106 protein-coding genes and 1 tRNA gene (1 of these 107 cut by a window edge) are annotated in these 111,575 nt (G+C 67.5%); 42 read left to right on the top strand and 65 right to left on the bottom strand.

Going from position 1 to position 111,575, the window contains the following annotated elements:
* Positions 1–632 carry the final stretch of an 8-oxoguanine deaminase gene (locus tag ACSFA2_RS02275; protein WP_435453682.1) on the top strand. The gene continues 760 nt to the left of window position 1, outside the view, so the window shows 632 of its 1,392 coding nt (coding positions 761–1,392); the start codon falls outside the window, past its left edge; it ends in the stop codon at positions 630–632.
* Between the two features lie 329 nt (positions 633–961).
* Here ACSFA2_RS02275 and ACSFA2_RS02270 read toward each other — a convergent pair whose 3' ends face one another.
* Together ACSFA2_RS02270 and xdhC are read right to left on the bottom strand one after the other, a co-directional pair.
* On the bottom strand, positions 962–2,167 hold the full coding sequence (locus ACSFA2_RS02270) for a urate hydroxylase PuuD (RefSeq protein ID WP_435453681.1): 1,206 nt from the start codon (positions 2,165–2,167) through the stop codon (positions 962–964).
* A gap of 174 nt (positions 2,168–2,341) precedes the next feature.
* Positions 2,342–3,154: a xanthine dehydrogenase accessory protein XdhC gene (xdhC, locus tag ACSFA2_RS02265; protein WP_435453680.1), complete on the bottom strand. Its 813-nt coding sequence runs from the start codon at positions 3,152–3,154 to the stop codon at positions 2,342–2,344.
* A 69-nt stretch (positions 3,155–3,223) separates the two neighbouring features.
* On the opposite strand from xdhC, the gene ACSFA2_RS02260 reads away from it, so the two are divergent.
* Positions 3,224–3,736 carry a hypothetical protein gene (locus ACSFA2_RS02260; protein ID WP_435453679.1) on the top strand — a complete coding sequence of 171 codons (513 nt, stop codon included), beginning with the start codon at positions 3,224–3,226 and terminating at the stop codon, positions 3,734–3,736.
* Between the two features lie 3 nt (positions 3,737–3,739).
* Here ACSFA2_RS02260 and uraH read toward each other — a convergent pair whose 3' ends face one another.
* A complete protein-coding gene (uraH, locus tag ACSFA2_RS02255; protein WP_435453678.1) occupies positions 3,740–4,090 on the bottom strand; it encodes a hydroxyisourate hydrolase in 351 nt (116 codons plus the stop codon).
* 89 nt (positions 4,091–4,179) lie between these two features.
* On the opposite strand from uraH, the gene ACSFA2_RS02250 reads away from it, so the two are divergent.
* Genes ACSFA2_RS02250 through ACSFA2_RS02235 form a run of 4 tightly spaced genes read left to right on the top strand, consistent with a single transcriptional unit; the run spans position 4,180 to position 8,821 of the window.
* Positions 4,180–4,845 carry a GntR family transcriptional regulator gene (locus ACSFA2_RS02250; RefSeq protein ID WP_435453677.1) on the top strand — a complete coding sequence of 222 codons (666 nt, stop codon included), beginning with the start codon at positions 4,180–4,182 and terminating at the stop codon, positions 4,843–4,845.
* A gap of 16 nt (positions 4,846–4,861) precedes the next feature.
* Complete coding sequence (gene puuE / locus ACSFA2_RS02245) at positions 4,862–5,812, top strand: allantoinase PuuE (protein WP_435453676.1); 951 nt, start codon at positions 4,862–4,864, stop codon at positions 5,810–5,812.
* Between the two features lies 1 nt (position 5,813).
* Positions 5,814–7,601 carry a 2-oxo-4-hydroxy-4-carboxy-5-ureidoimidazoline decarboxylase gene (gene uraD / locus ACSFA2_RS02240; protein WP_435453675.1) on the top strand — a complete coding sequence of 596 codons (1,788 nt, stop codon included), beginning with the start codon at positions 5,814–5,816 and terminating at the stop codon, positions 7,599–7,601.
* A complete protein-coding gene (locus ACSFA2_RS02235) occupies positions 7,598–8,821 on the top strand; it encodes a M20 family metallopeptidase (RefSeq protein WP_435453674.1) in 1,224 nt (407 codons plus the stop codon). Before uraD ends, ACSFA2_RS02235 begins: the two co-directional genes overlap by 4 nt.
* A 13-nt stretch (positions 8,822–8,834) precedes the next feature.
* On the opposite strand, the gene ACSFA2_RS02230 is transcribed toward ACSFA2_RS02235, so the two are convergent.
* Entirely contained in the window at positions 8,835–9,728 is an 894-nt protein-coding gene (locus ACSFA2_RS02230; protein ID WP_435453673.1) for a LysR family transcriptional regulator, read from the bottom strand.
* 128 nt (positions 9,729–9,856) lie between these two features.
* Here ACSFA2_RS02230 and ACSFA2_RS02225 point away from each other — a divergent pair, with 128 nt between their 5' ends.
* From ACSFA2_RS02225 to ACSFA2_RS02190, 8 genes are all read left to right on the top strand, one after another.
* The gene (locus ACSFA2_RS02225; RefSeq protein ID WP_435453672.1) at positions 9,857–11,344 is read left to right on the top strand and encodes a nucleobase:cation symporter-2 family protein; all 1,488 of its coding nucleotides are present in this window, start codon (positions 9,857–9,859) and stop codon (positions 11,342–11,344) included.
* Positions 11,345–11,465: 121 nt separating this feature from the next.
* A complete protein-coding gene (locus ACSFA2_RS02220; protein WP_435453671.1) occupies positions 11,466–12,776 on the top strand; it encodes a C4-dicarboxylate transporter DctA in 1,311 nt (436 codons plus the stop codon).
* A 107-nt stretch (positions 12,777–12,883) separates the two neighbouring features.
* Positions 12,884–13,984, top strand: coding sequence for an AI-2E family transporter (locus ACSFA2_RS02215; RefSeq protein WP_435453670.1), 1,101 nt, complete (start codon positions 12,884–12,886; stop codon positions 13,982–13,984).
* A gap of 103 nt (positions 13,985–14,087) precedes the next feature.
* Complete coding sequence (locus ACSFA2_RS02210) at positions 14,088–16,388, top strand: NADP-dependent malic enzyme (RefSeq protein ID WP_435453669.1); 2,301 nt, start codon at positions 14,088–14,090, stop codon at positions 16,386–16,388.
* A 163-nt stretch (positions 16,389–16,551) separates the two neighbouring features.
* Positions 16,552–17,577: an ABC transporter substrate-binding protein gene (locus ACSFA2_RS02205; protein ID WP_435453668.1), complete on the top strand. Its 1,026-nt coding sequence runs from the start codon at positions 16,552–16,554 to the stop codon at positions 17,575–17,577.
* Positions 17,577–18,443, top strand: a complete 867-nt coding sequence (locus ACSFA2_RS02200) for an ABC transporter ATP-binding protein (RefSeq protein ID WP_435453667.1) — start codon at positions 17,577–17,579, stop codon at positions 18,441–18,443. Before ACSFA2_RS02205 ends, ACSFA2_RS02200 begins: the two co-directional genes overlap by 1 nt.
* Entirely contained in the window at positions 18,443–19,213 is a 771-nt protein-coding gene (locus tag ACSFA2_RS02195; protein ID WP_435453666.1) for an ABC transporter permease, read from the top strand. Before ACSFA2_RS02200 ends, ACSFA2_RS02195 begins: the two co-directional genes overlap by 1 nt.
* 67 nt (positions 19,214–19,280) lie before the next feature.
* On the top strand, positions 19,281–19,847 hold the full coding sequence (locus tag ACSFA2_RS02190; protein WP_435453665.1) for a hypothetical protein: 567 nt from the start codon (positions 19,281–19,283) through the stop codon (positions 19,845–19,847).
* On the opposite strand, the gene ACSFA2_RS02185 is transcribed toward ACSFA2_RS02190, so the two are convergent.
* The gene (locus ACSFA2_RS02185) at positions 19,834–20,838 is read right to left on the bottom strand and encodes an isopenicillin N synthase family dioxygenase (RefSeq protein ID WP_435453664.1); all 1,005 of its coding nucleotides are present in this window, start codon (positions 20,836–20,838) and stop codon (positions 19,834–19,836) included. The genes ACSFA2_RS02190 and ACSFA2_RS02185 overlap by 14 nt on opposite strands.
* Before the next feature lie 331 nt (positions 20,839–21,169).
* Here ACSFA2_RS02185 and ACSFA2_RS02180 point away from each other — a divergent pair, with 331 nt between their 5' ends.
* From ACSFA2_RS02180 to ACSFA2_RS02170, 3 genes are read left to right on the top strand one after another with little or no spacing between them, the layout of a single operon-like run.
* On the top strand, positions 21,170–22,195 hold the full coding sequence (locus ACSFA2_RS02180) for an ABC transporter substrate-binding protein (RefSeq protein WP_435453663.1): 1,026 nt from the start codon (positions 21,170–21,172) through the stop codon (positions 22,193–22,195).
* 14 nt (positions 22,196–22,209) lie between these two features.
* The gene (locus ACSFA2_RS02175) at positions 22,210–23,190 is read left to right on the top strand and encodes an isopenicillin N synthase family dioxygenase (RefSeq protein WP_435453662.1); all 981 of its coding nucleotides are present in this window, start codon (positions 22,210–22,212) and stop codon (positions 23,188–23,190) included.
* A complete protein-coding gene (locus tag ACSFA2_RS02170; protein ID WP_435453661.1) occupies positions 23,187–23,615 on the top strand; it encodes a VOC family protein in 429 nt (142 codons plus the stop codon). Before ACSFA2_RS02175 ends, ACSFA2_RS02170 begins: the two co-directional genes overlap by 4 nt.
* Before the next feature lie 4 nt (positions 23,616–23,619).
* Here the strand turns inward: ACSFA2_RS02170 and ACSFA2_RS02165 are convergent, their stop codons facing one another.
* The 3 genes from ACSFA2_RS02165 to ACSFA2_RS02155 are packed head-to-tail and all read right to left on the bottom strand — an operon-like array spanning position 23,620 to position 25,416.
* Positions 23,620–24,012, bottom strand: coding sequence for an OsmC family protein (locus tag ACSFA2_RS02165; RefSeq protein WP_435453660.1), 393 nt, complete (start codon positions 24,010–24,012; stop codon positions 23,620–23,622).
* 34 nt (positions 24,013–24,046) lie between these two features.
* A complete protein-coding gene (locus ACSFA2_RS02160; protein WP_435453659.1) occupies positions 24,047–24,811 on the bottom strand; it encodes an FAD-binding oxidoreductase in 765 nt (254 codons plus the stop codon).
* Positions 24,808–25,416: a sulfite oxidase-like oxidoreductase gene (locus ACSFA2_RS02155; RefSeq protein WP_435453658.1), complete on the bottom strand. Its 609-nt coding sequence runs from the start codon at positions 25,414–25,416 to the stop codon at positions 24,808–24,810. Before ACSFA2_RS02155 ends, ACSFA2_RS02160 begins: the two co-directional genes overlap by 4 nt.
* A gap of 139 nt (positions 25,417–25,555) precedes the next feature.
* Here ACSFA2_RS02155 and ACSFA2_RS02150 point away from each other — a divergent pair, with 139 nt between their 5' ends.
* The 3 genes from ACSFA2_RS02150 to ACSFA2_RS02140 all read left to right on the top strand — a co-directional run bounded on the left by ACSFA2_RS02150 (position 25,556) and on the right by ACSFA2_RS02140 (position 28,450).
* On the top strand, positions 25,556–26,077 hold the full coding sequence (locus ACSFA2_RS02150; protein ID WP_435453657.1) for a nucleoside deaminase: 522 nt from the start codon (positions 25,556–25,558) through the stop codon (positions 26,075–26,077).
* A 26-nt stretch (positions 26,078–26,103) separates the two neighbouring features.
* On the top strand, positions 26,104–26,934 hold the full coding sequence (locus tag ACSFA2_RS02145) for an urease accessory protein UreD (RefSeq protein WP_435453656.1): 831 nt from the start codon (positions 26,104–26,106) through the stop codon (positions 26,932–26,934).
* Positions 26,935–27,013: 79 nt separating this feature from the next.
* Positions 27,014–28,450: an MFS transporter gene (locus ACSFA2_RS02140; protein WP_435453655.1), complete on the top strand. Its 1,437-nt coding sequence runs from the start codon at positions 27,014–27,016 to the stop codon at positions 28,448–28,450.
* A 1-nt stretch (position 28,451) separates the two neighbouring features.
* On the opposite strand, the gene ACSFA2_RS02135 is transcribed toward ACSFA2_RS02140, so the two are convergent.
* The 12 genes from ACSFA2_RS02135 to ppk2 all read right to left on the bottom strand — a co-directional run bounded on the left by ACSFA2_RS02135 (position 28,452) and on the right by ppk2 (position 42,890).
* Positions 28,452–29,681, bottom strand: coding sequence for an MFS transporter (locus ACSFA2_RS02135; RefSeq protein WP_435453654.1), 1,230 nt, complete (start codon positions 29,679–29,681; stop codon positions 28,452–28,454).
* 120 nt (positions 29,682–29,801) lie between these two features.
* Complete coding sequence (gene urtE, locus ACSFA2_RS02130) at positions 29,802–30,494, bottom strand: urea ABC transporter ATP-binding subunit UrtE (RefSeq protein WP_435453653.1); 693 nt, start codon at positions 30,492–30,494, stop codon at positions 29,802–29,804.
* A gap of 348 nt (positions 30,495–30,842) precedes the next feature.
* Positions 30,843–31,718: an urea ABC transporter ATP-binding protein UrtD gene (gene urtD / locus ACSFA2_RS02125; protein ID WP_435453652.1), complete on the bottom strand. Its 876-nt coding sequence runs from the start codon at positions 31,716–31,718 to the stop codon at positions 30,843–30,845.
* Positions 31,715–32,929, bottom strand: a complete 1,215-nt coding sequence (gene urtC / locus ACSFA2_RS02120) for an urea ABC transporter permease subunit UrtC (RefSeq protein WP_435453651.1) — start codon at positions 32,927–32,929, stop codon at positions 31,715–31,717. The genes urtD and urtC overlap by 4 nt, the downstream gene beginning before the upstream one ends.
* Positions 32,926–34,506 carry an urea ABC transporter permease subunit UrtB gene (gene urtB, locus ACSFA2_RS02115; protein WP_435454160.1) on the bottom strand — a complete coding sequence of 527 codons (1,581 nt, stop codon included), beginning with the start codon at positions 34,504–34,506 and terminating at the stop codon, positions 32,926–32,928. Before urtB ends, urtC begins: the two co-directional genes overlap by 4 nt.
* A gap of 134 nt (positions 34,507–34,640) precedes the next feature.
* A complete protein-coding gene (gene urtA, locus ACSFA2_RS02110; protein WP_435451335.1) occupies positions 34,641–35,909 on the bottom strand; it encodes an urea ABC transporter substrate-binding protein in 1,269 nt (422 codons plus the stop codon).
* 243 nt (positions 35,910–36,152) lie between these two features.
* Complete coding sequence (locus tag ACSFA2_RS02105; RefSeq protein WP_435453650.1) at positions 36,153–37,484, bottom strand: sulfatase-like hydrolase/transferase; 1,332 nt, start codon at positions 37,482–37,484, stop codon at positions 36,153–36,155.
* Between the two features lie 17 nt (positions 37,485–37,501).
* Complete coding sequence (locus tag ACSFA2_RS02100) at positions 37,502–38,485, bottom strand: Bug family tripartite tricarboxylate transporter substrate binding protein (protein ID WP_435453649.1); 984 nt, start codon at positions 38,483–38,485, stop codon at positions 37,502–37,504.
* 41 nt (positions 38,486–38,526) lie between these two features.
* Positions 38,527–39,849 carry an arylsulfatase gene (locus ACSFA2_RS02095; RefSeq protein WP_435453648.1) on the bottom strand — a complete coding sequence of 441 codons (1,323 nt, stop codon included), beginning with the start codon at positions 39,847–39,849 and terminating at the stop codon, positions 38,527–38,529.
* 132 nt (positions 39,850–39,981) lie between these two features.
* Positions 39,982–40,899 carry a LysR family transcriptional regulator gene (locus ACSFA2_RS02090; RefSeq protein ID WP_435453647.1) on the bottom strand — a complete coding sequence of 306 codons (918 nt, stop codon included), beginning with the start codon at positions 40,897–40,899 and terminating at the stop codon, positions 39,982–39,984.
* On the bottom strand, positions 40,896–41,930 hold the full coding sequence (locus ACSFA2_RS02085) for an extracellular catalytic domain type 1 short-chain-length polyhydroxyalkanoate depolymerase (RefSeq protein WP_435453646.1): 1,035 nt from the start codon (positions 41,928–41,930) through the stop codon (positions 40,896–40,898). Before ACSFA2_RS02085 ends, ACSFA2_RS02090 begins: the two co-directional genes overlap by 4 nt.
* A 42-nt stretch (positions 41,931–41,972) precedes the next feature.
* Positions 41,973–42,890, bottom strand: coding sequence for a polyphosphate kinase 2 (gene ppk2 / locus ACSFA2_RS02080; RefSeq protein WP_435453645.1), 918 nt, complete (start codon positions 42,888–42,890; stop codon positions 41,973–41,975).
* A 149-nt stretch (positions 42,891–43,039) separates the two neighbouring features.
* On the opposite strand from ppk2, the gene ACSFA2_RS02075 reads away from it, so the two are divergent.
* The 6 genes from ACSFA2_RS02075 to ACSFA2_RS02050 all read left to right on the top strand — a co-directional run bounded on the left by ACSFA2_RS02075 (position 43,040) and on the right by ACSFA2_RS02050 (position 48,609).
* Positions 43,040–44,050, top strand: coding sequence for a transporter (locus ACSFA2_RS02075; RefSeq protein ID WP_435453644.1), 1,011 nt, complete (start codon positions 43,040–43,042; stop codon positions 44,048–44,050).
* A gap of 61 nt (positions 44,051–44,111) precedes the next feature.
* Positions 44,112–44,966 carry a 3',5'-nucleoside bisphosphate phosphatase gene (locus ACSFA2_RS02070; protein ID WP_435453643.1) on the top strand — a complete coding sequence of 285 codons (855 nt, stop codon included), beginning with the start codon at positions 44,112–44,114 and terminating at the stop codon, positions 44,964–44,966.
* On the top strand, positions 44,963–45,883 hold the full coding sequence (locus ACSFA2_RS02065; protein ID WP_435453642.1) for a DMT family transporter: 921 nt from the start codon (positions 44,963–44,965) through the stop codon (positions 45,881–45,883). The genes ACSFA2_RS02070 and ACSFA2_RS02065 overlap by 4 nt, the downstream gene beginning before the upstream one ends.
* Before the next feature lie 4 nt (positions 45,884–45,887).
* Complete coding sequence (locus ACSFA2_RS02060) at positions 45,888–46,523, top strand: L-threonylcarbamoyladenylate synthase (RefSeq protein WP_435453641.1); 636 nt, start codon at positions 45,888–45,890, stop codon at positions 46,521–46,523.
* A gap of 92 nt (positions 46,524–46,615) precedes the next feature.
* Positions 46,616–47,938, top strand: coding sequence for a tryptophan--tRNA ligase (locus tag ACSFA2_RS02055; RefSeq protein ID WP_435453640.1), 1,323 nt, complete (start codon positions 46,616–46,618; stop codon positions 47,936–47,938).
* Between the two features lie 59 nt (positions 47,939–47,997).
* A complete protein-coding gene (locus tag ACSFA2_RS02050) occupies positions 47,998–48,609 on the top strand; it encodes a response regulator transcription factor (protein ID WP_435453639.1) in 612 nt (203 codons plus the stop codon).
* A gap of 46 nt (positions 48,610–48,655) precedes the next feature.
* Here ACSFA2_RS02050 and shkS read toward each other — a convergent pair whose 3' ends face one another.
* The 6 genes from shkS to ACSFA2_RS02020 all read right to left on the bottom strand — a co-directional run bounded on the left by shkS (position 48,656) and on the right by ACSFA2_RS02020 (position 54,216).
* Complete coding sequence (shkS, locus tag ACSFA2_RS02045; RefSeq protein WP_262075157.1) at positions 48,656–50,092, bottom strand: surface-behavior sensor histidine kinase ShkS; 1,437 nt, start codon at positions 50,090–50,092, stop codon at positions 48,656–48,658.
* A 217-nt stretch (positions 50,093–50,309) separates the two neighbouring features.
* Positions 50,310–50,397, bottom strand: a tRNA-Ser gene (locus ACSFA2_RS02040).
* 59 nt (positions 50,398–50,456) lie between these two features.
* Positions 50,457–51,788 carry a serine--tRNA ligase gene (gene serS, locus ACSFA2_RS02035; RefSeq protein WP_435453638.1) on the bottom strand — a complete coding sequence of 444 codons (1,332 nt, stop codon included), beginning with the start codon at positions 51,786–51,788 and terminating at the stop codon, positions 50,457–50,459.
* 39 nt (positions 51,789–51,827) lie between these two features.
* Complete coding sequence (locus ACSFA2_RS02030; RefSeq protein ID WP_435453637.1) at positions 51,828–52,793, bottom strand: threonine/serine dehydratase; 966 nt, start codon at positions 52,791–52,793, stop codon at positions 51,828–51,830.
* The gene (ispH, locus tag ACSFA2_RS02025; protein WP_435453636.1) at positions 52,790–53,749 is read right to left on the bottom strand and encodes a 4-hydroxy-3-methylbut-2-enyl diphosphate reductase; all 960 of its coding nucleotides are present in this window, start codon (positions 53,747–53,749) and stop codon (positions 52,790–52,792) included. The genes ACSFA2_RS02030 and ispH overlap by 4 nt, the downstream gene beginning before the upstream one ends.
* Positions 53,750–53,757: 8 nt before the next feature.
* Positions 53,758–54,216, bottom strand: a complete 459-nt coding sequence (locus tag ACSFA2_RS02020) for an FKBP-type peptidyl-prolyl cis-trans isomerase (protein ID WP_435453635.1) — start codon at positions 54,214–54,216, stop codon at positions 53,758–53,760.
* A 76-nt stretch (positions 54,217–54,292) separates the two neighbouring features.
* On the opposite strand from ACSFA2_RS02020, the gene radC reads away from it, so the two are divergent.
* Positions 54,293–54,970 (top strand): RadC family protein, encoded by a 678-nt coding sequence (gene radC, locus ACSFA2_RS02015; RefSeq protein WP_435453634.1) that lies wholly within the window; start codon positions 54,293–54,295, stop codon positions 54,968–54,970.
* Between the two features lie 22 nt (positions 54,971–54,992).
* Positions 54,993–55,652, top strand: a complete 660-nt coding sequence (locus ACSFA2_RS02010) for a Smr/MutS family protein (protein ID WP_435453633.1) — start codon at positions 54,993–54,995, stop codon at positions 55,650–55,652.
* A 4-nt stretch (positions 55,653–55,656) separates the two neighbouring features.
* Here the strand turns inward: ACSFA2_RS02010 and ACSFA2_RS02005 are convergent, their stop codons facing one another.
* The 15 genes from ACSFA2_RS02005 to ACSFA2_RS01935 all read right to left on the bottom strand — a co-directional run bounded on the left by ACSFA2_RS02005 (position 55,657) and on the right by ACSFA2_RS01935 (position 71,789).
* Entirely contained in the window at positions 55,657–56,673 is a 1,017-nt protein-coding gene (locus ACSFA2_RS02005; RefSeq protein ID WP_435453632.1) for an isopenicillin N synthase family dioxygenase, read from the bottom strand.
* 50 nt (positions 56,674–56,723) lie between these two features.
* Positions 56,724–57,476, bottom strand: a complete 753-nt coding sequence (locus ACSFA2_RS02000; RefSeq protein WP_435453631.1) for an ABC transporter permease — start codon at positions 57,474–57,476, stop codon at positions 56,724–56,726.
* Positions 57,477–57,607: 131 nt separating this feature from the next.
* The gene (locus ACSFA2_RS01995) at positions 57,608–58,405 is read right to left on the bottom strand and encodes an ABC transporter ATP-binding protein (protein WP_435453630.1); all 798 of its coding nucleotides are present in this window, start codon (positions 58,403–58,405) and stop codon (positions 57,608–57,610) included.
* Positions 58,406–58,407: 2 nt separating this feature from the next.
* Positions 58,408–59,316: a LysR family transcriptional regulator gene (locus ACSFA2_RS01990; RefSeq protein WP_435453629.1), complete on the bottom strand. Its 909-nt coding sequence runs from the start codon at positions 59,314–59,316 to the stop codon at positions 58,408–58,410.
* Positions 59,316–60,359: an adenosine deaminase gene (locus tag ACSFA2_RS01985; protein WP_435453628.1), complete on the bottom strand. Its 1,044-nt coding sequence runs from the start codon at positions 60,357–60,359 to the stop codon at positions 59,316–59,318. Before ACSFA2_RS01985 ends, ACSFA2_RS01990 begins: the two co-directional genes overlap by 1 nt.
* Entirely contained in the window at positions 60,356–61,429 is a 1,074-nt protein-coding gene (locus ACSFA2_RS01980; RefSeq protein WP_435453627.1) for an ABC transporter substrate-binding protein, read from the bottom strand. The genes ACSFA2_RS01985 and ACSFA2_RS01980 overlap by 4 nt, the downstream gene beginning before the upstream one ends.
* A gap of 294 nt (positions 61,430–61,723) precedes the next feature.
* Positions 61,724–62,095: a helicase SNF2 gene (locus tag ACSFA2_RS01975; RefSeq protein ID WP_435453626.1), complete on the bottom strand. Its 372-nt coding sequence runs from the start codon at positions 62,093–62,095 to the stop codon at positions 61,724–61,726.
* A gap of 228 nt (positions 62,096–62,323) precedes the next feature.
* Positions 62,324–63,799 carry an N-acyl-D-amino-acid deacylase family protein gene (locus tag ACSFA2_RS01970; protein WP_435453625.1) on the bottom strand — a complete coding sequence of 492 codons (1,476 nt, stop codon included), beginning with the start codon at positions 63,797–63,799 and terminating at the stop codon, positions 62,324–62,326.
* A complete protein-coding gene (locus ACSFA2_RS01965) occupies positions 63,796–64,719 on the bottom strand; it encodes a MurR/RpiR family transcriptional regulator (RefSeq protein ID WP_435453624.1) in 924 nt (307 codons plus the stop codon). Before ACSFA2_RS01965 ends, ACSFA2_RS01970 begins: the two co-directional genes overlap by 4 nt.
* Positions 64,720–64,729: 10 nt before the next feature.
* Complete coding sequence (locus tag ACSFA2_RS01960; RefSeq protein ID WP_435453623.1) at positions 64,730–66,031, bottom strand: alanine racemase; 1,302 nt, start codon at positions 66,029–66,031, stop codon at positions 64,730–64,732.
* Positions 66,032–66,039: 8 nt separating this feature from the next.
* Complete coding sequence (locus ACSFA2_RS01955) at positions 66,040–67,020, bottom strand: ABC transporter ATP-binding protein (RefSeq protein ID WP_435453622.1); 981 nt, start codon at positions 67,018–67,020, stop codon at positions 66,040–66,042.
* Between the two features lie 33 nt (positions 67,021–67,053).
* Entirely contained in the window at positions 67,054–68,085 is a 1,032-nt protein-coding gene (locus ACSFA2_RS01950; RefSeq protein ID WP_435453621.1) for an ABC transporter ATP-binding protein, read from the bottom strand.
* A gap of 338 nt (positions 68,086–68,423) precedes the next feature.
* A complete protein-coding gene (locus ACSFA2_RS01945) occupies positions 68,424–69,263 on the bottom strand; it encodes an ABC transporter permease (RefSeq protein ID WP_435453620.1) in 840 nt (279 codons plus the stop codon).
* A gap of 11 nt (positions 69,264–69,274) precedes the next feature.
* On the bottom strand, positions 69,275–70,216 hold the full coding sequence (locus ACSFA2_RS01940) for an ABC transporter permease (RefSeq protein WP_435453619.1): 942 nt from the start codon (positions 70,214–70,216) through the stop codon (positions 69,275–69,277).
* 10 nt (positions 70,217–70,226) lie between these two features.
* Positions 70,227–71,789 carry an ABC transporter substrate-binding protein gene (locus ACSFA2_RS01935; RefSeq protein ID WP_435453618.1) on the bottom strand — a complete coding sequence of 521 codons (1,563 nt, stop codon included), beginning with the start codon at positions 71,787–71,789 and terminating at the stop codon, positions 70,227–70,229.
* Between the two features lie 190 nt (positions 71,790–71,979).
* Here ACSFA2_RS01935 and ACSFA2_RS01930 point away from each other — a divergent pair, with 190 nt between their 5' ends.
* Positions 71,980–72,369: a RidA family protein gene (locus tag ACSFA2_RS01930; RefSeq protein ID WP_286644553.1), complete on the top strand. Its 390-nt coding sequence runs from the start codon at positions 71,980–71,982 to the stop codon at positions 72,367–72,369.
* Positions 72,370–72,397: 28 nt separating this feature from the next.
* Here the strand turns inward: ACSFA2_RS01930 and ACSFA2_RS01925 are convergent, their stop codons facing one another.
* The 5 genes from ACSFA2_RS01925 to ACSFA2_RS01905 are packed head-to-tail and all read right to left on the bottom strand — an operon-like array spanning position 72,398 to position 75,899.
* A complete protein-coding gene (locus tag ACSFA2_RS01925; protein ID WP_286644552.1) occupies positions 72,398–72,835 on the bottom strand; it encodes a group II truncated hemoglobin in 438 nt (145 codons plus the stop codon).
* Positions 72,836–72,860: 25 nt separating this feature from the next.
* A complete protein-coding gene (locus ACSFA2_RS01920) occupies positions 72,861–73,607 on the bottom strand; it encodes an extracellular solute-binding protein (RefSeq protein WP_435453617.1) in 747 nt (248 codons plus the stop codon).
* Positions 73,607–74,458, bottom strand: a complete 852-nt coding sequence (locus tag ACSFA2_RS01915; RefSeq protein WP_435453616.1) for an ABC transporter substrate-binding protein — start codon at positions 74,456–74,458, stop codon at positions 73,607–73,609. The genes ACSFA2_RS01920 and ACSFA2_RS01915 overlap by 1 nt, the downstream gene beginning before the upstream one ends.
* On the bottom strand, positions 74,455–75,162 hold the full coding sequence (locus ACSFA2_RS01910) for an ABC transporter ATP-binding protein (RefSeq protein WP_435453615.1): 708 nt from the start codon (positions 75,160–75,162) through the stop codon (positions 74,455–74,457). Before ACSFA2_RS01910 ends, ACSFA2_RS01915 begins: the two co-directional genes overlap by 4 nt.
* Entirely contained in the window at positions 75,159–75,899 is a 741-nt protein-coding gene (locus ACSFA2_RS01905; RefSeq protein ID WP_435453614.1) for an ABC transporter permease, read from the bottom strand. The genes ACSFA2_RS01910 and ACSFA2_RS01905 overlap by 4 nt, the downstream gene beginning before the upstream one ends.
* Positions 75,900–76,014: 115 nt before the next feature.
* Between ACSFA2_RS01905 and ACSFA2_RS01900 the strand changes: the two genes are divergently transcribed.
* The gene (locus tag ACSFA2_RS01900; RefSeq protein ID WP_435453613.1) at positions 76,015–77,115 is read left to right on the top strand and encodes a substrate-binding domain-containing protein; all 1,101 of its coding nucleotides are present in this window, start codon (positions 76,015–76,017) and stop codon (positions 77,113–77,115) included.
* Between the two features lie 18 nt (positions 77,116–77,133).
* Here ACSFA2_RS01900 and ACSFA2_RS01895 read toward each other — a convergent pair whose 3' ends face one another.
* From ACSFA2_RS01895 to ACSFA2_RS01885, 3 genes are all read right to left on the bottom strand, one after another.
* A complete protein-coding gene (locus ACSFA2_RS01895; RefSeq protein ID WP_435453612.1) occupies positions 77,134–79,650 on the bottom strand; it encodes an ABC transporter permease in 2,517 nt (838 codons plus the stop codon).
* 87 nt (positions 79,651–79,737) lie between these two features.
* A complete protein-coding gene (locus ACSFA2_RS01890; protein WP_435453611.1) occupies positions 79,738–79,998 on the bottom strand; it encodes a Txe/YoeB family addiction module toxin in 261 nt (86 codons plus the stop codon).
* Positions 79,998–80,243, bottom strand: a complete 246-nt coding sequence (locus tag ACSFA2_RS01885) for a type II toxin-antitoxin system Phd/YefM family antitoxin (protein ID WP_435453610.1) — start codon at positions 80,241–80,243, stop codon at positions 79,998–80,000. The genes ACSFA2_RS01890 and ACSFA2_RS01885 overlap by 1 nt, the downstream gene beginning before the upstream one ends.
* 841 nt (positions 80,244–81,084) lie before the next feature.
* On the opposite strand from ACSFA2_RS01885, the gene ACSFA2_RS01880 reads away from it, so the two are divergent.
* From ACSFA2_RS01880 to ACSFA2_RS01865, 4 genes are all read left to right on the top strand, one after another.
* Positions 81,085–81,756, top strand: coding sequence for a hypothetical protein (locus ACSFA2_RS01880; RefSeq protein WP_435453609.1), 672 nt, complete (start codon positions 81,085–81,087; stop codon positions 81,754–81,756).
* 188 nt (positions 81,757–81,944) lie between these two features.
* On the top strand, positions 81,945–82,544 hold the full coding sequence (locus tag ACSFA2_RS01875; RefSeq protein ID WP_435453608.1) for a hypothetical protein: 600 nt from the start codon (positions 81,945–81,947) through the stop codon (positions 82,542–82,544).
* Positions 82,545–82,642: 98 nt separating this feature from the next.
* Complete coding sequence (locus ACSFA2_RS01870) at positions 82,643–83,485, top strand: hypothetical protein (RefSeq protein ID WP_435453607.1); 843 nt, start codon at positions 82,643–82,645, stop codon at positions 83,483–83,485.
* A gap of 148 nt (positions 83,486–83,633) precedes the next feature.
* Complete coding sequence (locus ACSFA2_RS01865; protein WP_435453606.1) at positions 83,634–84,119, top strand: GNAT family N-acetyltransferase; 486 nt, start codon at positions 83,634–83,636, stop codon at positions 84,117–84,119.
* Positions 84,120–84,231: 112 nt separating this feature from the next.
* Here ACSFA2_RS01865 and selD read toward each other — a convergent pair whose 3' ends face one another.
* A complete protein-coding gene (gene selD / locus ACSFA2_RS01860) occupies positions 84,232–85,308 on the bottom strand; it encodes a selenide, water dikinase SelD (RefSeq protein WP_435453605.1) in 1,077 nt (358 codons plus the stop codon).
* Positions 85,309–85,395: 87 nt separating this feature from the next.
* On the opposite strand from selD, the gene ACSFA2_RS01855 reads away from it, so the two are divergent.
* The 6 genes from ACSFA2_RS01855 (at position 85,396) to ACSFA2_RS01830 (ending at position 91,447) form a co-directional block, all read left to right on the top strand.
* Entirely contained in the window at positions 85,396–86,253 is an 858-nt protein-coding gene (locus tag ACSFA2_RS01855) for a putative selenate ABC transporter substrate-binding protein (protein WP_435453604.1), read from the top strand.
* Positions 86,254–86,260: 7 nt separating this feature from the next.
* Entirely contained in the window at positions 86,261–87,082 is an 822-nt protein-coding gene (locus ACSFA2_RS01850) for a phosphonate ABC transporter ATP-binding protein (protein ID WP_435453603.1), read from the top strand.
* Positions 87,079–87,909 (top strand): PhnE/PtxC family ABC transporter permease, encoded by an 831-nt coding sequence (locus ACSFA2_RS01845; RefSeq protein ID WP_435453602.1) that lies wholly within the window; start codon positions 87,079–87,081, stop codon positions 87,907–87,909. Before ACSFA2_RS01850 ends, ACSFA2_RS01845 begins: the two co-directional genes overlap by 4 nt.
* Positions 87,906–88,703, top strand: coding sequence for a phosphonate ABC transporter, permease protein PhnE (gene phnE / locus ACSFA2_RS01840; RefSeq protein ID WP_435453601.1), 798 nt, complete (start codon positions 87,906–87,908; stop codon positions 88,701–88,703). Before ACSFA2_RS01845 ends, phnE begins: the two co-directional genes overlap by 4 nt.
* A complete protein-coding gene (mnmH, locus tag ACSFA2_RS01835) occupies positions 88,696–89,772 on the top strand; it encodes a tRNA 2-selenouridine(34) synthase MnmH (protein WP_435453600.1) in 1,077 nt (358 codons plus the stop codon). Before phnE ends, mnmH begins: the two co-directional genes overlap by 8 nt.
* 148 nt (positions 89,773–89,920) lie before the next feature.
* Positions 89,921–91,447: a Fic family protein gene (locus ACSFA2_RS01830; RefSeq protein WP_435453599.1), complete on the top strand. Its 1,527-nt coding sequence runs from the start codon at positions 89,921–89,923 to the stop codon at positions 91,445–91,447.
* A gap of 98 nt (positions 91,448–91,545) precedes the next feature.
* On the opposite strand, the gene ACSFA2_RS01825 is transcribed toward ACSFA2_RS01830, so the two are convergent.
* From ACSFA2_RS01825 to ACSFA2_RS01775, 11 genes are all read right to left on the bottom strand, one after another.
* Positions 91,546–92,556 carry an aldo/keto reductase gene (locus ACSFA2_RS01825; RefSeq protein WP_435453598.1) on the bottom strand — a complete coding sequence of 337 codons (1,011 nt, stop codon included), beginning with the start codon at positions 92,554–92,556 and terminating at the stop codon, positions 91,546–91,548.
* 78 nt (positions 92,557–92,634) lie between these two features.
* The gene (locus ACSFA2_RS01820; protein WP_435453597.1) at positions 92,635–93,045 is read right to left on the bottom strand and encodes a hypothetical protein; all 411 of its coding nucleotides are present in this window, start codon (positions 93,043–93,045) and stop codon (positions 92,635–92,637) included.
* Complete coding sequence (locus tag ACSFA2_RS01815; RefSeq protein WP_435453596.1) at positions 93,042–94,274, bottom strand: formate dehydrogenase subunit gamma; 1,233 nt, start codon at positions 94,272–94,274, stop codon at positions 93,042–93,044. Before ACSFA2_RS01815 ends, ACSFA2_RS01820 begins: the two co-directional genes overlap by 4 nt.
* A gap of 10 nt (positions 94,275–94,284) precedes the next feature.
* Positions 94,285–94,533 carry a hypothetical protein gene (locus ACSFA2_RS01810; RefSeq protein ID WP_435453595.1) on the bottom strand — a complete coding sequence of 83 codons (249 nt, stop codon included), beginning with the start codon at positions 94,531–94,533 and terminating at the stop codon, positions 94,285–94,287.
* Entirely contained in the window at positions 94,530–95,150 is a 621-nt protein-coding gene (gene fdh3B / locus ACSFA2_RS01805) for a formate dehydrogenase FDH3 subunit beta (protein WP_262075124.1), read from the bottom strand. Before fdh3B ends, ACSFA2_RS01810 begins: the two co-directional genes overlap by 4 nt.
* Before the next feature lie 9 nt (positions 95,151–95,159).
* A complete protein-coding gene (locus ACSFA2_RS01800; RefSeq protein WP_435453594.1) occupies positions 95,160–98,153 on the bottom strand; it encodes a formate dehydrogenase subunit alpha in 2,994 nt (997 codons plus the stop codon).
* Positions 98,154–98,166: 13 nt separating this feature from the next.
* Positions 98,167–98,394 (bottom strand): formate dehydrogenase, encoded by a 228-nt coding sequence (locus tag ACSFA2_RS01795; protein ID WP_435453593.1) that lies wholly within the window; start codon positions 98,392–98,394, stop codon positions 98,167–98,169.
* A gap of 101 nt (positions 98,395–98,495) precedes the next feature.
* Positions 98,496–99,119 carry a TorD/DmsD family molecular chaperone gene (locus ACSFA2_RS01790; protein ID WP_435453592.1) on the bottom strand — a complete coding sequence of 208 codons (624 nt, stop codon included), beginning with the start codon at positions 99,117–99,119 and terminating at the stop codon, positions 98,496–98,498.
* Positions 99,116–101,239, bottom strand: coding sequence for a 4Fe-4S dicluster domain-containing protein (locus ACSFA2_RS01785; RefSeq protein ID WP_435453591.1), 2,124 nt, complete (start codon positions 101,237–101,239; stop codon positions 99,116–99,118). Before ACSFA2_RS01785 ends, ACSFA2_RS01790 begins: the two co-directional genes overlap by 4 nt.
* Positions 101,163–101,810 (bottom strand): DUF3306 domain-containing protein, encoded by a 648-nt coding sequence (locus ACSFA2_RS01780; protein WP_435453590.1) that lies wholly within the window; start codon positions 101,808–101,810, stop codon positions 101,163–101,165. The genes ACSFA2_RS01785 and ACSFA2_RS01780 overlap by 77 nt, the downstream gene beginning before the upstream one ends.
* Entirely contained in the window at positions 101,803–102,387 is a 585-nt protein-coding gene (locus tag ACSFA2_RS01775) for a DUF3305 domain-containing protein (protein WP_435453589.1), read from the bottom strand. The genes ACSFA2_RS01780 and ACSFA2_RS01775 overlap by 8 nt, the downstream gene beginning before the upstream one ends.
* A 207-nt stretch (positions 102,388–102,594) precedes the next feature.
* Here ACSFA2_RS01775 and ACSFA2_RS01770 point away from each other — a divergent pair, with 207 nt between their 5' ends.
* Positions 102,595–102,993 (top strand): FHA domain-containing protein, encoded by a 399-nt coding sequence (locus tag ACSFA2_RS01770; protein ID WP_435453588.1) that lies wholly within the window; start codon positions 102,595–102,597, stop codon positions 102,991–102,993.
* Positions 102,994–102,996: 3 nt separating this feature from the next.
* Here ACSFA2_RS01770 and fdhD read toward each other — a convergent pair whose 3' ends face one another.
* From fdhD to ACSFA2_RS01750, 4 genes are all read right to left on the bottom strand, one after another.
* The gene (fdhD, locus tag ACSFA2_RS01765) at positions 102,997–103,860 is read right to left on the bottom strand and encodes a formate dehydrogenase accessory sulfurtransferase FdhD (protein ID WP_435453587.1); all 864 of its coding nucleotides are present in this window, start codon (positions 103,858–103,860) and stop codon (positions 102,997–102,999) included.
* Positions 103,857–104,153, bottom strand: a complete 297-nt coding sequence (locus ACSFA2_RS01760) for a hypothetical protein (RefSeq protein ID WP_435453586.1) — start codon at positions 104,151–104,153, stop codon at positions 103,857–103,859. Before ACSFA2_RS01760 ends, fdhD begins: the two co-directional genes overlap by 4 nt.
* Before the next feature lie 9 nt (positions 104,154–104,162).
* Positions 104,163–106,529, bottom strand: coding sequence for an FdhF/YdeP family oxidoreductase (locus tag ACSFA2_RS01755; protein ID WP_435453585.1), 2,367 nt, complete (start codon positions 106,527–106,529; stop codon positions 104,163–104,165).
* Between the two features lie 81 nt (positions 106,530–106,610).
* A complete protein-coding gene (locus ACSFA2_RS01750; RefSeq protein ID WP_435453584.1) occupies positions 106,611–108,320 on the bottom strand; it encodes an OFA family MFS transporter in 1,710 nt (569 codons plus the stop codon).
* A gap of 558 nt (positions 108,321–108,878) precedes the next feature.
* Here ACSFA2_RS01750 and ACSFA2_RS01745 point away from each other — a divergent pair.
* Positions 108,879–111,575 (top strand): malectin domain-containing carbohydrate-binding protein (locus tag ACSFA2_RS01745; protein WP_435453583.1); only part of this gene is annotated, 2,697 nt, incomplete at its 3' end.

Raw genomic sequence — 111,575 nt, 5'->3', positions numbered from 1 at the left:
CCACCGAGTACGCGCAGGACCTGGGCTGGCTCGGCCACGACGTGTGGCACGCGCACTGCGTGAAGCTCGACGCCGAAGGCATCGCGCTGTTCGCGAAGACGAAGACCGGCGTGGCGCATTGCCCGTGCAGCAACATGCGGCTGGCCTCGGGCATCGCACCGATCCGCCGCATGCTCGACGCGGGCGTGCCGGTCGGCCTGGGTGTGGACGGCAGTGCCAGCAACGACGGCGCGCACATGGTCAACGAGGCGCGCCAGGCACTGCTGCTGGCGCGCGTGGGCCGGTCACTCGAACCCTTCGGCTGCGACCATGGCCCGTCGGAGATGACGGCGCGCGATGCGCTGGCCATCGCCACGCGCGGCGGTGCCGCGGTGCTGGGCCGCGCCGACATCGGCCACCTGGCGCCGGGCCTGTGCGCCGACCTCGCAGTGTTCGACCTGAACACCGTCGCCTTCGCGGGGGGCGCGGTGCACGACCCGGTCGCGAGCCTGCTGCTGTGCGCCAGCCCGCAGGCGGCCTATACCGTGGTCAACGGGCGGGTGGTGGTGCGGGAGGGGCAGGTGGCAACCGTCGACCTGGGGCCGCTGGTGGAGCGGCACAACAGGCTGGCGCGCGAGCTCGCTGCGGGTTGATCTTCCGCCTGAGCGCCGGGCACTGGGCGTCGTAGCGGGCGCATGCCGGCGCGGTGCACTGCTTCGTTCGTGTCCCCCGCCTTCGGCTCCTCCTTGACCTCACTGCGCAGTACACCCCACCGGCCTGCGCCTGGACGCGGCCGTGGTGATCGCGTTGAACGACATGGCGTGCCCAAGGCCGAGGGTGATGGGTAGCCCCTGCAGCGAAATAAAGGAGGAGCCGCAGGCGGGGGACATTCGCGGAAGGGGCTGCCCGTCGCCCTCGAGCCCGCCACGAACATTCATGACTTCTTAGGCAACACGACAACGCACAGAGCGTCGACCAAAGCCTATTGCGTCTTCGCCCCCGCCTCGAACCAGCGCCCGATCAACGCCCGCTCCGCATCCGTGATGCCGGTCGCGTTGTTCATCGGCATGATCTTCGTCACCACCACCTGCTGATAGACGGCCTGCGCATGCGCCGCCACCTGGTCGGACGTGTCGAGGCGCACGTTCTTCATCTGCACCGCTGCGCCATGGCACATGTAGCAGCGCTGCTCCAGCACCTTCTGCACATCGCCGAACGCGACCTTCGGTATCACCGCACCCGGCGCCGGTGCCGCCACGGGTTCGGGCTTCATCCAGACGATGGTGAGGCCGAGCACGGCGATGCCGACCATCGCGTAGGGCAGCGGATTCTTCGCGTTGCCCAGCTTGAAGCGATGCCGCACCACGAAGAACTGACGGATGGCCGCGCCGCCGAGCATGATCAGCAGCAGCACGATCCAGTTGTAGGGGTGTGTGTACGTGAAGCTGTAGTGGTTGCTCAGCATCGCGAACAGCACCGGCAGCGTGAAGTAGGTGTTGTGCACGCTGCGCTGTTTGCCGCGCTGGCCGTGGACCGGGTTGATCGGCTTGCCCTGGCGCATCAACGCCACGTTCTCGCGCTGGCCAGGAATGATCCAGAAGAACACGTTGCCGCTCATGGTCGTGGCCATCATCGCGCCGACCAGCAGGAAGGCGGCGCGACCGGCGAACCAGTGGCAGGCCAGCCAGGCCGCGAAGGCGACGAAGACGGCGACCAGCACGCCGACGATCGCATCACCGTGCTTGCGGCGGCCGAAGATCTGGCAGATGCCGTCGTAGACGATCCAGAACACGACGAAGAAGGCCAGCGCCACCGAGATGGCGGCGCCCGGCTGCCAGTCCATCTTGGACTTGTCGATCAGGTAGGTGCTCGCGTTCCACAGGTACGACATCGTGAACAACGCGAAGCCGGTGATCCAGGTGGTGTAGCTCTCCCAGTACGACCAGTGCAGGTGGTCGGGCAGCTTCTTGGGCGCCAGGCCGTACTTCTGCATGTTGTAGAAGCCGCCGCCGTGCACCGCCCACTGTTCGCCGCTGACGCCCTTGTCGAGCGACTCGGCGTCCTGCGGTTTCTCGAGGCTGTTGTCCAGCATCACGAAGTAGAAGGAAGCACCGATCCAGGCAACGGCGGTGATGACGTGGACCCAGCGCAGCAGCAGGTTGGCCCAGTCGAGGTAGTAGCTTTCCATGCTCAACCTTGTCGGCGCGTGGGGGCGCCTTGTCGTTTTGGCCTGCTCACCACCGCGGGCGCTGTAAGCAGAAGAAGAGCCGCGAACGCAGGTCCTGCAAAGGACCTGGCTCCGCTGCGGCATGGAGTTGTGAACCGAAGTGTATGCACTTTTTCGGCCGTGAGGCCGCCATCGTCAGTCGCTGTCGATCGATTGCAACAACTGTGCCGCCACCGCGACGGCGATCACCTCCGGCTCCTTGCCACCGATGCCGGGCACGCCGATCGGGCAGGTGATGCGGGCCAGCTCCGCCTGCGAAAAGCCGCGCGCCTCCAGCCGGTGGCGGAAGGTCGCCCACTTGGTCTTGCTGCCGATCAGGCCGACGTAGGGCAGGTCGCCCTGCAGGCGCAGCCGCTGCAGGCAGGCGATGACGATGTCGAGGTCTTCGGCATGGCTGAAGCTCATGATCAGCACGCGTGAGCCGGGCGCCAGGCCGTTGACGGCCGATTGCACCGGTTCGGAATGCTCGGTCTCGACCTGCGCCGGCACGGTGGACGGGAACACGCCTTCGCGGCTGTCGATCCAGCGCACGGCGAAGGGCAGCGTCACGAGCAGCCGCGCCAGCGCCGCACCGACGTGACCGCCGCCGAACAGCGCCACCGGCTTCAGGTGCGCGCCGAGTTCGTCGCGCAGCGCGGGCGCATTCCCGGCGTCGACGCGACGGAAGCGCAGGAACACCACGCCGCCGCAGCACTGGCCCAGGCTCGGCCCCAACGGGTAGCGGCGGATGCCGTCGATGGGCTCCCCGCCACCGAGCCAGGCACGCGCTTCCCGCACCGCCTGGAATTCGAGCTGGCCGCCGCCGATGGTGCCGGTCAGCGCGTCGGGCCAGACAGCCATCCAGGTGCCGGCCTCGCGCGGTACCGAGCCCTTGGTCGCCTCGACGCGCACCAGCACCCCCGGGCCAAGGCCGAGCCGATGCAACAGGTCGTCGAGGGCAGGATTCATGCCGTGGATTGTCCCGCGGGATGACGCCCCGTTACGGGGCCCGGCTGTATGCACGGTATAACCCCGGCGATGATTTGCAGCCTCTCACCGCGTCGTTTCGCCCTCGCCGGCGCCCTGTTCGCCACCCTGTGGCTCGCCGGCTGCGGCAGCAGCCCGAGGGCGCCCATCACCCAGCCGGTGCCCGGCCAGCTCAGCGGCGCGACGCCGGAGCCCGGGCCGGCCACCCGCACCGTGCCGCGCGCATCCACCGCGGCCAACCCGCGCGACTACCGCAAGGACGCGGCCCGCCACATCTACGACGCCAACAAGGAGCGCATCTACGGCGGCAAGCTGCCGGCACTGCTCTATGCGGTCGGCACGCTGCAGGTCAACCTGGACGCCCACGGCAAGGTGTTGTCGATGCACTGGATGCGTGCGCCGAAGCACGCGCCGGAAGTCATCGCGGAGATCGAGCGCACGGTGTTGGAAGCCTCGCCCTTTCCGGCCGCCGCGCAGCTCGGCCGCGTGACCTGGACCGACACCTGGCTGTGGGACAAGGGCGGTCACTTCCAGTTGGACACTTTGACCGAAGGCCAGTTGTAGGCCTCAGGAGCCTCGGTAGGTCGAGTAGCTCCACGGGCTCACCAGCAGCGGCACGTGGTAATGCTGGTCGGTGTGGGCCACGCCGAAATCGAGCGAGACCTTGTCGAGGAAGTTGGGCTCGGGCAGTTGCACGCCGCGCGCCTTGAAATAGGCGGCCACCTCGAAGGTCAGGCGGTAGGTGCCGACGCGGATGGTGTGGTTGTCGTAGAGCGGGCCGTCGCTGCGGCCGTCGGCGTTGAGGGTGAAACGCTTCACCAGCGTCGCGCTGTCGCCCTGCGTGGTGTACAGCGCCACAGCCATGCCCACGGCGGGCGCGCCGTGCATCGTGTCGAGTACGTGGGTGCTCAGGCCCATGGGTTGCTCCTTCGGTCTCCGGCACGCCGGCGGTTCATTTGGTGAACAAAAGTGTATACAGTTATTGGCTTTGGGTCTATCATCAATCCATGGAGCCCTCCCCCACCGGCGCAATCGTCGACGCCCTGACCAAGGCCATCGTCGAGCACCGCCTGCAGCCGGGCAGCAAGCTGGCCGAACAGAAGCTGGCCGATCACTTCGGTGTGTCGCGCACGCTGGTGAGGCAAGCTTTGTTCCAGCTCTCGCAGAACCGGCTGATCCGGCTCGAGCCGGCGCGCGGCGCCTTCGTGGCGGCACCGGCGGTCGACGAAGCCCGGCAGGTCTTCGCGGTGCGGCGCATGCTCGAAGCCGAGATGACGCGCGCCTTCGTGCGCGAGGTGACGCCGGCGCGCATCAAGGCGCTGCGCGAGCACGTGGCCAACGAGAAGGCGGCGGTCGCCGCCGGCGTCGGCGCCCGGGGCAACGAACTGCTCGGCGATTTCCACGTCCGCATGGCCGAGCTGATGGGCAACGCGGTGCTGGCGCAGATGCTGGGCGAGCTGGTCTCGCGCTGCGCGCTGATCACGCTGATGTACCAGCGGCCGGTGGCGGCCCAGCATTCCAACGAAGAACACGCCGACATCGTGAAAGCGCTGGCGGCCCGAGACGAAGAACGGGCCGTGCGCCTGATGACCGAACACCTGGAACACGTCGAGGCCAGCCTGACCTTCGACAGCCGGGTGCCGACCAACGACATCTCACTTGCGCTGTCCTGAACGCGGCGTCACCCCCATGAGCGATACCGTCCCCACCCCCTACCCCCGCGACCTCGTCGGCTACGGCCGCCACGCGCCCCACGCCCAGTGGCCGGGGCAGGCGAAGATCGCCGTGCAATTCGTCCTCAACTACGAAGAAGGCGGCGAGAACAACCCGCTGCACGGCGACCCGACCTCCGAGACCTTCCTGTCGGAACTCATCACGGCGCAGGCCTACGAGAACCGCCACATGACGATGGAGTCGATGTACGAGTACGGCTCGCGCGTCGGCGTCTGGCGCATCCTCAAGGAATTCGAATCGCGCGGCCTGCCGCTCACGGTCTTCGGCGTCGGCATGGCGCTGCAGCGCTACCCGGAACTGGTCGAGACCTTTTTGAAGAACGGCTACGAGATCGCCAACCACGGCCTGCGCTGGATCCACTACCAGAACTTGGCCGTAGCCACCGAGAAGCGCCATCTCGACCTGGCCACGCACGTCATCCGCGACATGACCGGCGGCCAGTGGCCGCTGGGCTGGTACACCGGCCGCGACAGCCCCAACACCCGCCGGCTGGTGGTCGACCAGGGCAGCTACGACTACGACAGCGACTACTACGGCGACGACCTGCCCTTCTGGATGCAGGTCGAGAAGAGCGACGGCAGCATCGCCCCGCACCTGGTGGTGCCCTATTCGCTCGACTGCAACGACATGCGCTTCGTGCAGACGCAGGGCTTCAACACCGGCGACCACTTCTTCACCTACCTGCGCGACAGCTTCGACGCCCTCTATGCCGAAGGCGAAGAAGCGCCGAAGATGATGAGCATCGGCATGCACTGCCGCCTGCTGGGCAAGCCCGGCCGCATCGGCGCGCTGCGCCGCTTCCTCGACCATGTGCAGAGCCACGAACGCGTGTGGGTCTGCCGCCGCATCGACATCGCCCGGCACTGGAAGCAGGTGCACCCGTTCCGGCCCGTCGCAGGAGAATGACATGCCGCTGAGCATCGACCAACTCAACGCTGCCTCGCCCACCGAGGCGATCGCCCTGCTCGACGGCGTGTACGAGCACTCACCGTGGATCGCCGAAGAGGCGCTGGCCGCGCGGCCCTTCCGATCGCTGCAACACCTCAAGCACGCCATGGCGCGCGTCGTCAACGACGCCGATGCCGACGCGCAGCTGGGCCTGATCCGCGCCCACCCTGAGCTCGCCGGCAAGGCGATGACGGCGAACACGCTGACGGCCGAATCCACCAACGAGCAGCGCAAGGCCGGGCTGACCGACTGCACACCCGAGGAGCTCGAGACGATCCGCCAGCTCAACGCCGCCTACGGCGCGAAGTTCGGCTTCCCCTTCATCCTCGCCGTGCGCGGGCCGCGCGGCACCGGCCTGCAGAAGCAGGAGATCATCGAGACCTTCGAGCGCCGCGTGGACAACCATGCCGACTTCGAGCGTGCCGAGTCGCTGCGCAACATCCACCGCATCGCCGAGATCCGCCTGAACGACAAGTTCGGCGTGACGCCCGCGCTGGGCAACGACGTGTGGGACTGGCACGAGCAGCTGGCGGTGCACAGCGACCCGGGCTTCAAGGAAAAGGGCCAGCTCACCGTCACCTACCTGACCGACGCGCACCGCGCCTGCGCCGCGCAGATCGCCGCGCTGATGCGCGAGGTGGGCTTCGACACGGTCGAGATCGATGCCGTGGGCAACGTGGTCGGCCGCTACGAAGCGTCCGTTCCCGGCGCGCGCGCACTGCTCACCGGCTCGCACTACGACACCGTGCGCAACGGCGGCAAGTACGACGGGCGGCTGGGCATCTTCGTGCCCATCGCCTGCGTGCGCGAGCTGGTGCGCCAAGGCCGCCGACTGCCCTTCGGCTTCGAGGTGGTCGCCTTCGCCGAAGAGGAAGGCCAGCGCTACAAGGCGACCTTCCTCGGCTCGGGCGCACTCATCGGCCACTTCAACCCCGACTGGCTGACGCAGAAGGACGCGCATGGCATGACGATGCGCGAGGCCATGCAGCACGCCGGCCTGCGCGAGCAGGACATCCCCGCCATCCAGCGCGACCCGGCACGCTACCTCGGCTTCGTCGAGGTGCACATCGAACAGGGCCCGGTGCTCAACGAGCTCGAACTGCCGCTGGGCATCGTCACCTCCATCAACGGCGGCGTGCGCTACGTGTGCGAGGTGATCGGCATGGCGAGCCACGCCGGTACGACGCCGATGGACCGCCGGCGCGACGCCGCCGCGGCCGTCGCCGAGCTGATGGTCTACGCCGAACAGCGTGCCGCGCAGGACGGCGACTCGGTCGCCACCGTCGGCATGCTCGAGGTGCCCGCCGGCTCCATCAACGTGGTGCCGGGCCGCTGCAAGTTCAGCCTCGACATGCGCGCCCCCAACAACGCCCAGCGCGACGCCATGGTGGCCGACGTGCTCGCGACGCTCGACGCGATCGTGCAGCGCCGCGGCCTGCGCCAGACGCGCGAACTCGCCATGCAGGCCTCGGCCGCGCCGAGCGCGCCCGACTGGCAGCAGCGCTGGGAGCGCGCGGTCGACGCGCTGGGCGTGCCGCTTTTCCGCATGCCCAGCGGCGCCGGCCACGACGCGATGAAGCTGCACGAGGTGATGCCGCAGGCCATGCTCTTCGTGCGCGGCCTGAACGCCGGCATCAGCCACAACCCGCTCGAATCGAGCACCAACGACGACATCGACCTGGCGGTGAACGCTTTTCAGCGCCTGCTCGACGACCTCGCCAAAGAACAGAACCCCGCCACACCATGACCGACTACGCCAAGCTCGACGCCTGGATCGACGCCCACTTCGACGAGGAAGTGACCTTCCTGCAGCAGCTCGTCCGCGTGCCCACCGACACGCCGCCGGGCAACAACGCGCCGCACGCCGATCGCACCGCCGAACTGCTCGAAAACTTCGGGTTCACTGCCGAAAAGCACCCGGTGCCGGCGCAGCAGGTGAAGGACTACGGCCTCGAATCCCTCACCAACCTGATCGTGCGCCGCGCCTATGGCCCCGGCCGCACGGTGGCGTTGAACGCGCACGGCGACGTCGTGCCGCCGGGCGACGGCTGGACACACGACCCGTACGGCGGCGAGATCGACGGCGGCGCGCTGTACGGCCGCGCGGCCGCGGTCAGCAAGAGCGACTTCGCAAGCTTCACCTTCGCCCTGCGCGCGCTCGAAGCGGTCGCCAAGCCGATAAAGGGCGCGGTCGAACTCCACTTCACCTACGACGAGGAATTCGGTGGCCTGCTCGGCCCGGGCTGGCTGCTGAGCCAGGGGCTGACGAAGCCCGACCTGATGATCGCCGCAGGCTTCAGCTACGAGGTCGTGACCGCCCACAACGGTTGCCTGCAGATGGAGGTGACGGTGCACGGCAAGATGGCGCACGCCGCCATCCCGGCCACCGGCATCGACGCGCTGCAGGGCGCGGTGCACATCCTGAATGCGCTGTATGCGCAGAACGCGCTGTACAAGAACGTGAGCTCCGAGGTCGAGGGCATCACGCACCCCTACCTCAACGTCGGCCGCATCGAAGGCGGCACCAACACCAACGTCGTGCCGGGCAAGGTCGTGTTCAAGCTCGATCGCCGCATGATCCCGGAAGAGAACCCGGCCGAAGTCGAGGCGACGATCCGCCGCGTGATCACCGAGGCGGCAACGGAATGCGCTGGCGTCACGGTGGACATCAAGCGCCTGCTGCTGGCCAACGCGATGCGCCCGCTAGAAGGCAACAAGCCGCTGGTCGATGCGCTCCAGAAGCACGGCGAGGCGGTGTTCGGCGAGCCGATTCCTGCCATGGGAACTCCGCTCTACACCGACGTTCGCCTGTACGGCGAAGCCGGCATCCCCGGCGTGATCTACGGCGCCGGCCCGCGCACCGTGCTCGAGTCGCATGCCAAGCGCAGCGACGAACGCGTGGTGCTGGGAGACCTCCGACGCGCCACCAAAGTCATCGCGCGGACGCTGGCCGACCTGCTGACCTGACCGAGACGCGCGCCTAAGCCACCGGCGCCACGCCGGCCAGCAAGTCCCTGAACGCCGCGGCCGCCGGCGACAGCGAGTTCCCTGGCGCACGCAGCAGCACCAGCGTGCGTGCCAGTTGGGGCCGCCCGATGGGCCGCACCTCCAGCCCATGCCATTGCGCCAGCGGCCGCAGCGCCATCGTGACCACCGCGATGCCCAGCCCTTCGCGCGCCAGGCCGACCGTGGTCCAGGGCAAGGCGATCTCGAAGACGTAGTCGAGCGTGATGCCGCGCTCGGCCAGCTTGTCGTCGAGCAGGCGGCGCACCGGGTTGCCCGGCAGGTAGCCGATGATCGATTCGCGCGCCAGCTGTGACCATTCGAGCGATCGCTTCGCGCTCAGCGCGTGCCCCGGCGGCAGCACCGCGACGAACTGGTCGGTGAACAGCGGCGTGACGACCAGGTCGGTGCGCGCATCGGTCTGGGTCGCGATGCCGAGGTCGGCGGCACCGCTGCGCACCAGCGCGTGCACCTCGTGCTCCGGCACGTCGTGCAGCACCACACGCACGCCGGGATGCGTCTCCCGAAAGCTGCGGATCACCGGCGGCAGCAGGAGGGCGCACTGGGCATTGGGCGCCGCCACGTCGATGCGGCCGCGTGCGAATACCGCGAAGTCGTGCGCGCTTCCCAGCAGCTGGTCCCAGTCGGCCACCAGACGGCGTGCGGCCGGCAACAGCGCCGTGCCGGCCTCGGTCGGTCGGCAGGCCCGCGTGTGCCGGTCGAAGAGCCGCGTGCCGAGCATCTTCTCGAGCTTGCCGAGCGCGGCGCTGAGCGACGACTGCGACATGCCGAGGTGCTCGGCCGCCCGCGTGAAGTGCCCGCTTTCGGCCACTGCCACGAAGACGCGAAGCTCGGCCAATGAAGGTTTCATCGGAAATCCTGATTGATTTATCGGATTATCCGTCTTTATCGATACAGCGCAATTGCCTATTCTTCCGGTTTCCCGGCCGTGGCCCGCGCCGCCTGCTCGCCCTTCCTCGCCCCTTCAAGGAGCTTTCGATGCGTTCTCCCGCTTCCTCCAGCGTCCATCCCGTCGACCAGAAGCTGCCGCTCGGCAAGCTCACGGCGCTCGGCCTGCAGCACGTGCTGGTGATGTATGCGGGGGCGGTCGCGGTGCCGCTGATCGTGGGCCGCGCGCTCAAGCTGAGCCCGAGCGAGGTCGCGTTGCTCATTTCGGCCGACCTGTTCTGCTGCGGCATCGCCACCCTGATCCAGTCGCTCGGCGCCACGCAGTGGTTCGGCATCAAGCTGCCGGTGATGATGGGCGTGACCTTCGCGTCGGTCGCGCCGATGGTGGCCATCGCCAATGCCAACCCGGGGGTGGCCGGCGCGCAACTGCTCTTCGGCTCGATCATCGGGGCCGGCGTGATCTCGATCCTCATCGCGCCGGTGGTGAGCAGGCTGCTGCGCTTCTTCCCGCCGGTGGTGACGGGCACGATCATCGCGGTCATCGGCATCAGCCTGATGCGCGTGGGCATCAACTGGATCTTCGGCAACCCCTTCGGCCCGACCGCACCAGCCATCGTCGACCCGGCCTACGCCAAGTGGCTGGCCGACGTCACCTCGCCCGGCAGCGCCATCCCGCCGGTACCCAAGGGCTTCGCCATTTTGCCGACCGTGCCCAACCCCAAGTACGCCGACCTCACCGGCTTCGGCGTGGCCGCGCTGGTGCTGGTGTCGATCCTGCTGATCGTGAAGTACGCCAAGGGCTTCATCGCCAACATCTCGGTGCTGCTGGGCATCGCGATCGGCGGCGTGGTCGCCACGGCGATGGGCATCATGACCTACGAGAAGGTCGGCAAGGCACCGTGGTTCGACGTGGTGCTGCCCTTCCACTTCGGCATGCCGCAGTTCGACCCGATCCTCATCCTCACCATGACGCTGATCATGATCGTGGTGATGATCGAGTCGACCGGCATGTTCCTGGCGCTGGGCGAGATGACCGAACGCAAGATCGACCAGAAGGACCTGGCCAAGGGCCTGCGCACCGACGGCCTGGGCACGCTCATCGGCGGCATCTTCAATACCTTCCCCTACACCAGCTTCTCGCAGAACGTCGGGCTGGTGGCCGTCACCGGCATCAAGAGCCGCTACGTGTGCGTGGCCGGCGGCGTGATCCTGGTGGTGCTGGGCCTGCTGCCCAAGATGGCGGCGCTGATCGAGTCGCTGCCCACCGTGGTGCTGGGCGGTGCAGGCCTCGTGATGTTCGGCATGGTGGCCGCCACCGGCATCCGCATCCTGTCGGGCGTGGATTTCAAGACCAACCGGCACAACCCGATGATCGTCGCCGTGTCGATCGGCGTCGGCATGATTCCGCTCATCGCTCCCAACTTCAAGCAGTGGATGCCGCACGGGCTGCACTCGCTGATCGAGTCGGGCATTTTGCTGGCCTCGATCACGGCGGTGCTGCTGAACCTGTTCCTGAACGGCGCGAAGCATGACGAGGCCGCGATCATCGCCGCAGCCAAGCAGGCAGAGGCCCACTGACACGCAGTCGCTTGCAGGCGCGGGACTTTCCCGTAGCCCAAAGCGCCACTCGATGGCACATTGCTTGCATACAAGACGATGCTTTTCTTGTATTCAACAATATCCGGGAGTGTCAAAAATCATGGCTCGCTTTGCGAAATCTCTCTTCGGGCAGGTTGTCATTGCCCTCGTGCTCGGCGTCGTTCTCGGGCTTGCAGCCCCCGACTTCGCCGCCAAGCTGAAGCCCCTGGGCGACGGCTTCATCAAGCTGATCAAGATGATCATTCCGGTGCTGGTGTTCTGCGTCGTGGTGCATGGCATCGCCGGCGCGGGCGACCTCAAGCGTGTCGGGCGGGTCGGCATCAAGGCCCTGATCTACTTCGAGGTGCTGACGACCATCGCCCTGGCGCTGGGCCTGGTCCTGGCCTTCGTCTTCAAGCCGGGTGTGGGCATGAACGTCGATCCGAAGCTGCTCGACGCCTCCGCGATGGGCGCCTACGCGTCGAACGCCGACAAGCTCACCAGCGGTGGCACGGTCGAGTTCCTCATGAAGCTCATTCCCAACACGGTGGTCCAGGCCTTCGCCACCGGCGACGTGCTGCAGGTGCTGCTCTTCGCCGTGCTCTTCGGTTGCGCCCTGGCGTTGCTGGGCGACCTCGGCAAGCCCGTGGCCGTGGTGGTCGACGCCATGTCGCTGGTGCTCTTCAAGATCATGGGCATCATCATCAAGCTCGCCCCGCTCGGCGTGCTGGGTGCCATTGCCTTCACCGTCGGCAAGTACGGCATCGGGTCGCTCAAGCAACTCGGCATGCTGGTGGCGCTGTACTACGCGTCGGTGCTGATCTTCGTTTTCGGCGTGCTGGGGCTGGTCATGCGTCTGTCGGGCTTCAGCCTGATCAAGCTGCTGCGCTACCTGCGCGAGGAACTCGCCATCGTTTTCGCGACCACTTCCTCGGACAGCGTGCTGCCGCAGATCATGGCCAAGCTCCGCCGCATGGGTGTGCGCGACTCCACGGTGGGTCTTGTCATCCCGACGGGCTACTCGTTCAACCTCGACGCGTTTTCCATCTACATCACGCTGGCGGCCGTGTTCATCGCGCAGGCCACCAACACGCCGATTTCGATGTCCGACCTGCTGACCATCCTCGCGATCGCACTGGTCACGTCGAAGGGCGCGCACGGCGTGCCGGGTTCGGCCATCGTGGTGCTGGCGGCCACGCTGCACGCCATCCCGGCGATTCCGGCCATCGGGCTGGTGCTGGTGCTGTCGGTCGACTGGTTCATGGGCATCGCCCGCGCGCTCGGCAACCTGATCGGCAATTGCGTCGCGACCGTGGCCATCGCCGCCTGGGAAGGCGACATCGACCGTGAACGCGCGCACGCGGTGCTCGACGGCCGGCAGGTGCCTGACGATGCCGACGCGATTCCCTCGGCCGCACACGCAGCGCATTGACCGGCCTGGCGCGCTCCCGGCCCACGATCACACGCGCCGCGCGCTGACGCGGCAGCTTCGCTCCATGCGAAGCGCCAGGGCCCGCCTCGGCTACAGTCGAGGCGCCCATGATCTCTCCCCAACTCCAGCGCGGCTTCTTCCTCTTTCTGCTGGCGGCCGTCACCGTCGCCTTCTTCTGGATCCTGCTGCCCTTCGCGGGCGCGGTGCTGTGGGGCGTGGCCCTGGCCATCCTCTTCAACCCGCTCTACAAGCGGCTGCTGGCGAAGATGGGCAAGCAGCGGCGCACGTTGGCGGCGCTCGCGACCCTCGCGATCTGCCTGGTGATCGTCTTCCTGCCGCTGTCGATGATCGCCGCGTCGCTGGTGCAGGACGTGGCGACGATCACTCAGCGCATCCGCACGGGCGAACTCAACTTCGTCAATTACTTCCAGCAGGTGGTCGGCGCACTGCCCCGGCCGCTGCTGAACCTGCTGGACCGCTTCGGGCTGGGCAACATGGAAGCCCTGTTGTCGAAGCTGTCCACCACGGCGGCGCAGGGCTCGCAGATGATCGCCCAGCAGGCATTGAGCATCGGCCAGAACACCTTCGATTTTGTGGTGAGCTTCTTCGTGATGCTCTACCTGCTGTTTTTCCTGCTGCGCGACGGTGCCGACCTGTCCAAGACCATCCGCGAAGCGCTGCCGCTGGCCCGTCCGCACACCCACTACCTGCTCAACAAGTTCACCACCGTGATCCGTGCGACGGTCAAGGGCAACGTGGTGGTCGCCGGGGTGCAGGGCACCATCGGCGGGATCGCCCTGGCGGTGCTCGGCGTGCAAGGTGCGCTGCTGTGGGGGGTGGTGATGGCCTTCCTGTCGCTGCTGCCCGCCGTGGGTGCGGCGCTCATCTGGGCTCCGGTCGCCATCTATTTCCTGGCCACGGGAGCGATCGCCAAGGGCCTGGGCCTGATCTTCGTCGGCGTCTTCGTGATCGGCCTGATCGACAACATCCTGCGCCCGCTTCTGGTCGGCAAGGACACCCAGATGCCCGACTACGTCGTGCTGATCTCGACCATCGGCGGCATGGCGCTTTTCGGCATCAACGGCTTCGTGATCGGGCCGGTGGTCGCTGCGCTGTTCATGGCCGTGTGGAGCCTGTTCGCCACCTCGAACGAAACCGCCGATGCCGCCAATGCCGACGACGGGCGAGACAACGTCCCGCCGTTGTAACGCGCGCCGATCGCACAGCCACCCTCGGGGGTTCCCCCTGCAGAGGGACACGGCTTTGGGGTAGCCTCTCCCTCTGTTTTTGCGACATCGAACGGAGAGCCCCATGGCCACCAAACTTTCCCCCGCCGAAGAAGCGCTGCGCGAAGCCGCACGCGAATACCACCGCAGCCCCGTCCGCGGCAAGATTTCCGTCACGCCGACCAAACCGCTGCTGAACCAGCGCGACCTGTCGCTGGCCTATTCGCCCGGCGTGGCCTACCCCTGCCTCGACATCCAGGCCGACCCGAGCCTGGCGGCCGAGTTCACCGCGCGCGGCAACCTGGTCGGCGTGGTCACCAACGGCACCGCGGTGCTGGGCCTGGGCAACATCGGCCCGCTGGCCGCCAAGCCGGTGATGGAGGGCAAGGGCGGCCTCTTCAAGAAGTTCGCCGGCATCGACGTGTTCGACATCGAGCTGGCCGAGAACGACCCCGACAAGCTGGTCGACATCATCGCGGCGCTCGAGCCCACGCTGGGCGGCATCAACCTCGAGGACATCAAGGCGCCCGAGTGCTTCTACATCGAGAAGAAGCTGCGCGAGCGCATGAACATTCCGGTGTTCCATGACGACCAGCACGGCACCGCCATCATCTCGGCCGCTGCGCTGATCAACGGCCTGGAACTGGTGAACAAGAAGATCGGGGACGTGAAGATCGCGGTGTCGGGCGCGGGCGCCGCCGCCATCGCCTGCCTCGACGTGATGGTCGGCCTGGGCGCCAAGCCGGCCAACATCTTCGCGGTCGACTCCAAGGGACTGATCTACATGGGCCGCCCGGGCGGCTTCGACGAATCGAAGTCGCGCTACGCGCAGAAGGACACCGGCGACCGCACCCTGGCCGACGTGATGAAGGACGCCGACGTCTTCCTCGGCTGCTCGGCGCCCGGCGTGGTCACGCAGGACATGGTCAAGAGCATGGGCACGCAGCCCATCCTGCTGGCGCTGGCCAACCCCGAGCCGGAGATCCGCCCCGAGCTGGCCAAGGAAGTGCGGCCCGACTGCATCATCGCGACGGGCCGTTCGGACTACCCGAACCAGGTCAACAACGTGCTGTGCTTCCCGTACATCTTCCGTGGCGCGCTCGACTGCGGTGCCAGCAAGATCACCGAGGAGATGAAGCTGGCCTGCGTGCGCGAGATCGCCGAACTGACCAAGGCCGACATCAGCGAAGAAGTGGCCACGGCGTACGCCGGTCAGGAACTGTCCTTCGGCCCCGACTACATCATCCCCAAGCCCTTCGACTCGCGGCTGATCCTTCGCATCGCGCCCGCGGTGGCCAAGGCAGCCGCCGCCTCCGGCGTGGCCGCACGTCCGATCGAGGACATGGAAGCCTACCGGCAGCACCTCACCCGCTTCGTCTACCAGACCGGCATGTTCATGCGCCCGGTCTTCGGCGCGGCCAAGCTGGCGACCAAGAAGCGCGTGGCCTACGCCGAAGGCGAGGACGACCGCGCGCTGCGCGCCGCCCAGCTGGCGGTCGACGAAGGCCTGGCGCGCCCGATCCTCATCGGGCGGCCGTCGGTGATCGAGGCCCGCATCAAGAAGGCCGGGCTGCACCTGCGGCTGGAAGTCGATGCCGACGTGGTCGACCCCGAGAACGACGCCCGCTTCCGCCAGTACTGGGAGGCGTACCACAAGCTGATGGGCCGGCGCGGCATCACGCCGGAGGCCTCGAAGGCGATGGTGCGCCGCTCCAACACCACCATTGCCGCGCTGATGGTGCATCTGGGCGACGCCGACGCGATGCTGTGCGGGTTGGTCGGGCGCTTCGACAGCCACCTGAAGATCCTCAACCAATTGCTGGGTGTGAAGCGCGGTGCGCCGGGCTTCGCGACGATGAACGCGCTGACGCTGGAGAAGTACACCCTCTTCATCGCCGACACCAGCGTGCACGAGGACCCGACGGCCGAGCAGCTGGCGCACATCGCGCTCATGGCCTCCGAGGAAGTGCGCCGCTTCGGTCTGCCGCCCAAGGTCGCCTTCCTGTCGCATTCGAACTTCGGCACCTCCGAGCGCGGTTCCGCCCGCAAGATGCGCATCGCGCGCGACCTGTTCGGCAAGCTGGCGCCCGACGTCGAATGCGACGGCGAGATGCAGGGCGACGCCGCACTGTCCGAAGACATCCGCCACCAGTCGCTGCCCACCAGTACGCTGACCGGCGAAGCGAACCTGCTGATCTGCCCGAACCTCGACGCCGCGAACATCCTCTTCAACGTGCTGAAGATGACCGGTGGCAACGGCATCACCGTGGGTCCGATCCTGCTCGGCGCTTCGGCGGCGGCACACATCCTCACGCCGTCGGCTACCGTGCGCCGGGTGCTGAACATGACGGCACTGGCCGTGGCCCAGGCCGCCATCCAGAAATAGGGCATTCCGGCCATTCACGCCCCGGTACGGTGCGCCGTCCGGGGCGTTTTCATTGGCGCGCCGTTACCGCACCTGTTTGGGACAGGATGGAGGTTCGCACCAATGGCGTGCGGGCACCGATATTGCTTGAATCGGTGACATTCCATTGCAAGAGACTCCGTTCATGAACAAGCGCCACCTGCTCCAGTCCTTCCTCGCCGCCTCGGCGCTCGCCTTCGGCATCCCTGCCGCGCACGCCCAGACGCCGATCAAGTTCCAGCTCGACTGGCGCTTCGAAGGTCCCGCCGCCCTCTTCACACACCCGGCCGCCAAGGGCTACTTCAAGGCCGCGGGCCTCGACGTGGCGGTCGACGCCGGCAACGGCTCGGGCGGCACGGTCACGCGCGTGGCTTCAGGCGCCTACGAGATGGGCTTCGCCGACCTGGCCGCGTTGATGGAATTCCACGCCAACAACCCCGACGCGCCCAACAAGCCGGTCGCGGTGATGATGGTCTACAACAACACACCGGCCTCGGTCATGGCGCTCAAGAAGAGCGGCATCACCAAGCCGGCCGATCTCGCGGGCAAGAAGCTGGGCGCCCCGGTGTTCGACGCTGGCCGCCGCGCCTTCCCGATCTTCGCCAAGGCCAACAACATCGGCGCCGTCCAGTGGACCGCGATGGACCCCACGCTGCGCGAAACCATGCTGATGCGCGGCGACATCGACGCCATCACCGGCTTCACCTTCACCTCGCTGCTCAACCTCGAAGCGCGCGGCGCCAAGGCGTCGGACGTGGTGGTGCTGCCCTACCCCGACTACGGCGTGAAGCTCTACGGCAACGTGATCATCGCGTCGCCCAAGCTCATCAAGGAGAACCCGGAAGCGGTGAAGAAATTCCTCTCGGCCTTCGCCAAGGGCGCGAAGGAAGTCATCGCCAACCCAGCCGTGGCGATCGAGTCGGTGAAGGCGCGCGACGGCATCATCGATTCCAAGCTCGAGACGCGCCGCCTGCAGCTGGCCATCGACACCGTGATCAACAGCCCCGACGCCAAGTCCGAAGGCTTCGGCAATGTGAACGCCGGCCGCCTGTCACTGATGGCCTCGCAGGTGTCGGACGCGTTCAACACCAAGTCGCGCGTGAACCCCGAGGCCGTATGGAACGGCTCGATGCTGCCGAGCGCCGCCGAGCTCAACATCCTGAAGAAGTGATGGGCGATACCGCCGGCGCTGTCGCCGCTTCCGCGCCCTTCGTCGATTTTCAGGACGTCTGGCTCGCCTACAACGAAGAGCTGCTGCGCGCCAACCACTTCGCGGTCGAGGCGATCGACCTGAAGGTCAGGCGCGGCGAATTCATCGCCATCGTCGGCCCGTCGGGCTGCGGCAAGTCGACCTTCATGAAGCTCACGACCGGGCTGAAGATGCCGTCGATGGGCAAGATCCGCATCGACGGCGCGCCCGTCACCGGCCCGCTGAAGATCTCGGGCATGGCCTTCCAGGCGCCGTCGCTGCTGCCCTGGCGCACCACGGTCGACAACGTGCTGCTGCCGCTGGAGATCGTCGAGCCTTACCGCTCGAACTTCAAGGCCAAGCGCCGCGAATACGTCGAGCGCGCACGCAAGCTGCTGCAGAAGGTCGGGCTCGCGGGCTACGAAGACAAGTTCCCCTGGCAGCTCTCGGGCGGCATGCAGCAACGCGCGAGCATCTGCCGCGCGCTCATCCACGAGCCGAAAATGCTGCTGCTCGACGAGCCCTTCGGCGCGCTCGACGCGTTCACGCGCGAGGAGCTGTGGTGCATCCTGCGCGACCTCTGGACCGAGCAGCAGTTCAACGTGATCCTGGTCACGCACGACCTGCGTGAAAGCGTGTTCCTCGCCGACACGGTCTACGTGATGAGCAAGTCGCCCGGCCGCTTCGTGGTCAAGCGCGAGATCGAACTGCCACGCCCGCGCGAGCTGGAGGTGACCTACACCAAGGAGTTCACCGACATCGTTCTCGAACTGCGCGGCCACATCGGCGCCATCCGGAACACAGGCATCAGCCAGGCGCAAACGGCGGCCGCAGGAGCCGCCTCATGATGAAGAACAGCCAACAGATCGAGCGCTGGTCGCCCTGGTTCCTGCTGATCGCCGTGCTCTTGCTGTGGGAAATCGTCTGCCGCGGCTTCGGTGTGTCGGACTTCATCTTCCCGAGCCCGTCGCGCATCTGGGAGCAGTTCTGGGAGTTCAAGACCATCATCGCGGGCCATGCCTGGCGCACCTTCTGGGTGACGATGGCGGGTTTCGGCCTGGCGATCGTGGTGGGCGTGCTGCTGGGCTTCGTCATCGGCAGCTCGCGGCTCGCGTACGCGGCCATGTACCCGCTCATGACCGCCTTCAACGCGCTGCCCAAGGCGGCCTTCGTGCCGATCCTGGTGGTGTGGTTCGGCATCGGCGTCGGCCCGGCCATCCTCACGGCCTTCCTGATCAGCTTCTTCCCGATCATGGTGAACATCGCGACCGGCCTGGCCACGCTCGAACCCGAGCTGGAAGACGTGCTCCGCGTGCTGGGCGCCAAGCGCTGGGACGTGCTGATGAAGATCGGCCTGCCGCGCTCCATGCCCTACTTCTTCGCATCGCTCAAGGTCGCGATCACGCTGGCCTTCGTCGGCACCACGGTGAGCGAGATGACCGCCGCGAACGAAGGCATCGGCTACCTGCTCATCTCGGCCGGCTCAGCCATGCAGATGGGCCTGGCCTTCGCCGGCCTGATGGTGGTGGGCGCGATGGCGATGGGCATGTACGAGCTGTTCAGCATCATCGAAAAGCGCACCACCGGCTGGGCGCACCGGGGTTCGCAGGGCGAATAGGCGCGGCCTGGTCGCACGTGATGGCGGCGATGGTTACAGTGCGGGCTCCCGCCGTGACCATCGCTCCATGCCACTGACCCAGATCCAAGCCCGCCGTCGACTCATCGTCGTCATCCTTTTGTGCGTCGCCCTCGGTGGCGCGGCCTTGCGCCACCTGTCGGCACCCGGCAGCACGCAGCGCGATGTCGGCACGCTGCTGATGCTGCTGTGGATCCCGATCATCGGCAACATCATTGCCTGGCTGGTCAACCGCATGCGCGCCGCGCGCGCCCTGAAGAAAGCGGCAGCTGATATGGCAACGGCACCGACTCCGCCGCTGCGCGAAGACATGCCCTTCGCGCCCCATGTCTGGGTCGAGCTGACCCTGCGCCCCGCTGGCGTTCCGGCCGAGGACCTCCCGATCGCCGAGGGCCTGCACCACTGCGCGCTGGTGATCGGCAACGAAGGCTTCTCGGTGCGCTGGCAGGTCGGGCCGGGTCGGTCATTCCGGCGCGGCACGCTGCAGACGCTGCCGGTGGAATTCATGGCGCCCGAAGCGGCGCTGCCGCGCCTGAAGCCGGGGCTCGCGTTTCGCCTGCTCGTCGGCGAGGCCTTCATCGGCGACGGGCAGGTGCTGCGGCTCAGTACGCCTTGAAGTTCGCCGCGACGCGCTGGTTCAGGAAGTCACCGGCCGTGATCGGCGGGTGCGTCTTGCCGGGGCTTTCGATGATGGCGTCGCGGTTGGCCTGCGCGAAGAAGGCGATGCTGTAGCGCGGGCCCATGTACTCGCCCGGCAGCGGGTTCTTCACGCGGTGGAAGTTGCTCGGCAGCTGGTCGTCGCTCCAGCGCATCAGCATGTCGCCGATGTTGCAGGTGATGGCGTCGCCGTCGGGCGGAATGGGCGTCCATTCCTGCGCGTCCATCTCCTTGCCCGGACAGACCTCGAGGCCGCCCTGGCCCTGGCGCTGGTACAGCAGCGTGAGGCAGTCGAAGTCGGTGTGGGCACCGGCACGCCACAGGTCGAGCTTGTCCTGCACGTCGGCCGGGATCGCGTAGTAGTGCAGCAGGCGCAGCGTGCTCTGGTAGCTCGGCTGGCCCTGGTCGTGCGCACGGGTGAAGAACGCGTCGTCGAAGCCGAGCTTGTAGGCGAAGCACGAGAGCACACGCATGGCGATCTCCCAGCTCTGGCGCTCGAAGCCCAGCATCTTCTCGACGAAGCCCGGAAGTTCCTGCTCGGTGGGGAAGAGGTCACCCATGTGCGGGCGGGTGATCTGGTAGCTCTCCTTCTGGTCGGGCGTGCCGGTGGACGGCCGCACCTGGGCGCGGCTTTCCCAGCCGGCGTTGAGCGCCTTCTTCAGCGGGTACTGGCGCTTGACGCTCTCGGGCAGTGCGAAGAAGCGCTCGGCCATGTCGAAGGCGCCGCGGATCTCGCCGAGGTCGATGCCATGGTTGACGAGCTGGAAGAAGCCGACGTCGATCGCGGCCTCCCAGAGCTGGTCGGCGATCTCGACCTTGCGGGCCTCGAAGTCGGACAGGTCGATGCGGCGGATCTCGCGCGTTGTGTTGAGGGAGCCCATCGCGCCCATGCGCGTTTCTCTCTGGAGCTCGGTGAGGTCGTAGCCGACGGGGGTCGTTGCAGCGGTCATGTCTTGGTCCTGAAAGTTGAAAACTTCAAGAGCAATTTCCTGCCAACCCCTGAAGGTCTTCTCGCAAACGCGACTGGCTGGTGAACGCTTCTACTCTCGGGTCCGGATGATGCCGCGTCAGGGCCGCGCTGGCAAAGACTTCCGCTTTGACCCTCTGGCGCAGTCGAACTTGCCTGGGGCGGCGATGCTGCGCCGTGGTGCACGCCGGGCCTTGCCGCCTGCGCATCGAATGGCACGGATCATGCAAATGCCAACGCAGAGTAGAAGCGTTCAGCGGCTCGCCCGCCCGGAAATTGCTCGTTCATCGCAGTTCTCCCAAAGGAAGCATTCCATGCAACGCCGTTCCCTCCTCCGCGCCGCCGGCGCGAGCACGCTCGTCGCCGCCACGCCCTTCGTCCGCGCCCAGGGCTCGCTCAAGCCCTTCAAGTTCAACCTCGGCTGGAAGGTCGAGGCCTCGGGCGCCGGCTTTCTGCTCGCGCACCAGCGCGGCTACTACAAGGACGCGGGTCTCGACGTGGCCATCGACACCGGCAACGGCTCGACGGCGGCCATCAGCCTGGTGGCGAGCGGCGCCTACGACGTGGCGTCGGCCGACCTGTCGTCGATGATCGAGTTCAACGTCGCCAACCCGCAGGCCGCGCTCAAGGCGGTCGCGATCCAGTACGACCTGAACCCGAACTCGATCATCGTGCGCAAGGACGGCGCCATCAAGAAGCCGGCCGACCTGGCGGGCAAGACCATCCTGGGCCAGCCCTTCAATGCGTCGCGCAAACTGTTCCCGGTATTCGCCAAGGCGCAGGGCTTCGACCCCTCGGGCGTGAAGTGGGAGAACGTGTCGCCCGATATCGGCGACACGCGCTTCGTCAAGGGCGACTTCGACGCCTCGGCCTACTTCTATTTCACCGGCCTGCTCAACCTCAAGGCGCGCGGCATGGGCCCCGAGCACCTCACCGTGTTCCGCTTCTCCGACTTCGGCATGAAGTCGTACGGCAACGGCCTGGTCGCCAACGCGAAGAGCATGGAGCAGGCCGACGCGATGCGCGCCTTCGTGAAGGCCACCACGCGCGGCTGGATCGAGTGCATTGCCGACCCGAAGGCTGGCGGCGCGGCCGTGAAAACGCGCGAGCCGCTGGCCAACCAGGAGATCGAGACCGAGCGGCTGCAGCTCATCGTCGACGGCACCATGAAGACCGCCGACGTGCGCACCAACGGCTGGGGTGCCGCCACCCCCGCACGCCTGCAGGCCACGATCGACGAGACGGTGGCGGCCTTCGGCCTGAAGAGCACGCCGACCGTGGCCGACTTCTTCGCCGACAAGTTCCTGCCGTCGGCGGCCGACCGCCAGCTGAAGGCCTGAAGCGGCGACGCGTCATGAGCATCCCGGTCATCGACCTGCGCGACGCGCTGGTGCCCGGCGGTCCGCGCACTGCCGAGGTGGCGCGCGAATTCCGCTCGGCGGCCATGGCGTCCGGCTTCTTCTACGTACGCCACCACGGCATCGACGCGGCGATGGTCGAGCGCCAGTTCGACATCACGCGGCGGCTGATGGCGCTGCCGATCGAGCGGCGCGAGGCGCTGTCGATCCGGCATTCGCCGATCATGCGGGGCTACGAAGGCCTGGGCGCGCAGACGCTCGACGCCGCGATGAAGCCCGACCTCAAGGAGAGCTTCTACTGCGGCATGGACTGGCCGGCCGACCACCCCTACGCGAAGGCCGGCTACCAGACCTACGGCCCGAGCCAGTGGCCGGCCGAGCTGCCCGACGTGCGCGCGCATTGCGAGGCCTACATCGACGCGATGAACGTCCTGTCGCTGCGCCTCATGCAACTGATGGCGCTGTCGCTGGACCTGCCCGAGGACTACTTCGACGCGGCCTGCCACGACCCGATGGTCACGTTGCGCATGGTGCGCTACCCGGCGCATCCCGAGGGCGCGGACGAGCGCACCTTCGGCGCCGGCGCCCACACCGACTGGGGCGCAGTCACCATCCTCGCGCAGGATGCGCACGGCGGCCTGGAGGTGCAGATGCCCGACGGCGGCTGGGTCGCAGCCACGCCAATGGAAGGCACCTTTGTCGTGAACCTCGGCGATATGATCCCGCGCTGGACCAACGGGCTGTACCACTCCAACCCGCACCGGGTGCGCAACACCTTCTCGGGCGGCGCCGCGCGCTATTCCATTCCCTTCTTCTACGAGCCCGAGTACCTCGCGCGCATCGTGCCCGTGCCCGGCACCGTGCCCGCCGGCGAAGCGCCGCGCTACACGCCCTGCACGGCCGGCGAGCATCTGCAGGAGATGTATCGCAAGACCTACGGCCTGCAGAAGCAAGCGGTGGCGGAAGGCGCGGCATGACGCTGTGGTTCAACCTGCTGTGCCGCGACGTCCAGGCGCAGATGGCCTTCTATGCGCGGCTGCTCGGCTGGCCGGAGGCCGTGCACAGCCGCTCGCCCATCTACCGCGCGCTGGAGCACGAGGGCGTGCAGTTCGGCTTCAACGCGGCACCGGCCTATGCGCTGCTCGGCCTGGCGGACCGCGCACCCGACACCGCGGCCATGCCGCCGGTGACGGCGTACGCGACCTTCATGCTCGACACGCCCGAAGCGGTCGATGCTGCGGTGCGCAGCGCCACGGCAGCCGGCGGCCGGGTGTTGAAGGCGCCGTACGCGACCTATTACGGCCAGTGGCAGGCCGTGCTGAGCGACCCGGAGCAGCACGTGTTCCGCGTGAGCGCGGCGTCGCTGCCACCCGGCATGGCGCCGGCGCCGCCGCCAGTCTGAGGGCTTAAGCCCAGCCGGTCTCGATCTCGGTCGTGGTCTCGGTCATCAGCTTGTGGATCGGGCACTTGGCGGCCACACGCAGCAGTTCGGCGCGCTGGGTGTCGTCGAGCATGCCCGTCACGCGCAGCGAGGTCTTGAGGCGGTAGATGCCCTTGCGCTCCTCGCTGTCGTCGCGGTCGACCAGCACCTCGATGTCCTCGACGGGCATGTTCTTGCGCTGGGCATAGAGCATCACCGTGAGCGCCTTGCACGCTGCGAGCGAGGCGTCGTACAGGTCGTGCGGCGTGGCGGCGCCTTGCCCGTCGGGCTGCGTCACGTCGGTGGCGAAGGCCTCGTTGCGGATGCGCACCGTGTGGCGGGTGCCTGCCGTGCCGTCACGGCGGACTGAAATGCTCATGGGGTCTCCTGATGAATAGATGTCGAGAAGATGCTCAGCCCGCGCCACCGTAGCGCTCGGTGCGGATGCGCCCGGCGGGTACGGCCCCGTCGAGCAGGCCGGTAGCGACCGCTTCGACGAAGCGGTTGGCACCACAGACAAAGACATGGGCGGGCACATGGCCCCAGACGCCCAGCAGCCGCTGCAGCGCCGCGCTGTCGAGCCGCTGCACGAGGTCGCCCGGCCGGTGGGCCGTGTCGCGCGTCGTGACCGCCACGAAGCGCAGCAGCGGCGCGCGCGCCTGCAGCGTGATCAGCTCGTCGCGAAACGCCAATTCGTCCCAGGTGCGCGCGGACACCACCAGCAGCAAGGGCACGTCGGCACCGGACACATGCCAGTCCCGCACCATCGCCATCAGCGGCGCCACGCCCGAGCCGCCACCCACCAGCAACAGCGGGCCGCCATCAGCCGGGCGCCAGACGAAATGCCCGCCCAGCGGGCCGCGCACCTCGAGGTGGTCGCCGGCCGCCACCACCTCGTGGAAGAAGGGCGACACCTCGCCGTCCTCGAGCTTCTCGACGATGAGTTCGATCGGCATCGCACCCGGCGCGGAAGCGATGGAATAGCTGCGCTGCGCGGCATAGCCGTCGGGCGCGGTGAGTCGCACCACCAGATGCTGGCCGGCCAGCCCGGGGTCTAACGACGCGCGCAGGAACACGCTGACGATGCGCGGCGTGAGCACCGCGACGCGCTCGACCACCGCGTCGTGCCACGGCGAGGAAGCGGGCGACGAAGGGGGCGACGGCGGCGCGCCGCTCACGGGTCGTCCGAGTAGCGCTGCTGCTTCCACGGGTCACCGCGCAGGTGATAGCCCCGCAGCTCCCAGAACCCGGCCTCGTCGCGCGCCGTGAAGCGCAGGCCCTTGATCCACTTGGCGCTTTTCCAGAAGTACAGGTGCGGCACCAGCAGCCGCGCCGGGCCGCCGTGCTCTGCGGCGAGCGGCGCGCCGTTGAAGCGGGTGGCGACCATCGCGCGGCCGTTGAGCAGATCGGCGGCGGGCACGTTGGTGTCGTAGTCGTCGTGCGAGAGGGCGAGCGTGTAGGCGCTGGGCGCCGCCACGCCGGCTGCCGCGAGCAGGTCGTCGATGGTGACGCCTTCCCAGGTCGTGTCGAACTTCGACCAGGTGGTGACGCAGTGGATGTCGCCCTGCCACACGGTGCGCGGCAGGGCCTCGAACTCGTCCCAGGTCCAACTGGCCAATGGCCTCGGCCCGTCGCTGAGCGTGAAGCGCCAGGTGGCGAGGTCGACGCGCGGCGTCGGCCCCTTGGACAGAACGGGAAAATCGTCGGTCTCGAACTGCCCCGGCGGCAGGCGGCTCGCGAAAGCAGCGCTCGGGCGTCGTCCGGTGAAGCCTCGGGTGGCCATGGTCGAACTCCTTGATGGGAGAACCATGGTAGCGCCGCACGGCGGCAGGCGCTGCGCCTCCAAAGTAGCAGTCGGCCCACATCCGACACCTGGCAGCAGGTTCATATTGGCATGTGTCCTGCATGTACCGATCCGAGCCATGAAATCCAAGAACACCCTCCCCCACCCCATCGAAGTCACCCTGGACGAACGCGACGGCCGCTATCTGCGCAAGGCCATCCTCTGGTCGCATGCCGGCGGGCGGCGCGGCAACCGGCCCTTCGGGGCCGTCATCGTCTCCGCCGAGGGCGAGGTGCTGGCCGAGGGCTACTGCAACAGCGCCGAGACCGGCGACGTCACCGGCCACGCCGAAGTCACCGCCATCCGCGCGCTGGCCGCCAAACGCCCGGGCCGGGAGGTGATGGCCGGCGCTACCCTCTACTCGTCGGCTGAGCCCTGCGTGATGTGCGCAGGCGCGATCTTCTGGGCCAACATCGGCCGCGTGGTGTTCGGCATCGACGCCGAACGCCTGCGCCTGTTCCGCGGCGGCCATAGCGACCAGCGCGATGCCGAGCTGTCCTGCCGCGACGTGTTCGCCACCTCGCCACACCCGATCGACTGCATCGGGCCCGCGCTGATCGGCGAAGCGAGCGCGGCGCACGAAGGCGCCTGGAAAGATTGAGCTTGCGCCGCCGATAGACTCCCCGCATGCCCTGGCACGCCCGACTCGCGCTCGACTACAGCGCCGAACAACAACGCAGCGTCGCACGTTTCCGTCACGACGGCCCGCTGCGCATCCTCCAGAGCCTCTACCCCGAAGGCGACGCGGTCTGCCACAACGTGCTGGTGCACCCGCCCGGCGGCCTGGTCGGCGGTGACACGCTGGACATCGCCATCACCGGCGCGGCCGGCAGCCACGGCCTCATCACCACACCGGGTGCGACGCGCTTCTACCGCTCCGAAGGCGAGGCCGCAGTGCAGCGCACCCAGATCACGCTGGCAGCCGATGCACGCCTGGAATGGCTGCCGCTCGAAGCGCTCTGCTACAGCGGCTGCAAGGCCGAGAATCGCCTGCGGATGGAACTCGCGCCCGGTGCCGAACTGATGGGCTGGGACGTGACCGCTCTCGGCCTGCCCAACGCCGGCCTGCCCTTCGAACGCGGCGGCCTGCTGCAGCACATCGAGGTGCCGGGCGTGTGGCTCGAACGCGGCCGCATCGACGCTGCCGACCGCCGCCTGCTGCAAAGCCCGATCGGCCTGGCGGGCCAGCGCTGCCTCGCGTCGCTCTTCTTCGTGGCTGGCGCGCCGATCTCGAAGGCACGGCGCGCGTCGCTGCTCGACAGCGCGCGGGCACTGGCCGATGTGCATCCGCTGGCGATGAGCGCGGGCGCCACCGCGCCACATGCCGAAGTGGTCGTGCTGCGCGTGCTCGCGCCGGTGGTCGAACCCGCGATGCAGCTGCTGCGGCAGGTGTGGCAGGCCTGGCGCGCCGAGCTGTGGCAGTTGCGCAGCGCGGCGCCGCGCATCTGGTCGATGTAGCGCAGGCCTGCGACGACGCGCCGGGCGAGCCCTGCGCCGACAGCGTGGACACGCGCAACGGCTCACAGTGGCTCGGCCGATGACTGCTGTCCACACCGACATTCCCGCCCGCCTCGACCGCCTCCCGTGGTCGCGCTGGCACTGGCGCGTGGTGATCGCATTGGGCGTGGCGTGGGTGCTCGACGGGCTGGAGGTCACGCTGGTCGGCTCGCTCGGCGGTGTGCTCGAACGCGATGACACGCTCGGTCTGAGCGCCGCGCAGATCGGCGGTGCGGGCTCGCTCTACATCGGCGGTGCGGTCGTCGGCGCGCTGGTGTTCGGCCGCCTGGCTGACCGGTGGGGGCGCAAGAAGTTGTTCCTCATCACGCTGGCGGTCTACACCGTCGCCAGCTTCGCGACCGCCTTCTCCCCGGGCTTCCTCTTCTTCGCGTTCTGCCGCTTCATGACCGGCGTAGGCATAGGCGGCGAATACGCGGCCATCAACTCGGCCATCGACGAGCTCATACCCGCGCGGGTGCGTGGTCGCGTCAACCTGGCGATCAACGGCAGCTTCTGGGTCGGCGCTGCGCTGGGCGCCGGCATGAGCCTGGTGCTGCTCGACCCGCGCGTGCTAGGCCCCGTGTGGGGCTGGCGCGCCGGCTTCGCGCTGGGCGCGCTGCTCGCGGTCGCGATCCTGCTGGTGCGCCGCGACGTGCCCGAAAGCCCGCGCTGGCTCATCGCGCACGGCCGCGCCGACGAGGCCAACGCGATCATGGAACGCATCGAGGCCGAGGTGGCGGCGCAGCACGGGCCGCTGGCGCCGGTGACCGAGCGCCTGGGCTTCGTGCGCCAAGCAGCGCCGTCGATGCGGCAGGTGGCACAGGTGCTGCTCCGGCGCTACCGGCAGCGCAGCGCGGTCGCCCTGGCGCTGATGGTGTCGCAGGCCTTCTTCTACAACGCCATCTTCTTCACCTACGCGCTGGTGCTGACGCGCTTCCATGGCGTGCCCGCGGGCCGCGTGGCGCTGTACATCTTTCCCTTCGCGCTCGGCAATGTGCTCGGGCCGCTGCTGCTGGGCCCGCTGTTCGACCGGATCGGGCGGCGCCGGATGATCGCGGTCACGTACACGCTGTCGGGCGTCGGCCTGGCGCTGACCGGTGCAGCCTTCATGGCCGGCTGGTTGACCGCGCTGACGCAGGCGTTGTGCTGGTCGGCCGTGTTCTTCCTCGCCTCGGCCGCCGCAAGTTCGGCCTACCTGACGGTGAGCGAGGTGTTCCCGCTGGAGATGCGTGCGCTGGCGATCTCGCTGTTCTACGCGGTAGGCACGGGGGCCGGCGGTTTCGTGGCGCCCTGGCTCTTCGGCGTCCTGATCGACACCGGCAGCCGCGGCGCGGTCGCCGTGGGCTATGGCATCGGCGCGGCGCTGGTGATCGGGGCCGGGCTGATCGCGCTGCGTTGGGGCGTGAATGCGGAGCGGCGATCGCTGGAAGACATTGCGCCGCCACTGGGAAGCATCGGCAACGTCGACCGTTCGTAGCTCAGTGCGCCGCGCGGCGTCGTGCGTCGGCCAGCGCCCAGGCGAAGATGCCCAGCCCGGCCACCCCCAGCAGCGCACCGACCCAGCCGGTCGAGGTCCAGCCCAGGCCCGCGCTGATGGCCAGGCCACCCAGCCAGGCGCCGAGCGCGTTGGCCATGTTGAAAGCCGAATGGTTGAGCGCCGCGGCGAGCGTCTGTGCCTCGCCCGCCACGTCCATCAGGCGGATCTGCAGGGCCGGCCCGATGGCGACGACGGTGCCGATCAGGAAGGTGGCGATGGCCGCCGTGACCACATGCTGCGCCGCGAAGACGAACAGCACCAGCACCGCCACCGACCACACCAGGAGGCCGCCGATGGTGCGCATGAGCGACTTGTCGGCCAGTCGGGCGCCGACCAGGTTGCCCGCCACCATGCCGAGGCCGAACAGCGCGAGCACGAAAGGCACATGGCCCACCGACAGCCCGGCGACTTCGGTGAGCGTCGGCTTGATGTAGCTGAACACCGCGAACATGCCACCGAAGCCGATCGCGCCGATGCCGAGCGTGAGCCAGACCTGCGGGCGGCGTAGCGCATCGAGTTCGCGCAGCGGGCTGGCGCCCGCCGTGGCCGGCATGTCGGGCACGCCGCGCCGCAGCAGCGCCATGGCGAGCAGCGCGATCAGGCCGACGAAGACGAAGGCCGCGCGCCAGCCGAAATGCTGGCCCAACCAGGCCGCGATGGGCACACCGACGAGCGTGGCGCCGGTGAGCCCGAGCATCACCAGGCCGACCGCCCGCGCCCGCTGCCCGGCCGGCGCCAGCGTGGCGGCCACCAGCGCCGCGACACCGAAGTAGGTACCGTGCGGCAGCCCCGTGAGAAAGCGCAGCAGGTTGAGCGACAGGTAGCCCGGTGCCAGGGCCGACGCGAAGTTGCCCAGCGCGTAGATGCCCATCAGCGCGATGAGCAGCGCGCGGCGGTTCCAGCCGGCGGCCAGCACGGCAAGGACCGGCGCGCCGATGACCACGCCCAGCGCGTAGGCACTGATGACATGGCCGGCCTGGGGAATGCTCACGCCGATGTCCCGGGCGACTTCGGGCAGCAGGCCCATGATCACGAATTCACCGGTGCCGATGGAGAAGCCACCGACACCGAGCGCCAGCACGGCGCGCAGCAGGGTGCGGTCGGCGTCGGGCGCACGCACGGAAGAAGACGCATCGGCGTCACGTTCGGAAGACAAGGAGGAGGTGGTCATGGCAGAGCGGGCGTGCGAGCAGGCCGAGCGCGTGAACCACGCCCGACGACCAGGGGTTAACCCTTGGTCATCGGACCATAGCACGCAGGCTGCGCCACTGCAGGCGGCGGGCCATGCCGTTCAGATCGCGACAAGTTGCCGTACGCCGTTGGCTTCCATGTCCTTGCCCAGGCCACGCGCGATGACCTCGCCGCGCTCCATCACGAGGTAGTCGTCGGCCAGTTCCTGCGCGAAGTCGTAGTACTGCTCGCACAGCACGATCGCCATGTCGCCGCGGTCGGCCAGCATGCGGATGACACGGCCGATGTCCTTGATGATCGACGGCTGGATGCCCTCGGTCGGCTCGTCGAGGATCAGCAGCTTGGGTTGGGGCGCCAGCGCGCGGGCGATGGCCAGCTGCTGCTGCTGCCCGCCCGAGAGGTCACCACCGCGGCGGTTGATCATCTGCTTCAAGACCGGGAACAGTTCGAACAGCTCGGCCGGGATCGGCGTGCTGCCGCTCTTGTAGGCCAGGCCCATGCGCAGGTTCTCCTCCACGGTGAGCCGCGCGAAGATCTCCCGGCCCTGCGGCACGAAGCCCATGCCGGCGCGCGCGCGTTCGTAGGGTGTCTTCTTCTGGATGGCCACGCCGTCGAATTCAATGCTGCCGCTCTTGATCGGCACCAGGCCCATCAGCGACTTGAGCAGCGTGGTCTTGCCGACACCGTTGCGGCCGAGCAGCACGGTCACCTTGCCGAGCGTGGCGGTGAAGCTCACGTCGCGCAGGATGTGGGAGCCGCCGTAGTACTGGTGGATGTTTTTGACTGTGAGCATTTCTTTGGTCCTTGGTCAGCTTGGATTTTGCGTCCCATGGGTGCGCGCCAGGCAGGCGGTGCGGGCCAGCCGACCCCGGCGCGCCGGCCCTTCGGGCTGCCTTGCGGCGCTTGCCGGAGAGAGATGCACAACCGCTGTGTCCACGTCGGTGGGCGGTAGGCCTGCGGGCGGCTGTCCGGCTGCGGCGAGCACCGCAGCGAAAGGCGGATCAAGGCCGCGCGTGTTTGAGCGAAGCGAGTTTGCGCGGACCCCGCCTTTCGTGAGGAGCAGCAGCGAAGTCCGAAGGACCGCAGTCGTCTGCCGCCCGCAGGCCTACCGCCCGCCGACGTCCCACGTACAAAGAAAACCTCAGCGCCCAAGATAAACCTCGATCACCCGCTCGTCCGCCTGCACTTCATCCAGCGTGCCTTGCGCCAGAACAGAACCGTCGCACAGCACTGTCACGATCTCAGAGATGGTGCGAATGAAGCTCATGTCATGCTCCACCACCATCAGCGAATGCTTGCCCTTGAGCGTCAGGAAGAGTTCGGCGGTGCGCGCTGTCTCTTCATCCGTCATGCCCGCCACAGGCTCGTCGAGCAGCAGCAGCTTCGGATCCTGCATCAGCAGCATGCCGATCTCCAGCCACTGCTTCTGGCCGTGACTCAGGTTGCCCGCCATGCGCGACACGCTGTCAGCCAGGTGGATGGTCTCGATGATCTCGGCCAGCCGATCGCTCTGCGTCGAATCGAGCTTGAACAGCATCGAGCGCTTCACGCCCTTGTCGGTCTTCAGCGCGAGCTCGAGGTTCTCGAACACCGTGAGCTGCTCGAACACCGTCGGCTTCTGGAACTTGCGGCCGATACCGAGCTGGGCGATGTCCGCTTCCTTGTGGCGCAGCAGGTCGATGGTGCTGCCGAAGAACACGGTGCCGCTGTCGGGCCGCGTCTTGCCGGTGATGATGTCCATCATCGTGGTCTTGCCGGCGCCGTTCGGGCCGATGATGCAGCGCAGCTCGCCGGGCGCGATGTCCAGGCTCAGCTTGTTGATCGCCTTGAAGCCGTCGAAGCTCACGCACACGTCCTCGAGGTAAAGGATGCGGCCGTGCGTCACGTCGACCTCGCCCGGTGTCGCGTGCCGGCCGAAGCCTGCGGCGCGGCCACCGGATTCGGTCTCGGCGGTGTAGGCGTAGCCGGCCGCCTTGGCGGCGCGCTCGGCGCCGGCTTCCATCAGATCGGGCGTCATGCGCGGGCTCCCTTCGGCTCGACAGCGATGGGTGGCAAGGCGCTCGGCTCCACGCCTTCCGATGCAGCCAGCGCGCGCTGGGCTTCCAGGCGCCCGTCGCTCAATGTGCTCTTGTCCTTCGACCGCCACTTGCGCACCAGCCCGACGATGCCGTTCGGCAGGAACAGCGTGACCGCGATGAACAGCGCGCCGAGGAAGTACAGCCAGTACTCGGGGTAGGCCACGGTCAGCCAGCTCTTCGCACCGTTGACGATGAAGGCGCCGATGATCGGGCCGATGAGCGTCGCGCGCCCGCCGACCGCGGCCCACACGGCGATCTCGATCGAGTTGGCCGCGCTCATCTCGCCGGGGTTGATGATGCCCACCTGCGGCACGTACAGCGCGCCGGCGACGCCGCACATGATGGCCGAGATGACCCAGATCGTGAGCTTGTACGGCAGCGGGTTGTAGCCCGAGAACATCACGCGCGTCTCCGCATCGCGGATGGCCTGCAGCACGCGGCCGAACTTGCTGCCGATGAGCCACTTGCTGAACAGGAAAAACCCGAGCAGCGTGAGCCCGGTCATCACGAACAGCGTCATGCGCATCTCCTGCGTGGCGATCGGGATGCCCAGGATGCGCTTGAAGTCGGTGAAGCCGTTGTTGCCGCCGAAGCCTGTCTCGTTGCGGAAGAACAGCAGCATCGCCGCGAAGGTCATGGCCTGCGTGATGATCGAGAAGTACACGCCCTTGATGCGCGATCGGAATGCGAAGAAGCCGAACACGAAGGCGATCAGGCCGGGCACCGCGACGATCAGGACGAGCGTCATCACGAAGCTGTCACTGAAGGTCCAGTGCCAGGGCAGCGTCTTCCAGTCGAGGAACACCATGAAGTCCGGCAGGTCGCTCTTGTAGTTGCCGTCGCGGCCGATCTGGCGCATGAGGTACATGCCCATCATGTAGCCGCCCAGCGCGAAGAACATGCCGTGGCCCAGCGACAGGATGCCGGTGTAGCCCCAGATCAGGTCCATGGCCAGCGCGCAGATGGCGTAGCACATGATCTTGCCGACCAGCGCCACCGCATAGTCGCTCATGTAGAACATGCTCTCGCGCGGCACCAGCAGGTTGAGCATCGGTGCGACGGCGCACACCACGATCAGTGCCACGAAGAACACGGTCCAGCCCTTGCCGCTCAGCAGCGGGCCTTTCGAAGGTAGTACGACTCTGCTCATGCTTCCGCGCTCCGGCCCTTCATGGCGAAGATGCCCTGTGGACGTTTCTGAATGAAGATGATGATGAAGACCAGCACCGCGATCTTCGCGAGCACCGCGCCGGCCCAGCCTTCGATGAACTTGTTCAGGATGCCCAGGCCCATGGCTGCGTAGACGGTACCGGCGAGCTGGCCGACGCCGCCCATCACCACCACCATGAACGAATCGACGATGTAGCTCTGGCCGAGGTCGGGGCCGACGTTGCCGATCTGGCTCAGCGCGCAGCCCGCGAGACCGGCGATGCCGGAGCCGAGTGCGAAGGCGTAGGTGTCGATGCGGGCGGTGTTCACGCCCATGCACGAGGCGATCGGTCGGTTCTGCGTCACGCCGCGCACGAACAGGCCGAGCCGCGTGCGGCCGATGAGCCAGCCCATCGCGAGCAGCACCAGCACCGCGAAGATGATGATGCAGATGCGGTTCCATGGCAGCGTCACGTTGCTCAGCATGGTGAAGCCGCCGCTCATCCAGCCGGGGTTCTCCACGCCGACGTTCTGCGCACCGAAGAGCGAGCGCACCATCTGCTGAAGCATCAGGCTGATGCCCCAGGTGGCCAGCAGCGTCTCGAGCGGCCGGCCATACAGGAAGCGGATCACGCCGCGCTCCAGCACCGCGCCGACCAGCGCCGAGGCCAGGAACGACACCGGGATGGCGGCGACCAGGTAGAGGCCGAACATCGATTCCGGGACGTAGCGCTGGAAGAGGCCCTGCATCACGTAGGTCGCGTAAGCGCCGATCATCATCAGCTCGCCGTGCGCCATGTTGATCACGCCCATCAGCCCGTAAGTGATGGCCAGGCCCAGCGCTGCCAGCAGCAGCACCGAGCCCAGGCTGATGCCGCTGAAGACCGCGTTGATGCGGTCCCCCCAGACCAGCGCGCCGTCGATGCGGTCGATGGAAGCCACGATGGCGCTCTTCACGCCCGCATCGGTCTCGTCGGCCAGGCGCTGGTTCAGCAGCAGCTTGATGTCGGGGCTCTTGCGCTCGGCCAACGCCTTGGCGGCGTCGATGCGCTTGGCGGCATCGGCGCTGTTGAGCATCGATGCGGCACGCACCAATTCGAGTTGCGCCTTGATCGACGGATTCGTTTCGGCCGCCAGCGCCTTCTCTACAGCTGGCAGGCGCGATTCGCTCGGCTCCTTCAGCAGGCCCTGCGCCGCCTCGGCACGGACCTTCTCGTCGGGGCTGGTGAGCTGCAGCACGGCCTGCGCGGCGTCGAAGGCGCCGCGCATCAGGTTGTTGTTGACGACATCCTCGGCGTCGTCGGGCACCTTCGCTTCGGCGCCGGTGACCGGGTCGTAGCCCTTGTCGTCCTTGATGACGAAGACCTTGTCCGCGGTGTACTTGACCGCGTCGTCGGCCATCGCCTGGATGAAGGCTGCGGTCTTCTCGTCGGCGGTGAGCACCGCCTTGTCGAGCGCGGCGATGCGTGCCTCGGTGTCGCCCGAGGCGATCGCCCTGGCCTCGTCGGCCGTCAGCGCGTGGGCGGACATGGCCGCGAGAAGCGCGAACGCCGCCGCGCAGGAATGGATGAAGCGCATGGGTGGTCGCACGGCGTCTCTCTGATGTGGGAACACCGCGGAACCGGCTTCGCCGGGCCGCAGGTGTTGCCCCCGGTAGGGGGTGGGAGGAGGCGACACGAAGTGCGCCGCATCCTGGGGGCGAGCAAAACCAGTTACATCGACTTGCCGGCGGGCTGGTCGGGCTTTTTGTCGTTGCCTTCGATGTACGGGCTCCACGGCTTGGCCTTGACCGGGCCCGGCGTCTTCCACACCACGTTGAACTGGCCGTCGGCCTTGATCTCGCCGATGAACACGCTCTTGTGCAGGTGGTGGTTCTTCTCGTCCATCTTCGAGACGATGCCCGACGGTGCGTTGAAGGTCTGGCCGGCCATCGCGGCGATCACCTTGTCGGTGTCGGTCGACTTGGCCTTCTCGACGGCCTGCTTCCACATGTGGATGCCGATCCAGGTGGCTTCCATCGGGTCGTTGGTCAGCGGCTTGTCCATGTGGCCGGGGATCTTCTTGGCCTTGGCGTAGTCGCTCCATTGCTTGATGAAGGCGGTGTTGGTCGGGTTCTTGATCGACATGAAGTAGTTCCATGCGGCCAGGTGACCCACCAGCGGCTTGGTGTCCACGCCGCGCAGCTCTTCTTCGCCCACCGAGAAGGCGACGACCGGCACGTCCTTGGCCTTCAGGCCGGCGTTTCCGAGTTCCTTGTAGAAGGGCACGTTGGAGTCACCGTTGATGGTGGACACCACGGCGGTCTTGCCGCCGGCCGAGAACTTCTTGACGTCGGCGACGATGGTCTGGTAGTCGCTGTGGCCGAAGGGCGTGTACTTCTCGTCGATGTCCGATTCCTTCACGCCCTTGCTCTTGAGGTAGGCGCGCAGGATCTTGTTGGTGGTGCGCGGGTACACGTAGTCGGTGCCCAGCAGCACCCAGCGCTTGGCGCCGCCGCCTTCCTTGCTCATCAGGTAGTCGACGGCCGGAATGGCCTGCTGGTTGGGCGCTGCGCCCGTGTAGAACACGTTCTTCGACAGCTCTTCACCTTCGTACTGCACCGGGTAGAACAGCAGGCCGTTCATCTCCTCGACCACCGGCAGCACCGACTTGCGCGACACCGAGGTCCAGCAGCCGAAGATGACCGAGACCTTGTCCTGGCCGAGCAGCTGCTTGGTCTTCTCGGCGAACAGCGGCCAGTTGGAGGCCGGGTCGACGATCACGGGCTCGAGCTGCTTGCCCATCACGCCGCCCTTCTTGTTGATGTCCTCGATGGCCATCAGCACCGTGTCCTTCAACACGGTTTCCGAGATGGCCATGGTGCCGGACAGCGAGTGCAGCACGCCGACCTTGATGGTGTCGGCGGCGAATGCCGGCGCAGCGGAGATGCTGGCCAGCGCGACGGCGGCGGTGAGCGCCTTGAGGGTGAAACGACGTTGCATGGTGACTCCTTCTCCTGTGTGGTTCGACTGGGACCGTTGCGTGCATCGGGGCGATGTGCAGCGATGGAGCGAAGTCTCTTCGGCAGGGAGGAAGTCACAAATACGCCGGGTGGCGTACGGCCTTGCAGGCCATCGTCGGCCGCCGTCCCGCGGTGCAAACGTCCGGCGAACCGATAAGCCACAGCGCGTGGCGGAGGTCGGGGCCGCTGGGCGCCTCGATCAGATCGATGCCCCAGACGTCGGCTAAAAGGTCGCTCTCGGCAACTCTTTGTCGCCGAAGACGACATGCGATTTCGCATCGTCCGGAATGGGTGGCAACGATTCATTCCATGCCGCCCAGGATTGCCTGAGTTCCGCCAGGCGCGCTGGAAAGAGGCCCTTCAGGTTGGAGCGCTCCCGGGCATCCTTCGACAGATCGAACAGGTACTCATGGCCGTCGACCCGCAGGTACTTCCACGACCCGCGAATGACCGCCGCCTGGCCGCGGTGTTTCATCCGCCAGAAGAGATCCCGCTGGATAGGCTTCGCGTTTTTCTGCAGTGCCTCCAGAAGACTGATCCCGTCGAGCGGGTAGGCAGGATCTTCGGCGACACCTGCCGCATCCAACATCGTCGCGGTCCAGTCCATCGTCATATTTGGCTGGTCGGAGATCTGCCCAGGCGCGATGCATCGCGGCCAGCGCGCAATGAGAGGCACGCGGATGCCTCCCTCCAACAGATCCATCTTCTGGCCCACAAACGGCCAATTGTTGGAATAGCGCTCGCCGCCGTTGTCGCTGGTGAATATCAGAAAAGTGTCCTCGTCCGCACCGGTCCTGCGCAGCGCCTCCAGGACCCAACCGATGCCCTCGTCCATGTGATGAATCATCTCTTGGTAGGTTCGAATGGAGCCCCCATCGGTGTGCTTCCCCACCCCGGCGATCCGTTGAGATTCCGCCCTGTCGTCCCTCGTGAGCCACGGCCAGTGCGGTGCGCTGTAATGAAGACTGAGCAGGAACGGCGTATCAGGCGATTGCTTCTCGATGTACGCGACGGCATTGCGACTCAGGATGTCCGTGAGATATCCGTCTTCGACGACGGGATCGTCGTTGCGCCAAAGGTCGGGAATACCGCGCGGATTGCAGTGCGCAAAGTAGTCGTTGCCGCCCGCGTGAAACCCATAGAACTCTTCGTAGCCAGACAGGTTCGGCGAAAAGTGGGGCGGGTATCCCAGATGCCATTTGCCAATCAGTGCGGTCGCATAGCCGCTCTCTTTCAACAGCGACGCCAGCGTGGGGTGCGATGGTGGCAGGCCAAGCACCTTGTCGTCCGCAATCGTGGGGATGGGCTCTTCTGCGCCGCCTCGAAGCCGGTACTGCCAGCGGCCGGTCGCGAGCGCAAAACGCGTGGGAGAGCAGACGGCAGAGTTGGCGTAGCCGTTGGTGAACCGCATGCCTTCGGCCGCCATTCGATCCAAGTTCGGGGAGATGTCGGCCGGGTGCCCGTCCGCGTCGCGGGCGCCCGTGCAACCGAGATCTGCATACCCCAGATCGTCCGCAAGAATGAAAATGAAGTTGGGTCGTCGAATCGGCTTCATCGCTGCACAGGCACCGTCTACTTCAAGCTGATGTTGGCTTGCTTTGCGACGGCATCGAACTTGGCGATGCTGTTCTTGGCGAATGCGTCGGCTTCGGCAGGGCTGAGAGTCGACGGCACCTGTCCGGCGGCTTCCAGGGCCGCTTTCACTTCCGGCGTCTTCATGGCCTCGGCAATGGCCTTGTTGAGTTTCATGATGATTGCGGCATCGGTGCGCGCGGGAACCGCCGCGATGAAGAACTGCGTCGCTTCATAACCCTTCAAGCCGGCTTCGCTCATGGTCGGTACATCGGGCAGCGATGCCAGCCGGAACGGCGTGGTGACGGCGTAGGCCTTCAACTTGCCGGCATTGATCTGCGCGAGAACGGGCGTCACCCCCAACATGCCGAGCGACACCTGCCCACCCACGACATCGGTCACAGCCTGGCCACCGCCCTTGTAGGGGACATGAATCATCTCGGTGCCGGCCATGGTGTTGAAGAGTTCGCCGGCCAGATGTTGGCCTGTACCGGTACCTGAACTGGCATAGCTCCAATCCTGGGGGTTTTTCTTCATGGCGCCGATCAGGTCCTGCAGATTCGAGCGCGCGTTGGCGGCCGCGCCGACGAGCACGATCGGCCCTTGCGAGATCAGGGAAACGGCAGACAGTTCGCGGCCCAAAGTGGGTTGTTTCTCCGCATGAATGATCGGGCCAGGAACGGTGATCAGCCAGTACCCATCGTTGGCAGCGCGGGCGGCGTACTGCAGCGCAATGGCGCCCGAGGCACCGGCGCGGTTGTCGATCACGATGGATTGCCCGATGCGGTCTGAAACGGCTTTTGCAACGGAACGTGTGATGACATCCACGGAGCCACCGGGGACATAGCCAACGATCCAGGTGATGGGCTTCGCGTTGGGCCAGGCGCCGGGGTCGCCTGCGGCGAGCACGGTCGCGGGCAAACACATCACGGCGGCAGCGGCCATAAGCACACGGCGAGAGAGGGAAGAGAACGGTGTGGACATTCGAGACTCCAAAAGGAAGAGGGATGAAAAGACGACGGCGTTCAGTCGGGCTTGCCCGGCGGCGTGTTCGGAAACTGCTGGCAGCTCTTGTTGAAGGCCTGCACCATGCGCAGGACGGGGCCGAGCACCCAGGTGTTGAAGACCAGCACGTCGGTCTCTTCCTTGGGGTCGCGCGTGAGATTGAAGAGGTAGGGCGACTCGAGCTTGCCCTTGCCTTCGTTCACCTCGGGCTCCCAATAGAAGTGCAGCTTCCAGTCGCGCCACTTCACCGCGCGCAGGTCGTTCTTGATGTAGAAAAGAAAGCCTTCGCGCGCCGACTTCTCCGCGTCGCCGAACAGGAAGGCACGCTGGTCCACGCCATCGATGGGCCGGTCGTTCGGCAGCGGCGCGCCGGCCACGGCCGCCAGGGTGGTGAAGAGGTCGGTCACATGCACCAGTTCGTTGCTGATGCGGCCCGGTTCGATCCGCCCCGGCCAGCGCGCAATGAAGGGCACGCGCAGGCTGCCTTCCATCGCCGTGTGGTATGTGCCGCGCCACGGGCCGGCGGTGCCGCGGTACGGTGCGCGGAACTCCGGGCCGTTGTCGCTGCAGAAGATGAGGAGCGTGTCGTCGGCGATGCCCAGGCGCTCGACCTCGTCGACGATCTGGCCCACGCGGTGGTCCATCTCGACCATCGAGTCCGCGAAGTCGCCGGCGCCGGTGCGCCCCGCGAAGTCCGGATGCGGCAGCGTTGGGAAATGCAGGTGCACCAGCGGCAGGTACAGGAAGAAGGGCTTGCGCGCCGCGTGGTGGCGCTGCATGAAGGCCTGCGAGTGCTCGACCAGCTCGGCGTCGATGCCGCGGCGGCTGTCGAGGTCGTAGACCTTCACGATCTCCGACGGCTCGCCGCGACGACCCCGCATGATGTGCGGGATGTCGGCCACCGACGGATCGAAGCCGACGGTCGAGGTGAACTGGCTCTCGTCGGTCGTGCGGGGGATGCCGTACCACTCGTCGAAGCCACGGTCCGACGGGTAGCGGCCCTCGATATCGCCGAGGTGCCACTTGCCGAAGTGCGCCGTGGCATAGCCCTGCGCCGACAGCAGTTCGGCCAGCGTCCGCTCCCATCGCGTGAGGCCCTGCGGCAGGCCCGGCGGCACCGACTGCAGGCAACCGGTGCGGATCGGATGCCGCCCGCTCATCAGCGCGGAGCGGGTCGGCACGCAGTCGCTCTCGACGTTGAAGTTCTGCAGCAGCAGGCCTTGACGGGCGAGTGCGTCGATGCGCGGCGTGGGTGCGCCGCGCAGGGCGCCGCCGCCGTAGCAGCCGAGCTCGCCCCAGCCGAGGTTGTCGGCGACGATCAGGACGATATTGGGTGGATTCACGGTCGGTTCTCGTTGAAGCTGGTGATGGCTTCAATCTAGCCAGACCGATGCCAGATGCCATTCCCTTTGATAGAGAGTCCGATAACCCACGGGAATGCCCCGCGGTGCACCGCGCGCCGGCTTCGGTACCGGTCAGCGTGCGGCGGGGGCAGCAGCCGGCAGGCGGTCCGCCAGAAGCAGATCGCGAAAGGCCGTCATCAGCGGCGACCACGTGGCCTGTGGCCGTGTGAGCAGCACCAGCGTGCGCCGCAATTCGAGCATCGGCAAGGGCAGCGCTTCGACGCGGCCACGCCAGGCGCGCAGGACCGAGGCCGGCACCAGGCCCACCAGGTCGGTGCTGGCGATCAGGCCCATCGCGGCCTCCGACATGTAGTCGGCCTCGAGCGTGACGCGCGGTTCCGGCGCGCCGGCCTGCTCGAAGATCTGCATCACCAGGCGGCGCGCAGCGCTCTGGCGGCTCGGCATGGACCAGGCGCAATCGGTCAGATCAAACAGCGTCAGCGCGGCCCGTCGCGCCAGCGGGTGGTCGGCGCGAGCAGCCACGCGAACCGTGTCCTCGCTCAGGGCCAACTGATCGCAGCTGAAGGAGATGCCCGGATAGGACGGCACGACGGCCACATCGAGTTCGGCCTTCTCCACCGCCTGGTTGAGCGCATCGGACTTGCCAATGACCATCGTCAGGCGCAGGCCCGGCCGGTGGCGCACCATGTCCGCGAGCACGCGCACCGCGGGCCCGTCGCTGGCCGCGTTGGTCAGGCCAACGCGCAGCAGACCCGCATGCTGCGCCCGTAGTTCGGACGCAGACCGCATCAGCTCGAGGTGCCCGGTGTCGAAGCGGCGCGCCGATTCGAGGAAGAGCTGACCCTCGGCGGTGAGGCGAGCGCCGTGCGCGCCGCGCTCGAACAGGGCCACGCCGACCGCATCCTCCAGCCGCCGGATTGCCTTCGAAACCGCGGGCTGCGTCACGCCCACGGCCTCGGCCGCACGGCCGACATGGCCCTGGCGGGCCACTTCGAGAAAGTAGGCGATGTCAGCCGGGGAGAAGCTCATGCGTCCTGGAACTGCTTCGACACGAAAGCCCAGATCAGCTTCGAAGCATCGGGCCCCGCCGGGTCGCTGAAGGCCTGCCGCAGGGTGCCGCCGCTCCAGGCATGCCCCAGCCCTGCGACCTCGCACAGCCGCACCCGGGTGCGGCCGTCGCGCGTGTAGTCGGTGATGCGCATCGGCCGGCGCTGGCCGCGCTGCAGCGTGCGCGGCACGCCCGGCCGTGCGCCGGTGGCGGTCGCCCACACCGCGGCCGTGTCGGTGGCATTGCCCGCCGTGACCACCACATCGGCATCGCCATGCAGCACCAGCAACGGCGGAAGGCTCGCGCCCACCGCGGCCGCGCCCATGGCCTTGCCGACGGCCGTCACCGGCACCACTGGCGTGCGCCTGCCGCGCATGGCACCCAGCGCCGTCGCCGACGATTGCGCGGCGCCCGGTGCCACGCCCGAGTGCATCGCCACGGCCTTGAAGCGCCCGGGAAAGTGCGTGGCCATCAACACCGCCATGCTGGCGCCGGCCGAGAGCCCGGCGACGGCGATGCGGTCGCGGTCCACCGGGTGGAACAGACAGACCTGGTCGACCGCGGCCATCAGCGTGGCCGCTTCGGCACGGGCCTTGCCGGTGCGGGTGTCGTACCAGTTCCAGCAGCCGTGCGGGTTCACCATGCGGTCCTGCTCGGGGTAGAGCACGAGGAAGCGCTCGCGCGTGGCCAGGCGGTTCATCCGGCTGCTGGCAGCGAGGTCGCGGCCGGTCTGGCCGCAACCATGCAGCATCACCAGCAGCGGCAGCTTCTCGCCGGGCGCGAGAGCCAGGCCCGGGGGCCGGTAGAGGTGATAGCGCCGTGCCCCGGCCGGGCCGACGGCCATGCCCGACAGCCAGTCGCCCGGCCCCGGTGGCGGCTTGTTCTGCTGGACGTTCGCCTGCTGCAACTGCGCCGCGACACGCTTGCCGGCGCCGAACGTGACCTTGGTCAGCGCCCGCAGGTTGCGCGCGTAGGCACGCGTCAGCGCGGAGGTGGTGGAGCGGCGGACCATGGGCGCACGGTAGCAGCTTCCGCGCCGCGCGTGGCCATGGGCTCAGTAGCGCTCGGGGACGTACATCTCCGCCGGGACCGGCTGGCGCAGATAGTCGGGGTTGCGCACGCGCGCCGGCAGGTCGACCGGCGCGTGCGCCACCTCGTGATAGGGCAACTGGTCGAGCAGGTGCGCGATGCAGTTCAGGCGTGCCTTCTTCTTGTCGACCGCCTGCACCACCCACCAGGGCGCCTCGGGGATGTGGGTGCGCTCGAGCATGGTTTCCTTCGCCTTGGTGTATTCCTCCCAGCGGCGGCGGCTTTCCAGGTCCATCGGGCTGAGCTTCCACTGCTTGAGCGGATCGTGGATGCGGCCGAGGAAGCGCAGGTGCTGCTCGTCGTCGGTGATGGAGAACCAGTACTTGATGAGCTTGATGCCCGAACGCACCAGCATCTTCTCGAACTCCGGCACGCTGCGGAAGAACTCCTCGTACTCTTCATCGGAGCAGAAGCCCATCACCCGCTCGACGCCGGCGCGGTTGTACCAGCTGCGGTCGAACAGCACCATCTCGCCCGCGGCCGGCAGGTGCGAGATGTAGCGCTGGAAATACCACTGGGTGCGCTCGCGATCGTTCGGTGCCGGCAACGCGGCCACGCGGGCCACGCGCGGGTTCAGCCGCTGGGTGATGCGCTTGATGACGCCGCCCTTGCCCGCCGCGTCGCGGCCTTCGAAGAGGATCACGACCTTCTGCTTGCTGTGCTGCACCCAGTCCTGCAGCTTGACCAGTTCGCCCTGCAGGCGGAACAGCTCACGGAAATAGGCGGCGCGGGCAGCCTTGTCGACCCCGACCGGCGCGCCTTCGTCGTCGACGTTGCGGTCCTCGATTTCCAGTTCGAGTTCTTCGTCGTAGCTGTCGACCAGGTCGCGCGCAATGCGCCGCATCAGTTCGTCGTGGTCGGGGTGGGCGTTCGGCAGCGTCATGGTGAGGGGGCTCGAAATGGTGGGAGCGATGCTGCCGCCGTCGGATGACGGCGGCGTGACAAGACCATGACGTTGACACACGGCTGTCATGTGGCTGAGCAAGCATCGGCCGCTCCTCCCTGTACGACAGACGCTTCCGCTTGCCCACCATGACCACGCCCGCCCCCGCCCAGGACGATGCGGGCCTGATCTGCGGCTACCTGTTCGACCGTGCCGAGGCCGGCGCGGCGCGCGCGGTCGACCCCGACGCCGCGGCCCGCTGGCTGGCCGACACGAACGCGGCCGACGGCTTCCTGTGGTTGCACTTCAACCTGAGCCATGCCCAGGCCGAACGCTGGCTGAAGCGCCACGCGAACCTGTCCGACGCCTTCTACGAGACGCTCAAGGACGGCTCGCACTCCACCCGCATCGAGCGCGACGAGGACGCGCTCATCGCCGTGGTCAACGACGTGCACTTCGACTTCGGCTTCGAGCCCTCGGACATCGCCACCCTGTGGATCAGCGTCGGCCCGCGGCTCGTGGTGACCGCGCGCACGCAGCCGCTGCGCAGCGTCGATGCGCTGCGTACGGCGGTGCGGCATGGCGAGTCGCCGCGCTCCAGCGTCGCGCTGCTCGAGCAGCTGATGCGCACCCAGGCCGACGGCCTGGTCGGCATCGTGCGCGGCGTGACCACCCGCATCGACCACGTCGAGGACGAGCTGCTGAGCGGCCGGCTCGACAACAAGCGCGCCCGGCTCGGCGTGCTGCGCCGGCTGCTGGTGCGGCTGCAGCGGCTGCTGGCGCCGGAGCCGGCGGCGCTGTTCCGCCTGTTGCAGCACCCGCCCGCCTGGATGGCCGAGGACGACGTGCAGGAACTGCGCGGCGCCACCGAGGAATTTTCGGTCGTGCTGCGCGACATGCAGGGCCTGCAGGAGCGCATCAAGCTGCTGCAGGAAGAGATCGCCGCGAGCGTGAACGAGGACAACAACCGCAGCCTGTTCGTGCTGACCGTGGTGACCGTGCTGGCCCTGCCGATCAACATCCTGGCCGGCCTGTTCGGCATGAACGTCGGCGGCATCCCGCTGGCCGAGGACAAGCACGGCTTCTGGATCGTGGTCGCCATCATCGGCGGCTTCACCGCCATCGCGGCCTGGGTGGCACGCCGCCGCAAGGACCGATAGCTGCGCAGGGTTGTCGCCTGGGCGGCCGGCGCCCCGCGAGGCGAGCACTTAAAATCGGCGCGTGCCTTCCATCCTCAATGCCGACCTGCACTGCCATTCCGTGGTCTCCGACGGCACGCTCACGCCCGAGGCGCTGGCCGAACGCGCGGCGGCCAACGGCGTCGAGTTGTGGGCGCTCACCGACCACGACGAGGTCGGCGGCCAGCACCGCGCCATGGCCGCGGCCAAGGCCCACGGCATGCGCTACCTCACCGGCTGCGAGATCTCCGTGACCTTCGCCGGCGAGACGGTGCACATCGTCGGCCTGGGCTTCGACCCGGACGACGCCGGCATGCGGGCCGGCCTGCAGGCCACGCGCGGCGGTCGCGGTGCACGGGCGCAGGAGATGTCAGCCGGCCTGGCCCGGGTCGGCATCCCCGGCGCCTACGAAGGCGCCCTCACGTTCGTCGGCAACCCGGAACTGATCTCGCGCACCCACTTCGCGCGCTTCCTGGTCGAGAGCGGCGTCTGCCGCGACACCTCGGAGGTGTTCCGCAAGTACCTGACCGAAGGCAAGCCGGGCTATGTGCCGCACCGCTGGGCCACGCTGAAGGATGCGGTGCACTGGATCACTGCCGGCGGCGGCATCGCCGTGGTGGCGCACCCCGGCCGCTACAACTTCACGGCCAACGAAGAGCACGCGCTCTTCATCGAATTCCAGGCGCACGGCGGCCGTGCGATCGAGGTCGTGACCGGCAGCCACAGCCCCGCCGAATATGTGGAGTACGCCGAGAAGGCGCTGGAATACGGCTTCGCCGCGTCGCGCGGCAGTGATTTCCACAGCCCCGACGAGAGCCATGTCGACCTGGGCAAGCTGCCCTGGCTGCCGGGCAGCCTGACACCGGTCTGGGAACTGCTCGAAGACCGCATCCAGTGAGCGCCGAGCGAGCAGGCGCGCGCGACCGCGAATCGGAACGCATCCTGGCCGGCATCGGGCTGGTGGTGCTGGCGGTCGCCTGCTTCTCGACGCTCGACACCGCCACCAAGATTTCCGTGACCACGGTGCCGATCCTGATGGGCGTGTGGTTCCGTTACGCCTTTCAGGCCGTGGCCACCTCGCTGGTGCTGCTGCCGCGCCACGGCACGGCGCTGCTTCGCACCGCCCACCCCCGCTATCACGCACTGCGCGGCGCGCTGCTGCTGGTGACCAGCATCTTTGCCTTCTTCAGCCTGCGCTACATGCCGCTGGCCGAGTTCACGTCGATCGTGCTGATCGCACCCCTGGCCGTGACCTTGCTGGCCGCCACCGTGCTCAAGGAGCAGGTGTCGCCGCTGCGTTGGGCGCTGGTGGCCGGGGGCTTCGCCGGCACGCTGGTGATCCTTCGCCCCGGGGGCGGCGCCTTCAGCTGGGCGATGCTGCTGCCCTTCGGGCTGGTGGTGACAAACGCCTGGTTCCAGGTGCTCACCAGCAAGCTGGCGCAGACCGAGAATCCGCTGACGATGCACTTCTACACCGGCTGGGCCGGCACCCTGCTGGCCTCGGTGGCGTTGCCTTTCGTGTGGCAGAGCCTGCCGTCGTGGCAGTGGTGGGCGCTGCTGTGCCTCATGGGCCTGATGGGCACCGTGGGCCACTTCATGCTCATCCTGGCCTTCCAGCGCGCGCCGGCCTCCACGCTGACGCCCTACCTTTATGCCCAGATCGCCTTCGCCATGCTGGGCGGCTGGCTCATGTTCGCGCAGGTGCCCGATGTCGTGTCGCTGGTTGGCATGGGCATGATCGCCGCCTGCGGCGCGGCCGGCGCCTGGCTGACGGTGCGCGAGCGCCGTGTCCCCATCGAACCCGCGGAAGGCTGACACCATGGCTCAATATTTCGAAGTTCATCCCGAGAACCCCCAGCAGCGGCTGCTCAAGCAGGCCGTGGCGCTGCTCGAGCGCGGCGAAGTCGTCGCCGTGCCGACCGACTCCAGCTACGCGCTGGCCTGCCACCTGGACGACAAGGACGCGGTCGACCGGCTGCGCCGCATCCGGCAGGTCGACGACAAGCACCACCTGACGCTGCTGTGCCGCGACCTGAGCGAGCTGGCCAACTACGCCAAGGTCGACAACAAGCAGTACCGGCTGCTGAAGGCGGCGACGCCGGGGCCGTACACCTTCCTGCTGGAAGCCACCAAGGAAGTGCCACGCCGGGTGAGTCACCCGCAGCGCAAGACCATCGGCCTGCGCGTGCCCGACCACAAGGTGCTGTCCGAGCTGCTGGCGCTGCATGGCGCGCCGCTCCTGGCGACCACGTTGATCCCGCCCGGCGAAACGCAGCCGCTGAACGACGCGCAGGAGATCCGGGCGCGCTTCGAGAAGCTGATCGGCGCCGTGATCGACGCCGGCGCCTGCGCGTCGGAGCCGACCACCGTGGTCGACCTCACGCCTTTGGGCGAAGGCGGCGACCCCGTGGTGGTGCGGCTCGGGCGCGGCCCGGTGTCCCTGCTCGGTCTTTGACGCCGCGGCCGGCAGGAGCCGTCTGACACAATGTGCAATATTTTCGCGGCCCGCCTCGCTTGCGATTGCCTTTCGTCCGCCCCCTGCCTGCCATGACTCCGCCCTCTCCCACCCGCTTTCTCACCGGCATCACGACCAGCGGCACGCCGCACCTGGGCAACTACGTGGGTTCGGTGCGTCACTCGGTGCGCTTCAGCCGCCGCGCCGACGTGCAGAGCTTCTATTTCCTGGCGGACTACCACGCGCTGATCAAGGTCGACGACCCGGTGCGCATCCAGCGCTCGACGCTGGAGATCGCGGCCAGCTGGCTGGCCTGCGGGCTCGACCCGGAGCGGGTCACGTTCTACCGCCAGTCGGACATCCCCGAGATCCCCGAACTCACCTGGTTCCTGACCTGTGTCACCGGCAAGGGCATCCTCAACCGCGCGCACGCCTACAAGGCCTCGGTCGACAAGAACGTGGCCAAGGGCGAGGACCCGGACGCCGATGTGAGCGCCGGCCTCTTCATGTACCCGGTGCTCATGGGCGCAGACATCCTGATGTTCAACGCGCACAAGGTGCCGGTGGGCCGCGACCAGGTGCAGCACATCGAGATGGCGCGCGACATGGCGCAGCGCTTCAACCACCTGTACGGCGAGCACTTCACCCTGCCCGAGGCCGAGATCGACGACGCGGTGGCCACGCTGCCCGGCCTCGACGGCCGCAAGATGAGCAAGAGCTACGACAACACGATCCCGCTCTTCACGCCACGCGCCCAGTTGCAAAAGCTGATCGGCAGCATCGTGACCGACTCGCGCGCCCCCGGCGAGCCGAAGGAGACCGAGGGCTCCGCACTCTTCCAGATCTACCAGGCCTTCGCCGACGCGGAGGAAACCGCCGCGCTGCGCAAGGCCTACGCCGAAGGCATCGCCTGGGGCGACGCCAAGCAACGCGTGTTCGAGCGCATCGACCGGGAAATCGCTCCGATGCGCGCGCACTACGAAGCGTTGATCAACGATCCGGCGCAGATCGAGCGCATCCTGATCGCGGGCGCCGAGAAGGCACGGGCGCTGTCGCAGCCCTTCATCGGCCGGCTGCGCCACGCCGTCGGCTTGCGCCGGCTCGAGGCGCCCGCCGCCGCAACCACGCGCAAGGCCGCCAAAGTGGCCCGCCCCAGCTTCAAGCAATACCGCGAAAGCGACGGCCAGTTCTACTTCAAGCTGCTCGACGCCCAGGGCGAACTGCTGCTGCAGAGCCGCGCTTTCTCGACGCCGCAGGAGGCCGGCCGTGCCATCGGGCGCCTCCAGCAGGAAGGCGGTGCCGGACTGGCGGCCCTCGCCGAACAGCTCGAACCCGCCGACAATGACGGGATGCGTGCCGCGGCGGAGGCCCTGGAGGTGCTGGCGGCACAGTCACTGGCCGCCAGCGGCGGTTAAGGAACAGAATCAGGCATGGCCGGCATCTGCCGGCCGAGCGTTCACTCAGAAAGCAGACCATGAGCATTTACGTCATCGACGATCACCCCCTGATGCGCGACGCCATCGTGATGGTGCTGCGGCGCCTGCGGCCCGCGGAGAACATCGTCGAACTGGAGCGGCTGGACAAGCTCACCAGCGCCGTCAAGCAGCATGGGGCGCCCGATCTCTTTTGCCTCGATCTGAAGCTCCCCGACACCACGGGCTGCTCCGGCGTCATCGCGGTCAAGCAGATCTATCCGGACGTGCCGATCGCCGTGTACTCGGCCTCGCCAGCGGCCGACATGGAAGAGGCCTGCATCGAAGCCGGCGCCGACACCTACATCGAGAAGTCGGCCAGTTCGGCCGAACTCACCGCCGTGCTGCGCGGGCTGCTCATGGCCGACAGCGATGTCGAGGAGCCGGTGGCAGCCGCCAACAGCGGCAAGCTGTCCAAGCGCCAGACCCAGCTCATCGCCATGCTCGACAAGGGCATGAGCAACCGCGACATCGCAACCGAGCTCGAGATCAGCGAGCACACCGTCAAGGTGCACCTGTGGCGCCTGTTCCGTCGACTGGGCGTCAAGAGCCGCACGCAGGCGTTGCACCACGCGCGCAACCACGGCCTGCTCTCGTCTTCAGGGTCGATGTGATCTTGAGGTGATCGGGGCTTGACGCCACCCGCCACGGGCAGCGGCGTCAGCCCACTGCGCCGGAGATGCGGGTCTGCGCCTGCGACTCGTCGGCATCGTTGAGCGCCACGCGGAACACGCTGCCGCGCCCCAGGCGCGAGCGCACGCTCACCGGATGGCCCAAGGCGTGCGACAGGCGCGCCACGATGGCCAGGCCCAGGCCGAAGCCGTCCGACGTGCCGGCATGGTCGGCCACCTTGTAGAACTCCAGGAACACGTCGCGCAGGTGTTCGCGGGCGATGCCGATGCCGGTGTCCCACACCTCCACGCGCAGCCCGTCCTTGGTCTGCCGCGACGCGAGCAGGATGCCGCCCTCCACCGTGTACTTGATGGCGTTGGCCAGCAGGTTGCCGATCATGCGGCGCACCCGAATCGGGTCGGTGAGCACGGTGCCGCGGCTGATGTGCACCCGAAAGCGCAGGCCCTTGGCCTCGGCCACCGGCCGGTATTGCAGCTCCAGGTCATGCAGCAGCTGGGCCACGTCGACCCGCTCGATGTGCAGCCGGACCTGGCCCGAATCGATGCGCGCCAGGTCGAAGAGCGAGTCGAACAGCGCGTTCACCGCATGCGTGGCGCGAACGATCTTCGGCGCGATCTCCTGGACCAGTTCCGGCTCGTTGCGCAGCCAGTCCGCATACAGCGACAGCGCCAGCACCGGCTGGCGCATGTCATGCGCGGCGCTCGCCAGGAAGCGGTTCTTCATGGCGACGGCCGACACGGCGGCTTGCCGCTGCTGGGTCAGGGAATTGATCAGGATGTGGTTGTGGAACAGCAGCTCGAAGCTGTTGCGCGCCGTCTCATGGATGCGGCGACCGGCCCGCAGCAGCAGCCACCAGTGCAGCACCGGCAGCATCAGGAAGCCGTAGTGGAAATGCGGGCGCTGGAAGTTGAGTTCGACCACGCGGAAGGCCACGGCCGCCATCATGGTGATGAAGAGCACGTTGACGTAGCGCCGCAGCAGCGGCGGATAGAGCGCCAGGCCGTTGAGCGGGAAGGTGGCGACACCGGCCACGATGAGCCAGCTCATGAACTGGTTGACCAGCGGCGTGCGCTCGAAAAAGATCAGGATCGACAGGCCCCAGGCGAAGGCACTGGTGCCCCACAGGAAGCGGTAGCGGTCGACGAATTCCTGCTGCGAGGCCGAGTCCTTGTCGGCGTAGTCGCGCACGTAGAGCCGTTCGCCCCAGACACGGCAGCCAGTGGCGGCAATGCCGATCGCGAGCCAGACGAAGAGCTGCCAGCGTGGCACATGGCCCCAGCTCAGGCCGATCATGGCCGGCATGAGCGCCGCGGCCAGCAGGTAGGAGCCCCGTGCCGCACGCATCAGGCTGCGGATCAGTTCCCCGCGCACCCACGGTTCGGCTTCGTCCGCCGTCGCGGGGGCCGGCGTCAAACTCGCAAACGACGAGTTGCCGAGACCCACGAACGACGAATTACCCTTCATGGCTCAAAACCTCTGTCAACTGACCCCTTTTGGAACGGCCCCTCCGAAGGGCGTTGGCTTGGCCGCGATTCTAGGGGCAGCCTTGCACCCGCCGACCCGAGTGTTGTGCCGACCCAACCCCGGCCGGCGACCGCGTCGGTCGGCGTCGGCAGGTGCACCTCGCCCTGGACTTCACGTTTCGTCCAGACAAAAAAATAGCCCCTGAACGGGGCTATCTTGGAGGAGAGGGAGGGATTCGAACCCTCGGTACGTTTCCGTACGCCTGATTTCGAGTCAGGTACATTCGACCACTCTGCCACCTCTCCGGTGTCTGTCGAGCCTTCGATTCTAGCAGCAGAATTCGGCGACCCGGGCGCGAAGCGTCTCAGGCGCGCAACGTGTCGAGGCCGCCAAGGTAGGGGCGTAGTGCTACAGGCACACGGATCGAACCGTCCTCGTTCTGGTGGTTCTCCAGCACGGCGACGAGCGCCCGGCCCACGGCCAGGCCGGAGCCGTTGAGCGTGTGCACCAGCTCGTTCTTGCCCTGCGCATTCTTGAAGCGCGCCTGCAGCCGGCGCGCCTGGAACGCCTCGCAGTTCGAGACCGAGCTGATCTCGCGGTAGGTGTTCTGAGCCGGCAGCCACACCTCCAGGTCGTAGGTCTTGCTCGAGCCGAAACCCATGTCGCCGGTGCACAGCAGCACCACGCGGTACGGCAGCTCCAGCGCCTGGAGCACCGCCTCGGCGTGCGTGGTCATGGCTTCGAGCGCTTCGTAGCTTTTCTCGGGGTGCGTGATCTGCACCATCTCGACCTTGTCGAACTGGTGCTGGCGGATCATGCCGCGCGTGTCGCGGCCGGCGCTGCCGGCTTCGGAGCGAAAGCACGGCGAATGCGCGGTGAGCTTCATCGGCAGTTGCGATTCGGCCACCACCTCGTCGCGCACGAAGTTGGTCAGCGGCACCTCGCTGGTCGGGATCAGGTAGAGCGCCTGGTTGTCGGGCACCGGCTCGCCGTCCTGGCCGCCCTTCTTCGCGGCGAACAGGTCGCCCTCGAACTTCGGCAACTGACCGGTGCCGCGCATCGAGTCGGCATTGACGATGTAGGGCACGTAGCACTCGGTGTAGCCGTGGCGCTCGGTCTGCGTGTCGATCATGAACTGCGCCAGCGCGCGGTGCAGACGGGCGATCGGGCCCTTCAGCACGCTGAAGCGCGAACCGGCGAGCTTGGCGCCCATCTCGAAGTCCAGACCCAGCGGCGCGCCGAGGTCGACGTGGTCCTTGGGTGTGAAGGCCAGCGGCGTGGCGTCGGCACCGACGCCGCCTTGCGGGCTCCAGCGGCGCACTTCGACGTTGCCGCTCTCGTCCTCGCCCACCGGCACGCTCTCGTGCGGCAGGTTGGGCACGGCCAGCAGCAGGGCCTGTAGTTCGGGCTGGATGGCCTCGAGCCGTGCGGACTGCGATTCCTGCTCGGCCTTGAGCGCATTGACCTCGGTCATCAGCGCATCGATCGGCTCGCCCTTGGCCTTCAGCGGGCCGATCTGCTTGTTGAGCATGTTGCGCCGGGCCTGCAGCTCCTCGGTGCGGACCTGCAGCGTCTTGCGCTCGGCCTCCAGCGCCGTGAAGGCATGGACGTTGAGGTAAGGCTGGTTTTTCTTGCGCGTTTCGAGGCGGGCCACGGCCGAGGCCAGGTCCTTGCGCAGCATGGTGATATCGAGCATCGGGCGATTTTAGGTGGGCGCCGCGAACCCACTGTGTGCTCAGGCCAGCGTGGCCGGGTCGACGTTCGCGCCGCAGACGATGAGGCAGACCTTCTCCCCTGCGCGCGGCACGTAGGCGCCCGTCTGGAGTGCCGCCAGCGGCAGCGCAGCCGCCGGTTCGACGGCCAGCTTCATCTCTTTCCAGAGCCAGACCTGCGCCGCGCGGATCGCGTCGTCGGACAGCAGCAGGGCATCGCGCACCTCGCGCTGCGTGATGGCCCAGGCGTGCTCGCCGATGCGCTTGGCGCCCAGCGAATCCGCGGCCACGCCGCCGACCTCGACATCCACCGGTGCGCCGGCTTCCCGGGCGCGGAACAGCGTCGGCGCACGCTCGGGCTCGAGCGCCACCACGCGGCTGCGCGGGCCGAACCAGGCCGCCAGGCCACCGATCAGCCCGCCGCCGCCCACGCTCACCAGCACCGAATCGGGCAGGCCGCCCTGCGCCTCGATCTCGCGGCCGAGCGTGCCGGCACCGGCCACCACCTCGGGCTGGTCGTAGGCGTGGGTCAGCAGCGCGCCGCTCTCACGCTGGCGCGCCAGGCAGGCCGCGAGCGCATCGGCATAGGCCTCGCCGACCACCGTGACCTCGGCGCCCAGCGCGCGCAGCCGTGCCCGCTTGGCCTCGGGCGACACGCCGGGCAGGAAGACCTCGCAGCGCACACCGAGCGCACGTGCCGCGGCGGCTGTGGCGATCCCGGCGTTGCCACCCGACGCCACCACCACACCCGCGGCCGGGATGTCGTGGGCCAGCAGCCGATTCATCATCCCGCGCGCCTTGAAGCTGCCGGCGATCTGCAGGTGCTCGAGCTTGAGCCAGACCTCGACGCCCTCTGCCGTCGACAGGCCGAAGGCGTCGGGCGAGAGCTTCCACAGCGGCGTCTCGCGCAGGTAGGCGCCGCGGTGTGCGGCCAGGCGTTGGGCGGCGCGCTCGATGTCGGCACGCCAGTCGATGTCGTTCAGATTCAAGAGATGTGTCCGGGTGCGGGCATGTGGTCGAGCTTCAGGCCCTTGGGCAGCGGGAACTTCAGTGTTTCCTCGATGCCGTCCATCTTGCGGACCGACACCGCGCCGAGCGCCTTCACGCGGTCGATCACCTCGCGCACCAGCACCTCGGGCGCCGAGGCGCCGGCGGTGAGTCCGACGCGCGTCTTGCCCTCGAACCACTCGGGCTTGAGTTCATCGGCCGAATCGACCATGTAGCTTTCGGTGCCCAGGCGCTGCGCCAGTTCGCGAAGGCGGTTGCTGTTCGAGCTGGTCGGGCTGCCAACCACGATCACGATGTCGACCTGCGGGCTCATGATCTTCACCGCGTCCTGGCGGTTCTGCGTGGCGTAGCAGATGTCCTGCTGCTTGGGCTCGCGCACCTTCGGGAAGCGCGCGCGCACGGCGGCGGCGATCTCGGCCGCGTCGTCGACCGACAGCGTGGTCTGCGTCACGACGGCGAGCTTGTCGGTCTGGCCCGGCTGCACGGTGGCCACGTCCGCGACGTCTTCCACCAGGTGGATGCCGCTCGACAGCTGGCCCATCGTGCCCTCGACCTCGGGATGGCCCTTGTGGCCGATCATGATGAATTCGTAGCCCTCTTTCGCGAGCTTGGCGACCTCGACGTGCACCTTGGTCACCAGCGGGCAGGTGGCGTCGAACACGTCGAAGCCGCGCGCATGCGCCTCGGCCTCGATCGCCTTGCTCACGCCGTGCGCGCTGAAGACCAGCGTCGAGCCCGGCGGCACGTCGGCCAGGTCCTCGATGAAGATCGCGCCCTTGGCCTTGAGCTCGTTCACCACGTAGGTGTTGTGCACGATCTCGTGGCGCACGTAGATCGGTGCGCCGAACTTGGCGATGGCGCGCTCGACGATCTCGATGGCGCGGTCCACGCCCGCGCAGAAGCCGCGCGGCTCGGCGAGCAGGATTTCCTTTTCCATCGGGCCGGTCACAGCACGCCGATCAGCCGCACTTCGAAGGTGACGGGCTGGCCGGCCAGCGGGTGGTTGAAGTCGAACTGCACCGCGGTGTCGCTCGACGCAATCACGGCACCGGCGTAGCTTCCCATGCCGTCGGGCGTGGGGAACTCCACCACGTCGCCGACGGCGTAGCGCTCGTCGGGGTCACCCATCTTGGCCAACAGGGTGCGTGCGACCCACTGCTGCATCTCGGGATTGCGGTCGCCAAAGGCTTCGCCCGCGGGCAGGTCGAAGGTGGTGTGCGCGCCCTCTTCCAGGCCCATCAGCCGCTGCTCGACGGCCGGCGACAGCTCGCCGGTGCCCAGCGACAGCGTCGCCGGCTTGTCGGCGAAGGTGTTGATGATGTCGCCCGCGGGCCCGGCCAGCCGGTAGTGCAGCGTGAGAAAAGAGCCAGCGGTGACGACGGCGTGGGTGGTGGGCGAAGACAAGGTGAGATCGGCCGCGAAGGCCCCGGTACACTGAATCCGCCATTTTAGGGAGTGGGGCCCAAGCCCCTGCGGCACCATGTCTTTCAAGGATCTGCCGGCAGAAGCCAGACCGCGCGAGAAGCTGCTCGCCCGCGGGGCCGGCGCATTGGGCGACGCCGAACTGCTCGCCCTGCTGCTGCGCACCGGCATGGCCGGCAAGAACGTGCTGCAGCTGGCGCAGGAACTGCTCGACACCTTCGGCGGCATTGCCGGCCTGCTGCAGACCGGCGTCGACGACCTGCGTCAGGTCAAGGGCCTCGGCGGGCCGGCCAAGCGGGCCGAGCTCACCGCCGTGCTCGAATTGGCGCGGCGCGCCATGGCCGAGCGGCTGCGCGAACGCACCGTGTTCGATTCGCCCGCCGCGGTGAGCCACTACCTGCAACTGCACATCGCGTCCCGGCCCCACGAGGTGTTCGCGGCGCTCTTTCTCGATGCGCAGCATCGGCTCATCGCGATGGAGGAGCTGTTTCGCGGCACGCTCAGCCAGACCAGCGTGTACCCGCGCGAAGTCGTGGTCCGCGCCCTGCACCACCACGCCGCCGCGGTGATCCTCGCCCACAACCACCCGAGCGGCGGCGTCGAGCCCTCGCGCGCCGACGAGGCGCTCACGCAGACGCTCAAGGCCGCGCTCGCACTGGTCGACGTGCGGGTGCTCGACCACATCGTCGTGGCGCGCGGCCAGACGCTGTCGATGGCGGAGCGCGGCCTGGTCTGACTTGCCTTGCTATGCTGAGCCCATGCCACGCCGTTCCGACACGCTCAAGAGCCTCGCCGACCTCGGCGCCGTCCAGCGCACGCTGACCGAGCAGCGCGCGCGCGAAGCCGACGCAGCGGCGGCTCGCGCGGCCGCCGAGAAGAAGCGGCAGGCGGAGCAGAACCTCTTCGCCCGGGCCATCGGCGCCACGCAACCGCTCAGCAAGCGCAGTGCCGCCGTGCCGCTGGCGCCGGAGCCACCGGCACCGATCCCGGTGCAGCACCAGCTGGACGAGCAGCGCGTGCTGCGCGAATCGCTGTCCGACGAGTTCGATGTCACCACCCTGCTCGACGTCGACGACGCCATGAGCTTCCGCCGCCCCGGCATCGGCACCGACGTGACGCGCAAGCTGCGCGCCGGCGAATGGACGATCCAGAAGCAGGTCGACCTGCACGGCCTGCGCAGCGACGAGGCCCGTGAGGCGCTGGGCGCCTTCATCCGCGGCGCGCACAAGCAGGGCGTGCGCTGCGTGCGCGTGGTGCACGGCAAGGGCCTGGGGTCGCCGGGCAAGCAGCCCGTGCTCAAGACCAAGACGCAGCGCTGGCTGATCCAGAAGAACGAGGTGCTCGCCTTCGTGCAGGCCAAGCCGGCCGAAGGCGGGGCCGGGGCGCTGGTGGTGCTGCTGGCACCGGTCAAGCGCTGAGGGCTCAAGCCGCCTGCAGTTCCGCTGGCGTCTTGTACTTCTGCACCTCGGAGAAGCGCTTGACCAGATAGTCGCCGGATTTCACTGGCGCATGTCGCGACGGGTTGTCCGCGGATTGGAACTGCGGCAGGCACGCGACCGGCGTCGCGTAGTCCAGGTTGAAGAAGGTCGGGATCGAGAAGCGCTCCCGGCCCGTCCGATTGGCCACGCGGTGCGGGTTCGACACGTAGATGTCGTTGGTCCAGACCTTGACCATGTCACCCAGGTTGATGACCAGCGTGTCCTCGATGTAGGGCGCGCCCACCCATTCGCCGCTGCGCGTGCGCAACTCGAGCCCGCCGATCGGGTCTTGCGCAAGAATCGTCAGCATGCCGTAGTCGGTGTGCGCCGCGGCACCGAGTTCGAGCGCCGTGGGGCTCGACTGCGGCGGGTAGTGGAAGAGCCGCGACTGCACCATCGGCTTCTGGCACCACTGCAGGAAGAAGTCTTCGGGTTGCTCGAGCGCCGTCGCGAAGATGCGCAGCAGGTTCTTGCCCAGCGCGACCGTGTAGCCGAAGTACGTCTCGGCAGCCTCCTTCAACCAAGGCTTGTCCGCAGGCCAGCGATTGGGACCATGCAGCGGCAATCCGGCCTGGACGTCGGGGTCCGTCACCGGCAAGTCCACGCCGAGCTCGTAGCTTTCCTTCAGGTCGGGCTTGTGACCCGGATGCTGCGTCACGCCATAGGGCATGAAGCCGCGACGGAAGCGCTCGTCGATCTTGTCCTTCAGGCGCTCTTCCATCGACAGGCTGAAGTAGCGGCGCGTCGCATCGAATACCGCATCGACCGCGGCACGCGGAATGCCGTGGTTGCGAACGTAGAGAAAGCCGGTGTTCGTACACGCCGCCTTGAACTGCGCGACCAGCGGCTCGATCGGTCCGCCGGCAAGCCAGTCACCCAGATCGAGAATAGGCATTTCGGTGGCGGATGCGCGGCGCGGGACGGCGACCTGCGGGTCAATGGTGGTTTCGGTCGAGGACATGGGGTCTCCTTGGTGAGGTGAGCAGGGATGATTCGGCGTCGCAGTTCGGCTCAGGAGCCCCGCGAAAGGTCGGTGAAGGCGTCCGTCCAGAAGATGACCCGGCGCGCGATGAACTTCATCAGGCTGTGCAGCACCAGCCCGATGAGCGACAGCACGACCAGGATGGCGAACATGCCGGCGGCATCCATCGAGAAGTTGCGCTGCAGGATGAGGTAGCCCAGGCCGGCCTGCGCGCCGACGAATTCGCCGACGATGGCGCCGATCACGGCCAGCACGATGCCGATGTCCAGCCCCGCGAACACATAGGGCAAGGCCTGCGGCAGGCGCACCATCCGGAACACATGCCAGGGCGATGCGGTGAAGGCCTTCATCAGCTCGATCTGGTCGCGCGGCGCCGACCGCAGGCCGACAATGGTGTTGGCCAGTACCGGGAAGAACACGATGGTCGCGGTGATGACCACCTTCGACGTCGTGTCGAAGCCGAACCACAGCACGAAGAGCGGCGCCACCGCCACCTTGGGCACCGTCTGGAAGGCGACCACGTACGGGTACAGCACGGCTTCGAGCAGGGCGCTCTGGCCGATCAATGCGCCCAGCACCAGGCCGAAGATCGCGCCGAAGGCGAAGCCCGCGAGGATCTCGTAGAGCGTCACGCCCAGGTGCTTGACGATCTCGCCCGACTGGAACAGTTCGACCAGCGCGCGCGCCACCGCCCACGGGCCGGGAAAGATGAGCGGCGACACCTCCAGCAGGAGGACGGCGAAATGCCAGACCGCCATGACCAGCACGAAGAACCCGAGCATCAGCAAGCGCCGGCGCGTGGGCGAGAGGCCGGTCGGTTCGGGCGGCGCCTTCGTTGTTGCTGTTGAAACCAATTTCCCTTCGCCCTCCAGAGAGTCCACGGGGGCATGGATGGGTAAGGCGCTGCTGTTCATCAATCGAGCCCTCCGGCCGCATTCAGGTTGGCGCGGATGCCCGACACATAGGTGCCGAAGCGGTCCGTGTTGATCATGTCGAGCGAGCGCGGATGCGGCAGATCGACATCGATGATCTGCGTCACGCGGCCGGGGCGCGGCGACATCACGACCACGCGGTCGCCGAGAAACACCGCCTCGGGAATGCTGTGCGTCACCAGCATGATGGTGGCGCCGGTGCGCTCCTTCAGCTTGTGAAGTTCGAGGTTCATGGTCTCGCGCGTCATGGCGTCGAGCGCACCGAAGGGCTCGTCCATCAGCAGCAGCATCGGGTCGTTGACGAAAGCGCGCGCGATGCCGACGCGCTGCTGCATGCCGCCCGACAGCTCGCCGGGGTACTTCGTCGCGAAGTTCTCCAGACCGACCAATGTCAGGTAGTGCATCGCGCGTTCGGTGGCGACCTTGATGTCGCGGCCCTGGATCTGCGCCGGCACCAGTACGTTCTGCAGCACGGTGCGCCACGGCAGCAGCACCGGCGCCTGGAACACGACACCGATGTCGCGGCTCGGCCCGCTGACGGTTTTTCCGCCGAGCGCCACCGTGCCGCTGGTCGCGCGCTCCAGGCCGGCCAGGATGCGCAACAGCGTGCTCTTTCCGCAGCCACTCGGCCCGACCACGGTCACGAACTCGCCCTTGCGCACATCGAATTCGACGTCACGCAAGGCAATCACATCGCCGCCGTCTTTCGAGCGAAACACCTTCTGCAATCGGTGAAAGCCGAAGGCTGGCGCCTCCACCTGCTGGGGGGTCAGTGGCATGTTCATGCTTGCTCCAGTTCCTGGAATTCCTTCTTGATGGTCTCGATGAAGACCGCCGCGATCGGGCTCGGCGTGCGGCCCTCGCAGGTACAGATGGTCATGCGCTGGTGCTTCACGCGCGAGTCCTTGATGGGCACATAGCGAAAGCCGGGCATGTTCGCGCTGTCGCCCGGGCGGGCGTTGACCAGCGTGATCGCCATGCCGGTCTCGGCCACCGAGCGCATCATTTCGTACGAATTGGTGACCAGCACCTGGCGCGGCTGGATGCGTGCCTTGGCGAACATCTCGTCCTGGTCCCGCTTGGCGCTGATGGTCTCGTCGGGCATCGCCAGACCGTAAGCGGCGCAGTCGGTCAGCTTGACCGTATCGAGCTGCGCCAACGGATGGTGGTTGGCCACCATCACGCAGGTTTCCAGCGTGCGCTCATAGACATGCTTCACGCGCAAAGAAGGCGGCGGGTTGAAAGTCACGGCCACGTCGAGTTCGTCGCGGCCGACCAGTTCGAGGAGCTTCGTTGTCGGCGCGACCTCGACCTGGTAGGTGACACCGGGATAGCGGTCGTTGAAGCGGCTCAGGATGCCCGGGATCACCTCGCGCACGAAGGTCTCGACGACGCCCAGGCGAACGTGGCCCTTGCGCAGTCCCTTGAGGGCCTCGATCTCGGATCGCACCCGATCAAGCTCGTGATCGACATGCCGCGTATGGCGCATCAACAGTTCACCCGCCGCGGTGAGCCGCAGCACCGTGCGGCCCGGGCCACGCTCCAGCAGGGGTGCGCCGAGCTCTTCTTCGAGCAAGGCAATCTGCCGGCTGATCGCAGAGGCCGCCACGAACAGTCGCTCGGCTGCGGCGCGGATCGAGCCGGCGCGCACGACCTCCGCGAAGTAGCGCAGCGAGACGGCGGTGATCATCAGGCCGCCAGTGCGGGCGCGTCGCCCCAGGGCGCGGCGTCGCGGTCGTAGGCATCGATGGCGGCCAGCGCGGCATCGCGCTGCGCAGCCGGCATGAACGCCGCGATGAAGCTGTTGCGCGCCAGAGCCACGAGTTCTTCGCGACGCAGGCCCAAGGCGGCCTGGCAGGCAATGTAGTTGTCGTTGACGTAGCCGCCGAAGAACGAGGGATCGTCGGAGTTGACGGTGACGCAGAGCCCGGCATCCATCAGCTTCTTCAACGGATGCGCGGCCATCGACGGCACGACCTTGAGCTTGAGGTTGGAGAGCGGGCACACGGTCAGCGGAACCTGCCGCTGTGCCAGCAATTGCAGCAACGCCGGATCGTCGAGGCTCGAATTGCCGTGGTCGATGCGCTGCACGTCGAGCAGCTCGATCGCCTCGCGGACATAGGCGGCAGGGCCTTCTTCCCCGGCATGTGCCACCACCTTGAAGCCGCGCTCGCGGGCTCGGCGGAAGAATTCGACGAACTTCGAGGGCGGGTTGCCGACTTCGGCGCCACCCAGTCCGAAGCCGAGCAGCCGGTCGGCCCAGGGCATGGCCGCGTCGAGCAAGGCCAGTGCCTCTTCCTCGCTGCGATGCCGCTGGGCCAAGAGGATGAGGCCGCTGGTGATGCCGTGTTCGCGCTGGGCCGCGTCCATGGCGGCGAAGGTGCCTTCGAGCACCGTGCCCAGCGCCACGCCACGCGCGGTGTGGCCTTGCGGGCCCAGGAAGAGCTCGGCGTGCAGCACGTGGTCGGCATGTGCGCGCATCAGGTACTCGCGCGTCACGTCCTGGAAATCGGCCGCATGCACCAGCACGCGGCAGCCGTCGTAGTACAGGTCGAGAAAGGACTGCAGGTTGCGGAAACTGTAGGCCTCGCGTAGCTCGGCCTCCGTCTTCCAGGCGATCGTCACGTTGTTGCGCTTCGCCAGCGCGATGAACAGCGCTGGCTCGATGGAGCCTTCGATGTGCATGTGCAGCTCGGCCTTCGGCAGGCCGGCAATGAACTGCGCTGGCGTCATACGCCAGCGCAGGCCTTGGCGGCGTCGATGACGGCCTTGTGGTCGAAGCGGTTGATGGCTTCGACAAAGCCCGGCTTGTTGATCAGCAGCGACTCGGGCGCGACGGTGCGCTTGATGGTGCCGTCCTTGAGCATGAAATCCTGCATGCGACCATAGGCGGCGGGGTCCATCGCACCGATGCGCTTGCCGCCGTTCATCTCGAAGGCGCCTTTCATGGACTGCAGCTGCGCGTCGAGCAGGCGCATGTCCCAGCTGACCAGCGTGGCCTCGTCGGCGCCCGTGGGCTTGGTGCTGGGGTAGTTCTTCCAGTGCAGCTTCAATGCGCACATCGGGTTGGTCTGGACGAACAGCGTCGCCTTGGCGGCGCCGCGCGAGATCGCTTCGACCATGGCCGGATCAGCATCGATGGTCTTCTGCAGCGTGCCGAAGGTGAAGTCGGGCAGCGCGCGCCAGGCCGGGTCGAACAGCACACGCATCCTGGTGCCCGCATTCTGGAAGCCGGCGAGTGCCGAGCCCCAGAACATCAGCGCCTGCACGCGGTCGCTCTTGAGCGCTTCGAGGGCGGGCGCACCGGCGCCGGTCGCGATGATCTGCACGTCGGTGTCGGGGTTGATGCCGTTCGAACGCAAGTAGCCCTTGAGCAGCGGCACGCCGCCGGTGCCGAGGCTGAAAATCCCGATCTTCTTGCCCTTGAGGTCGGCCACGGTCTTGATCGGGCCGTCCTGCATCACGCCCATGCCCCAGTCGATGACGCCATTGCCCATGAGGCCGCGCACAGCGACGTTGTTCTCGGTGTTGGCCTGGATCAGGCCGGTCGAGTTGAGCTGCGCGAAGTCGACCGCGCCGCCCACCATCTGCTGGATGCCCTGCAACGACCCGCCCACGGTGATGACCTTGACGTCATAGCCCTCGTCACGCCAATAACCCAGGACGATCGGCAAGGTCAGCCACGGGTAGGTGACGTTGAGCACCTGCGTACCCACTGCAATCGTCACAGTTTTGAGCGGCTTGGCTGGCGCCTGCGCAGAAGCGTGGAAGGCGAGGACGGTGGCCAGGCAGAGGAATGCCAAAGCGCGAAACCTTGAGAACCCTGATAGGAGGCGTGAGGACATGTGCGGTGATCCGTGGGCTTGGAGATGATCGGGAGCGGCAAAGTTAGCAGGCACCGAATGATTCCTAAAACACTCGTTTCAGCGGTCTATGTGCACATTTTTAGAACATAAGACGCCTGCGATGCCGCAGGTGCAAGGCGCATGCCCGGCCCGGCGCCACGACGCGCGCACGTTGTTCCAAGCCCAACGAAAAAAGCCCGCCACCTTGCGGTAGCGGGCTTTTTTCCTGATGCCGGCAAGCCGGCGCAGCGATTACAGCGCGTTGGTACGGGTCGCGTTGCGTGCATCGGCGCGAACCGCAGCACGGTCGATCTGGCTGCCACCGACCGACAGCACGCCAGCCGAAGCGACTTCACCGTAGACGTTGCCTTGGCGTGCGGTCTGCACGGCCTGGTTGCGCACCGTGGCGCGGTCGGCGCTGGCCGTCAGCGCGGGGGTCACACCGGCGAACGACGCTTCCGAAAACACGTCACCAGCACGGGCCGTGGCGCGGGCTTGGGCAGCGACTTCAGCGCGGCTGGCGACCGAGTTCACGGTCAGCACGCCGTCATACGTTTCGGCTTGGGCGCCCACGGCGGCCAGGAGGGACAGGGTAGCTGCGGCGATGATCTTCGAGGTCTTCATTTCGTTTCTTTCAATAGGTTGGATGATTTCGAACCGGTATCGGGGGCACCGCCTTCGTGACGGCCACCGCTCGGTGCCTAGCTCACCCAGACCAGCGTCTTCAACTTGTTGTGTTCGCTGCTCTGTTGGATGAATTGTGCGCCGGCATCTAGGTGAAAACCCTCGCCAAAACGAACCACGCTATTCACGGAACTGAAACAATCGCAGGCCGTTTGCCTACAAACCAGCCTATTCACCCAGAGAAAAGGTGCCGCGGGTCAGCATCCGGCCCGCTCGGGCGAGCACCCGGGGCTCGCCGCCGCCGCGGTAGGCCCGCTGTCCGTTGACGAAGACATGCCCGATGCCCACGCTCACCCCATGCGGCTGGTCGTAGGTCGCGGTGTCGGACACCGTCTCGGGGTCGAACACCACCACGTCGGCCATCGCGCCCACGCGCAGCAGGCCCCGGTCCGCGATGCGCAGGTTGCGCGCGGTCATCCCGGTCATCTTGTGGATCGCCTGTTCCAGCGTGAACAGCCGACGGCCGCGCCAGTAGCGCGCCAGCACCCGCGGGAAGGCGCCCCACAGGCGCGGATGCGGATGGCGGTCGTGCGGCAGGCCGTCGCTGCCGATCATGGTGAGCGGGTGTGCGATCACGCGCTCGACGTCGTCCTCGTGCATCTGGAAGTAGCAGGCGCCACCGGGCTTGAGCCGAACGCAGGCGTCCTGCTCGCTCACGCCCCACTCGCGCGCGATGTCCGAGAGCAGGCGACCCGTCATCTGCGGGTGCGGGTCGGACCAGGTCAGCAGCACGTCGATCACGCCGTCGACCAGGTCCTCGCGCAACACGGTGGAGCCGGCCACATAGGGGTAGACGTCCATCGAGATCTTCTGCCGCCGCGCCAGCGCCTCGATCAGCGGCAGCGTCTCTTGCGTGCGGCCCCAGTTGGCCGGGCCGGCGCACTTGTGGTGCGAGATCACCAGCGGCACGCCGGCCGAGAACGCGGTGTCGCCGGCCTCGTGCATCGCCTCGATGATCTGCTGCATCTCGCTGCGCAGGTGGGTCGCGTACACGCCGCCATGCCGCGCGACCACGCGCGCGAGCGCCGTGACCTCTTCGGCGGGCGCCGCCATCGCCTCTTCGTAGAACAGGCCCGACGACAGGCCATGCGCGCCCTCGGCCATGCAGTCGTCGAGCAGCGCAGCCATGCGCGCCAGCTGCGCCTCGTCGGCCGGCCGGTCGAGCGCCTCCATGGCCGCGAAGCGCAGCGTGGTGTGGCCGACCAGCGCGGCGACATTGAGCGCTGGCTGGCTCGCGGCGACTGCTGCGCGGTATTCGGCCATGGTCGCGTACTGGAAGGAATCGCTGCCCAGCAGCGTGAGCGGCGGTTTCGACTGCGCCGTCCGGTACGGCGCCAGCGAGATGCCGCAGTTGCCGGTCACCACCGTCGTGATGCCCTGCGACACCTTGGGCAGGCACAGCGGGTCGCGCAGCACGATCGCATCGTCGTGGGTGTGGGCGTCGATGAAGCCCGGTGCAATCACCTGGCCAGTGCAATCGATCACCTCGACATCGGACAAGGCCAGGTCCCGGGGCAGCCGCGTGCGCAGGCCTTCGCCCAGCGCGACGATGCGGTCGCCCCGCAACAGGACGTCGCCCGGCCAGCCGGGCCCGCCCGAACCATCGACCACGAGGCCCGCTTCCAGCAAGACCGCCTGTGTCATGGGGCGCCCCCGTCCCCGTCCGCGCGGCCGTTGACGCCCCCACCGTCCCAGCTCTGCAAAGGGAATTTCGTCGCGTCGATGCCGTGCCGCTGGAACGCTTCCCGCGCGCGCTGCAGGCGCTGCATGGCCGGCTCGCCGCAGCGTTGCGCCACCAGCACGGTGAGGATCTCGATCACCGTGAGATGGGTCAGGTAGGCGTCGATGCCCACGTGCATCACGGCATCGTCGGGCACCGACAGCGCGATCAGGAAATCGGCCTTCGCCGCCAGCGGTGTGCCGGGCCGCGTGATGGCGATCACCTGCGAGCCCTGGGCCCGCGCGATGTCGACCGCGTCGAGCAGCGAGGGCATGCCGCCCACGTGCGTGATGGCGATCACCACGCCGCCGGGTCGCTGCGCTGCGCCAGCGACCTGCTGCAAGTGGTAGTCGGCCCAGGCATTGGCCGAAATGCCGAGACGGAACAGCCGCGCCTGCAGGTCGCTGGCCATGAACCAGGACGTGGCGCCCGCGCCGTACAGGTCGACGTGCGGCGCCGCCACGATGGCGGCCACCGCGCGGTCGAGCACGGCCATGTCGAGCTGGTTGCGCACGCCCGCCACCGACGCGGCGGCGCTGCGCGCGATCTTCGACACCACCTCGTCGGCCGCGTCCTCGATGTTCACGCGGCGGTGCAGCGGCGAACCGCCGAGCGCGAGCTCCTGCGCCAGCGCCAGCTTGAATTCGCGCAGGCCCGCGAAGCCCAGGTCGCGGCAGGTGCGCATGATGGTCGGCACCGAACTGCGCGAGCGCTCGGCCAGGAACTCGAAGCTTTCCTCGAGCACGCGGTCGGGGTCCTCGAGGATCAGGTCGAGGATCGCGCGCCGCGTCGCGGGTGCCTTCGCACGGATCTCGGCGACTTTTTGAAGCAGGGAGGGCGTCATCGCGTCTCGATCAGAAGTGCATGGCGACGGCGTCGCTCACGCGGTAGTCCTGCTCGACCACCGGCATCCAGTGCCACTTGTCGAAGGTGGTGCACGGGTGCGAGATGCCGAAGCCGACGCGCTCGCCGACCACCGGCGCCTGCGCCTCTTCGCTCGCATCCCAGCGCAGGTAGCCGTGCTGGTCGTTGAGCGCGCTGATGTGCCAGCCCGGCGGCACGGCGGTGGTCGCGGTCGCACCGCGAGCGGCACGCGCGATCGGCACCGGCATCGACAGGTCGAAGGAGATGTCGCGCTTGCCCATTGCGACGATCGCCAGGCCCGGCTCGGGGCGCGACTGCACCGTCGCCCAGATTTCCATCGCGGCGCGCAGGCTCTCGCCCAAGGCGCAGCCCAGGCGCGCATCGATCGGCACCTGGAAGCGCTGGTAGGTACCGTGGTCGTGCGTGACGTAGCAGCCCGAGCGCAGCAGCCCGCGCACCGGCTTGCCGATCGCGGGCGTGAGGCGGGCCGACACGAGGTCGTAGATGGCGGAGCCGCCGGCCGACACCAGCACCTCGTCGCACTCGAACCAGCCGTTCGCGACCGCCTCGCGGGCGACGGCGTCGACACGGTCCATCAGCGAGTCGGTGTAGGCGCGGTCGGCCGCGCTGTCGGCGGTGGCGCCCTGCCCTTCATAGCATTCGATGCCGACCAGCCGCACCGCGGGGCTGGCATGCGCGGCGCGCGCCACCTCGATCGCCTGCGCATGCGTGCGAACGCCGGTGCGCGCGCCGCCGACGCCGATCTCCAGCATCACCTCGAAGGGCACGCTGTCGGCATGGCGCGCGGCCCAGTCGTCGATCAGCGCGAGCTGCGCCAGCGAGTCGATGAGAAAGACGATGCGCAGGCCGTCATGGGTGCGCAGGAGCCGCTGGATGCCGCCCAGATCCTCGTCGCTCACCACCTGGTTGGCGATGAGCGTGCGGCGTGCACCGGCGGCCACGCCGACCGCGAGCTGCGTCACCGTGGCGAAGGTGATGCCCCAGGCGCCGGCGTCGAGCTGGCGGCGGAACAGCTGCGGCGACATGGTGGTCTTGCCGTGCGGTGCGAAGTCGACGCCCCATGCACGCACGCGCTCCTGCATCCACGCCACGTTGTGTTCCAGCGCCTCGCGCTTGAGCACCGCGAGCGGCAGCGGCAGGTCGCCGGCCAGCACGTTCCAGCCGGCCTGGCCGACCTCGCTGCGGCGGCGCGGCGCCTGCGTGCGCGGGTAGCCCTTGTGGCCGCTGCCGAGCAGCGGGTCGAGAAAGTCGGAAGTCTGGGTGTCGGTCATGGGCATGGTCAGGCGATGGCGATGGCGGTCGAAAGCAGTTCCTTGCGGATGCAGGCGCTATGGTGCCCGGGGGCGATCTCGTCGAGCGGGGGCACGGCCTGCGCGCACGCATCGATCGCATGCGGGCAGCGCGTGCGGAACACGCAGCCCGAAGGCGGCGCGATGGGGCTGGGGATGTCGCCCTGCAGCGCGACATGCGTGGTCGGCACGAGCGGGTCGGGCTTCGGGCTGGCGGCCAGCAGCGCCTGCGTGTACGGGTGCGACGGCCGCGCGAAGAGTTCTTCCGTGGTCGCGACCTCCATCACCTTGCCGAGGTACAGCACTACCACGCGGTCGCACAGGTACTCGACCACGTCGAGGTCGTGCGAGATGAAGAGCATCGTCAGGCCGAGGCGCTCGCGCAGGTCCGCCAGCAGGTTGATCACCTGCGACTGGATCGACACGTCGAGCGCCGACAGCGGCTCGTCCGCCACGATGAACTCGGGCTCGACCGCGAGCGCGCGCGCCACGCCGATGCGCTGGCGCTGGCCCCCGGAGAACTCGTGCGGGAACCGGGTCGCATGCTCGGGCCGCAGGCCCACGGTCTCGAGCAGTTCGGCGATGCGCCTGTCGCGCGCCGCGGCGCCCTTGTGCAGGCCGTGGGTCGACAGCGCCTCGCCGAGGATCGCGCTGATGCGCATCTTCGGGTTCAGGCTCGCGTACGGGTCCTGGAAGATGATCTGCAGCTTGCTGCGCAGCTTGCGCATCTGCTCGCCCGACAGCTTGCCGATGTCGTCGCCGCGGTAGCGGACTTCGCCGTCGGTGCAGTCGAGCAGGCGCAGCACGGTGCGGCCGATGGTGCTTTTGCCGGAACCCGATTCGCCGACCAGGCCCAGCGTCTCGCCGGGCTGGATCGTGAAGGACACGTCGTCGACGGCGCGCACCGGGCGGTCGCCCTTGCCGAAGTATTTCTTGAGTCGGCGGACTTCGATGAGAGGGACGGTGGACATGGGAGCGTGGGGGCGTTGTTCTTGTCGTCGGGCTCAGGCGGCCTGCGGGCGTCGGTCGGCAACGGCGGGCACGCGGATGCAGCGCGCCTCGCGATCGGCCTGGGTCGCGATCAGCGGCGGCATCGCCTCGCGGCAGGCGGGCAGCGCCTGGTCGCAGCGCGGCTCGAAGGCACAGCCCGGTGGCGGTGCCAGCGGGCTCGACACCTGGCCGCGAATGGCGAACAGGCGCCTGGGCCGCGGCTGGCCGCGCACATGGGCCTTGCCCGGCAGGCAGGCCAAGAGGCCCTGCGTGTACGGATGCTCGGGCGTGGCGAACAACGGCCGCACCGGTGCGCGCTCGACCACACGGCCCGCGTAGAGCACCACCACATCGTCCGCATGGTGCGCGACCACGCCGAGGTTGTGCGTGATGAACAGGATGCTCATCCCGGTCTCGGTCTGCAGTCGGCGCATCAACGCGAGGATCTGCGCCTGGATCGTGACGTCGAGCGCGGTGGTGGGCTCGTCGGCGATGAGAAGCGTCGGGTCGCAGGCCATGGCCAGCGCGATCATCACGCGCTGGCGCATGCCGCCCGAGAGCTGGTGCGGGTACTCGTGCAGGCGCTGCGCGGCCGCGGGAATCTCGACCAGGTCGAGCATGCGCTTGGCATGCGCGAGGGCCGCCGCGCGGTCGAGCCCCTTGTGCAGGCGCACGCTCTCGGCGATCTGCTCGCCGATCTTGAAGACCGGGTTCAGGCTGGTCATTGGCTCCTGGAAGATCATCGACAGCTGGTTGCCACGCAGCGAACGCATCTCGCGTTCGCCGATGCCCAGCAGGTCGACCGTCTTGCCTTCGCGCGTGACGAAGTCGGCCCGGCCGCTGACCTGCGCGTTCGCGGTTTTGGGCAAGAGGCGCATCAGCGTGAGGCTGGTGACCGACTTGCCCGAGCCCGACTCGCCCACCAGCGCCGTCGTCTTGCCGGGCTGGATCGAGAAGCTCACGTCGGCGACCGAGCGCACCAGGCCGTCCTCGGTGGGGAAGAAGGTGCTCAGGTGGCTGACCGTGAGACGTGGGGTGGTGGTCATGTCAGTGTCTCCACCGCCGAGGGGTCGGGGCGTTCGGGTTGCGGACGTTCTGGGTGCGTGCACAGGACACCGGGTACTCCCCTCCGCTCATGTCCCCCGCCTTCGGCTCCTCCTTTACTTCGCTGCGGGGAGCACCCGGCATCCTGCGCACGAGGGCAGGTTGGGTTGTGCTGTCGACCCACCACCGTGACGGATCGCGTCGATGGCGTGCTCTGCGCAGCGAAATCAAGGAGGAGGCCGCGGGCCGGGGGACATTCGCGGAGCAGAGTACGCCGTCGGCGCGAGCCCGCCCCGGACCATGGCCAACCTGACGAGCGAGGCGGCTGAGCGCATCCATCCTAGGCCGCCTTCTTGAGCTTGGGGTCGAGCAGGTCGCGCACGCCATCGCCCAGCAGTTGCAGCGACAGCGCGGTGAAGATGATCGCCAGCCCCGGGAACAGCACCACCCAGAAGGCCTGGTTGGCGTACTGCTGGCTGCCCGCGACCATCGTGCCCCAGGTCGGGATCTCCGGCGGCACGCCGACGCCGAGGAAGGACAGGCCGGCCTCGGCCAGGATCGCATAGGCGAAGATGAACGACACCTGCACCAGGATCGGCGACATCAGGTTCGGCAGGATGTGGCGCCACAGGATGCGCGAGGTGCGCACGCCCAGCGCCCGCACCGCCTCGACGAACAGCAGCTCGCGCACCACCAGCGTGGACGCCCGCACCACGCGTGCGACGCGCGGCGTGTAGACCAGCACCAGCGCCAGCACCGTGTTGCCGAGCGACGGCCCGAGGATCGCGACCAGCGCGATCGCCAGCAGGATGTCGGGGAAGGCCATCATCGCGTCGACCACGCGCATCAGCGGCGTGTCGAGCCGGCGGAAGAAGCCGGCCATCAGGCCGAGCACGGTGCCGGCCACCACGGCGCCGATCGCGGTGAGTGCGGCGATCGACAGCGAGTAGCGCGCGCCATAGACGATGCGTGCGTACATGTCGCGGCCGAGCTCGTCGGTGCCCATGAGGTGCTCGGCGCCCGGTGCCTTCAGCCGCTGCAGCACGGCGGTGTCGTTGGGGTCGGCCGAGGCGAACAGCGGTGCGCCGATGGCCGCCACCACGATCACCAGCAGCACCAGCGCGGACAGCATCACGATGCGGCGGTGCATCAGCTGGCGAAGCATTCTTGGCATGTGCATGGTCGGCGCCTTCAGAGCTTAACGCGTGGATCGACCACCGCGTAGAGCAGGTCGATGGAGAAGTTGATGAGCACGTAGATCGCCGCGATCACGAGCAGCGCGCCCTGGATCACGGGGTAGTCGCGGCGCAGCACCGCATTGACCACCAGGTTGCCGACGCCGGGCAGGCCGAACACCGTCTCGGTGATGACCGCGCCGCCGATCATCAGCGCGATGGTCAGGCCCAGCACCGTGACGATCGGCACCAGCGCATTGCGCAGCGCATGCTTGAGCACGACCACGCTTTCCGACAGGCCCTTGGAACGCGCGGTGCGCACGTAGTCCTCGCCCAGCACGTCGAGCATCGAGGCGCGGGTGAAGCGGATGATCAGCGCCGAATTGAGCAGGCCCAGCACGGTCGCCGGCAGCACCAGCGCATGCAGACGCTCGGCCAGCGGCGCCCCGGGCGCGCCGTAGCCCGACACCGGGAACCAGCCGAAGGACACGGCGAAGATCTGGATGAGCACCAGCCCCAGCCAGAAGCTCGGGATGCTGGCGCCGAGCATCGCGATGCCGGTGAAGAGCTGGTCGACCGCACGGCCTCGGAACACCGCCGACACGATGCCGCACGGCAGGCCGATCAGCGCGGCGATGCCCACCGCCATCAGTGCGAGCAGCGTGGTCGGCTCGGCGCGTTCCCACAGGGCCTGGGTCACCGGGCGCTGCAGGAAGATCGACGTGCCCAGGTTGCCCTGCAGCACCTCGCGCAGCCAGTAGCCGAACTGCACCGGCAGCGGCTTGTCGAGGCCGTATTCCTTCTGCACGCGTGCGATGTCCGCGGCCGTGGCCTGGTCGCCCAGCAGCACCGAGATCGGGTCGCCCGACGCCGCGCGCGTGAGGATGAACACCAGCACCGCGACGATGGCGAGCACGACGAGCATGCCGAAGGCACGCGAGGCGATGTAGCGCAGCATGGGGGCAGGCTTACTTGATCTTCGCGTTCCAGAAGAACGGCCAGGTCGCGGGCTGGTAGTTGTCCAGGGCCGGGCTCTTGGCCGACAGGCCGTTGAACTTGCCCACGTTCACGTAGGGCACTTCGTCGTACACCACCTGCTGCACCTTGCCCCACAGCGCGCCGCGCTTGGCCGGGTCGCTCTCGACGTTGAAGGCCTGCAGCGCCGCCTTCTTGGCAGGCGTGTCCCACCAGCCCGGCGCGCCGTCACCGAGCTGCGGCGGCGACAGCATCGGCTCGGGGAACTGGCCCGAATGCGTGACGTAGACGTCCCACAGCTTCGAGTCGTTGCGGCGCTGCACCAGCGTCGCCCAGTCGACCACGTTCAGTTCGACCTTGAAGCCGGCGCGCTTGAGCTGCTCGGCCATCAGCAGCGACATGTTGTAGTGGAAGTCGTACTGGCGGCTGGTCAGCACGCGGATCGGCTCGCCCTTGTAGCCGGCCTTGGCCGCGGCCTCCTTGGCCTTCGGCGCGTTGCGCTGGTTGTACAGATCGCTGCCCGCCGTCGAATAGAAGGGCGAGCCCTTCGGAAAATGGTTGGCCTCGGCCGTGAAGAAGCGCGTGTCGCCGAAGCCGGCGGCCAGCATCTCGCCCTCGCCCATCGCGGTCTGGATCGCCTGGCGCACGGCCTGGCTGGCGGCCACGCCTTCCTTGGTGTTGAACACGATGTAGGGGAAGCCGAAGGACGGCGTAAGGATCGGCACCGTCTTGCCGCCGGACTTCTCCAGCCGCGGCAGGGCTTCCACCGGCAGCAGGTCCGCGAAGTCGTACTGGCCGGCCAAGGCGCCTTCGACGCGGGTGCTGGCGTTGGGCACCGGCACGAAGCGCAGCTCCTCGATCGCGGCCTCGCGCTTGCCGCCGTAGCCACTCGCGGGTTCCTTGCGCGATGCGTACTTGTCGAAGCGCGTGAGCAGCACGTACTGGTCGGGGCGGCGCTCCTTGAACTTGTAGGGGCCGGTGCCGACGAAGTCCTTCAGCGGCTGCGCGATCGACTCCTTCGCCATGATCGCGGCCATGCCGCTGGGCAGCGCCAGTTGCGACAGCAGCGGCGCATAGGGTGCCTTCAAGACGATCTCGACCGCGAGCGGGCCCTTGGCCTGCAGGCTCGCGATTTCCTTGCCCACGGCCTTGCCGCGCGGCGACTGTTCCATCCAGCGCTGCAGGCTCGCCACCACGTCGTCGGCGGTCAGCTCGCGGCCGCTGTGCAGCATCACGCCCTTGCGCAGCGCGATGGCGTAGGTCTTGCCGTCCGCCGAGATCTTGGGCATGGCTTCGGCCAGCATCGGCACCACGTTCCACTTGGCGTCGAAGGTGTAGAGCGTCTCGTAGACGTGCTGCATGATGGTTCCGACCAGGTCGGCCGTGGACGCCATCGGGTCGAGCGTCTGGGGCTCGGCGACCATCGCCAGCGTGGCGAAGTTGCGCGGGGCCTGGGCCTGGGCCGGCGCCACGGCGCACAGCGCGGCCACGAGGGAGGCACCCAGCACGACGCGTCGGCGCAGCGCGGGAAGGTGGACAGAGGCACGGTCGATCATGGGGAGCTCCTTCAGGGCGTCGGACGGAGAGATTGAAATTTACTTTCTCTTTTCATCGACTCTGAAGCATCAAGCGTGCCAAATCATCCGTAATTACCCGCTATTCCTCGGCGTCACTGAAATATACTTTCAGAACATCCCGGCTGAGGCCTTGGCCGATGCCTTTTTCGTCCCTGCCACTGGAGCCCGCATGCCCCTCGAATACCTCGGTGCCGAACCCACCACCTCCGACCGCCAGCCGCGCCCCTTCTCGCCGGCCGTGCGCGCGGGCGATTTCATCTATGTGTCGGGCCAGGTCCCGGCCGATGCCAACGGCGAGATCGTCGTCGGCGGCATTGAAGCGCAGACGCGCCAGGTGATGGAGAACCTCAAGGCCGTGCTGGCGATGGCCGGCGCCACGCTCGACGACGTGTGCAAGAGCACCGTCTGGCTGCAGGACGCGCGCGACTTCGGTGCGTTCAACCGCATCTACATGGGCTATTTCGGTGCCGGCAAGCCCGCGCGCTCGACCACCGAGGCGCGGCTGATGGTCGACGCAAAGGTCGAGATCGACGTGGTGGCCTACAAGCCGAAGAACTGAAGAGCGCGGGTGCGCCACGGCACCTGCGTTACAGCACCTTCTTGACGATCTGGCGGTCGTTCACCATCCAGTCGGCCGTCTTGAAGAACGAATCGCGCAGGCGCGCACGCAGCGCTTCGTCGACACCGGTCTCACCCATCGCCTGGTCCATGCAGGCCAGCCACTGGTCGCGTTCGGCGAGGCCGATGGTGTGGCCGCCGATGCTCTGCGGCAGATGGCGCGCGCGCAGCATCGGGTGGCCGAAGCGGTCGGTGTAGTGCTGCGGGCCGCCGAGCCAGCCGCACAGGAACCAGAAGAGCCGCTGGCGCGCGTTGTCGAGCGTGTTGCCGTGCACCGCGCGCAGGCGTGCGTACGCCGGCTCGAGGTCCATCAGGTCATAGAAGCGGTCGACCAGCGCCTGCACGGCGGGCTCGCCGCCGATCCATTCGAAGGGGCTGTCGACGGGTGGCTTGTCTTGGATCTGCATGACGGCCATTGTCGGCGCAGCGCCTTCAAGGCGGCTGGAAGCCGGCATCGCGCAGCGCCGCCTGCCCGGCGCCATCGCACAACGCGTCCGCGAAGCGCTGCGCGGCCGGCGGTGCGTCGCCGCACACCGTCAGGCCATAGGCGGCGCCGACGTTGAAGCGCGGATCGATCTCGACCTGGCGCAGGCCCGGCCGCTCGGCCACCGCGATCACGGCATTGGTGCGGTACGTGATGAAGATGTCGGCCGCGCCGCTGGCCACCAGACGTCCGTAGACGTTGCCCTCGCCTGCCGGCTTGGGCACGCCGGGCGCGCCGGTGAGGCGCAGGGCCTTGGCCGCCAGCGCGCCGGCCGGTGCGGCACCGCACTGCTCGAAGCGCTGGAAGCACTCGACGGCGTAGTCGCCCGACGGGTCGGACCCCGGCGTCGAGGTACCAAGGCGCACGGCCGGATCGAGCATGGCCTGCACCAGCGTCTCGGGCGTCACGGCCAGGCCCGGCCGCACCAGGGCGCAGAGCGCGTTGCGGGCAAAGACGTGGGTCGGCCCGTACCCGTGCGCGTCGCTCAAGGCCTGTGGATGCGCGAGGTTGGCCGACGCGAACACGTCGGCCCGCTCGCCGCCGGCGATGCGCTCGCGCAGCAGGCCGGAGGCGCCGAAGACGAAGTCGATGCGAAGGCCAGGGGCTTCGGCCTCGAAGGCTCGCGCCGCCTGCGTGAACGGCGCGCGCAGGCTGCCGGCGGCGAACACGGTGATCGCGCCCGCCGCGGGCTGCATCACTTGGCGTTCGGGAAGAACAGCTGCTCGCCGCCGATCTTGTAGCTCGCGATGGTGGACTGCCCGGCCGGCGACGTCACCCAGTCGACGAACTTCTGCGCGTCGGTGCTGTTGAGGTTGGGGAATTTGGTCGGGCTCACCACCATCACGCCGTACTGGTTGAAGAGCCGCTTGTCGCCCTCGACCACCACCGCCAGGTCGGCCCGGTTCTTGAAGCTCAGCCAGGTGCCGCGGTCGGCCAGCACGTAGCTGCCGTTCGACGCCGCGATGTTCAGCGCCGGGCCCATGCCGCAGCCGCATTCCTTGTAGCCGCCGCCCTTCCTGTCGTTGGGCACCGGCTGTACAGCGTCGGCCACGCCGGTCTGCGTCCAGAGGCGGCGCTCGGCGGCATCGGTGCCGCTCTTGTCGCCGCGCGAGACGAAGGGGCCGTTCGCGGCCGCGATCTTCTTGAGCGCCGCGACGATGTCGTTGCCCTTCACGCCCGCCGGATCGTTCTTCGGCCCGATCAGCACGAAGTCGTTGTACATGACGGGCAGCCGCTGGGCCGCGAAGCCTTCGGCGACGAACTTCTCCTCGGCCGCGGTGTCGTGCACGAAGAGCACGTCGGCATCGCCGCGCCGGGCCATGTCGATGGCCTGGCCGGTGCCCACGGCCACGACCTTGGTGTCGACGCCGGTCGCCTGCTTGAAGGCCGGCAGCAGATGCGAGAACAGGCCCGACTGCTCGGTCGACGTGGTCGAGGCCATGGTGAGGGTGCCGGCCTGGGCCGCGGCACCGAAAGAGACGAAGGACACGAACGCCACGGCGGCAGCCACGGGGCGCAGCGCGCGCTGGAGGAATTTCAAGGTCATGCGAGTTCTCCTTTGACGAACAGGTGGGCCTCTTCCGGCAGGGGCCCGTGAAAGAAATCGTGCACGGGCAGGTCGGCCACCACGCGCCCTTGCTCGAGGTAGACGACGCGCGTGGCGAGCCGCTTGACCTGCCCGAGGTTGTGGCTGGCGAAGACCAGCGTGCGGCCGGCGGCGGCCTCGGCGATGAGCGCCTCGACCTCGCGCTTGGCGGTGGGGTCGAGGCTGGCCGTCGGCTCGTCGAGCAGCAGCACGTCCGGGTGCAGCGCCCAGGCACGCGCGAGCGCGAGCCGCTGCTGCTGGCCGCCCGACAGCGTGCGTGCGTTGCGCGCAGCGAGGTCGCTCATGCCGACGCGACCGAGGGCCTCGTGCGCCCCCTGGCGCGCCGCGCGCCAGCCACCGCCGCGCAGCCACAGCGCGAGCGCCACATTGGTCGCCACGCTCGCGCGCAGCATGTGCGGCCGCTGGAACAGCATCGCCTGGCGCGAACGCGGCGCGCGCCGCAGCATCGCGCCCGAGGCATGCGGCACCAGGCCGTGCAGCAGGCGCAGCAGCGTGCTCTTGCCGCTGCCGTTAGCGCCGATCAGGGCGACGCGCTCGCCCTGGCCGATCGACAGCGTCGCGCCGCGCAACGCCAGCACATGGCCGAAGCGCACCTCGACGTCGTGCAAGGCGAAGAGCGTTTCGCCCGGCCGCATCTCGCTCATGCGATTTGCCCCCCGCGCATCGCCTCGGCCACGCCGCCGTCGGCGCGTTCGCGCCAGCCGCGCAGCGCAGCGATGGCGAGGTTGAGCACCAGCACCACCAGCAGCAGCACGATGCCCAGCGCCACCGCCAGCGGCAGGTCGCCCTTGCTGGTCTCCAGCGCGATGGCCGTGGTCATGACGCGGGTGAAGCCGTCGATGTTGCCGCCCACCACCATCACCGCGCCCACCTCCGACACGGCGCGGCCGAAGGCGGCGATCAGCACGGTGATCAGCGCGTAGCGTTCGTCGGCGGCGATCAGCAGCGAACGCAGCAGTGGCCTGGCGCCGAGCGAGCGCAGCTGCTCGCCGTGCCCGCGGTCGGCGTCTTCGATGACCTGGCGCGTGAGCGCGGTGACCATCGGCAGCACCAGCACCGTCTGCGCCAGCACCATGGCCTTGAACGAGAAGAGCCATCCCAGGAAGCCGAGCGGCCCCGAGCGCGACAGCAGCAGGTAGATGACCAGGCCCACCACCACCGACGGCAGCGCGAGGAAGGTGTTGAGCACCGCCAGCACGACGGCGCGCCCCTTGAAGCGCACCACGGCGAGCCACGCGCCCAGCAGCAGGCCGAAGCCGCAGGCGAGCACGCAGGCGCTCGCGCTGACGGCCAGCGAGCGGCCGACGATGGCGAGCAACACCGGATCGGCGGACGCGATCAGGTGCGCAGCGGCGGTGACGCTGTCGGTGAATGTGTTCATCGTGGTGCGGGGCGAGTATCGGATTGCGCAACCGCCAACCTATGCACGCCTTTGCATAGGTGGATGCGCATAATCGCGCCGCAGAACGACACGCCCTCCTCTCTTCTCTTCCCTCGTGCACGCCATCGAACTTTCCTACGCCATCGCGCCGCGCCGCAGCGGCCGCGCCATGGTGCGCAACCCGTTGATGACGCTGCTGCAGGCCGTGCGCGACCACGGCTCGATCTCGGCGGCGGCGCGCGCGGTCGGCCTGTCGTACCGCCATGTGTGGGGCGAGCTCAAGCGCTGGGAAGAGACGCTGGGCCACGCGCTGGTGATGAGCGAGCAGGGCCAGCGCGCGCACCTCTCGGCGTTCGGCGACAAGCTGCTGTGGGCGGAGCGCCAGGCGCAGGCGCGGCTGGCCCCGCAGATCGAGGCGCTGCACGCCGAGCTCGAACGCGCCTTCGCGGTCGCCTTCGATCCGCGCACGCATGTGCTGAGCCTGCAGGCCAGCCACGACGACGCGCTGACCCTGCTGCGCACCCAGGCCGCCGGCGCGCGGCTGCAGCTCGACATCCAGTTCACCGGCAGCGTGGACGCCATCCGCGCGCTCAACCAGGGCCGCTGCGTGATGGCGGGCTTCCACACGCTGGAGCAGCCGCCGCGCGGCTCGCTGGCGCAGCGCACCTACCAGCCGCTGCTCAAGCCGGGGCAGCACAAGCTGATCGGCTTCGCGCGGCGAACGCAGGGGCTGATCGTGACCGCCGGCAACCCGCTGGCGCTGCGCACGCTGGGCGACGTGGTGCAGCGCCGCGCCCGCTACGTGAACCGCGCCATCGGTACCGGCACGCGCCTGCTGTTCGACGAATTGCTGGCCGGCGCGTCGCTGTCGGCCGAAGACGTGGAGGGCCACGACCGCATCGAGCCCTCGCATGCGGCCGTCGCGCATGCGGTGGCCTCGGGCGAAGCGGAAGCGGGCCTCGGCCTCGAATCAGCCGCGCGCGAAGCGGGCCTGGGCTTCGTGCCGCTGGTTCAGGAGCGCTACCACCTCGCCTGCCTGAAGGACGCGCTGAAGCAACCGGCCCTCAAGGCACTGCTGACCGTGTTGCGTGGTGCGCAGTGGCAGCACCAGCTGGGCACGCTGCCGGGCTACGAGAGCGTGGCGAGCGGCGAGGTGCAGTCGCTGAGCGCGCTGCTGCCGTGGTGGACCTTCAAGGACCGCAAGCCCGCCGCGTGAGGCGCGGCGGACTCACGCCTATTCCGCGGCTTGCCGCAGCGTCGCGACCACCGGCCGGCGCAGCACCTCGCGCAGCCCCCACCAGCCCGCTGCCAGCGCCAGCACCGCGCCGGCCAGCGCGCCCGCGACCGGCACCCACAGCGATGCCGTCCAGGTGAAGTCGAACACGTAGCGCGCCAGTCCCCAGCCGATGGCCGACGCGGCGATGCTCGCCAGGAAGCCCGCCAGCAGGCCGACGCCCACCAGCTCGGCGCGCTGCACCTGCCGCAGCAGCGACGCACGCGCGCCGACCGCACGCATCACCGCGAACTCGCGGGCACGCTCCTCGCGCGTGGCCGTGACCGCCGCGAACAGCACCACCAGGCCAGCCGCCAGCGTGAAGCCGAACAGGAACTCCACCGCGCGGATCACCTGGTCGAGCACCCGCTGCACCTGGCCGATGGTCGCGCTCATGTCGACGTTGGTCACGTTCGGGTAGGCGCGCACCAGCGCGTTGTCGAAGCCCTTGGTCTCGGGTGCGCGGAAGGCGCCCATGTAGGTCACCGGCACGTCGGGCAACTCCGCCACCGTGTACATCACGAAGAAGTTGGCGTGCAGCGAACCCCAATCGACCTTGCGCAGCGAGGTGATGCGCGCGTCGTTCTGGATGCCGCCGATGTCGAAGCGCAGCGTGTCGCCGAGCTTGAGGCCCAGTGTCTCTGCCAGGCCGTCTTCCACGCTCACCTCGCCCGGTGCGTCGACCTTCCACGCGCCCGCAACGATGCCGTTGTGCGGCGGTGCCTCTGCGCTGTTGCTCAGGTTGAACTCGCGGTCGACCAGGCGCTTGGCGCGGTCGTCGGCGTAGTCGTCGGGCGAGACGGGCTTGTCGTTGATGGCGACCAGGCGGCCGCGGATCATGGGGTACCAGTCGAACTTCTGCACACCGCCATCGCGCAGCGACTTCTGGAAGGCCTGGCTCTGGTCGGGCATCACGTTGATGACGAAGCGGTTGGGCGCATCGGGCGGCGTCGCGCGGCGCCAGCTCGACACCAGGTCGGTGCGCAACAGCACCAGCAGCACCAGGGCCAGCAGGCCGACCGCCAGCGCGCTGACCTGCACCACCGCGTACACCGGCCGCGCCGAGATCTGCCGCGTGGCCAGCACCAGCCAGCGCGGCGCCGTCGTCTCGTTGACGCTGCGGCGCAGCACCTTCACCGCGACCCAGCTCAGCGACGCGAACACCGCCACCGCGCCGGCGAAACCGCCGACCGCGATCAGCCCCAGCTTCAGATCGCTGCTGGCCGCCAGCAGCATCGCCACGAAGCCCAGCGCACCGATGCCCAGCACCGCGAGCGACGCCGGCTTGAGCCCACCGACATCGCGGCGGATCACGCGCAGCGGCGGCACGCGCGCTAGCTGCAGCACGGGTGGCAGACCGAAGGTGAACAGCAGCACCAGCCCCATGCCCAGCCCGAAGGCCACCGGCCACAGCGTGGGCGCCGGCAGCGCCGTTTCGACCAGGCCGGCCAGCAGCAGCACGAAGGCGTAGTGCACGCCGAAGCCGATCGCCACGCCCAGCCCGCTCGCCACCAGCCCGACGATGAAGAACTCGAAGGCGTAGGCGCCGGCGATGGTGCGCTGGCTCTGGCCCAGCACGCGCAGCATGGCGCAATCGTCGAGGTGGCTGGCCGCGAAGCCGCGCGCCGCCAGCGCCACCGCCACGGCGCTCAGCAGCGCCGCGAGCAGCGCCACCAAGTTGAGGAATTTCTCGGCGCGGTCGAGCGTCTGGCGCATCTCCGGCCGGCCGCTCTCGAAGGATTCGAGCCGCGCGCCGCGCAGCTCGCCCCGCTTGAGCGAGGCATCGGCCCAGTCGCTGAAGTTCTTCACCGCCCGCTCGTTGCCGGCCACGGCGAAGCGGTAGTTGACCCGGCTGGCCGGCTGCACGAGCCCGGTGCGCGCCACGTCGGCCTGGTTGAGCATCACGCGCGGCGAGAAGCTCGCGAAGCCGCCGCCCCGGTCCGGCTCCAGCGTGATCACGCGCGACACGCGCAGCCCGGTGTCGCCCAGCAGCAGCGTGTCGCCGACCTTCAGGCCCAGCGATTCGAGCAGCGACGCATCGACCCAGGTCTCGCCCGGCGCCGGCACGTCGCGCGTGGCCTGGCCGGGGCCGTCGGCCATCGTCGCGACCTGCACGCTGCCGCGCAGCGGGTAGCCGGCGGTCACCGCCTTCAGCGACACCAGCTTGCTCGCCCCGCCCTGCGCGTCGGAGGCGCGGGCCATGGTCGGGAAGCCGTAGGTCGACGTGGTCTCCAGGCCCAGCGACCGAGCCCGCTCGACGAAGGCCGGCGGCGTCGGGTTGTCGCTGGCCAGCACCGCGTCGCCCCCCAGCAATTGCCGCGCATCGCGCTGCAGCCCACCCTTGAGCCGATCGGCGAAGAAGCCGACGGCCGTGAGCGCGGCCACCGCGAGCAGCACGGCGACGATGAGAAGCCGCAGCTCGCCGGCACGCAGATCGCGCCAGAGGGTGCGCCAACCGAGGCGGAGGGAGGAAGTCATGGGGTGGACGATAGCTGAGGCGGGGTAGGCGGCTATCTCATGGGGGGAAGACAGGGTCGTCGCGGCCCTCAGCTTTTCGCCGCCTATTTACTCGTAGTGGCTCCACATGCGAAGGACGCGCACAGTGCGCTCCTTCTTGAAGACTTCATAGACGAGCCGGTGCTGGATGTTGATCCGCCGGGAGTAGGTGCCGTCGAGGTCACCCACCAACTTTTCGTAGGGCGGCGGGTTCTGGAAAGGGTCGACCGCCAGAACGTCGAGGAGCGCCTGGGCTTTACCCTTCAAACCGACCGATGCAAGCTTGCCGGCGTCCTTGACCGCATGCTTTGCATAAACGACGCTCCACATCACCAATCGAGCTTCTTCGCGCTCTTGCCCAAGGGCTCCACCCGGCCTTCCTGGATGGACTCCCGCATGCCGGGGACCGACAGCAGATACAAGGTCTCCTGAATCGACTGCCAGTCATCTGCGGACACCAGCACCGCGCTGCTGCGTTTGCCGGAGATCAGGATGGGCTGATGCGACTCGTGGGCCTGATCAATCAACCGATACAGGCTGGCGCGGGCTTCACTGGCGGTAATGGGGGGGGTCATGGTCACTCCGAAAACCAAAGCGTACGTAAAACCGCACGTTACGTCAATGCCCAAAAATGCTCGTCGACCGGTTCTGGCGCCCCTGCCGGCCAGGCGGGCGCAGTAGAAATAGGCGGACCCGCCCTCAAACAGATTGCCCCGGCGCGCTTGCACGCTTGACCGCAAGTAAGGCACATTTGATCGCGACAGGAGTGCCGCTTTTTGCGGACCTTTAGTACCGCGCAAACACAAATCATGACGCCCAACGCGGTCTGCATGCGGCTTCCCAGTCAGTCAACGGTGCGTTGTTATGCAAACACGTACTGTGTTATGCAGCAATCCTGTCTGCATATAACCAAGTTAGGCGCCGAGAACATGCACTAAGGAGTCAGACTATGTTGCGATGGTTGACCGAGAACTACAAGAAGATACTGGCTGTCGTAGGTGGCGTGGGCGCGATAGTTCCATTGCTTAGCTTGGCCTTGTCCGCATATCAGTTTGTCAGGATTGAAGATCAAAAACTCAAACAGCAGAGATTCGAGAACTACCATGCGCTCATTGCAAGATTTGGTACGCAAGCCCCTTCATCTACAGTCGCTGTTAGCACGATGTATGAGTTGAAGAACTATCCCGAGTACTGCGAAGTCTCTTTGTTGATCGTAGAGTTCTATCAGGAGTACTGGAAATCTGACAAGTTGTCTCGAGACGGATTGCTGCTAGTAAGACCTTATCTTGAGCTGCAATGCAGCGACAGGCAACCAAGGGTGAGGAAGTGAACGCGCCGGCGCCTAACCCTTCCTTCAAGCGGACTGGCCTACGGCCAGCCGCTTAAGTCAAACGTTAGGCCGCTCATCTTCTGCATATGAAACTACTTCAAGTTAGGCATGCACACCCACTGGAACGGGAGTACGAAGCTTGGATCGTCAGTGGGATTGAAAGCTACTTGACCTCTGTTGGTTATCGGTACTCAATTTGGGCGGTGTCGCCAGAAATTGAGGCGAAATGGCCAGCAGACGAGATCCTAATCACGGCAGGCAAGCTCGTGGGGCTGCAATTTAAGCAAGCGAAGCTTGCTACTGGCAGGCTCGCGCCGGACCGCCTCAAATGGACACTCCATAAACCTAAAGGGCAGTTTGAACTTATTCAGGCTAGTCCAGAGATCTTCTATTGCCTTCCTACATTCGTTGACAGGGCATCTAGGTCAAAAGCGCTTGACCACTGCATGTTCTGGCGCCCCAACGAGGCAACCAACTACAACGTCTGGTACGACAATCCGGCCGCACACACCCCCTACAAGAAAGTGCGCGACGCCATGCGATGGGGACACTTCTTCGAGTCCCTTCTCTATTGCGAAGTTGGTAAGCGTGTTGAGGACGCTGCGTCTGCGCAGCGGGAGATTGCTGCAATTTATTCAAAGGTTCGCGAACAGCTGCACACGAAGCACTCACGAAACGAGGAACGTTCAGAGCGGACGCAGGAAGCAGAGCCCGGTACCCAAGATCTTGGCTTCTATCTGCTTTATGTGAGCCTTTAGGCTTATGTTCACCAGATCAGGCACCATATTCAGTTGGAACACAGTACCTTCGCCCCCCAGCGTAGTCTCACAGTTGAAGTGCAACACCCTGCCTTCGCGCCCTAGCCTAACTGGTCGTTCAAGGGACAATAATGCTTCGCGTCATTGCCCCTCAACTTTGGCGTTAGCCTTCTCGATCGGAGAATGACATGGGCAAACACGAAGAACCAACACCTCAACACTGGAACTACTTTCTCGCCCTTGAGGATGATGTCGTCCGGTTGTCTCGCTATATCGAGTTCACAAAGGACAATTTCGGTTCATACTCTCTTGAGCTTGCTAAAATCCTTTCATCCGCGGCCTCTGAGGTTGATGTCGTTGCAAAGCAGCTATGCACAAAGCTCACTGGCACGACCCAGGCAGACAATATTTCCAAGTATCAAGCAATTATTCAGCCGGCCTATCCGGCACTCACGGGCGCTTTGATCCTGATCCCAAGATTTGGCCTTGTGCTTCAACCGTGGGAACAATGGGCTAACGGCGCCAAGCCTTTCTGGTGGGCTGCATATAACGACGTCAAACATCGTCGTCACACTAATTTCTCCGATGCGTCCTTGAAGAACGCATTAAATGCTGTCGCTGGCCTTTTTGTCCTGCTGCTCTTCTTCTATCGAGACGAAAGTCAGAATGCCCGTCTCAATCCCGATCCAGTTCTCTTTCAAGCGGGCGCACCTTTCCAAATTGACTATCCCGCGTTCGGTAGAAAAGCGACCTTCTATCAACTCCCCGGATATGTGCCAGAAGGCTAACCCGGCGCTCAACCCCGGTCGCTTCGCTCTCTGGAGGCTGGGCGATAAAGCCGCGCAGCGCCGGTCAGCTCTACGTTAAGCAACTACGGGAGAGCGAAGTGGAGGTGACAAGATACAGAGAAATTCTCGGTGAGCTAGAAATTTTCATTGAACTTGGGAAACAAGTTTCCTTGCACTTGGTGGGCATTGAGCCTGAACACCACCATTGCTCATACGCCGATCCCATCTTCACAAAGCTCTTGTGTCATGCAATCAGCCTTCATAGGCTCTCGCCACAACTCGATCAATCGCAAGGACAACAGTTGTGGGACATGCCCTCTGCATGCGCTGTTGCAAGGTGCATCATCGAGGCTCATGACGTCCTCGAATACATTGCTCTTGCCAACATTTCAGAAGAGGAACGCTCCTTCCGCCTTCTCGTATGGAAGCTCCATGACCAACAGAGACGATCAAGCATGCTCAACTCAATTAATTCCCATGATCCGAGAGCTCGCGATATCCACAATAAAGCCGATGAACTCCAAAAGGAAGCCGAACAGCATCCCTGGTTTCCGAACATCAATCTTGGGTATCAAAAGCGAATCCGTAGCGGTGATGCTCCGTCCTACCTGCTGTCACAAAGGGAATTGAACAAGGCCAACGGCGTAAACCATGACTACCATGTTGCCGCAACCATGATGCTTTCCCAGTACGTTCATACATTGCCAATGGCCGTTCATCAACTACTTGAATTTAAAGCTGGCACCCCGGAAGCGTTGCATCTAAGCTCAATGCCAGTTCAATACAGTCTTGCATTTTTGGCGCGAACCATCACGCGAATGGCAGAGGTCTTTCCCCAGGGCAACGTCGAAATTACTGAACAGCAATCTGATGTTTTTAGCCGCTGGCTTTCTGTTTCAGAGAAGGGTGTAACGTCAGCATCTTGGATGGAGGCTAAATAGTGCACCACTGCCTAACTGGTCGTTCAAGCGGACGGCAACAAGGGCCATGCCTTCGGCATTCTCATGGCCCTTGTTGGTGCCCTACGCAACTTCGGTGCTCCAGCGCCGCTTACCTTGGGCGTTTGATGTCGTAGCGAGATCTCACAGCATGATCGAAATCGCACCGTTCTCCAGTACCTTTCAAGCCGATGTCATCGACGTCATTCTTCCCATTCAGCGGGAAGAGTTCGGGTTCCCCTCCGCTATCGAGAACCAACCCGACCTGTTGGACATCCCAAACTTCTATCAGTCTGGCGCTGGCGGATTCTGGATCGCGCTCGACGGTGGACGCGTCGTAGGAACCATCGCACTGCGCGATATCGGGAATCTCAATGGCGCCCTGCGAAAAATGTTCGTCAGAGCCACGCATCGGGGCAAGGAATACTCGGTCGCCGGCCAGCTTCTGGGGCATCTCGTCGATGCATCGAAAGGCAGGTTGTCCAACATCTTTCTCGGGACGACAGAACGCTATCTCGCAGCGCATCGGTTCTACGAGAAGAACGGCTTCACCCGCATACCGGAGAGCGCACTGCCTGCGACGTTCCCACGAGTTGCAGCGTCAACACGGTTCTACCAACTGAAAGTACCCGAATGATGCTTGCCCTTCTTCGATGGCCGCTCTTGCAGCAGAAGAGACGGTTGTCGGGAACGCTTCGTGATCGGCGGCAACCGGACTGAAGCCGAGTTCGAGTGCCTGGCGACTCCATTCAACGCAGCACTGTCAGACCCGGCACTCCTGCTTCCGCGCGCCCAATCACCCGCGCGTCCCCAAACCCCTCACGCCGGAACGTCTCCCGCACCGAATCGACAGCCTCAGCAGCGCAACTCACCAACAGCCCCCCCGAAGTCTGCGGATCGCTCAACAGACTCTTCGCCGTCTCCGGCAATCCTTCAGCCAGCTCGACATCGGCCCCATACCCCGCCCAGTTCCGCCCCGAAGCCCCGGTCACGAATCCTTCGGCGACCATCGCTTCCACGCCGTCCAACAACGGCACCTTCGACCACTCGATCACGGCGGTCAGCCCCGCACCGCGCGCCAGTTCCAGCGCATGGCCGGCCAGGCCGAAGCCGGTGACATCGGTCAGGGCGTGTACGCCGTCGAGCTGCGCCAGCGCGATGCCGGGGGTGTTGAGCTTCGTGGTGGTGTCGATCAGTTGCCGGTAGCCGGCCTCGCTCAGTTGTTCCTTTTTCAGCGCGGCCGACAGCACGCCGACGCCGAGGGGCTTGCCGAGGATGAGCACGTCGCCGGCCTTCGCGCCCGCGTTGCGGCGCACGCGGTCGGGGTGCACCAGGCCCATCACGACGAGGCCGTAGATGGGTTCGACGGAGTCGATGGTGTGGCCGCCCGCGATGGGAATGCCGGCGGCGCGGCACACGTCCTGGCCGCCGCGCACGATGTCGCCGATGACTTCGATGGGTAGCTGGTTGATGGGCATCGCGACCAGGGCCAGCGCCATGATGGGCTTGCCGCCCATGGCGTACACATCACTGATGGCGTTGGTGGCGGCGATGCGGCCGAACTCGTAGGGGTCGTCCACGATCGGCATGAAGAAGTCGGTGGTGGCGATGAGCGCCTGGCTGTCGTTCAACCGGTAGACGGCCGCGTCGTCGGCGGTCTCGATGCCGACCATCAGCTCGGGCGGGATGAGGCCGTTACCTCCAATTCCGCTGTTCTTCAGGATCTCCGACAGCACGCCGGGCGCGATCTTGCAGCCGCAGCCGCCACCGTGCGAAAAACTGGTGAGGCGCAGCGGCGCGAGCGGGTTCATGGGCGTGGGGTTCATGCGGTGGATTATCGAAGTCATCGCGCCATAGCGCCGGTTTCTACAATGGCGCCCTTCCTTGTCCGCACGCCTCCGAGGCACACCCCCATGAAAACGATCCTCCGACTGACGCTCGCGTTGTCCCTTTCCTTCGCCGCGCTCGGCGCCTCCGCACAGGGCAAGGTGTTGCGCGTGTCGGCCATCCCCGACGAGGCGCCGACCGAGCTGCAGCGCAAGTTCGCGCCGCTGGGCGAGTACCTGAAGAAGGAAACCGGCATGGACGTGCAGTTCACGCCCGTGACCGACTACGCCGCCGTGGTCGAGGGCCTGGCGACGAACAAGATCGACCTGGCCTGGCTGGGCGGCTTCACCTACGTGCAGGCGCGCATCCGCACCACCGGCGGCGCGGTGCCGATCGTGCAGCGGGCCGAAGACGAGGTGTTCACCAGCAAGTTCATCGTGCCGATCGACAGCACCGCCAAGACGCTGGCCGACCTGAAGGGCAAGACCTTCGCCTTCGGCGCGCCCTCCTCCACCTCGGGCAGCCTGATGCCGCGCTACTTCCTGATGCAGGCGGGCATCGACCCCGAGAAGGACTTCAAGACGGTCGCGTTCTCGGGTGCGCACGATGCCACCGTGGCCTTCGTGGCCGCATCGCGCGCCGAAGCGGGCGTGCTCAACGCGTCGGTGTGGGACAAGCTGGTCGAGTCGAAGAACCCCAACGCCGCCAAGGTGCGCGTGCTGGCGACCACGCCGACCTACTACGACTACAACTGGACGGTGCGCCCCGGCATGGACCCGGCCCTGCAGAAGAAGCTGACCGACGCCTTCCTCAAGCTCGACCCGGCCAACCCGGCGGACAAGGAAATCATGGCGCTGCAGCGCGCGAGCAAGTTCATCCCGACCAAGTCGTCGAACTACGACGGCATCGAGACGGCGGGCAAGTCGGCCGGCCTCATCAAGTAATCCGCGGATGAGCTTCTCGCTGGCCGCCGTCGGCCTGGTGCACCCCAACGGGCACCGCGCGCTGCAGGGCGTGATACTGGCGGCGCGCGCGGGCGAACGGCTCGCGGTCATCGGGCCGTCGGGCGCCGGCAAGACGACGCTGCTGCGCGTGCTCGGCGCCGCACTGCGGCCGAGCGAGGGCACGGCGACGCTGCTCGACACGGCACCGTGGCAGCTCGGCGGCCCTGCGCTGCGCAAGCTGCGCGCACAGATCGGCACGGTGCACCAGAGCCCGCCGATCGCGCCGCGGCTGCGCGTGGTGACGGCCGTGCTGTCGGGGCGGCTCGGCGAATGGTCGGCGCTGCGGGCGCTGTCGTCGCTGCTGCATCCGTCGGACATCGCGGGCGCGCACGCCGCGTTGTCGCGCGTCGCGATGGAAGACCGCCTGTTCGACCGCTGCGACCGCCTCTCGGGCGGGCAGCTGCAGCGCGTGGGTATTGCGCGCGCGCTGTACCAACGGCCGCGCCTGCTGCTGGCCGACGAGCCGGTGTCGGCGCTCGACCCGACGCTGGCCGACGCCACGCTGCAGCAGCTGGTGGCGCAGAGCGAATCGACCGGTGCGACGCTGGTGGCCTCGCTGCACGCGGTCGACCTGGCGTTGCGCTGGTTTCCGCGCATCGTCGGCATGCGTGACGGGCAGGTGATGTTCGACGCGCCGGTGGGCGAGGTCACGCCTCAGATGCTGACGGCGCTGTATGCGAGCGAAGGCGCGCTGCCGATGCAGGGCGCGGCGGATGCATTGCCCGTGCGCGCCGCCGCGGCGGCGGTGCCGCGGCCGGACTGCCTGTGAGCCCCACGAGCGCCCCCCTGCGCGACCCGGCCGCGCGGCGCCGCCTGGTCGGCGGGCTGGCGGCGCTGGTCATCGCCTGGCCGATGCTGAGGCTGGCCGAGTTCAACCCGGCGGCGCTGTTCGCATCGGGCAACCTGCAGGTCATCGGCGGCTTTCTCGGTGCCTTCCTGCCGCCCGCGACGGCGCCGGAATTCCTCGCGCTGCTGCTCAAGGCCACGCTCGAAACGCTGGCCATGGCCACGGCCGGCACGGCGCTCGCCTTCGTCATCGGCGCGCCGCTGGCCTTCGTCACGACGCGGGCGCTGTCGGTGTCGCGCATCGGCCCGGGGCCGGGCCGCGTGCGGGCGGGCGTGGTGCGGCAGGCCGCGCGCAGCGTGCTGATGGTGCTGCGCGCCATCCCCGAGATCGTGTGGGCGCTGATCTTCGTGCGCGCGCTGGGCCTCGGCCCCGCCGCGGGCGTGCTGGCGCTGGCCATCACCTACGGCGGCATGCTGGGCAAGGTGTACGCCGAGGTGCTGGAGTCGACGGACACGCGCCCCTCGCGCGCGCTGCTCGAAGCGGGCAGCAGCCGGTTCGCCGCGCTCTGCTACGGGCTGCTGCCGAACTGTGCGCAAGAGCTTGTCTCGTACACCGTGTACCGCTGGGAATGCGCGGTGCGCGCATCGGTGGTGATGGGCTTCGTCGGCGCCGGCGGGCTGGGCCAGTTGATGGACCAGTCGATGAAGATGCTCAACGGCGGCGAGGCCAGCAGCATCCTCTTGGTGTTCCTGTCGCTGGTGCTGCTGGCGGATGCGCTGAGCAATGCGCTGAGAAAGTTGCTCGCATGAACGCCATGCCTGCAGTGCCACCACCCTGCCTGCGTTGCTGGGCCGTGCTCGGCGGCGTGCTCGCGGCCGTCGTCGCGAGCTTCACCTACCTCGCCATCGACTACCGCGCGCTGTTCACGCGCGAGTCGTTGGGCTTCATGGGCACCTTCATCGCCGAGTTCTTCCCGCCCGACCTGTCGGCCGGCTTCGTCGCCAAGACGGCTTGGGGCGCCTTGCAGACACTGGCCGTCTCCGCGCTCGGCTCACTGCTGGCTGCGGCGGCCGGCGCGGTGCTGGCGCTGCCGGCATCGGGCCGCGGCGGTGTCGTGGCGCGGCAGGCGTCGCGCTTCGTGCTGAACCTGCTGCGCAGCGTGCCCGAGCTGGTCTGGGCCGCGCTGATGGTGCTGGCCGCGGGCATCGGCCCCTTCGCGGGGGCGCTGGCCTTGTCGCTGCACACCACGGGCGTGCTGGGCCGGCTCTTCGCCGAGAGCCTGGAGAACGCACCGCGCGAGCCCGAACAGGCGCTGCGGCACAGCGGGTCGGGCGCGGTCGCGGCCTTTGCCTACGGCAGCCTGCCGCTGGTGCTGCCGCAGTGGCTGGCCTACACGCTCTACCGTTGGGAAATGAACATCCGCATGGCAGCGGTGCTGGGCTTCGTCGGTGGCGGCGGGCTGGGCCAGCTGCTGTACTTTCATCTGTCGATCTTCCAGCAGCCGCAGGCCATGACAGTGCTGATCGCCATGTTCGCGCTCGTCATGCTCGTCGACTTCGCCAGCGGCCGGCTGCGGCGCACACTGGGGCCTGCCTATGCCTGAAGACAACAACAACCATCGCCGCCAGCCGACCCGCGTCACCGACCGGCACGACTTCGACACCATCATTGACGCGCGCTCGCCGGCCGAGTTCGCGCTCGACCACATCCCCGGCGCCGTCAACTGCCCGGTGCTCGACGACGAGGAGCGCCGCATCGTCGGCACCCTCTACAAACAGACCGGCGCCTTCGAGGCCCGCCGCGTGGGCGGTGCGATGGTCGCGGCCAACCTCGCGCGCCACCTGCGCGAGCAGTGGGCCGACAAGCCCGCCGACTGGCGGCCGATGGTCTATTGCTGGCGCGGCGGGCTGCGCAGCGGCTCGATGGTCAACTGGATGCGCCTGGTCGGCTGGGACGCCCGCCAGCTCGCGAGCGGCTACAAGGCCTTTCGCCATCATGTGCTGGAGATCATCGAGACGGTCGTGCCACGGCTGCAGCTGAAGGTGATCTGCGGCGCCACGGGCAGCGCCAAGACGCGGGTGCTCGAAGCGCTGGCCGCGCGCGGCGAGCAGGTGCTCGACCTGGAACATTGCGCGAGCCACAAGGGCTCGCTGCTGGGTGGCCTGCCCGGCGTGGCGCAGCCCTCGCAGAAGCGCTTCGAGACGCTGATCGCGACCGTGCTCGAAAACCTCGACCTGTCGCGCCCGCTGTACATCGAAGGCGAGAGCGCGCGCATCGGCCGCATCGCGCTGCCGGTGCCGCTGGTGACGCGCATGCGCGCGGCGCACTGCATCGAGGTCGAGGCGACGCCCGAGGCGCGGCTCGCCTTCCTGCTGCGCGACTACGCCTACCTGGCCGACGACCGACACGCGCTGGCCGAGACGCTGGGCCGGCTCAAGGAAATGCAGGGAAAGGAAACCGTGCAGCGCTGGCAGGCCTGGGCCGAGGCCGGCGACCTGCCGCCGCTGTTCGCCGAGCTGATGGCGCTGCACTACGACCCGCACTACGAACGGTCACAGGCGCGGCACTTCGCGGCCTGGCCGGAGCGCGATCGGGTGGCGGCGCAGGATCTGACGGCCGAGGGGATCGATGCGGTGGCGGAGGCGATTCGGGGATTGCCGGCGCTGGCTTGACGATAGGCACCGCTTGCTGCCCGGACAACATCATGCGATGTGTTCGAACCGATCACCCTCAAAAAGTAGACATTTTTTTATGCCGATGGAAAAATGTAGATACTTTTTTTGATCTGTAGACATTTTCCAAGGCCCGTCTGCCTCCACCATGACCGTCGCAACCACTCGGGTGTTCCTGGGATACGAAGGCCTCATCCGTCGATTCAACCTGCGCGTCCCTGCGCTGCAGCGCATCTTCGCGACCACAGAGCGCACGGTGGAAAAGCACACGCACACGCCGGACGGAAGCGAGCTGATCGAGTTGCCGCGTCAGCGCCTGACCGACGTTGACTCATTGGTCGGCCAGCTGACGTTTGCACTCAAGAGAGAGTCTTTGAACCTCACGGTTCTCGGCGCCCTTTTCGAGCGAGAGGAAGCGCTGGGCGCCGTGCAGGCATGGCTCGACGACAAGCCGAGCTCTCGCTACTCGCGCACCGCCGGGCACCTGGCAACGTGGCTCAGTGGCCACCAGTTCAAGTACACCCTCCCGCCCGGCAGTCCGCGAGTCCCCCTGCTTGCCGAGGCGGAGTTCGTCACCGGTCCAGGCGTGCCGGACCCCAAGTTCGGCGTCATCAACAACGTCCTGGGAGGGCTGTCGTTCAGCCCCCTGGTGCGGCGTACACCCAAGTTGACGGCCCTGCTCGAAGAAGACCTTGCCGAGAAGGTCAAGCTGGCCATGCGCAGCATCGAGCCCGAACTGCTTGCACGAGCGGTCGACTACCTCTACCTGTCCGAAACCCGCTCGACCTACAACATCGAGAACGAAATCCCGGACAACCACCGTGCGGCCCGGTTCCGGAAATTACTGGAATCAGCAGGTGAGCCTGGCGCCCTGAATGAAGAGCAGCTGTGCAACTGGCAAAACCAGATCGTCAGCGCGCTGGCCGCGGAGTATCAGTACCGACCCACACAGAACTGGCTGTCCCGTGCCGGGCGGCTGCGCAACATCGCGGACTTCATCCCGCCGCCTGCGGACTTGGTCGACCCGATGATGGCGGACATCGCGGCGGTCGCAGCAGCTGGGTCGACCGGGTCGCTCGACCCTGTCCTGGCCGCCGCCTGCGCTTCGTTCGGGCTGGTGTACGTGCACCCGTTCCTGGACGGGAACGGCCGGCTGCATCGCTTCTTGCTGCACCACGTGCTCCGGCAGTCCGGCTTCACGCCGGCCGGCGTCGTGCTGCCTTTGTCGTCCCGCATGCTCAGCCAACTGGAGCGCTACGCCACGCTGCTCAAAAGCTACTCCCGCCCGCGCACGGAGTTGCTGGCGTACATGCTCGACAGCGAGAGCGGCACCATCGTGGTCAAGTCGGCTCAGCCACGGTGGCTCTACGCCTACTTCGATGCGACCGAGGTCTGCGAATTCATCCTGGAGTGCTGCAAGCTCTGCGTTGAAGAGGACCTCCTGTCAGAGGTGGTCTATCTGCGCGCGCACGACGAGACCGTCAAGGCGCTCGAATCCTGGTTGGACATGCGGCAGTCCCAGCTGAACACGCTCATCGACGTCATCGTGCAGGGCAACGGCAGGTTGTCCCATCGCAAGCGCAAATTGGCCGATGGGCTCTCCGCCGAGCAGTTGGCCAGGGTGGAGGCGACTGTCAACGAACACTTTGCGGCGTACATCGACGGGCAGGCTTGAGTAGATGCTTTTCCGATCAGAGCCGTCTTCGTAGATGAATTTTTAGAAGCGCAGACGTTTTTCCAAAGGCCCGGGGCATCGCTGGATGCTCTTCACGTTCAGCGCGGCGCGTCACCCTTGCGGAACTCGGCGGTCAGTTCGTCGAGCCTGGCCTTGAGCGCCGGGTCGAGCTTGTACTCGGCCGCGGCCAGCGTGGCGTCGAGCTGATCGGGCCGGCTGGCGCCCAGCAGCGGTGCGGTGATCAGCGGGTTGGCCATCACCCAGGCCACGGCCAGCGTGGCAAGCGGCACGCCGGCTTCTTCGGCCACCGCATGCAGGCGCTGCACGGCGTCGAAGCTGCGCTCGTTCCAGTAGCGGTCCTGGTACATCGCGCCGGCGGTGCCGAGCGTGAAGCGGGTGTTTTCTTCGGGCTTGGCACCCGGCTTGTATTTGCCGGTCAGCAGGCCGCCCGCGAGCGGGTTGTAGGGGATCACGCCCAGGCCCTCTTCGCCGACCAGCGGCAGCAGCTCGCGCTCGATCTCGCGGAACAGCAGGCTGTAGCGCGGCTGCACCGACACGAAGCGCGTGAGCCGCAGGAAGTCGGCGCGGCCCAGCGCGCGCGCCAGCCGGTAGGCCAGGAAGTTCGACACGCCGACATAGCGCGCGCGGCCCGACTTGACGATGGTGTCCATCGCCTCGATGGCTTCGTCGAGTGGCGTCTCGCGGTCGTCGCTGTGCAGCTGGTACAGGTCGACATGGTCGAGCTGCAGGCGCTTGAGCGACGCGTCGATGGCGGCGAGCAGGTGCTTGCGCGACGCGCCCTGGTCCCAGGCGTTCGGGCCCATCTTGCCGACCGCCTTGGTCGCGACGATGAAGTCGCCACGGCGGCTCGCGCCCTGCGCCTTCAGCCAGCGGCCGACGATCTCTTCGGTGCGGCCGGCCGTCTCGAGCCCGCCGCCCAGCGGGTACACGTCGGCGATGTCGAGGAAGTTGATGCCACCGTCGGTGGCCTTGTTCAGGATGGCATGCGAGACCGACTCCTCGGTCTGCAGGCCGAAGGTCATGGTGCCGAGCGCAAGGCGCGACACGGTGAGGCCGGTGCGGCCGAGGCGGGTGGTGGGGATGCTCATGCGAAGGCCCTTGGGTTGACGGTGTGCAACCAGTTTAGGCAATCCATCCCAGCTGTGCGCGCGCCGGGCGCGGCACCCTCACTTCTTGGTCGACGGAATGGCCTCGGAGGCCTTCTGGTTGGTGTTGGGCGGCGCCGTCGCCGTGGTGGCCGGCGAATGCGCGCCAGCGGCTTCGATCGGCTTCGGGTCGACCGGCGGCGCGTAAGCGAAGGGGCCGGGGTCGGTGCAGGCCGGCGTGGCCGTGGGCGACGGAACGGGCTTGCCGGCAGCAGCCGCGCTGGTACGGTACTTGGCGGCCACGCGGTCCTGCGCCTGGCACAGCTTGAGGCTGTCCACCTGTGCGGCCCAGGCGGTCTTGGCGGCTGTTTCGGCGGCCTTGGCCTTGGCTTCGGGGGTCGGGTTCGGTGCGGGCAGCTTGGCGAACGCCGCCGGCGCGGCCAGAGCCAGGGCCAGCGCGGCCGGGGCGAAGGTGTTCATCGAGAAAGTCATGAGGGGGTTCCTTCGACCGGCACGCTGCGCGCCGGTGTCGTGCGGGCGTCGGCCGAGCGCTGCGCCGGGATCTTGCCGTCGACGATGTCGTCGTACCAGAGCTCGTGGTGCTCCTTGGCCCAGGTCTCGTCGACGTAGCCGGTGCGCATCGCCTTGTAGGCGCCCGACATGCCCAGCGTGCCGATGTAGATGTGGCCCATGATCATCGCCATCATGCAGAGCGTGGCGACGGCGTGGATCATGTGCGCGATCTGCATCTCGCCGCGCGTGTAGACGAAGCCCGGCAGCAGCTTGTCGAGAAAGAGGCCCGAGCCGATGACGAAGGTGCCGAGGAACAGCACGCCGCCCCAGAACACGGCCTTCTCGCCGGCGTTGAAGCGGTGCGAGGGCACCTCCTTGCCGCCGAACAGGCCGCCAGCGTGGCGCAGCCATTGCAGGTCGGCCATGGTCGGCCAGTTGCTGCGGATGAAGGTGACGATCATGAAGATCGTCGTCACCACGAACAGCGGGCCGACGAAGTTGTGGATGGTCTTCAGCGCATAGGTGAGGTAGCCGAAGATCGCGCCGCCGAGGATCGGCAGCAGAAAGAACTTGCCGAAGGCCATCACAATGCCGGAGATGGCCAGCGTGACGAACGCGATGGCATTCGACCAGTGCGTCGCGCGCTCGAAGGGTGTGAAGCGCTCGATCTTGCGGCCCGTTTCGGCGCCATGCAGCCCGATGGTGCCGCGCGCGAAGTAGAAGATGGCCAGGGCCAGCAGTGTGACGAAGAGCAGCGCCGCGCCATAGGGAATGATCCAGTTGTTGCGCACCTGCCGCCAGGCCTCGCCCGCGTTGGTGTAGCGCGAGCCGGGGTACTGCACGAAGGGCTGGATCAGGTTGCCGGCCTCGGGCGCTTCGCTCTTGGGCAGGCTGCTGTAGCCGGTCGTGCCCTGCCCCACCTGGCGCCACATCGGCGCATTGTTGCCCGGCTGCACCTTGGCGCGCTCGCCGTTGCTCTGCTTCAGGTAATTGGGGTCGGCGCTGGCCTCGGGCTTCACGTCGAAGATGTTCTGGCTGCGGATGCCGCCGTTGGCGGGCGCGGCCGCAGGTGCCGCGGCGGCAGGTGCGGCGGCCGGCGCCTCGGTCACGGTGCCGCTCACGGAAGCGCCGGCAGGCTGCGCCGCAGTCACACCCGCGCCGAGCGCCATTGCCAGTAACAGGGAAGCTGTCGTCAGCACGTGTCTCATGCGGCCTCGCTCAGTTCTCTTTGTTGTATTCGTTCTGGCCCAGCATCCGGGTCTTGATCTGCTGTTCCCAGGCGGTCTTGTCGCCGACCTTCCAGCCGGGGGCCGTGAAGACCGTGCCGGTGTCGGCCTTCTCGCCGGTGCCACTCCAGGGCACGGCATCGAACTTGACGCCCTGGGCATTGGTCTGCGGCTTCTCGCCGCAAGCCGCGAGCAACGCGCAGCCGCTCAGCGCGATCGCAACGGCGCCGGCGCGGCTCATTGCTTCACCCCGTTGGTCGGCGTGCCCGCCTGCTGCGAACCGTAGGCCGTGCCCCAGCCCCACACCTCGGCACCCTTGCCACGATGCAGCACGCGGGTGCGGAAGATGTCGGCCACCACGTCGCCGTCGCCGGCCAGCAGGGCCTTGGTCGAGCACATCTCGGCACAGGCCGGCAGCTTGCCTTCGGCCAGGCGGTTGCGGCCGTACTTCTCGAACTCGGCTTCGGAGCCGTTGGCCTCGGGGCCGCCGGCGCAGAAGGTGCACTTGTCCATCTTGCCGCGGGCGCCGAAGGTGCCCTGCGTCGGGAACTGCGGCGCGCCGAAGGGGCAGGCGTAGGAGCAGTAGCCGCAGCCGATGCAGACGTCCTTGTCGTGCAGCACCACGCCCTCTTCGGTGCGGTAGAAGCACTGCACCGGGCAGACCGCCATGCACGGCGCGTCGGAGCAGTGCATGCAGGCCACCGAGATCGACTTCTCGCCCGGCACCCCGTCGTTGAGCGTGACCACGCGGCGGCGGTTCACGCCCCACGGCACCTCGTTCTCGTTCTTGCAGGCCGTCACGCAGCCGTTGCACTCGATGCAACGCTCGGCGTCGCAGACAAATTTCATTCGTGCCATGACCGGTCCTTATGCCTTTTCGACGTTGCAGATCGTCGTTTTCGTTTCTTGCATCATCGTCACGCTGTCGTAGCCGTACGTGGTGCCGGTGTTGATCGCCTCGCCGCGCACCACGGGGTGCGCACCGGCCGGGTAGTAGGGCAGCATGTCCACGCCCTGCCAGTGGCCGGAGAAGTGGAAGGGCATGAAGACGGTGTCGGGCCCGACGCGCTCGGTCACCTGGGCCTGCACGTTGAGCTTTGCGCCCGTGGGCGTGTGCACCCAGGCACGCGCGCCGTTGACGATGCCCTTCTCTGCCGCGACCTTGGGATTGATCTCGATGAACATCTCCTGCTGCAGTTCGGCCAGCCAGGGGTTCGACCGCGTCTCTTCGCCGCCACCTTCGTACTCGACCAGGCGACCGGAGGTGAGCACCAGCGGGAACTTGTCGGCCACCTTGTCGGCGATGTTCTTCTGCTGGATCGACTTGTACAGCGTGGGCAGCCGCCAGAACGCCATCTTGTCGTCGTGGGTCGGGTACTTGACCATCAGGTCCGGCCGGTTGCCGTAGAGCGGCTCGCGGTGCTGCGGGATCGGGTCGGGGAAGTTCCAGACGATCGCGCGGGCCTTGGCGTTGCCAAAGGGATGGCAGCCGTGGTTCTTCATGAACACGCGGATCATCCCGCCCGAGTTGTCGGTCTTCCAGTTCTTGCCCTCGGCGGCCTTCTTCTCGGGCTCGGTGAGTTCGTCCCACCAGCCGAGCTTCTTGAGCAGCAGGTGGTCGAGTTCGGGGTAGCCGGTGGTGATGTCGGCGCCCAGCGAATGCGAGCCGTCTTCGGCCAGCAGGTTCTGCCCGTCGCGCTCCACGCCGAAGTTCGCGCGGAAGTTGCCGCCGCCGTCCATCACGTGCTTGCTGGTGTCGTACAGGTTGGGCGAGCCCGGGTGCTTGAGTTCGGGCGTGCCGTAGCAGGGCCACGGCAGGCCGAAGTAGTCGCCCGACAGGTCGTAGCCGTTGACCTTGTCCTTGACCGACCCCTTGACCTTGAGCGTGCGCACATCGAAGGCCGCCATGTTGCGCATGTGCGCCTGCAGGCGTTCCGGGCTCTGGCCGGTGTAGCCGGCGGCCCAGCAGCTCTTATTGATCTCGCGCAGGATGTCTTCGGGCACCGGCTCGTCCATGCCGTGGACCTTCTGCATCTTGTAGTTCTTGCTCAGTTCCTTGCCGAAGCCGAAGCGGTCGGCGAACTGCTGCATGATCATGTGGTCGCTGCGGCTTTCCCACAGCGGCTCGATCACCTTCTCGCGCCACTGGATCGAGCGGTTCGACGCGGTGACCGAACCGCTGGTCTCGAACTGCGTGCAGGCCGGCAGCAGGTAGACGGCGCGGTTCGGGTTCAGGTCGCCGGCCGCACCGGGCATGGCCGCCATCGCCGCCGTGGCCGACGGGTACGGGTCGACCACTACCAGCAGGTCGAGCTTGTCCATCGCCTTCTTCATCTCCAGACCCCGGGTCTGCGAGTTCGGCGAATGGCCCCAGTACACGACGCCGCGCAGGTTGGAATCCTGGTCGATCAGCTCGTTCTTTTCCAGCACGCCGTCGATCCAGCGCGACAGCGTGATGCCGGGCTTGGTCATCATCGCGGGCGATGCGAAGCGGCCCTTGAGCCAGTCGTAGTCCACGCCCCAGGCATTGGCGAAATGCCGCCACGACCCGTCCACCAGCCCGTAGTACGAAGGCAGCGAATCGGGGTTCGGGCCGACGTCGGTCGCGCCCTGCACGTTGTCGTGGCCGCGGAAGATGTTGGTGCCGCCGCCCGACTTGCCGACGTTGCCCAGCGCCAGTTGCAGGATGCAGGAGGCGCGAACGATCGCGTTGCCGATGGTGTGCTGCGTCTGGCCCATGCACCACACGATGGTGCCCGGGCGGTTTTCGTTGAGCCAGGTCGCGACCTTCAGGACCTGCGCTTCCTTCACGCCGCAGGCCTCTTCGACCTTGTCCGGCGTCCACTTGGTCATGACCTCTTCGCGGACCTTCTCCATGCCGAAGACGCGGTCGTGGAGGTACTTCTTGTCTTCCCAGCCGTTCTTGAAGATGTGGTGCAGCACGCCGAAGAGGAAGGCGATGTCCGAGCCCGAACGGATGCGCACGTATTCGTCGGACTTGGCCGCGGTGCGGGTGTAGCGCGGGTCGACCACGATCACCTTGCAGCCGTTTTCCTTGGCGTGCAGCAGGTGCAGCATGCTCACCGGATGCGCCTCGGCCGCGTTGGAGCCGATGTACAGCGCCACCTTGGCGCCGCGCATGTCGTTGTACGAATTGGTCATGGCGCCGTAGCCCCATGTGTTGGCCACGCCCGCGACGGTGGTCGAGTGGCAGATGCGCGCCTGGTGGTCGCAGTTGTTGCTGCCGAAGAAGCTGACGAACTTGCGCAGCAGGTAGGCCTGCTCGTTGCTGTGCTTGGACGAGCCGATCCAGTAGACCGAATCCGGGCCGCTGGCCTGGCGCAGGTCCTTGATCTTGGCGGCGATCTCGTCGAGCGCCGTGTCCCAGCTGATGCGCTCGTACTTGCCGTTGACCAGCTTCATCGGGTAGCGCAGGCGGTATTCGCCGTGGCCGTGCTCGCGCAGGGCAGCGCCCTTGGCGCAGTGCGCGCCGAGGTTGATGGGCGAATCGAACACCGCCTCCTGGCGCACCCAGACGCCGTTCTCGACGACGGCGTCGGCCGCGCAGCCGACCGAGCAGTGCGAGCAGATCGTGCGCTTGACTTCGATCTTGCCCTTGCCGACGGCCGTGGGGCGGCTCGCGTCGGCGGCGTTCGCCTTGCGGATCAGCGTGAGCTGCGTGGCGGCCAGGCCGACGCCGACGCCCAGGCCCGAGCGGCGCAGGAAGGCGCGGCGGTCCATCGTCGGCAGGGCGTTCGACAGGCCGCGCCGCAGGCTGTGGATGAAGGGAGATGCGCCCGCCGACGTGGCGGAGGCCTGGCCGGCACGCACGGCACCGGAGTTTTTCTTGGTCAACAACATGGTGGTGCGGTCCTCAGGCCGAAGCGCTCTTGTAGTAGCGCTTGACGTGTTCGCTGAGCGAGTAGCCGCCCCCGTTGTCGGGTGCCGGCGGCAGCGTCGGCGCGGCCTCGGCGGCCACGGGTGACGAGGCGATCTGCGGCAAGGTGGTCACCACGGCGGCGACCGCGCCCACGGCGGCGGCCCCTGCGAAAAATCGGCGGCGCGAGCCCGGCGTGGGCTGCTTCGGTTGGCTGTCCTGCATCAAAACTCCAGGAGTGGCTGGCGAGAACCAGATATGAACTCAATTACATACGTCTGGATACTAGTCGAGACCCTGAAGCCCCAGCGCACCAGTGCGTCATTTCAGGCGTCGAGCATCTCGAAGCCCTGGGCCTCGACGTCGACGAACGCCTGGGTGAAACCGGCCAGCGCCGCGTACAGACGGGCCTTCGGATGCTGCGCCACCGCGTCGCACAGGGCGGGCAGCCAGGGCTGCACATGCGTGGTGAAAAACGCACGCTGCCGGGTGAGATTGGCCACCGCCACATCGTCGCCGGCGATCAGGTAGCGCATCACCTCGAACAGGCAGGCGACGTGGTCTTCGGTTTCGTAGACGCCCTCTTCCCGCGCCAGGCCCAGCGCGTCGAGGTCGTTGCGCAACTGCGCCACCGGCTTGTCGTTCAGGAAACCGCTCAGGTAATGAGAACCGAAGAGGTACACCTCGGGCTTGCCCATGCCGCCGAAGAGCGCGTCGTACTCGGCATGCGCCGCCGCGGCGTCCATGCCGCGTGCCACGCCGACCAGCGCGCGCCACGGCTCTTCGAGAAAGGCACCCGACGCGGGCGCCTCGGTGACGGCGACCTGCAGCGCGTCGAGCAGCGCCGCGTCCGGCGCGGCGTACCAGAGGCGTGCGAGCAGCCCGTAGAGCTCGGCACGGGCGATCTCTTCGTCGAGGGCCGAGGAAACGGGGAGGCTGTCGTCGTTCATAGCGGGGTGATCTTTTGTTCGTTCGATGCGCTGTAGAGGTCGATGACCCGGCAGTCGCTGCACATCTTCAGGCGCTCCAGCGCCTCGCCCTGAAACATCGCATGGCCAGCCAGCTTGCCGAGCATCGCCTCGATGGCCTTCACGGTGCCGAAGGGCTTGCTGCAGCGGATGCAGGCCCACGGCTGGGCCTCGTTCAGCACCACGGGCTGGCGGCGCTCGGGGGCGGCGAGCAGGCGCGGCACGAGCTGGATCGCGTTCTCGGGGCAGGTGCTTTCGCAGAGGCCGCACTGCACGCAGTTCTTCTCGACGAAGCGCAGCTGCGGCGCGTTCTGGTTGTCCTGCAAGGCGCTGGCCGGGCAGGCGCTGACGCAGGCCAGGCACAGCGTGCAGGTGGCCTTGTCGACGGTGATCGCGCCGAAGGGCGAGCCTGCTGGCAACGGGATCGCGAGCGCAAGCGGTGCATCACCGTCGCGCGCCTGCAGCGCCGGGGCGGTATCCATGAAATGGTCGAGCGTCATCTCCAGCGTGCTGCGCTTGTCGGCACTCACAGCGAAGCGGGCCGGCTGCGCAGGCACCTGCTGCCGCGTCTGGCCGAGCGCGGCCAACGCGGCATCGAGTGTGGCCGGGGTGCGTGCCTCGATCAACTGGAAGTGCGTGCCGGCATAGCCCAGCCCGCGCAGCAGCGCCTGGGCGATGTCCATCTGCCGCTTCAGCGCCGCGAGGTAGTCCGGTGCTTCCTCGCCGGTCGACAGCACCACGACCTGCGTGGCGCCGAAGGCGACCGCGCTCAGCCACAGGTCGATGCCGGTACTCGCCGCATGCCACAGGGCGACCGGGATCACCCGGGCCGGCACGCCGTCTGCCTTGCCGAGCTGCGCCTGCCGGCCGAGCTGCTCGACCAGCGCCTGGCCGGCCTCCTGGCTGTGCAGCAGCAGCGCCGGCTCGCGCCCGCCGGCCTTGGCGTAGGTCGCGAGCAAGGTGCGCAGCTTGAGGCCTTGGTCGGGCGCACGCGGGTAGGTGTAGCCCAGCGCGCCGGTCGGGCAGACCGTGGTGCAGGCGCCGCAACCCACGCACAGGTTGGGGTTGACGACGATGCGCTGGCGTTCCTTGTCGCTCGAGATGGCATGCGCCGAGCAGACCTCGACGCAGGCATTGCAGCCGATCTGTTCGTTGCGGCTGTGGGCGCAGAGCTTCTGCTTGTAGTCGAAGAACTTCGGCTTCTCGAATTCGCCCACCATCTCGCGCAGGCGCAGCAGCGTCTGCAGCGCATCGGCGGTGCCGAGCCCGCCCGGCAGCCGGAAGTAGCCTTGCGGCGGCGCGTGCCAGTCGACCAGCGGCGCAGCGCCCAGGTCGAGCACCAGGTCGAAGGCGGCATCGAGCGTTTCCGGGGCGCGGCCGAAGCGGATGGCGCCGGCCACGGTGCAGGCGCGCTCGCAGTCGCGGTGCGACGTGCACTTCGCCTCGTCGATCTGGTAGTCGAGCCCGATGGCCTGTTCCGGGCAGGCGGTGACGCAGGCGTTGCAGCGGGTGCACAGGTCGAGGTCGATCGCGTTACTGCGCGTCCATTGCAGCTTGAACGCGCCGAGCCAGCCGGTGAAGGCCTCGACCCGGCCGGCCACCACCGGCCAGCGCCGCTCCTGCATGCCGCCGACCGCGCCAGGGCCCTGCGACAGGATGGTGACATCCAGCGTGTCGGCCACCAGCGCGGCGGCCTGCTCGGCCTGGTCGAGCGGGCCGACGATCAGCAGCCGGCCCTGGCTGGCGTAGCTCACGGTCGCGACCGGGTCGGGCTCGGGCAACGCGGCGGCGGCGAGCAGCGCGGCGATCTTCGGCATCGCCTGCTTCGCGTCGCGGCTCCAGCCGCCGGTCTCGCGGATGTTGACGAAGTGGATAGGCGAGGTGGCGTCGGGCGTCTGCTCGGCCAGCTCGCCGAAGAGGCGGCGTTCCTGGGTGCAGGCGACGATCACGTCGTCGCCCGACTGGATCGCGCGCTGGAAGGCGCTCGCCTCGCGGCGGCACAGCGCGGAATGAAGGGGCAGCGTCTCAGCCAGCGCGGCGCCGAGCGTCTTCGGCGCGAGCGGCATCGTCTGGTTGCAATCGCAGATCAGCGTTTGGGTCATCGGTCGGTTGGCTGGCAGGTTGCACATCGGCAACCAGCGGGCTGGGAAGGGTCCCGGAAGGCTCGGACTGTGCCACGGCGGGCGGGGCATCGTCCTGCGGGGTTACTCCGGGCATTGGCGAGGCCGCCTCGTCCTGCGCTTCGGCGGCTTCGGGCTCCTCGTCGAACAGCTTGAGGAACTTCGCGCTCGCCATCTGGCGCAGCACGCTCTCGGGCAGCGGCGATGGGATCGAGTAGTCGTCGATGTAGATGTCCATCCGGTCCATCACGTTGAAGTGCGGGTCGGCGAAGAGCTTCTTGAAGGCGGCGTTCTTGACCTCGGGCGCCACGCCCTTCGCCATGAAAGGCTTGAAGTCGGAGTCGATGGTGAGTTCGGCGGTGTCAGCCAGCGTGGGCGGCGGCGGTGCGCCCGGCTCGCTGGGCGCGACGGGCGACACCACAGCCACGGGCGCTTCCGGCAAGACCGGCGACACCGCATCGGCCACGGCCTCGGCCGGCGCGACCGCCAGCGCCTCGCTGTCGCGCGCCTGCTGCTTGCGCCGCGACCAGCGGTCGAAAAAGCCTTCAGACATCGCCGGCACCGCGCCCGCGCTTCTTCTCGGTGGACACGCTCGCCACGTTGCCGAAGCGGTCGGTCAGCGGGCGGAAGCTCTCGGGCCGCTTGCGCTTCTTGGGCTCGATCACGTAGTGCTCGGCGGCGAAGGCGCGCACCCACTCGACGACCTCCGGCGGCGCCGGCACCTGCTCGACCGTCTCCTGCGCATCGAGCCAGCGGCCGGCTTCGTTGTAGCTCAGGCTCACCACCACCGGCACGGGGATCGGCTCTTGCGCCAGGCGCGGCGCTTCCTCCATGCGCCACAGCACGAACCAGCACGGGGCCGGCGTGGTCACGTTGAGGTGGTAGCCCTCGGCATCGTCACGAAAGAGCTCGGCCTTGAAGCCGGGGTGCAGCCAGCGCTGCGCGCCGTCGTGGTCATGCAGCAGCCGCGGCGCGGTACCGAAGGCGGGTTCGTCGGGCACCACGCTGTCGAGGATCCAGCGCCAGGGCTGCCAGTGGGCAGACGGGCCCTGGACGCGCTCGCGCCGCATGACGACGGCCACGTCGAGCGCGGGGCGCGGGGCGGGCGAAGAAGATTCGGCGGTCGACATGAGCGGGACGATAGCCGATGTGTGAACGACTGCCCAAAGCCTGCACGCCATAGGGCCAAAGCCGCGAGATGGAGGGATTCCCCCGTTCTGTTCGAACTTTGGTTCTCGTCGCCTCGCGCCTACATTGGCTGCACGGCGCCAGAGGCGGCGGGGCGGCGTCGCCGTCCTGCCGGGCGCCCGCACCCAAGAAGACTCGAGGACCACCACATGCCGAAACTGATCGTCATCAACCAGCGAGGGCTGACCAAGCTGATACCCCTGCACATCGGCCAGACCACCGTCGGGCGCGGCTCGCTCAACAGCATCGTGATCGATGCGGAAAGCGTCAGCCGGCACCATGCGGTGCTCTCGCGCGACGGCGGCACGGTGAAGCTGCACGACCTCGGCAGCCGCAACGGCACCTACGTGAACGACGTTCGGGTACGCGTGCGGCGCCTGCGCCACGGCGACACCATCACGATGGGCGACTGCGTACTGCGCTTTTTGAATGACAAGCCACTGCACGAGCCGAGCGCCCCGCTCGACCTGGATTCCCTGACCGCCGAATTCCACAGCGCCTACAGCGCAGCCCAGCCTGCACCGCCCGGCTGGGACGCCCACCCCTGAGCATCAGGCCGACGCGGCGCCGGCGGCATACAGCACCGCCCGCGGCGCCCGGCACAACCCCCACAGGCGCAGCCCGGCCAGTTCGGCCACATGCACGCCCATCGCGGTCGGCGCGGAGATCGTGGCCAGCGCGGCGATGCCGACGCGCGTGCACTTGCGCACCAGTTCGTGGCTGCCACGGCTCGACAGCACGACGAAGCCCGGCTCGCCCAGGCGATCCATCCGGGCCAGCGTGCCGATCAGCTTGTCGAGCGCGTTGTGGCGACCGACGTCTTCCAGCACCGCGACCAGTTCGCCCTCCAGCGTGGCCCAGCCGGCCGCATGGATGGCGCCCGCCTCGGCGTTGAGGCGCTGCCAGGCCGGCAGCGCGTCGATGGCGCGCAGCACGGTCGGCAGGTCGACACGTGCCATCCAGTCATGGGCCGGCAACGGTTCCGATTGCAGCTCCAGGCCGGCGAAGCTCTCGACACCGCACACACCGCAGCCGGTGCGGCCCGCCAGACTCCGGCGACGGCCCTTGAGCCGCTCGAAGCTGCGGGTGGAGATCTCGAGCTGCACCTCGATCGCGTCGACGCCTGTCGGCAGGCCGGCTTCAGCGGCAGCGACCGTCTTCACCTCGATGCCACGGCAGTCGGCCGCGGCATCGAGGATGCCTTCGCTCAGCGCGAAGCCGAGCGCGAAGGCCTCGATGTCCTGCGGCGTCGCCATCATCACCGCGTGCGAGATGCCGTTGAAGACCAGCGCCACCGGCACCTCGGCCGCCAGCACGTCGTGGCGTGCCGTGCCATCGGCATCGGCCGTGCCGCCGAAGACTTGCACCGTGCGGTGGGACAGCGGCGGCAGCACGGGGCGTATCTCGGCGTTCATCGTGCTGCCTCCGTCGGCGGCAGCGCGGCCACCAGCGCACGTCCCGGCGCTTCGAGGTGCACCACCCAGCGGTCGTCCAGCTGCACCACGCGCACCCAGCCCGGCCCCCGCACGCCCGCGAGCGTGGCGTCGCCCATCAACGTGAGCTGGCGCATCAGCACGCTCGCACCCTGCCCCAACTGCTTGCCCAGCCGCGGCAGCGACACGCCGCCTTCGCGCGGCGCGTCGGCCAGCGCGCGCAGGATGGATTCAGAAAGCGGGTCGAGGTCGGTGCCGATGCCGGGGGTGGTCATGCCCACACCTTAGCCGATGGCGTAGGCGCTGGCCTCGTGGTCGGCCTTCACCGGAATCGGCGCGGTGTGCGGCGTGAGGATCACGGGAATCGACTTCGAGGCCGGCGTGCCCGCATTGAGCGCGACCGAATCCAGCGGCACCAGCGGATTGGTCTCGGGGTAGTAGGCGGCGAGGTTGCCGCGCGGGATGTCGTAGGCCACCAATTTGAAGCGATCGGCACGACGCACCTGATTGCCGTCGCCGGCGTCTTCCCACACGGTCTGGATGTCGACCCAGTCGCCGTCCTTCATGCCCAGCGCGCGGATGTCGGCTTCGTGGATGAACACCACGCGGCGCTGGCCGAACACGCCGCGGTAGCGGTCGTCGTGGCCGTAGATGGTGGTGTTGTACTGGTCGTGCGAGCGCGTCGTGAGCAGCGTGAAGACCACCGTGTCGCCCTTGCCCGCGAAGCGCGCGCGGGCACGGTGTGACGGGGTGTCGCGCGGCACCCCGTGCGCTACGAAGTTCGCCTTCTTCGTCGGGGTGGCCCACACCCGCTCGCTCGCGGTGTTGCGCAGGCGGAAGCCGCCGGGCACGGCCACGCGCAGGTTGAAGTCCTTGAAGTCGGCGAACACCGCTTCGATCTTGTCGCGGATGCGGGCGTAGTCCTCGACCAGCCAGAGCCACGGCGTGCTGCTGCTGTTCCGGCCGAATTCACCGAGGGTGGCCGCCGCCAGCCGCGCCACGATGGCCGGCTCCGACAGCAGGTGCTCCGACGCCGGCGGGTTGATGCCGGTGGAGATGTGCACCATGCTCATGGAGTCTTCCACCGTCACGCCCTGCGCGCCGCCGGCCTGGATATCAATCTCGGTGCGGCCCAGGCACGGCAGGATCAGCGCCTCGCGCCCGTGCACCACGTGGCTGCGGTTGAGCTTGGTCGTGACATGCACTGTGAGGTCGCAGCGGCGCAGCGCCTTCCAGGTCTCGTAGGTGTCGGGCGTGGCCGCCGCGAAGTTGCCGCCCAGCGCGAAGAAGACCTTGCCCTTGCCGTCGCGCATGGCGGCGATCGACTCGACCGTGTCCCAGCCGTGCGCGCGCGGTGGCTCGAAGCCGAAGACCTCGCCCAGTTTGTCGAGCAGCGCGGCCGGCGGCTTCTCCCAGATGCCCATCGTGCGGTCGCCCTGCACGTTGCTGTGGCCGCGAACCGGGCACGGGCCGGCGCCGGGCCGGCCGATGTTGCCGCGCATCATCAGCAGGTTGACCAGCATCTGGATCGTGCCCACCGAGTTCTGGTGCTGCGTGATGCCCATGCCCCAGCAGAAGATCGCGCTCTTGGCGGCGCCGTAGATGTCGGCGGCCGCACGGATCTGCGCCTCGGAAAGGCCCGACTCTTCTTCGAGCACGGCCCAGGTCTCGCCACGCAGGCGCTCGGCCACGTCGCTGAAGCCGGTGGTGTGCTCGCTGATGAAGTCGAGGTCGAGCAGCGACTCGCCCGCGTCCTGGCGGTCGATCAGGTGCTTCATCATCCCGGCGACGACGGCCATGTCGCCACCCACGCGCAGCTGGAAGTAGTGCGTGCTGATGGCCGTCGAGGTGAGCGTCGCCATCTCGAACTTGTCCTGCGGATCGGCGAAGCGCTCCAGGCCACGTTCGCGCAGCGGGTTGAAGCTGACGATCTTCGCGCCGCGCTTGTGGGCCGCGCGCAGCTCGCCCAGCATGCGCGGGTGGTTGGTGCCGGGGTTCTGGCCGAAGATGAAGATGGCGTCGGTCTTCTCGAAGTCCTCGAGCGTGACCGTGCCCTTGCCCACACCGATCTGTGGGCGCATGCCGCTGCCGCTCGGCTCGTGGCACATGTTCGAGCAGTCGGGGAAGTTGTTGGTGCCGTACTCGCGCACGAACAGCTGGTACAGGAAGGCCGCCTCGTTGCTGGCGCGGCCCGAGGTGTAGAAGATCGCCTGGTTCGGGTCGGGCAGCGCGTTCAGGTGCCGGGCGACCAGCGCGAAGGCATCGTCCCATTCGATCGGCAGGTACTTGTCGCTGGCCGCGTCGTAGACCATCGGGTGCGTCAGGCGGCCCTGGTCTTCGAGCCAGAAGTCGCTCTGCTGCGCGAGCTGGGCCACGGTGTACGTCGCGAACAGCTCGGGCCCGGCGCGGCGCGCGGTCGCTTCGGCCGCGACGGCCTTCACGCCGTTCTCGCAGAACTCGAAGGTCGACGCATGGTTGCGATCGGGCCAGGCACAGCCGGGGCAGTCGAAGCCATCGGGCTGGTTGGCCGAGAGCAGCGTCTTGGCGCCCTTCACCGGGATGTCCTGCCTGAGCAGCGCGTTCGTCACGCTGCGCAGGGCGCCCCAGCCGCCGGCCGGGCCCTTGTAGAACTCTATTTTCTGTTCGCTCATCGCGGTCTCCTGACGACTTCGGGCCGGCGCCCATGGGACGCCGGCCCTGAAAGGCTCATGGCCAGATGCTCTGCTGCAGCTTCAGTGAAAGAACTTGGCTGCGCTGATCAAGGTTTTGTACACGCCCCAGGCCAGCGGGATGCCGACGGCCGCCCATGCCAGCGCCACGACGAAGGTCGGCGTCCGGTCGGCCCGGCCCGAGCCGCTGCCCACTTCGGACGCGGCGGCCTTCTCGTGGGCGAGCTTCTTCTCGACGGCGAGTTCCGCGTCGCTCATGAAGTGCTTGTCGGCCACCGGGCGCACCAGCAGGTTGGCAATCAGGCCGATGACCAGCATGCCGACCAGGATGTACATGGTCTGGTTGTAGACCTGTTCGCGCGGCAGGCCCAGGCCCAACTGGTATTCGCGCATGTAGTTCACGACCACCGGCCCCAGGATGCCCGCGGTGGCCCAGGCGGTGAGCAGGCGGCCGTGGATGGCACCGACGAACTGCGTGCCGAACAGGTCAGCCAGGTAGGCCGGCACCGTCGCGAAGCCGCCGCCGTACATCGACAGGATGATGCAGACCGCGCCCACGAAGAGCAGCGTGTTGCCGGCCGCAGCCGACGACGGCAGGCTGGCGTAGAGCACGCCGCCCAGCAGGAAGAAGACCGTGTAGGTGAGCTTGCGGCCGAGCTTGTCCGACAGGCTGGCCCACACGAAGCGGCCGCCGATGTTGAAGAGCGACAGCAGCGCGGTGAAGCCGCCGGCCACCACGGCGATCGCCGCGAGCTGGGTCTTGTCGAGTTCGCCGAACTTCTTCGGCACGTCGATCAGGCCGCCGCCGAAGACTTCCTGCAGCATGGGCGAGGCCATGCCGATCACGCCGATGCCGGCCGACACGTTCATGCACAGCACGATCCACACGAGCCAGAACTGCGGGATGCCCCACACCTTCTTCACGTGCACGTGGCGCTGCGTGATCATGGCGTTGCTGGTCTGCGCCACCGGCGGCGTCCAGCCGGCGGGCTTCCAGCCGGTGGGCGGCACCCGGTAGCCGAGCGCGCCGGCCATCATGAAGACGAAGTAGACCAGCGCCATCACGACGAAGGTCTGCATCACGCCGGCGTCGGTCGGCGTGCCGAAGTACTTCATCAGCTCGACCGCCAGCGGCGAACCGATCATCGCGCCGCCGCCGAAGCCCATGATGGCCATGCCGGTGGCCATGCCGCGGCGGTCGGGGAACCACTTGATCAGGGTCGACACCGGCGAGATGTAGCCCAGGCCCAGCCCGATGCCGCCGATCACGCCCGAGCCGAGGATCATCATCCAGAACTGGTGGGTGTAGATGCCCAGCGCCGACAGCAGCATGCCGCCGCACCAGCACAGCGCGCTCACCACGCCGGCCTTGCGCGGGCCGGCCCGCTCAAGCCAGCCGCCCCAGATGGCGGCCGAGCAGCCGAGGAACACGAAGAACAGCGTGTACATCCAGCCCAGCGTCGCAACGCGCCAGTCGCAGCCGGTGGCGAACAACTCGGCGAAGAAGCTCATGTCCTTGCCGCAGGCCGTGCCCGTGCCGGCCGTCTGCAGCATTTTCGACAGCGGCAGCCAGAACACGGAGAAACCGTAGGCCATGCCGATGCACAGATGGATCGCGAGCGCGGCGGGTGGCACCACCCAGCGGTTGAACCCGGGGCCCGCAATGATGCGTTCCTTGTCCAGCCATCCGGCGGCACTGCCCCCCGCAGCAGCGGGGAATTGCCCGGGTGTCGCGACGGCTTCGTTGAAAGCCCCGGTAGATGGTCCAGCCATAGCACTCCTCGTTGGTTTTGTCCCTCGATCCGGTCAAGGTTTTGACCGTCGGGGCGCGGCGGAGTCTACGGTTGGTGACAAATTGCATCCAATTGGATCGAGACATGGCCCGATTCAATTTGGAAATGAATGCGAAAGGTTCTCAATGACGCACTGACAGCGCAGGCTGGCGCTCCATCGCCAGTGAGCGCGAATGGCCCGTGGGCCCGCTTTCGCCGGCCGCTCATGGCGCTCCGCTACCTTGCCGGTGAAAGCACAGAACCGTCACAAAGTTGTGACGACTGCCGTACGGTTTTTATGGACCGGCGAATGGTCATGGATCGCGACTCGTCGCCTGTAGAAATACAGCAAAAGTCGATAAATGCTCTGCTACGATCAACTTGGAATGTGTGGATTTTTCGGCTCGGCGTGAAGGATCTCGCCGCTCGCCGCTGACGGGGCGCAGCGTTGAACCTGAAGGCGGGCGGCTGCCAGCCGCGTGCTTCCAGCAACGCTATCACCTTGTCCAAATCGAGCCGGCACGTCTGTTTGTCTGTTGCGTGTGTCAAGGAGGCCGAAATGGCAGTCTCTTTCTCTACTCAAGCTGTGATATTCGGACACACCGACGGACTTTCCAATCCCACCAGCTTGCAGTTCGGCCCCGACGGCCGGCTTTATGTCGCCCAGCAGGACGGCCTCATCAGAATCTACGATGTCACCCAGCCGGTGCCCGGTCAGTGGTCGGCGGTCCAGGCGCAGACGCTCAGCCTCATCAAGAGCATCCCCAATCACGATGACGACGGGTCGCTCAACACCTCGATGACCGATCGGCAGGTCACCGGCATCGTGGTGGCGGGAAGCGCCGCCAATCCCGTGATCTACGTCACCTCGAGCGATCCGCGCATTGCCGAATCCGGCGATCTCAATCTTGACACCAACTCCGGAATTCTTTCCAAGCTGACCTGGAACGGCGCCAGCTGGAGCAAAGTCGACCTGATTCGCGGCCTGCCGCGCTCGGAGGAGAACCACTCGCCCAACGGCATGGTGCTGAGCGCCGACGGCACCAAGCTCTACCTGGCCCAGGGCGGCAACACCAACAACGGCGCGCCTTCGAGTTTCTTCTCCAACACGCCGGAATATGCGCTGACCGCTGCCGTGCTCGAGATCGACCTGGTGGCACTCGATGCCATTCCCAACAAGGTCTTCACCTACGCTCCCGGTGTTACCAGCACCTACAAATACGACCTGCCCACACTCGACGACCCGACGGTATCCAACAATGGCACAACGGGCAACGAGACTGCGGGCGGCCTGGATGTGGGCGGACCGTTCGGCGGCAATGACGGCCTCAATCAGGCGATCCTGCCGGCCGATGCGCCGCTGCGCATCTTCGCCACCGGCCTGCGCAACGCCTTCGATGTGGTTCTGACCGAGTCCGGCAAGCTCTTTACCGTCGACAACGGCAGCAACGGGGGTCTCGGCGGCGCGCCCATCCTCGATGCCAACGGCAAGCCGACCAACCAGTTCAACAATGGCGGCACCGGCAGTCTCGACTTTCTCTACCTGCTGGCCGACGGCAGCTACTACGGCCATCCGGATCCGACGCGTGGCAACCAGACCGGCTCCGTCCTGTCCTATGCCGACGGATCCCAACCGCAAGTCATTGCCACGATCCCCAATGCCGCAGCGGCTGTGCCGTCCGGCGTGCAGATCGCTCCGGGCTTCGTGATCGACCCTTCCAAGTTCACCGCCTCCGCCGCGCGGCTTGCCCAGGAGGGCCAGTTCACCGCCGGACAGCAATCGCTCGCGCAGTTCGGTGCCTCGACCAATGGCCTGATGGAGTACACCGCGACGAGCTTCAACGGCGAGATCAAGGGCGACCTGATCACCGCCTCGTTCGACGGCACGCTGAAGCTGATCCAGCTCGCGCCGGACGGCGTCACCGTGCAGGGCGTCACAACACTCGCGACACCCGGCGGCACGCCGCTCGACCTGGTCCAGGGGCCGGGTGGCTCGATCTGGGTCGCCCTGATCGGCGCCGACCAGATCCTGGCCCTGACACCGAGCGACCAGGCGCCTGTGAGCGATCCGGACATGGACGATGACGGCCTGCTCAATACCGTCGACCCGTTCCAGGCCGACGCCGCCAATGGCTTGAGCACGTTCCTGGGGAGCAACGCCAGCCTGAACTGGAACTTCCAGTTCGGCGCCGGCAACAGCGCGCCCGGCCCCGACGGGCTGTTCCTCGGCCTCACCGGCCACATGGCCAACGGCACACGCGATTTCGTGGCGCCTGTCGCCGAGGGGGGCCTCGATCTCACCAACGTGAAGATCGGCACCGCCGCCGGCGGTGGTCTCGTCGTGGTCGAGGACGTATCGACGGGGACGGCGAGCGGCAGCGCCAACACCGGCGAGTTCGTGTTCCAGACCGGCGTGGCGCTGGCGCCGAACGTACAGACATTCAATGTGAAGTGGACGGCGATCAATCCGTTCCCCGGGCTGCCCACAACGCCCACGGTGCGCGAGATCGGCGGCTTTATCGGCACCGGCGACCAGTCCAATTTCCTCAAGGTGGTGGCGGGGCCCAACGGCATGCTGTTCCAGCTCGAGAGCAACGGCGCCGTCATCGCCTCGCAGACCCTGAACGCGCCGGGCGTCGCGACAGCGCCTGCAAGCAGCAACCTGGTCTTTGAACTCCTGGTCAATCGCGCGACGTCGCAGGCCACGCCGTCGGTGACCTATACCGGCAGCAGCGGGCCGGTGAAGGTGACCGGCAATGCCATCCATCTCGCCGGCACCTCGATCCTGACCGCGATCGACGGCGACTACGCAGTGCAGGGCAAGGACAGCGGCCTCGCCGTCGGCCTGTGGTCGAGCAACACGGGTGAGGGCAGCCAGAACACCTTCCAGGCATCGTTCGACGACATCCTCATCACCTCGACGGGGCCGACCGGCCAGCTCGTCAAGGCGGTGAACGTGGGCGGCGGCCAGGTGACCGCGAGCAACGGCGTGGTGTTCCAGGCCGACGCCGGCCCGACCACCGGCGGTGCGGCAAGCCAGGTCTACGCCACGTCCATCGGCATCTCCGGCACGACCGACGATGCGCTGTATCAGAACGAGCGCTGGACGCAGGGCGGCAGCTACACCTATGAGGTGCCGGTGGCCAACGGCACGTACCAGGTCGACCTGCTGCTCGCCGAGATCTATACCGGCATCACCGGCCCCGGCCAGCGCGTGTTCGACATGTCGGTGGAGGGCCAGGCGCTGGCGGCGCTG

Source organism: Variovorax cryoconiti (genome assembly GCF_051216395.1).
Taxonomy (GTDB): Bacteria; Pseudomonadota; Gammaproteobacteria; order Burkholderiales; family Burkholderiaceae_C; genus Variovorax.
Note: the sequence above shows the minus strand (reverse complement) of the source record. Positions and strands in the feature narration are given on the sequence as shown.

What these genes read in the sequence shown, in the direction of transcription:
- ACSFA2_RS02270 (WP_435453681.1), bottom strand. Translation starts at nt 2,167, where the DNA reads ATGGAAAGCTACTACCTCGACTGGGCCAACCTGCTGCTGCGCTGGGTC.
- xdhC (WP_435453680.1), bottom strand. Translation starts at nt 3,154, where the DNA reads ATGAATCCTGCCCTCGACGACCTGTTGCATCGGCTCGGCCTTGGCCCG.
- ACSFA2_RS02260 (WP_435453679.1), top strand. Translation starts at nt 3,224, where the DNA reads ATGATTTGCAGCCTCTCACCGCGTCGTTTCGCCCTCGCCGGCGCCCTG.
- uraH (WP_435453678.1), bottom strand. Translation starts at nt 4,090, where the DNA reads ATGGGCCTGAGCACCCACGTACTCGACACGATGCACGGCGCGCCCGCC.
- ACSFA2_RS02250 (WP_435453677.1), top strand. Translation starts at nt 4,180, where the DNA reads ATGGAGCCCTCCCCCACCGGCGCAATCGTCGACGCCCTGACCAAGGCC.
- puuE (WP_435453676.1), top strand. Translation starts at nt 4,862, where the DNA reads ATGAGCGATACCGTCCCCACCCCCTACCCCCGCGACCTCGTCGGCTAC.
- uraD (WP_435453675.1), top strand. Translation starts at nt 5,814, where the DNA reads ATGCCGCTGAGCATCGACCAACTCAACGCTGCCTCGCCCACCGAGGCG.
- ACSFA2_RS02235 (WP_435453674.1), top strand. Translation starts at nt 7,598, where the DNA reads ATGACCGACTACGCCAAGCTCGACGCCTGGATCGACGCCCACTTCGAC.
- ACSFA2_RS02230 (WP_435453673.1), bottom strand. Translation starts at nt 9,728, where the DNA reads ATGAAACCTTCATTGGCCGAGCTTCGCGTCTTCGTGGCAGTGGCCGAA.
- ACSFA2_RS02225 (WP_435453672.1), top strand. Translation starts at nt 9,857, where the DNA reads ATGCGTTCTCCCGCTTCCTCCAGCGTCCATCCCGTCGACCAGAAGCTG.
- ACSFA2_RS02220 (WP_435453671.1), top strand. Translation starts at nt 11,466, where the DNA reads ATGGCTCGCTTTGCGAAATCTCTCTTCGGGCAGGTTGTCATTGCCCTC.
- ACSFA2_RS02215 (WP_435453670.1), top strand. Translation starts at nt 12,884, where the DNA reads ATGATCTCTCCCCAACTCCAGCGCGGCTTCTTCCTCTTTCTGCTGGCG.
- ACSFA2_RS02210 (WP_435453669.1), top strand. Translation starts at nt 14,088, where the DNA reads ATGGCCACCAAACTTTCCCCCGCCGAAGAAGCGCTGCGCGAAGCCGCA.
- ACSFA2_RS02205 (WP_435453668.1), top strand. Translation starts at nt 16,552, where the DNA reads ATGAACAAGCGCCACCTGCTCCAGTCCTTCCTCGCCGCCTCGGCGCTC.
- ACSFA2_RS02200 (WP_435453667.1), top strand. Translation starts at nt 17,577, where the DNA reads ATGGGCGATACCGCCGGCGCTGTCGCCGCTTCCGCGCCCTTCGTCGAT.
- ACSFA2_RS02195 (WP_435453666.1), top strand. Translation starts at nt 18,443, where the DNA reads ATGAAGAACAGCCAACAGATCGAGCGCTGGTCGCCCTGGTTCCTGCTG.
- ACSFA2_RS02190 (WP_435453665.1), top strand. Translation starts at nt 19,281, where the DNA reads ATGCCACTGACCCAGATCCAAGCCCGCCGTCGACTCATCGTCGTCATC.
- ACSFA2_RS02185 (WP_435453664.1), bottom strand. Translation starts at nt 20,838, where the DNA reads ATGACCGCTGCAACGACCCCCGTCGGCTACGACCTCACCGAGCTCCAG.
- ACSFA2_RS02180 (WP_435453663.1), top strand. Translation starts at nt 21,170, where the DNA reads ATGCAACGCCGTTCCCTCCTCCGCGCCGCCGGCGCGAGCACGCTCGTC.
- ACSFA2_RS02175 (WP_435453662.1), top strand. Translation starts at nt 22,210, where the DNA reads ATGAGCATCCCGGTCATCGACCTGCGCGACGCGCTGGTGCCCGGCGGT.
- ACSFA2_RS02170 (WP_435453661.1), top strand. Translation starts at nt 23,187, where the DNA reads ATGACGCTGTGGTTCAACCTGCTGTGCCGCGACGTCCAGGCGCAGATG.
- ACSFA2_RS02165 (WP_435453660.1), bottom strand. Translation starts at nt 24,012, where the DNA reads ATGAGCATTTCAGTCCGCCGTGACGGCACGGCAGGCACCCGCCACACG.
- ACSFA2_RS02155 (WP_435453658.1), bottom strand. Translation starts at nt 25,416, where the DNA reads ATGGCCACCCGAGGCTTCACCGGACGACGCCCGAGCGCTGCTTTCGCG.
- ACSFA2_RS02150 (WP_435453657.1), top strand. Translation starts at nt 25,556, where the DNA reads ATGAAATCCAAGAACACCCTCCCCCACCCCATCGAAGTCACCCTGGAC.
- ACSFA2_RS02145 (WP_435453656.1), top strand. Translation starts at nt 26,104, where the DNA reads ATGCCCTGGCACGCCCGACTCGCGCTCGACTACAGCGCCGAACAACAA.
- ACSFA2_RS02140 (WP_435453655.1), top strand. Translation starts at nt 27,014, where the DNA reads ATGACTGCTGTCCACACCGACATTCCCGCCCGCCTCGACCGCCTCCCG.
- ACSFA2_RS02135 (WP_435453654.1), bottom strand. Translation starts at nt 29,681, where the DNA reads ATGACCACCTCCTCCTTGTCTTCCGAACGTGACGCCGATGCGTCTTCT.
- urtE (WP_435453653.1), bottom strand. Translation starts at nt 30,494, where the DNA reads ATGCTCACAGTCAAAAACATCCACCAGTACTACGGCGGCTCCCACATC.
- urtD (WP_435453652.1), bottom strand. Translation starts at nt 31,718, where the DNA reads ATGACGCCCGATCTGATGGAAGCCGGCGCCGAGCGCGCCGCCAAGGCG.
- urtC (WP_435453651.1), bottom strand. Translation starts at nt 32,929, where the DNA reads ATGAGCAGAGTCGTACTACCTTCGAAAGGCCCGCTGCTGAGCGGCAAG.
- urtB (WP_435454160.1), bottom strand. Translation starts at nt 34,506, where the DNA reads ATGCGCTTCATCCATTCCTGCGCGGCGGCGTTCGCGCTTCTCGCGGCC.
- urtA (WP_435451335.1), bottom strand. Translation starts at nt 35,909, where the DNA reads ATGCAACGTCGTTTCACCCTCAAGGCGCTCACCGCCGCCGTCGCGCTG.
- ACSFA2_RS02105 (WP_435453650.1), bottom strand. Translation starts at nt 37,484, where the DNA reads ATGAAGCCGATTCGACGACCCAACTTCATTTTCATTCTTGCGGACGAT.
- ACSFA2_RS02100 (WP_435453649.1), bottom strand. Translation starts at nt 38,485, where the DNA reads ATGTCCACACCGTTCTCTTCCCTCTCTCGCCGTGTGCTTATGGCCGCT.
- ACSFA2_RS02090 (WP_435453647.1), bottom strand. Translation starts at nt 40,899, where the DNA reads ATGAGCTTCTCCCCGGCTGACATCGCCTACTTTCTCGAAGTGGCCCGC.
- ACSFA2_RS02085 (WP_435453646.1), bottom strand. Translation starts at nt 41,930, where the DNA reads ATGGTCCGCCGCTCCACCACCTCCGCGCTGACGCGTGCCTACGCGCGC.
- ppk2 (WP_435453645.1), bottom strand. Translation starts at nt 42,890, where the DNA reads ATGACGCTGCCGAACGCCCACCCCGACCACGACGAACTGATGCGGCGC.
- ACSFA2_RS02075 (WP_435453644.1), top strand. Translation starts at nt 43,040, where the DNA reads ATGACCACGCCCGCCCCCGCCCAGGACGATGCGGGCCTGATCTGCGGC.
- ACSFA2_RS02060 (WP_435453641.1), top strand. Translation starts at nt 45,888, where the DNA reads ATGGCTCAATATTTCGAAGTTCATCCCGAGAACCCCCAGCAGCGGCTG.
- ACSFA2_RS02055 (WP_435453640.1), top strand. Translation starts at nt 46,616, where the DNA reads ATGACTCCGCCCTCTCCCACCCGCTTTCTCACCGGCATCACGACCAGC.
- ACSFA2_RS02050 (WP_435453639.1), top strand. Translation starts at nt 47,998, where the DNA reads ATGAGCATTTACGTCATCGACGATCACCCCCTGATGCGCGACGCCATC.
- shkS (WP_262075157.1), bottom strand. Translation starts at nt 50,092, where the DNA reads ATGAAGGGTAATTCGTCGTTCGTGGGTCTCGGCAACTCGTCGTTTGCG.
- serS (WP_435453638.1), bottom strand. Translation starts at nt 51,788, where the DNA reads ATGCTCGATATCACCATGCTGCGCAAGGACCTGGCCTCGGCCGTGGCC.
- ispH (WP_435453636.1), bottom strand. Translation starts at nt 53,749, where the DNA reads ATGGAAAAGGAAATCCTGCTCGCCGAGCCGCGCGGCTTCTGCGCGGGC.
- radC (WP_435453634.1), top strand. Translation starts at nt 54,293, where the DNA reads ATGTCTTTCAAGGATCTGCCGGCAGAAGCCAGACCGCGCGAGAAGCTG.
- ACSFA2_RS02010 (WP_435453633.1), top strand. Translation starts at nt 54,993, where the DNA reads ATGCCACGCCGTTCCGACACGCTCAAGAGCCTCGCCGACCTCGGCGCC.
- ACSFA2_RS02005 (WP_435453632.1), bottom strand. Translation starts at nt 56,673, where the DNA reads ATGTCCTCGACCGAAACCACCATTGACCCGCAGGTCGCCGTCCCGCGC.
- ACSFA2_RS02000 (WP_435453631.1), bottom strand. Translation starts at nt 57,476, where the DNA reads ATGCTCGGGTTCTTCGTGCTGGTCATGGCGGTCTGGCATTTCGCCGTC.
- ACSFA2_RS01995 (WP_435453630.1), bottom strand. Translation starts at nt 58,405, where the DNA reads ATGCCACTGACCCCCCAGCAGGTGGAGGCGCCAGCCTTCGGCTTTCAC.
- ACSFA2_RS01990 (WP_435453629.1), bottom strand. Translation starts at nt 59,316, where the DNA reads ATGATCACCGCCGTCTCGCTGCGCTACTTCGCGGAGGTCGTGCGCGCC.
- ACSFA2_RS01985 (WP_435453628.1), bottom strand. Translation starts at nt 60,359, where the DNA reads ATGACGCCAGCGCAGTTCATTGCCGGCCTGCCGAAGGCCGAGCTGCAC.
- ACSFA2_RS01975 (WP_435453626.1), bottom strand. Translation starts at nt 62,095, where the DNA reads ATGAAGACCTCGAAGATCATCGCCGCAGCTACCCTGTCCCTCCTGGCC.
- ACSFA2_RS01970 (WP_435453625.1), bottom strand. Translation starts at nt 63,799, where the DNA reads ATGACACAGGCGGTCTTGCTGGAAGCGGGCCTCGTGGTCGATGGTTCG.
- ACSFA2_RS01965 (WP_435453624.1), bottom strand. Translation starts at nt 64,719, where the DNA reads ATGACGCCCTCCCTGCTTCAAAAAGTCGCCGAGATCCGTGCGAAGGCA.
- ACSFA2_RS01960 (WP_435453623.1), bottom strand. Translation starts at nt 66,031, where the DNA reads ATGACCGACACCCAGACTTCCGACTTTCTCGACCCGCTGCTCGGCAGC.
- ACSFA2_RS01955 (WP_435453622.1), bottom strand. Translation starts at nt 67,020, where the DNA reads ATGTCCACCGTCCCTCTCATCGAAGTCCGCCGACTCAAGAAATACTTC.
- ACSFA2_RS01950 (WP_435453621.1), bottom strand. Translation starts at nt 68,085, where the DNA reads ATGACCACCACCCCACGTCTCACGGTCAGCCACCTGAGCACCTTCTTC.
- ACSFA2_RS01945 (WP_435453620.1), bottom strand. Translation starts at nt 69,263, where the DNA reads ATGCACATGCCAAGAATGCTTCGCCAGCTGATGCACCGCCGCATCGTG.
- ACSFA2_RS01940 (WP_435453619.1), bottom strand. Translation starts at nt 70,216, where the DNA reads ATGCTGCGCTACATCGCCTCGCGTGCCTTCGGCATGCTCGTCGTGCTC.
- ACSFA2_RS01935 (WP_435453618.1), bottom strand. Translation starts at nt 71,789, where the DNA reads ATGATCGACCGTGCCTCTGTCCACCTTCCCGCGCTGCGCCGACGCGTC.
- ACSFA2_RS01930 (WP_286644553.1), top strand. Translation starts at nt 71,980, where the DNA reads ATGCCCCTCGAATACCTCGGTGCCGAACCCACCACCTCCGACCGCCAG.
- ACSFA2_RS01925 (WP_286644552.1), bottom strand. Translation starts at nt 72,835, where the DNA reads ATGCAGATCCAAGACAAGCCACCCGTCGACAGCCCCTTCGAATGGATC.
- ACSFA2_RS01920 (WP_435453617.1), bottom strand. Translation starts at nt 73,607, where the DNA reads ATGCAGCCCGCGGCGGGCGCGATCACCGTGTTCGCCGCCGGCAGCCTG.
- ACSFA2_RS01915 (WP_435453616.1), bottom strand. Translation starts at nt 74,458, where the DNA reads ATGACCTTGAAATTCCTCCAGCGCGCGCTGCGCCCCGTGGCTGCCGCC.
- ACSFA2_RS01910 (WP_435453615.1), bottom strand. Translation starts at nt 75,162, where the DNA reads ATGAGCGAGATGCGGCCGGGCGAAACGCTCTTCGCCTTGCACGACGTC.
- ACSFA2_RS01905 (WP_435453614.1), bottom strand. Translation starts at nt 75,899, where the DNA reads ATGAACACATTCACCGACAGCGTCACCGCCGCTGCGCACCTGATCGCG.
- ACSFA2_RS01895 (WP_435453612.1), bottom strand. Translation starts at nt 79,650, where the DNA reads ATGACTTCCTCCCTCCGCCTCGGTTGGCGCACCCTCTGGCGCGATCTG.
- ACSFA2_RS01890 (WP_435453611.1), bottom strand. Translation starts at nt 79,998, where the DNA reads ATGTGGAGCGTCGTTTATGCAAAGCATGCGGTCAAGGACGCCGGCAAG.
- ACSFA2_RS01885 (WP_435453610.1), bottom strand. Translation starts at nt 80,243, where the DNA reads ATGACCCCCCCCATTACCGCCAGTGAAGCCCGCGCCAGCCTGTATCGG.
- ACSFA2_RS01880 (WP_435453609.1), top strand. Translation starts at nt 81,085, where the DNA reads ATGAAACTACTTCAAGTTAGGCATGCACACCCACTGGAACGGGAGTAC.
- ACSFA2_RS01875 (WP_435453608.1), top strand. Translation starts at nt 81,945, where the DNA reads ATGGGCAAACACGAAGAACCAACACCTCAACACTGGAACTACTTTCTC.
- ACSFA2_RS01865 (WP_435453606.1), top strand. Translation starts at nt 83,634, where the DNA reads ATGATCGAAATCGCACCGTTCTCCAGTACCTTTCAAGCCGATGTCATC.
- selD (WP_435453605.1), bottom strand. Translation starts at nt 85,308, where the DNA reads ATGAACCCCACGCCCATGAACCCGCTCGCGCCGCTGCGCCTCACCAGT.
- ACSFA2_RS01855 (WP_435453604.1), top strand. Translation starts at nt 85,396, where the DNA reads ATGAAAACGATCCTCCGACTGACGCTCGCGTTGTCCCTTTCCTTCGCC.
- ACSFA2_RS01850 (WP_435453603.1), top strand. Translation starts at nt 86,261, where the DNA reads ATGAGCTTCTCGCTGGCCGCCGTCGGCCTGGTGCACCCCAACGGGCAC.
- phnE (WP_435453601.1), top strand. Translation starts at nt 87,906, where the DNA reads ATGAACGCCATGCCTGCAGTGCCACCACCCTGCCTGCGTTGCTGGGCC.
- mnmH (WP_435453600.1), top strand. Translation starts at nt 88,696, where the DNA reads ATGCCTGAAGACAACAACAACCATCGCCGCCAGCCGACCCGCGTCACC.
- ACSFA2_RS01830 (WP_435453599.1), top strand. Translation starts at nt 89,921, where the DNA reads ATGACCGTCGCAACCACTCGGGTGTTCCTGGGATACGAAGGCCTCATC.
- ACSFA2_RS01825 (WP_435453598.1), bottom strand. Translation starts at nt 92,556, where the DNA reads ATGAGCATCCCCACCACCCGCCTCGGCCGCACCGGCCTCACCGTGTCG.
- ACSFA2_RS01820 (WP_435453597.1), bottom strand. Translation starts at nt 93,045, where the DNA reads ATGACTTTCTCGATGAACACCTTCGCCCCGGCCGCGCTGGCCCTGGCT.
- ACSFA2_RS01815 (WP_435453596.1), bottom strand. Translation starts at nt 94,274, where the DNA reads ATGAGACACGTGCTGACGACAGCTTCCCTGTTACTGGCAATGGCGCTC.
- ACSFA2_RS01810 (WP_435453595.1), bottom strand. Translation starts at nt 94,533, where the DNA reads ATGAGCCGCGCCGGCGCCGTTGCGATCGCGCTGAGCGGCTGCGCGTTG.
- fdh3B (WP_262075124.1), bottom strand. Translation starts at nt 95,150, where the DNA reads ATGGCACGAATGAAATTTGTCTGCGACGCCGAGCGTTGCATCGAGTGC.
- ACSFA2_RS01800 (WP_435453594.1), bottom strand. Translation starts at nt 98,153, where the DNA reads ATGTTGTTGACCAAGAAAAACTCCGGTGCCGTGCGTGCCGGCCAGGCC.
- ACSFA2_RS01795 (WP_435453593.1), bottom strand. Translation starts at nt 98,394, where the DNA reads ATGCAGGACAGCCAACCGAAGCAGCCCACGCCGGGCTCGCGCCGCCGA.
- ACSFA2_RS01790 (WP_435453592.1), bottom strand. Translation starts at nt 99,119, where the DNA reads ATGAACGACGACAGCCTCCCCGTTTCCTCGGCCCTCGACGAAGAGATC.
- ACSFA2_RS01785 (WP_435453591.1), bottom strand. Translation starts at nt 101,239, where the DNA reads ATGACCCAAACGCTGATCTGCGATTGCAACCAGACGATGCCGCTCGCG.
- ACSFA2_RS01780 (WP_435453590.1), bottom strand. Translation starts at nt 101,810, where the DNA reads ATGTCTGAAGGCTTTTTCGACCGCTGGTCGCGGCGCAAGCAGCAGGCG.
- ACSFA2_RS01775 (WP_435453589.1), bottom strand. Translation starts at nt 102,387, where the DNA reads ATGTCGACCGCCGAATCTTCTTCGCCCGCCCCGCGCCCCGCGCTCGAC.
- ACSFA2_RS01770 (WP_435453588.1), top strand. Translation starts at nt 102,595, where the DNA reads ATGCCGAAACTGATCGTCATCAACCAGCGAGGGCTGACCAAGCTGATA.
- fdhD (WP_435453587.1), bottom strand. Translation starts at nt 103,860, where the DNA reads ATGAACGCCGAGATACGCCCCGTGCTGCCGCCGCTGTCCCACCGCACG.
- ACSFA2_RS01760 (WP_435453586.1), bottom strand. Translation starts at nt 104,153, where the DNA reads ATGACCACCCCCGGCATCGGCACCGACCTCGACCCGCTTTCTGAATCC.
- ACSFA2_RS01755 (WP_435453585.1), bottom strand. Translation starts at nt 106,529, where the DNA reads ATGAGCGAACAGAAAATAGAGTTCTACAAGGGCCCGGCCGGCGGCTGG.
- ACSFA2_RS01750 (WP_435453584.1), bottom strand. Translation starts at nt 108,320, where the DNA reads ATGGCTGGACCATCTACCGGGGCTTTCAACGAAGCCGTCGCGACACCC.